This window comes from Variovorax sp. RCC_210 (assembly GCF_041355175.1).
In the GTDB taxonomy this organism is placed as follows: Bacteria; Pseudomonadota; Gammaproteobacteria; order Burkholderiales; family Burkholderiaceae_C; genus Variovorax.
Window position 1 is genome coordinate 112076 of record NZ_JBFUPJ010000002.1, and the last position, 110319, is coordinate 222394.

Consider the following 110319-nt stretch of genomic DNA (forward strand, 5'->3'; position numbering starts at 1 on the left):
GCAGGCATTCGGCCAGCGCCGCGCTCTCGCCGGCTTCGGCCGCCTGCACGGCCATGCGCGTGATGGCGGGGCCGGCCGCCATCGCCTCGACGCAGCCGAGGTTGCCGCAGTGGCAGCGCGGGCCTTCCTGGTCCACGCAGATGTGGCCCACGTCGCCGGCCGAGCCGGCCGCACCGCGGTACACCTCGCCGTGGCACACGATGCCGCAGCCGATGCCGGTGCCGATCTTGATGACCAGGAAGTTGTTCAGCGAACGCTTCAGCCGCCACAGCTCGCCGAGCGCCATGAGGTTGACGTCGTTGTCGACGAACACCGGCGCGGCGTAGTCCTCGCGCAGGTAGTCGCGGATCGAGAAACTGTCCCAGGCCGGCATCAGCGGCGGGTTCACCAGCTGGCCGATCTCGAAGTTCACCGGGCCGGGCACGCCGATGCCGATGCCCAGCACGTCCTTGGCGCTGGCGCCGCAGCGCGCGAGCAGTTCGCGCATGAGGGTGCGCACGCGCGCCAGCAGCACGGCCGGGCCGTCGCGCACGTCGGCGGGTTCGTCGTGCTGGGCGAGCACGCCCAGGTCGGGGCTGAGCACGGCCACGTCGAGGCTGGTGGCGCCGATGTCGATGCCCACGAGCACGCCGAGGGCGGCATTCAGCTGGAGGTTTTCGGCGCGGCGACCGCCCGAGGAACGTTGCAGGCCGGCTTCGGCCAGCAGGCCCTGGTCGACCAGGCCGGCGATGAGGCCGTTGGCCTTGCTCTTGGAAAAGCCGAGCTGTTCGGCCATGGCATGGCGCGAGCCGCCGGCCGACCAGAAGGTCGTTTCCAGCAGGCGCATTTCATCGGCGGTGATGCCACTCCAACGTGCCACGCGTCATGTCTCCGTGTTCTTTTGCTGTCTTCGCCGCGAATACTAGGGGCAGGGCTTCAGCCAGACAAGGCTGAACTTCGACCATATTCAGACCGAAGACGGTTTTGATTTCCCTGACAAAGGCCCAGACGCAAAAAAGCCGCCCGAAGGCGGCTTTTTTATAAAAGCAGAACGTGTGCCGCTCTTACTTCTTCTGGCGGTACTTGCGCAACGCGGCAATCTGCGCGGCCATCACGGCCAGTTCCGACTGCGCCATCGCGATGTCGATGTCGCTCTTCGCGTTCTTCAGCGCTTCTTCGGCAGCCGCCTTGGCCTGGTTGGCCTTTTCGTCGTCGAGGTCCTTGCCGCGGATCGCGGTGTCGGACAGCACGGTGACGGCGTTCGGCTGCACTTCGAGAATGCCGCCGGCCACGAAGACGAACTCTTCCTTGCCGTCGGCCGTCTCGATGCGCACGGCGCCGGGGCGGATGCGCGTGATCAGCGGCGTGTGACGCGGATAGATGCCGAGCTCACCGGCTTCACCGGGCAGCGCGACGAACTTGGCTTCGCCCGAGAAGATCGACTCTTCCGCGCTGACCACGTCGACGTGAATGGTGTTTGCCATCTGAGTTCCTATGTCGCCTTAGGCGATTTTCTTGGCTTTTTCGAACGCTTCGTCGATGCCGCCGACCATGTAGAACGCTTGTTCCGGCAGGTGGTCGGCTTCGCCGTTCACGATCATCTTGAAACCACGGATGGTTTCGGCCAGCGGCACGTACTTGCCGGGCGAGCCCGTGAACACTTCAGCCACGTGGAACGGCTGCGACAGGAAACGCTGAATCTTGCGAGCGCGGGCCACGGCCAGCTTGTCGTCCGGAGCCAGTTCGTCCATGCCCAGAATGGCGATGATGTCGCGCAGTTCCTTGTAGCGCTGCAGCGTGCCTTGCACGGCGCGGGCGACGTTGTAGTGCTCTTCGCCGACCACGTTCGGGTCGAGCTGGCGCGACGTCGAGTCCAGCGGGTCCACGGCGGGGTAGATACCGAGCGAAGCGATGTCACGCGACAGCACCACGGTCGAGTCCAAGTGGGCGAAGGTGGTGGCGGGCGACGGGTCGGTCAAGTCGTCGGCAGGGACGTACACGGCCTGGATCGAGGTGATCGAGCCGACCTTGGTCGACGTGATGCGCTCTTGCAGGCGGCCCATTTCCTCGGCCAGCGTCGGCTGGTAGCCCACGGCGGAAGGCATGCGGCCCAGCAGTGCCGACACTTCGGTACCGGCCAGCGTGTAGCGGTAGATGTTGTCCACGAAGAACAGAACGTCACGGCCTTCGTCGCGGAACGACTCGGCGATGGTCAGGCCGGTCAGCGCCACGCGCAGACGGTTGCCCGGGGGTTCGTTCATCTGGCCGTAGACCATGGCCACCTTCGAGTCTTCGAGCTTCTCGAGGTTCACCACGCCGGAGTCGGCCATCTCGTGGTAGAAGTCGTTGCCTTCGCGGGTACGTTCACCCACACCGGCGAACACCGACAGACCCGAGTGAGCCTTGGCGATGTTGTTGATGAGTTCCATCATGTTCACGGTCTTGCCCACGCCGGCGCCGCCGAACAGGCCCACCTTGCCGCCCTTGGCGAACGGGCACACCAGGTCGATCACCTTGATGCCGGTTTCCAGCAGGTCTTGCGAAGGCGACAGTTCGTCGTACGCGGGGGCCTTGCGGTGGATGGAAGCGGTGAGGTCCTGGCTGACCGGGCCGCGTTCGTCGATGGGCGAACCCAGCACGTCCATGATCCGGCCGAGCGTGGCCTTGCCGACGGGCACCGTGATGGGCGCGCCGGTGTTGGTCACGATCAGACCGCGGCGCAGGCCGTCGGACGAGCCCAGCGCAATGGTACGCACCACGCCGTCGCCGAGCTGTTGCTGGACTTCGAGAGTCAGCGCGCTGCCTTCGAATTTCAAGGCGTCGTACACCTTGGGCATCTGGTCACGCGGGAACTCCACGTCGACCACGGCGCCGATACATTGGACAATTTTTCCTTCAGCCATGGCGTTTCCTTCTGGATGGATCTCAATAAATTTGCGACAGGTTCTTGCAGAAGCGTCCTGGTGCCAAAACGGGCCGCTTTTGCAAGAATGCCGGACGGGCCGGCACCCTTGAATGGTTCAGATCAGCACTTCATGGCCGTGGCTTGCGCCGCGAAGGCGTCCGAGGCAGCCTTGCAGGCCTGGCCCAGCGCAGCCTTGTCGGCACCCATCGAAGCCCAGGTGGCCTTCGTCTGATCGAGACTCGACTTCATTGCATCGGCGGCAGCACCGCTTTGCGAAGAAACGCATGCCTGCACCTTGGCCAGGTAGTCGTTGCACTCTTGCGGCAGGTCGGCGGCGGAGGCCGTCGGGGCCGTTGCAGAAGCAGCGGGAGCCGCCGGCGCTGCCGCGGGTTCCGGTGCCGCGGGAGCAGGCGCTGGCGCAGCGGCGGGAGCCGGTGCGGGCGCGGGAGCGTCTTCCTTCTTCGAGCACGCGGTCAACGCGGCGGCAATGGCCACCAGAGCAAGAATCTTCTTCATTTTTTTCGAGTCCCCTAAAAGTAGGCCTTGGATTACCGGGCGCGCAGAGCGCACCCGGCGGGCAATGCGGCCTGTTGCATCGCCTTGATCACACGCCTGCAGCAGCGGCCGCGCCGGACACGATTTCGGAGAGTTCCTTCGTGATGCCGGCCTGACGGGTCTTGTTGTAGACCAGCTTCAATTCGCTGATCACGTTGCCCGCGTTGTCGGTCGCCGCCTTCATGGCCACCATGCGCGCCGAATGCTCGGACGCCATGTTCTCGGCCACGGCCTGGTACACCAGCGATTCCACGTAGCGCACCAACAGCTCGTCGATCACGCTTTGCGCGTCGGGTTCGTAGATGTAGTCCCACGAATGATGTCCCGACTCGGTTTGCAGCGTCTCGGCCTTCAGCGGCAGCAGTTGCTCCACCATCGGCTCTTGCTTGATGGTGTTGATGAACTTCGTGTAGCACAGGTACACCGCCGACAGCTTGCCTTCGGCATAGGCGTCCAGCAGCGTCTTGACAGGCCCGATGAGCTTGTCGAGATGCGGCGTGTCGCCCAGCTGCGTCACATGGGCCACCACGCGGGCGCCGATGCGATTCAGGAAGCCCAGGCCCTTGCTGCCGATGGCCACCGACTCGACCACGTTGCCGGCAGACTGCGCTTCGCGCAGCTTGATCGTGACGGCACGCAGCAGGTTGGTGTTCAAGCCGCCGCACAGGCCCTTGTCGCTGGTCACGATGATGAAACCGACGCCCTTGGCCTCGGTCGTCTTCATGAACGCGTGGGTGTACTCCGGGTTCGCCTTGCCAAGGTTGGCCGCGATGTTGCGGATCTTTTCGCTGTAGGGGCGAGCGGCGCGCATGCGTTCCTGCGCCTTGCGCATCTTGGAAACCGAGACCATTTCCATGGCCTTGGTGATCTTCTTGGTGTTTTCCACCGATTTGATCTTGCCGCGGATTTCCTTACCAGCTGCCATGAGAGCTCCTTCTTGCGTCGATCAAGGCGTCGATCAGGCGAACGACTTCTTGAACGCGGTGACGGCGGCCGTCAGTTCGGCTTCCGCTTCCTTGTCGAGCGCCTTGGACTTCTCGATCTTCTCGAGCAGCGGGGCGTAGCTGGACTTCAGGAATTGATGCAGGCCATGTTCGAACGGCAGCACCTTCTTGATGTCGAGGTCGTCCATGAAACCCTTGTTCACGGCGAACAGCGTCGCGCCCATCAGCGAGATCGGGAGCGGGCTGTATTGCGACTGCTTCAGCAGTTCGGTCACGCGGGCACCGCGGTCGAGCTGCTTGCGGGTGGCTTCGTCCAGGTCGGAAGCGAACTGCGCGAACGCAGCCAGTTCACGGTACTGCGCCAGGTCGGTACGGATACCGCCGGACAGGCCCTTGATGATCTTCGTCTGGGCCGACGAACCCACGCGCGACACCGAGATACCGGCGTTGATGGCGGGGCGGATGCCCGCGTTGAACAGGTTGGTTTCCAGGAAGATCTGGCCGTCGGTGATCGAGATCACGTTCGTCGGAACGAAGGCGGACACGTCGCCGGCTTGCGTTTCGATGATGGGCAGTGCGGTCAGCGAACCGGTCTTGCCCTTGACTTCACCCTTGGTGAAGGCTTCGACGTAGTCGGCGTTCACGCGGGCTGCGCGTTCGAGCAGGCGGCTGTGGAGATAGAACACGTCGCCGGGGTACGCTTCGCGGCCTGGCGGGCGACGCAGCAGCAGCGAGACCTGGCGGTAGGCCACGGCTTGCTTGGACAGGTCGTCATAGACGATCAGTGCGTCTTCGCCGCGGTCGCGGAAGTACTCGCCCATCGTGCAGCCCGAGTAGGCCGACACGTATTGCATGGCGGCCGATTCCGAAGCGGAAGCTGCCACCACGATCGTGTAGTCCATGGCACCGGCTTGTTCCAGCGCGCGCACCACGTTCTTGATCGACGAAGCCTTCTGGCCGATGGCGACGTAGATGCAGGTCACGCCCTGGCCCTTCTGGGCAATGATCGCGTCGATGGCCACGGCGGTCTTGCCGGTCTGGCGGTCGCCGATGATCAGTTCGCGCTGGCCGCGGCCGATCGGCACCATCGAGTCGATGGACTTCAGGCCGGTCTGCAGGGGCTGGTCGACGGACTTCCGTGCGATCACGCCCGGAGCGACCTTTTCGATCACGTCGGTGAGCTTGGCGTTGACCGGACCCTTGCCGTCGATCGGCTGGCCCAGTGCGTTCACCACGCGGCCGATGAGCTCGGGGCCCACGGGCACTTCCAGAATGCGGCCCGTGCACTTCACGGTGTCGCCTTCGGAGATGTGTTCGTATTCACCCAGAATCACGGCGCCGACGGAGTCGCGCTCGAGGTTCAGGGCCAGGCCGAACGACGGCGTGCCGTCAGCGCTCGGCGGGAACTCGAGCATTTCGCCCTGCATGGCATCCGACAGGCCGTGCACGCGCACGATGCCGTCAGTCACCGACACCACGGTGCCTTCGTTGCGGATGTTGGCGCTGACCCCGAGGCCCTCGATGCGGCTCTTGATCAGTTCGGAAATTTCTGCGGGATTGAGTTGCATGACTCTTTCCTTCTTTCTTTGTAAGGCGATGGAGACCGTCAGGCCGCCAGCGCAACTTTCATTTGTTCAAGGCGCGCTTTGACGGAGGTGTCGAGCACCTCGTCGCCGACCACCACACGAATGCCACCGATCAGTTCCGGCTCTTGCTGGACCGTGACCTGGAGCTTGCGGCCGAAGCGCTTTTCGAGCGCGGCCGACACGGTGGCCAGGGCCGCCGCGTCGATCGGGAAGGCGCTGTAGACCACGGCGTCGGACGAACCGCTCTTCGCGTTGGCCAGTGCCCGGAACTGCTTCGCAATTTCCGGCAGCACCGAAAAACGCCCGTTCTCGAGCAGCGCGGCCAGGAAGTTCTGGGCAGGAGCGGCCAGCGGTGCACCGAATGCACCGACGACCACGCCGATCACCTGTTCGGCCGTGGCCTTGGGGTTGTCGGCGAACTGCTGGAGCTCCGGATTGGCCGCGATGGCGGCAACCTTTTCGAGCCAGGCGCTGGTTCCGGCGACGTCGGACGACGACGCCTTGAAGAGCGCCTCGGCGTAGGGGCGTGCAATGGTGGCGAGTTCTGCCATGGCTTCTATCAGAGTTCGGTCTGCAGACGGGCGAGCAAATCGGCGTGGACGCCTGCATTCACTTCCTTGCGCAGAATCTGCTCTGCGCCCTTGACGGCCAGTGCGGCAACCTGCTCGCGCAGTGCTTCACGGGCCTTCAGTGCCTGCTGGTCGGCTTCTACGCGTGCGGCTGCAACGATCTTGTTGCCTTCCTCGGTCGCGCGGGCCTTGGCCTCTTCAACGATGGCCTGGGCGCGACGTTCGGCGTCGGCAAGACGCTGTGCGGACTCGTTGCGTGCCTGGCCCAGTTCGGCTTCCACGCGCTTGTTGGCGGCGGTCAGCTCGGACTTGGCCTTGTCGGCGGCAGCGAGGCCTTCGGCGATCTTCGCAGCGCGGTCGTCCAGCGCTTTCGCGATCGGCGGCCACACGTACTTCATCGTGAACCCGACCAAGATCAGGAAGACGATCATCTGAACGATCAGGGTACCGGTAATGCTCACTTTTCACCCTCTCTATGGGATTGAATCGAAGCCATTCGCTAGAGGCTCTAGGGAACGACGACGCAGGTCCGACGAGAAAGACTTACTTCGGCAGGTTGGCGATCTGAGCCAGGAACGGGTTGGCCGTTGCGAACCACAGAGCGATACCGGTGCCGATAATGAAAGCGGCGTCGATCAGACCAGCCAGCAGGAACATCTTGGTTTGAAGTTCGCCCATGAGTTCAGGCTGACGTGCGGCCGACTCGAGGTACTTGCTGCCCATGATGCCGATGCCGATACATGCGCCCACAGCGCCCAGACCGATGATCAGGCCGGCGGCCAGTGCAACAAAGCTAATAACTTCCATGATGACTCCTAGAGGACTTTGGTTGAAGAGAAAACAAAAAACAGAAACGAAAACTGATGATCAGTGGTGATCGTGGGCCTGGCCGATGTAGACCAGCGTCAGCATCATGAACACGAAGGCTTGCAACGTGATGATCAGGATGTGGAAGATGGCCCAGGCCGTGCCCGCGATGATGTGGCCGATGGCCAGGCCGATGCCGGTGGCCGACATGGACCAGGCACCGCCCATCAAGGCGATCAGCAGGAAGATCAGTTCACCGGCGTACATGTTGCCGAACAACCGCATGCCGTGCGAGACCGTCTTGGCGACGAACTCGATCATCTGCATGGCGAAGTTGAAGGGGTACAGCGCCCAGTGGTTGCCGAAGGGTGCGGTGAACAGCTCGTGGATCCAGCCGCCAGCGCCCTTGATCTTGATGTTGTAGTAGATGCAGATCAGCAGCACGGCCACCGACATGCCCATGGTCACCGAGAGGTCGGCGGTGGGCACGACGCGCAGGTAGGCGTGGTGCGGGTCTTCGCCGGCGATGCCGAAGATCTTGGCCCAGATCGCCGGGAACAAATCCACCGGGAACAAGTCCATTGCATTGAGCAGGAAGATCCACACGAAGATCGTCAGCGCCAGCGGGGCGACGAACTTGCGGCTCGTGGCGTTGTGGACGATGCCCTTGGCCTGCTGGTCGACCATTTCGACGAGCAGTTCGACAGCCGCTTGAAAACGGCCGGGAACACCCGAAGTAGCCTTGCGGGCAGCCAGCCAGAGCAGCCAGCAACCCAGGATGCCGAGCATGATCGAGAAGAACAGCGAATCGAAATTGAAAACAGTCAGGTCCGCAACACCTCCAGGCTTGGAGCTTTGCAGGTGCGTCAAGTGGTGAACGATGTATTCACCCGCGGTCTGACCATGTTCCGCAGCGTTTTCAGCAGCCATTCCGTTACTCGTCTCTCTGTTTCCGGCGCCGGGGCGAGAACATCACCGCCAACCAGGCCGCCTTCATTGTCACCACCAGGCCGACCAGCATTGCTGGCCAGCTCAGCGCCGTAATCAGCCTTGGCGCAGCGATCAGCATCGCCACCGACAAGGCCATCTTGACCATTTCCCACAGGAAGAATCCGAACACCGCAGTGCCCGGATTCAAGGAAGAAAACCGGCCGGTCAGCCCGCGTGCAAAGACCGCCGATGGAACAACCACCGCGATCGCACCGTAAGCGGCGGACCAACCCAGATTTTGCCTCCCCGTCAGTCCCCAGATGGCCAAAGCCACCACCAGACCGACAACCAACTGACCCGCGACCACCCGCCAGGGGGAGATCGAAGGGTTCTTTGCTCGCAGTTCACGCGCCTGCTCGGCGGTCAACGGCTTGAATTCTGCGTCGAGGTCTTCAGCGACCTCCGTGTCTTGTCGGGCGATTGTTTTCATTTCGAATGAAGCCCGGATGACGACCCAGAATCTACAAAGCCATTGATTATAAGTAAAAACCCAAGCGCTCCCGCCATCCGACGTGTCGCGCATGCAAATCGGCACCCGATTCCCTGACGCGAACCCGACGATGCACTGCCAACCATAATTCCGGCATGCACCCTATCACCGACGCCCTGCCCGCCACGCTTTGTTACCTCGACGGCGAATACACCGCCCTGCGCGACGCCAAGATCAGCGTGCTCGACCGCGGCTTCATCTTCGGCGACGGCATCTACGAATACGTGCCCGTCTACTTCGGCCAGCCCTTCTGCTTCGAGGAGCACATGGCGCGCCTGGCCCGCTCGCTTGCCGAGCTGCAGATCGACAACCCCCACACGCTCGACGAGTGGCGCGACATTGTCACGCACCTGGTCGCGCCCGGCGGCGATGCGCCGCAGTCCGTGTACTTTCAGGTGACACGCGGCGTGGCCCCGCGCGACCATGCGATGGTGCGCGGCCTGCGGCCCACGGTGTTCGTCATGGTGAACCCGCTGCCGCCCATTGCAGACGCCGTGCGCGCCAAGGGCGTGGCCTGCGTGACCGCGGCGGACTTCCGCTGGCAGAAGGCCCACATCAAGAGCACCAGCCTGCTGGGTGCCGTGCTCGCGCGGCAGATCAGCGTGGAGGCCGGCGCCACCGAGACCATCATGTTCCGCGACGAATGGCTCAGCGAAGCCTCGTCGAGCAACGTGTGGATCGTGCAGAACGGCAGGCTGATCGGCCCGCCCAAGAACAACCTCGTGCTCACCGGCATCCGCTACGGCCTGTTCGAGCGGCTGTGCGAAGAGCGCGGCATTCCCTTCGAGCTGCGCCGCATCTCGCGCGACGAGGTGTTCGCCGCCGACGAGCTGCTGATCTCCTCGGCCAGCAAGGAACTGCTGCCGGTGGTAACGCTCGACGGCAAGGCCATTGCCAACGGCCGTCCCGGCCCCATCTACCAAAGCTTGTACGAGGCCTACCAGGAGGCCAAGGTACGCAACGCAGAGAACGCGAAAAACGCCACGCACGCACAGAAGCAAGGAGCCCCGGCATGACCGACACCACCACCCCCGGCACGACCCCTGTCGCTACCGAAACCATCGCCGTCCCCGATCCGCGCAAGGAATCGCTGATCGAGTACCCCTCGCAGTTCCCCATCAAGGTGATGGGCGCGAAGGTCGACGGCTTCGTGCATGCCATCACGCAGATCGCCGAGAAGTTCGACCCGGCCTTCGACGCCACCACTGTCGAGTTGCGCGACAGCAAGGCCGGCAACTACCTGGGCGTGACCATCACGGTGACGGCCACCAGCCGCGAGCAGCTCGACGACCTGTACCGCGCGCTGTCCGCGCACCCGATGGTCAAGGTCGTGCTTTGAACCTGCGCTGGCGGTCCGCCGCGGCGGCACTGTGCGCAAGCGGCCTGCTGGCCGCCTGCACGACAGCGCCCAACCCGTACTACGACGCCAGCCGCAAGCACCACCGGCCCGAGGGCTTCCAGGACAACTACGTCGAGTTCAAGCCGAAGAATTTCTTCACCGACGTGCTGCTCGGCTGGCAGCTGCCTTCATGGTTCAAGGGCCTGCCACCCGCGCCCGAGGCACCGCCGCCGGTGGTCGCGCCCGACCTCGCATTCATCCGGGCGAACACGGGCGAGTCCGCGCAGCCCGCGGCCACCTTCATCGGCCATGCCACGGTGCTCTTGCAGGTGCCCGTCGCCCACGGCGGCCTCAACGTGCTGACCGACCCGGTCTTCGGCGAACGCGCCTCGCCCTTCTCGTTCGCCGGCCCCAAGCGCTTCCAGCCGCCCGGCGTCGCGCTGAAGGACCTGCCGCACATCGACCTGGTGCTCATCAGCCACAACCACTACGACCACCTCGACGAAGGCAGCGTGAAGGCGCTGAACGCGCAGGCCGGCGGGCCGCCGCTGTTCGTGGTGCCGCTGGGCATCGCGCCGTGGCTCGCGGAGCGCGGCATCGCCAACGCGGTGGAGCTCGACTGGTGGGACAGCGTGACGCTGCCAGCGACCACGGCCGGGCCGCTCCAGGCGTCGCAGGTTCGCATCGAGCGCAACGGCGCGGGCATTGCCACCGGTGCGTCCAACACGTCCGGCACACCCAGCACGGCCAGCACGCCTGAAGCGGTTCAGGTGTTCCTCACACCCGCGCAGCACTGGAGCGCACGCGGCCTCGGCGACAGGATGCAGACGCTGTGGGGCGGCTTCGCGCTGCTCTCGCCCCGCATGCACGTCTTCTACTCGGGCGACACCGGCTACTCGAAGGACTTCGCCGACATCCAGGCCCGCCTCGCGCCGCGCCAGGGCAATGCGCAGGGCGGCGGCTTCGACCTGGCGCTGTTGCCGGTCGGCGCCTACGAGCCGCGCTGGTTCATGAAGGACCAGCACGTGAACCCCGACGAGAGCGTGCGCGTCCACCGCGACCTGCACGCCAAGCGCAGCCTCGGCGTGCACTGGGCCACCTTCTCGCTGACCGACGAGGCGCTCGACCAGCCGCCCAGGGACCTGGCCGCGGCCCGCAAGGCCCAGGGCCTGGCCGACGACGCCTTCTTCACGCTCGCCATCGGCGAGACCCGCAAGCTGCCCGCGCGGCAGGCCACGCCATGACAGACACCACCGAAGACGCCACCGCGCAGGCCCCCACCGTCGCCATCGAACGGCACCTGCTGGGCCGCGTCGACTACGCCACCACCTTCGCCGCCATGCAGCAGTTCACCCGCGAGCGCACGCCGGACACGCCCGACGCGCTGTGGGTCTGCGAGCACGCACCGGTCTTCACGCAGGGCATCGCGGGCCGGCAGGACCACATCCTGAACCCCGGCGACATCCCCATCGTGCAGACCGACCGCGGCGGCCAGGTCACCTTCCACGGCCCCGGGCAGGTGGTGGTCTACCCGCTGATCGACCTGCGCCGCGCGGGCTATTTCGTCAAGGAATACGTCTACCGCATCGAGGAATCGGTGCTGCGCACGCTGGCCCATTTCGGCGTGACCGGCCACCGCGTGGCCAGCGCGCCGGGCATCTACGTGCGGCTGGACGACCCGTTCTCCCATGCCGCGCTGACCGGCCCGCTGCCCGCCGGCGACCCGTTTCGCGGGCTGGGCAAGATCGCCGCGCTGGGCATCAAGGTGAGCCGCCACGCCACCTACCACGGCGTGGCGCTGAACGTCGGCATGGACCTCGAACCCTTCTCGCGCATCAACCCTTGCGGCTACGCGGGGCTGCAAACGGTCGACCTTTCTACAATCGGCATCCAAACCACATGGGAAGAAGCCGCCACGGTGCTGAGCCAGAAGCTCACCACCTTCCTGGCGCCTTGAACTACCAATGAGCACCACAGAAGTCGTCCGCGACGCCCAGAGCGCCGAAACCTACAACCCCCTGGCCAAGCAGAAAGCGGCGGCCAAGCTCTCGCGCATCCCCGTCAAGGTGGTGCAGACCGGCGAAGTGCTCAAGAAGCCCGACTGGATCCGCGTGAAGGCCGGCAGCCCGACCACGCGCTTCTACGAGATCAAGCAGATCCTGCGCGAAAGCAACCTGCACACCGTGTGCGAGGAAGCCTCGTGCCCGAACATCGGCGAATGCTTCGGCAACGGCACGGCCACCTTCATGATCATGGGCGACAAGTGCACGCGCCGCTGCCCGTTCTGCGACGTGGGCCACGGCCGCCCCGACCCGCTGGACAAGGACGAGCCCCTGAACCTCGCCAAGACCATCGCCAAGCTGCGCCTGAAGTACGTGGTGATCACCAGCGTCGACCGCGACGACCTGCGCGACGGCGGCAGCCAGCATTTCGTGGACTGCATCAAGAACATCCGCGAGCTCTCGCCGATGACGCAGATCGAGATCCTGGTGCCCGACTTCCGCGGCCGCGACGACCGCGCCCTCGAGATCCTGAAGGCCGCGCCGCCCGACGTGATGAACCACAACCTGGAAACCGCGCCGCGCCTCTACAAGGAAGCGCGCCCCGGCAGCGACTACCAGTTCAGCCTGAACCTGCTGAAGAAGTTCAAGGCCCTGCACCCGAACGTGCCCACCAAGAGCGGCATCATGGTCGGCCTCGGCGAGACCGACGAAGAGATCCTGCAGGTGATGCGCGACATGCGCGCCCACGACATCGACATGCTCACCATCGGCCAGTACCTGTCGCCGTCGGGCTCGCACCTGCCGGTGCGCCGCTACGTGCACCCCGACACCTTCAAGATGTTCGAGGAAGAGGCCTACAAGATGGGCTTCAGCCATGCGGCCGTCGGCGCGATGGTGCGCTCCAGCTACCACGCCGACCAGCAGGCCCATTCGGCTCAAGCGGCCCAAACGGCACAGACGGCCCAGCAGGCGCACGCCGCCGGCGCCTGAGCGCTCCCAAGCGCACCCAGAAAAAAGGCCCGTCGAGGGCCTTTTTCAATGGCGCCGCGCGGCCCCTACATCACGTCCAGCCGGTAGCCCACCCCGTAGATCGAGCGGATCAGCTCCTGCCCGCCGCTGGCCGCGTCCAGCTTGCGCCGCAGGTTCTTCACATGGCTGTCGACCGCGCGATCGGTCACCGCGCGCTGGTCGGCGTGCACGTGGTCGAGCAGCCTGTCGCGCGACAGCACGCGCCCGCGCGCATCGGCCAGCGCCTTCAGCAGGCGGAACTCGATGGGCGTGAGGTCCAGCGGCACGCCCTGCCACGAGGCCTTGTAGCCCTGCGCGTCGATCTGCAGCGGCGACACCGCGCGCGCCGACTGCCCACCGAGGCCGCTGCGCCGCAACAGCGCCTTCACCCGCGCCACCACCTCGCGCGGGCTGAAGGGGGTCTTGCAGATGTAGTCGTCCGCGCCGATCTCCAGCCCCATCAGCCGGTCGGCCTCTTCCACGCGCGCGGTCAGCATGATGACCGGCACGTCGCTGAACTGGCGCAGCTCGCGGCACACGCTCATGCCGTCCTGCCCGGGCAGCATCAGGTCGAGCAGCACCACGTCGGGCCGGCGCGCCTTCACGCTGGGCACCACCTCCAGCCCGTTGGCCAGCCATGCCGACGTGTAGCCCGAGGCCTGCAGGTAGTCGGCCAGCAGCGCGGCCATGCGCGGCTCGTCCTCGACGATCAGTACATGCGCGGTCGCGGGGGTAGAAAGTGGCTTGTCGCTCATCGTGGTGTGCCCTGTTGCCTGGCGTGTTTCAGGCGCGGGGCAAGCGAATCGCCACCCACACGCCGCCCAGCGGCGAGGCCTTGGCCTCGATGGTGCCGCCATGCGCCTCCACGATGCTGCGGCAGATCGACAGGCCCAGCCCCGCGCCGCCGCTTGCGCGGTTGCGCGAGCCCTCGCCGCGAAAGAAGCGCTCGAACAGCTGCGGCAACTGCGCCGCGTCCACGCCCGGTGCCGAGTCCATCAGGTCGATGGCCAGCAGCGCACCTTCTTCGCGCGCCTCGACGCGCAGCACGCCGCCCGCGTCGGTGTAGCGGCAGCTGTTGAGCACCAGGTTGCTGAACAGCTGCTGCATGCGCCGCTCGTCGGCGAACGCCACCAGCGGCTGCGCGGGCAGCACCAGCTCGAGCCGCAGGCCCGCCGACGCCAGCCGCTCGCGGAAGGCGTCGACGCTCAGTTCGACCAGCTCGCGCAGGTCCACGTCGGCCTTGCGGTACGCGAGCGCCCCCACGTCGGCCAGCGACAGGTCGTACAGGTCGGTCACCAGCTTGTTGAGCATGCCCACCTCGTGCTGCAGCGAGCGCACCGCCTGCGCGTCGAGCCGGCGCACGCCGTCTTCCATCGCTTCCAGCTCGCCGTGCAGCACGCCCAGCGGCGTGCGCAGCTCGTGCGACACGTCGGCCATGAACTCGCGGCGCATGCGCTCGTTGCGCTGCAGCGTGTTCGCCAGCGAATTGAAGTCGCGCGCCAGCTGCCCCACCTCGTCGTGCGAGGCCACGGCCACGCGGCTTTCGTAGTCGCCCGCCGCCAGCCGGTGGGTGGCCGCGGCCACGCGCTTCACGGGCCCCAGCAGCACCCGCGCGATCCACCACGCGATGCCCGCGGCCAGCAGCACGCACAGGCTGCCGATGACCCAGCTCGCGCGCGCCTGGTTCTGCTGGAAGCGCTGGTCGCCGGCCTCGCTCACGCTCTGGAACGGCGTCATCACCACCCAGCCCACGGTCTTGCCGTCGACCACCACGGCGCGCTCGGTGGCGTTGTCGCTCACCTGCCTGAAGCCGGCGATCACGTGGCGGTCGGCATCGCGCAGCGCGATGCGCAGCACCGCCCCCGTGAGATCGGACACCGGCGAAGGCGAACGCCCCGGCTCGAAGCGCTCGCCGTTCGCCGACGGGCCGGGCCGCATGATCTCGAACCAGGGCCTGGGGTCGTCGCGCAGAAAGTCCCAGTTGCCGTGCTGCCGGTAGGCCGCCACCGCGTTGGGCAGCACCGCGTCCATGCGCTCCACGCCCTGCTCGTTGAGGTAGCCGACAAAGCCGCGCTCGAAGTTCCAGCGCGAGGCCGCACCCATGGCGACCACGGCCAGCACGGCGGTGGCCAGCACGGCGAGAAAGAGCTTGGTGGTGATGCTGATCTTCATGAAGGCCCACAAGATAAGCCAGAAGACACCCGCGCGGTGCACCGCGCGCGCCATGGCCGCGCGTGCCGGCGGACCTTCACATTGGCTCCACATTCGCTGAAGACCATGGATTCCAACCTGATTGGAACCCGCACATGCGAAACCCGCACACGTCTTCTCGCCTCACCCGCACCGGCCTCGCGTGCGCCCTGGCCCTCGGGCTGCTGGGCGGCATCGCGGGGTGTTCCGGCGCTTCGTCCGCGCCGCCGCAAGCCCCTTCCGATTCCGCTGTCGCGCAAGTCGGCGTGGTCACGCTGCATGCGGAGAACCAGCCCATCACCACCGAGCTGTCGGGCCGCACGCGGGCCCGGCTGAGCGCCGAGATACGCCCGCAGGTCGGCGGCATCGTGCAGCAGCGCCTCTTCGAGGAGGGCGCGCTGGTTAAGGCCGGGCAGGTGCTCTACCAGCTGGACCCGGCCAGCTACAAGGCCGCCTACGCCAGCGCGCAGGCCAGCGTCGCCAAGGCCGAGGCCACGCTCAACGCCGCGAAGACCGCCGCGCGCCGCAACGCCGAGCTCGCGAAGATCGACGCGGTGAGCCAGCAGGCCAACGACGACAGCCAGGCCACGCTGCAGCAGGCCCAGGCCGACCTCGGCGTGGCGCGCGCCGCGCTGGACACGGCGCGCATCAACCTCGGCTTCACGCGCATCACCGCGCCCATCGCGGGGCGCATCGAGGCGTCCAGCGTCACGCCGGGCGCGCTGGTCACGGCCAGCCAGACCACGGCGCTCACCACCGTGCAGCAGCTCGACCCGATCCACGTCGACGTGACGCAGTCGACCACCGAGCTGCTGCGGCTGCGGCGCGAACTCGCCAGCGGCGCGCTCAAGAGCGCAGACAGCGGCAATGGGAAGGACAACGGCACTGGCAACGGCAACGAAGCCACCGTGCAGCTGATGCTCGAAGACGGCACCGCCTACGCGCACCCCGGGCGCCTGCAGTTCTCCAGCGTCACCGTCAACGAGGGCACCGGCGCGGTCACGCTGCGCATCCTGGTGCCCAACCCCGAGCGCACGCTGCTGCCCGGCATGTACGTGCGCGCCGTGCTCGAGGAAGGCGTGGCCGAGCAGGCCCTGCTGGTGCCGCAGCAGGGCGTGAGCCGCACCGCGAGCGGCGACGCCTCGGCGCTGGTGGTCACGGCCGACGACAAGGTCGAGAAGCGCGCGCTGAAGGTGTCGCGCGCGGTGGGCAACCGCTGGCAGGTGACCGAGGGGCTGAAGGCCGGCGAGCGCGTGATCGTCGAGGGCTCGCTGAAGGTGAAGGCGGGCGACACGGTCAAGCCGGTGGCCGCCGCCGACACCGCGGTCGCCACTGCTGCCACGAGCACGACCACGACGGCCACCGTCGCCACCACCCGCTGAGGCCCCACGCACATGGCACGCTTCTTCATCGACCGGCCCATCTTCGCGTGGGTCATCGCCATCGTCATCATGCTGGCGGGGGCGCTGTCCATCGGCACGCTGCCGCTGGAGCAATACCCCGACATCGCCCCCACCAAGGTCTCCATCAACGCCACCTACCCGGGCGCGTCGGCCAAGACCATCGAAGACTCGGTCACCCAGGTCATCGAGCAGAAGATGAAAGGGCTCGACCGGCTGACCTCGATGTCCTCAAGCAGCACCTCCTCGGGCACCGCGCGCATCGAGCTCACCTTCGAGGCCGGCACCAACGCCGACGTGGCGCAGATGCAGGTGCAGAACAAGCTGCAGCAGGCCATGTCGCAGCTGCCGCAGTCGGTGCAGAGCCAGGGCGTGACGGTCACCAAGTCGGGCACCGACTTCCTGATGATCGTCTCGCTCACCTCGCGGGACGGCAGCGCCTCGGCCACCGACATCGGCGACTACATCTCCAGCAGCCTGCTCGACGTGGTGAGCCGCATCGACGGCGTGGGCGACGTGCAGGCGCTGGGCTCGGGCTATGCCATGCGCATCTGGCTCGACCCGTCGAAGCTGCAGAAGTACGCGCTGATGCCGTCGGACGTGACCAGCGCGCTCACCAGCCAGAACACCGAGGTGTCGGCCGGCCAGCTCGGCGCGCTGCCCGCCACCGTGGGCCAGCGGCTCACGGCCACCATCACCGCGCGCAGCAAGCTGCGCACGGCCGACCAGTTCCGCGAGGTGATCGTCAAGTCGGACAGCGCGGGCTCGGTGGTGCGCCTGGGCGACGTGGCGCGCATCGAGCTGGGCAGCGAGAGCTACACCATCAACACCCGCTTCGACGGCAAGGCCTCCGCCGGCATGGGCGTGAAGCTGGCCACCGGCGCCAACGCGCTCACGGTGTCCAACGCGGTGAAGGCCAAGCTCGCCGAGCTGGAGCCCTTCTTTCCGAACCGGATGACGGCCGTGGTCGGCTACGACACCACGCCCTTCGTGCGAATTTCCATCGAAGAGGTGGCCAAGACGCTGGTCGAGGCGATGGTGCTGGTGGTACTCATCATGTATCTCTTCCTGCAGAACCTGCGCGCCACGCTGGTGCCCGCCATCGCGGTGCCGGTGGTGCTGCTGGGCACCTTCGGCGTGCTGGCGCTGCTGGGCTACTCGATCAACACGCTCACCATGTTCGGCATGGTGCTGGCCATCGGCCTGCTGGTGGACGACGCCATCGTGGTGGTGGAGAACGTGGAGCGGCTCATGGCCGAGGAAGGGCTCTCGCCCAAGGAGGCCACGCGCAAGTCGATGCGCGAGATCACCGGCGCGCTGGTGGGCATTGCGCTGGTGCTGTCGGCGGTGTTCGTTCCCATGGCCTTCTTCGGTGGTTCCACGGGCGTGATCTACCGGCAGTTCTCGGTGACCATCGTGGCGGCGATGCTGCTGTCGGTGGTGGTGGCGCTCACGCTGTCGCCGGCGCTGTGCGCCACCTTGCTGAAGCCGCCCACCGAGGGTGGACATTCACCGCGCTCGGGCCTGTCGGGACGCTTCTTCGGCTGGTTCAACCGCAGCTTCGAGCGCAACGCCGAGCGCTACCGCTCGGGCGTGGGCGGCCTGCTGCGCCGCGGCAAGCGCAGCCTGCTGGTGTACGCGCTGCTGGCGGGCGTGATGGCGCTGACTTTCATGCGCCTGCCCACTTCCTTCCTGCCCGACGAAGACCAGGGCACGCTCATGACGCAGGTGAAGCTGCCCGCCAGCGCCACCGACGAGCAGCTGCAGCAGACCATGAAAAGCTTCGAGGCCTACCTGGCCGCGCAGAAGGAGGTCAGCCACTTCATCACCCTCAGCGGGCTGAGCGGCGACCAGGCCACGGGCAACGCCTTCATCACGCTGAAAGACTGGAGCAAGCGGGGCGGCAAGGGGCAGGACGCCGCCTCGCTGGCGCGCCGCTTCACGCAGGAGATGTCGGCGCGCGCGGGCAACGCCAGCGTGTTCGTCATGCTGCCGCCGGCGGTGCGCGGCCTGGGCTCCAACGCTGGCTTCGACGTGCAGCTGCAAGACCTGGGCGGCATCGGCCACGACGCGCTGGTGAAGGCGCGCGAGCAGTTCCTGGCGCTGGCGCGCAAGGACCCGGCGCTCAGCCAGGTACGCAGCAACAACCTGGACGACACGCCGCAGTTCGCCATCGACATCGACGACCGCAAGGCCGCCGCGCTGAGCCTTTCCACCGCCGACATCAACGACACGCTCTCCAGCGCCATGGGCGGCAGCTACGTGAACGACTTCGTGAACAACGGCCGCGTGAAGAAGGTCTACGTGCAGGCCGACGCGCCCTTTCGCATGCAGCCCGACAGCGTGGACAGCTGGTACGTGCGCAACGCCAGCAGCGAGATGGTGCCGTTCTCGGCCTTCGCGAGCAGCCGCTGGACCTATGGTTCGCCGCAGCTGTCGCGCTACAACGGCATGTCGTCGTTCGAGCTCATCGGCGACCCGGCCGCGGGCTTGAGCTCGGGCGCGGCCATGGCGGCGGTGGAACGCATCATGAAGCAGCTGCCGCAGGGCATCGGCTACGAATGGGCGGGCAGCTCCTACCAGGAGCGGCTGTCGGGCTCGCAGGCGCCGCTGCTTTACGCGGTGTCGATCCTGTTCGTGTTCCTGTGCCTGGCCGCGCTGTACGAGAGCTGGTCGGTGCCGTTCTCGGTGATCTTGGTGGTGCCGCTGGGCGTGCTGGGCGCGGTGCTGGCCACGAAGTTCGCGGGGCTGTCGAACGACGTGTACTTCCAGGTGGGGCTGCTGGCCACGGTGGGGCTGTCGGCGAAGAACGCCATCCTGATCGTGGAGTTCGCCAAGCAGCTGCAGGACGAGGGCATGGCCCTGGTCGACGCCACGCTGCAGGCCGTGCGCCTGCGGCTGCGGCCCATCCTCATGACCTCGCTGGCCTTCATGTTCGGCGTGCTGCCGCTGGCGTTGAGCACCGGCGCGGGCTCGGGCAGCCGACGCGCCATCGGCGTGGGCGTGCTGGGCGGCGTGGCGAGCGCCACGGCGCTGGGCATCTTCTTCGTGCCGATGTTCTTCGTCGTCATCCGGCGCTTCTTCGCGCCGAAGGGCCCGCTCCCGTTCCAACCCCAACCCGGCTCCACTGCGGCGCAGATGCCGCCCTCGCTCCCCGAAGCGGGAACACCATGACCCTTGTGCACCTTCGACTCTGTGCGCCGGCTGCCGCCGCGCTCGCGCTGCTGGCCGGCTGCGTCAACCTCGCGCCCGTCTACTCGCGGCCGGACGCGCCGGTCGCCTCTGCCTGGCCCACTCCGACGGCCACCAAGGCCGATGCGCCCACGCCCCTCGCCGGCCTCACCGGCTGGCAAGACTTCATCACCGACGCGCGGCTGCGCCGCACTGTCGCGCTGGCGCTGGCCAACAACCGCGACCTGCGCGTGGCGGTGCAGAACATCGAGAAGGCGCGCGCGCAGTACGGCGTGCAGCGCGCCGAGCTGTTCCCCAGCGTCGCGGCCACGGCCGGTGCCACGCGCCAGCGCACCGCGGCCGCCGCGAGCAGCAGCGGCACCTCGGCCATCGGCACGCAGTACAGCGCGGCGCTGGGCTTCAGCAGCTACGAGCTCGACCTGTTCGGGCGCGTGCGCAACCTGAACGAGGCGGCGCTGCAGAGCTATCTGTCGACCGAGGCCACGCGCCGCGGCACGCAGATCAGCCTGGTGGCGGAGGTGGCCTCGGCCTGGCTCACGCTGGCGGCCGACCACGCGCGGCTGCAGCTCGCGCAGGACACGCTGGCCAGCCAGCAGCGCTCCTACGCGCTCACCGGGCGCATGCACGCGCTGGGCGCCAGCTCGGCGCTGACGCTCGCGCAGGCGCAGACCACCGTGGACTCGGCGCGCGTGGACGTGGCCAGCTACACCGCGCAGGTGGCGCTGGACCGCAACGCGCTCGACCTGCTGGCCGGCGCCACGGTGCCCGACGACATGCTGCCTACCCTCGGCACCCCCGGCACCCCGGACACGCCAGCCGCCACGCCGGCCAGCGCCCTGGTGGACGTGCCCGCCGGCCTGCCCTCTGCGCTGCTGCAGCAGCGGCCCGACGTGCTGGCCGCCGAGCACACGCTGCAGGGCGCCAATGCCGACATCGGCGCCGCGCGCGCGGCTTTCTTTCCGAGCATTTCGCTGACGGCGAGCGCGGGCGCGTCGAGCACGGCGCTGTCGGGCCTGTTCAAGGGCGGCAGCGGCGCGTGGAGCTTCGCGCCCTCGCTCAGCCTGCCGATCTTCAACGCGGGCAGCAACCGCGCCAGCCTGGACGCGGCCAAGGCGCAGCGCGAGATCGAGCTCGCCACCTACGAGAAGACCGTGCAGACCGCGTTCCGCGAAGTGGCCGACGCGCTGGCCACGCGCGCCTCGCTGGGCGAGCAGCTGGCGGCGCAGCAGTCGCTGGTGGACGCCACGCAGAAGAGCTACACGCTGTCGAACGCGCTGTACCGCAACGGCAGCTACAGCTACCTGGAGGTGCTGGACGCGCAGCGCTCGCTGTACACGGCGCAGCAGACGCTGATCGGCCTGCGCCTGTCGGAGCAGAGCAACCGCATCACGCTCTACAAGGTGATGGGCGGCGGCGGCAACACCGCGAACGAGCAGACGCAGACGCAGACGCAGACCCAGGCCGAGACCACGGCCTCGGCCCGCTGAACCGGACGCCGGGTGCCCGCAACGTCAGCTTCGCGTCGCGTTCTCTTTCATCTTGGCCAGCGCGATGGCGATGGCCGCGCCCCCCAGCGTCTTGATCAGGCCCGAGTGCTGCGCATAGAACTGGCTCACCTGGTCGATCACGCCGGCATGCTGCTGCTCGGCGTGCGCGGCAATCTCGGTGACCTGCGCGGGCGAGAGCTGCGAGGCCTGGTCGGGCGTGACCTGCGTCTGCCCCGGCTGCAGCAGGCGCCCGAGCACGCCACCGGCCAGCGCCGAGGCGGCCGCCGGGCCGAGCGTGGCCAGGATCTGGTTGAGCACGCCGGCCTGCTGCGTCGGCGTCGACTGGCCGAACAGCTTGCCCACGGTGTCGCCGAAAGGCGGCGTCTGGTCGGAGCGCATGGCCGCGGCGAGCCCCGCGCCGAGCTCGTCGGTGGAGGCGTGCTGCGCGACCTGGTCGATGTGGGCGTCGGCGTCGTGGTTGCCGATGGCCTGCTGGAGGATGTCGAGTAGCCCCATGGGAAAGCTCCTGGTTGGAATCGAGGTGCCGCGGGTGCACGTTGGCCTGCGGCGCGTGCGTTGCCCGTGTGTTGCCCGTGTGTTAGCCGTCGTCGCAGCAAAAAGCGGCCACGATGCAAGCGGCTGCGCGCGGCCATGGTGGCGCCGCCTGGCTGAGCGGCAACTGACGCGTCGCCAAGGCGCTGGCCGAAAAAGATGGCTCCGCTATCCTGCCGGCTGGCCAAGATGGAAGGACCGACTCTCTCATGCACCCCGTTTTTCAAGCCGCGATGGAACGCGAATTCGGCGCCATTGCCGACCTGGTTCGCCTCCACGCCCAACACACGCCCGACCGCCCCGCCCTGGCCGACGCGCAGCACACGCTGGACTACCGCGCGCTCGACGCGCTGATGGACCGCATCGCCGCCAGCCTGCAGCGCGACGGCCTGCAACCCGGCGACGCCATTGCCGTGTGCGCGGCCTCGTCGGTGAACTACGCGGCCGTGTTCCTGGGCGCGCTGCGCGCGGGCGTGGCCGTGGCACCGCTGGCGCCCGGCTCCACGCCCGCCAGCCTGGCGCGCATGATGTCCGACGCCGACGCGCGCCTCCTGTTCAGCGACGCCTCGGCCGCCGAGGTCATCGGCCCCGCGGTGCCGGGCGGCATCGGCCGCATCGCGCTCGACGGCTCGCAGGTCGGCGCCGCGTTCGAGGCGTGGCTGGCACCGGCCGGCGCCCGGCCGGCACCAGTGGAGGCGCAGCCCGCGTGGCCCTTCAACATCATCTATTCGTCGGGCACCACCGGCGAGCCCAAGGGCATCGTGCAGGGCCACGGCATGCGCTGGGCCCATGTGCAGCGCGGCGCCAAGTACGAGTACGACAGCAGCACCGTCACGCTGCTGTCGACGCCGCTCTACTCCAACACCACGCTGGTGGTGTTCTTCCCGACCATCGCCTTCGGCGGCTGCGTGGTGCTGATGCCCAAGTTCGACGCGCTGGGCTACCTGCAGCTGGCGGTGAAGCACGGCGTGACGCACACCATGCTCGTGCCGGTGCAGTACCAGCGGCTGATGGCCCACCCGCGCTTCGGCGAACACGACCTGTCGAGCTACAGGTTCAAGTTCAGCACCAGCGCGCCCTTCAACGCGGCGCTGAAGGCAGACGTGCTCAGGCGCTGGCCGGGCGGGCTCATCGAGTTCTACGGCATGACCGAGGGCGGCGGCACCTGCATCCTGGAGGCGCACCTGCACCCGACCAAGCTGCACACCGTGGGCCAGGCCGCGCCGGGCAGCGACATCCGCCTGATCGACGAGGCGGGCAACGAGCTGCCGCGCGACCAGCTCGACGCCAACGGAGAGGTGGCGGGACATCCCGCCGGTGAGGTGGTGGGCCACTCCGCCGGCATGATGACCGGCTACCACCGCCAGCCCGAGAAGACGCGCGAGGCCGAGTGGTTCGACGCCACGGGCAAGCGCTTCATCCGCACGGGCGACGTGGGCCGCTTCGACGCCGACGGCTTCCTCACGCTGTTCGACCGCAAGAAGGACATGATCATCAGCGGCGGCTTCAACATCTACCCGAGCGACCTCGAGGCCGTGCTGCGCGGCCATGCCGCGGTGGCCGACGTGGCGGTGGTCGGCGTGCCTTCCGAGCAATGGGGCGAGACGCCGGTGGCCTTCGTGGTGCGCAAGGACGGCGACGCCACCACCGAGCAGGCGCTGCTGCAGTGGACCAACGACCAGCTCGGCAAGACCCAGCGCCTGGCGCGGCTGCGCTTCATCGACGAGCTGCCGCGCAGCGCCATCGGCAAGGTGCTCAAGCGCGAGCTGCGCGAACTGCGCGAACGCGACCCCGGCTGACGCGCCGCGGCCCGAACACCGGGCACGATCGCGGCAGATGAAATCCCTGCGCGGTCAGTTGCTGTTCTTCTGGGTGCTGCTGTTCGGCATGTGCGCCGCGCTGGCGGTGGTGATGCTCACGCTGTACCGCAGCAGCGCCGGCGCGCAGGTGGCCGCCGGGCGCGGCGCCACCGAGCAGTCGTGCCGGGCCATCGCGGCGCGCTATGCCAAGTCGGCCGGCCCGCCCGCCCCCGCGAAGCCGCAGGTCGACCTGCTGCAGGTGCTGCTGCAGCTGGTGCTGATCGAGACGCCGCACGTGGAAGGCGGCGTGTGGCAGGCCGCCGGCGGGCAGCTGGCCTACGCCTACCCCACCTACGAAGGCAGCGGCGTGAAGCGCGACGTGCCCGCGGCCGAGCAGCCGCTGATCGTGGAAATGGCGCAGCTCGCCGCGCGCACGCAGCAGCCGCAGACCGACGTGGTGCGCGGCAGCCGCGAGGCGCTCATCGTCTCGGCCTGCCCGCTGGCCGCCCCGGGCAACGACCTGGCCGCCTGGACCATGACCCGCACCAACGGCGGCGCGCTGGCCGCGCAGGACAGCCTGCGCACCGGCCTGGGCGTGCTGCTGCTGCTGGTGCTGGCCTCGGGCCTGTGGCTGGGCTTCATCCTGCTGCGCGGGCTGCGCCATGTGCAGCGGCTGGAAAACCGGCTGGTCCGCGCCGAGGCCGAGGCCGCCGCCGACGGCGGCGCCATGCCCGAGCTGCCGCGCACCGGCGTGCGCGAGCTGGACCGCATCGTCGACGGCTTCAACCGCTACCGGCTGCGCTTCGAAGAGGCGCGCGCCCACCTGCGCGCGGCCGCCCAGCAGCGCAGCCGCGACCAGCGCCTGGCCGCGCTGGGCCGCATGACGGGCGGCATCGCGCATGAAATTCGCAACCCCATCGCCACCATGCGGCTGAAGGCCGAGAACGCGCTGGCCGCCACGCCCGAGCGGCAGGGCGCGGCGCTGCAGGCCATCGTCGGGCAGATCGACCGGCTCGACGGCCTGGTGCAGAGCCTGCTGGCGCTGGTGCAGCCGGTGACGCTGGCGCCGGTGGAGGTGGTGCTGCACCGCTGGCTCGACGAGCGCGTGGCCGCCGTGGCGCCCAAGGCCGACGCCGCCGGCGTGCAGGTCACGCTGCGCCACGACGCGCCCGCCAGCGCCGTGTTCGACCCGGTGCACCTGGCGCGCGCGGTCGACAACCTGCTGGACAACGCGGTGCGCCACGCGCCGCGCGGCGGCCACGTGGTGCTGGCGGCCTTGCTTGCGCAGCCGAACCTGCTGGCGATTCGGGTGGACGACGACGGCGCCGGCGTGCCCGCGTCGCTGCAGGCCAGCCTGTTCGAGCCCTTCGCCACGGGCCGCGCCGACGGCACCGGGCTGGGCCTGGCGCTGGCGCGCGAGGTGGCGCTGGCGCACAGCGGCGAGCTGCGCCACGTGCCGCTGGAGGCGGGCACCCGCTTCGAACTGGAGCTGCCATGGCACATCTGCTGATCGTCGACGACGACGACGCGTTTCGCGACACCCTGGCAGAGACGCTGCAGGGCCTGGGCCACGACACGGTGGCCGTCGCCAGCGGCGCCGAGGCCCTGAAGGCCGTGGAAGCAGTGGGAATGGCCACACGCGGGCGCTTCGACGCGGTGTTCCTCGACCACCGCATGCCCGGCATGGACGGGCTGCAGACGCTGGCGGCGCTGCAGGCGCGCGTGGTGCGGCTGCCGCCAGTGATCGTGCTCACCGCGTTCTCCAGCGCGGGCAACACCATCGAGGCGATGCGCCTGGGCGCCTTCGACCACCTGGCCAAGCCGATCAGCCGCGAGGCGGTGCGCGAGGTGCTGGAACGCGCGCTGCAGCAACGCACGGCGCACGGGCCGTCGGCAGCCTCGGCCGATGCCGCTGAAGAAGACGGCGGCGAGCTGATCGGCCCCAGCCATGCGATGCGCGAGGTGCACAAGCGCATCGGCCTGGCCGCGGCCAACGCGATGCCGGTGCTGGTGCTGGGCGAAACGGGCACCGGCAAGGAAATGGTGGCGCGCGCCCTGCACCGGCATTCGGCGCGCGCCGAGCGCCCTTTCGTGGCCGTCAACTGCTCGGCCATTCCGAAGGAGCTGCTCGAAAGCGAGCTCTTCGGCCATGTGCGCGGCGCCTTCACCGGCGCCACCGGCGAACGGCCCGGGTGCTTTCGCGCGGCCGACGGCGGCGTGCTGCTGCTCGACGAGATCGGCGACATGGCGCTGGACGTGCAGGCCAAGATACTGCGCGCCCTGCAGGAAGGCGAAGTCACGCCGCTGGGCAGCCACCGCACGGTGAAGGTCGACGTGCGCGTGGTCGCGGCCACGCACCGCGACCTGGCCGCCGCCGTGCGCGAGGGGCGTTTTCGCGAAGACCTGCTGTACCGGCTGGACGTGCTGTCGATCCGGCTGCCGCCGCTGCGCGAGCGGCTGGCCGACATCATTCCGCTGGCGGAGCACTTCCTGCGGCGCGCGGCCGGGGCCGATGCTGCCGTGCCACCGAAGGCGCTGTCGGCCGAGGCGGCGCAGGGCCTGCTGAGCCATGCCTGGCCGGGCAACGTGCGCGAGCTGCGCAACGTGATGGAACGCTGCCAGGCGCTGGTGCGGCACCGGGTGATCGGCGGGGCGGACCTGGCCACGGCCCTTGGAACGACGCTGCGGGCGGAGTCCCGTGTGGACACGGGCGGTGCGGACGAAAGGCTGCCCGCCGCATGGCTCGACGGCGAACTGCCCGCCGCGGTCGAAAAGCTGGAGCGCCTGCTGATCGCCCACGCGCTTGCGCAAACCCAAGGCAACCGCGCCGAGACGGCGCGCCGCCTGGGCATTCACCGCCAGCTGCTGTACCGCAAGCTGGCGCAGTACGGGCTCGACTGAGCCGCGGGGCGTCTGGCCGGCGCGGGTGTCCGCAAACCGGACACCCGGTGTACGGAAATCATCCGTAGCCTGCGGGCCAATCGCGCGCAAGTCGTTGATTTCAAAGGATTCAGGGGCTGGCACGTTGTGTGAGTTGTCTTTGGGCATCCACCCTTCAAGGAGCCGCCCATGACACCCCGCATCACCTTCATTGCCGCCGCCTGCCTGCTGGCCGGCAGCGCCGCCTTCGCCCAGATGCCGCCGCCGCCCGCCGGCGGGCCCGTGCCACCGGCGCCGCTCGGTGCCACACCGCCCGTGCCTCCCATGCAGTCCGTCCCTCCCATGGCTCCTGCCGCCGCGCCCGACGCCGGCACGGTCGCGACCGGCCGCGTGCAGCAATGGCTCATCAACCCCAACGGCGACGCGGACGGGCTGTTGCTGGCCGACGGCACGCAGGTCGCGTTTCCGCCGCACCTGTCGGCGGCGGTGATGCAGGCGCTGAAGCCCGGCGACACCGTTCAGGTGAGCGGCTGGCGCGCACCCGGCGTGCCGGTGGTGCGCATGCAGTCGCTCAGCGCCAACGGGCGCAGCGTGGCCGACCAGCCGCCCGCCCCCGGCATGGCCCCTCCCACCCCACCCACCCCTTCCACCCCGCCCACTGCTCCCACCTCGCGGGCCCTGCGCGAGCCCGGCGCACTGAGCGCCATGTCGGCAAGCGGGCGCATCGAGCGGCTGCTGTACACCGACCGCGGCGACGTGCGCGGCGTGCTGCTGGCGGACAAGACCATCGTGCGGTTCCCGCCGCACATCGGCGCCGCGTACGGCGCGCAGCTGCAACCCGGCGCACAGCTCCATGCGCGCGGCTGGGGCACGCGCGGCGCGCAGGGCACGGCGCTGGAAGCCACCAGCCTGGGCCCAACCGCGGACACGGTGCGCGAGCTGTTCAGCGGGCCGGGGCTGGTGCCTGGGGCCCGGGGGCCAGCAGGCCGAGGCGCAGGCGGCCCGGGCGTTGCCCGTGATGCAGCTGGCCCGGGCGTTGCCCGTGATGCAGCCGGCCCGGGCGTTGCCCGGGGTGCAGGTCCGCGTTCCGCCCGGGATGCAGGCGGCCCCGGCGCCCAGCCGCCCGCCCCGCTGATGGCGCCGCCGGCCCCGGTGCCGGCGTCCTGAGCATCCCGAGCGTCCAGCCCGAGCACCCCACGCCATGACCACCGCATTCGCCCCCTTGCCGTCGGCGCCGGAGCCGTCGTCGCCCTCTCCGTCGCGCCGCAGCCTGCGCGCGCTGGACGCCCTGGCCTTCTTCGCGCCCGACATCCAGGGCGGCGTCGGCCCGTTCCTGATCGTGTTCATGGCCGGCACGCTGGCCTGGGACCCGCAGCGCATCGGCACCGTGATGTTCGTCTCGGCGCTGGTGGGGTTGGTGGTGCAGGCGCCGGCCGGCGCGCTGATCGACAGCGTGCCCAACAAGCCGCGCTGGATCGCGGGGGCCATCGCGCTCATCGCGGTGTGCCTGGTGGTCATGGCGAACTGGCCGGGCTACGGCGTGATCCTGGCCGGCCAGTCGCTCGTGGGCGCGGCGGGCACGCTGGTGGCGCCCGCCATCGCGGCCACCAGCCTCGGCATGGTCGGGCGCGCCGGGCTGGACGCGCGCGTCGGCCGCAACGCGGCCATCACCGCAGCGGGCACGGTGCTGTGGGCGCTGGGCACCGGCTGGGTGGGCCAGGCCTTCGGGCCGCACGCGATGTTCTTCTACGCGGTGGCGATGGCGCTGCCGACCGTGGTCGCGGCCATGCTGATCCGCCAGCGCGACGTCGACCCGAAGCTGGCGCGCGGCGCGGACCACGAGGCCGACGATCAAGCCGACACGCCTGCATCCGAAACGCACACCACGCGCACCCCGCAGACTTCCGCGCGCTGGTACGACCACCGCCTGGTCGTGCTGCTGGTCTGCGCCTTCCTGTTCCACCTGGCCAACGCCGCCATGCTCACGCTGGTGGCGCAGAAGGTGGGCACGCGCGCCGGCACCTCGGCCACGCTGTGGCTGTCGGGCGGCGTGATCGTCACGCAGCTGGTGACCATTCCCATCGCGCTGGCGGTCGGGCGCTGGGCGCCGCGGCTGCCGCGCAAGCCGATCTTCCTGGCCGGCTTCGCGGTGCTGCCGCTGCGCGGCCTGCTGTACCTGCTGGCCGACAGCCCGGCGGCGCTGCTGTCGCTGCAGGTGCTCGACGGCATCGGCGCGGGCATCTTCGGCGTGATGCTGACGCTGATGATCGGCGACCTCACGCGCGGCAGCGGGCACTTCAACTTCGCGCTGGGCATCGGCGCGGCCTGCGTGGGGCTGGGCGCGGCGCTCAGCAACCTGGTGGCGGGCACGGTGGCGCACCTGGCCGGCTACGGCACGGCCTTCGTGCTGCTCGCGGGCATCGCGGCTTGTGCGCTGACGCTGTTCGCGCTGGCCATGCCGGAAACTCGCGGCCGGCGCGCGCCGATGGCGAATGCGCCGGCCGACCCCGCACTGAACCCCGCCGCTCCATGAACAAAGACACCGCCTCCAGCGCCTCTGCCGCCCTGGCCTCCTCGACATCCGCAGCCTCCACGGCGCCGGGCCACGACGCCCCCGCCCCGCACGAAGGCGGCGGCAACGGCCTGCTGTGGGTGCTGGTGGCGGTGGCGGTGCTGTTCGCCTTCCTGCGCCCGCGCGCGCCGATGGACTGGCTGAAGCTGGTCGACTGGCAGACGGTAGGCGCGCTGGCCGGGCTGCTGGCCATCACGCAGGGCGTGGAGAAGAGCGGCATGCTGCAGTCGGCCGCGCAGCGCCTGCTGGCGCGCACCACCGACCTGCGCCAGCTGGCGCTGCTGCTCACCGCCGCCGCCGCCGTGCTGTCGGCGCTGGTGACCAACGACGTGAGCCTCTTCTTGCTGGTGCCGCTCACGCGCGTGCTGGCCACGCAGGCGCACCTGCCGCTGGCGCGGCTGGTGGTGTTGCAGGCGCTGGCGGTGAACGCGGGCTCGGCGCTCACGCCCATCGGCAACCCGCAGAACCTGTACCTGTGGCACCGCACCGGCGAGAGCTTCGGCGGCTTCATGTGGATGATGGCGCCCACGGTGCTGGTCATGCTGTTCTGGCTGTTCGTGGCCGTGTGGCTGCTGGTGCCGCGCACCGCCATCGCGCTGAAGCCCGCGGCCGAGGCGGCGCCGGTGCAGCCGCGGCTGCTGGCGCTGTCGGGCGTGCTGTTCGTGGGCTTCGTGGTCGCGCTCGACCGGCACTGGCTGCTGGCCGGCCTGGCGGTGGTGTTCGTGGCCTACCTGCTGTTCCAGCGCCGGGTGCTGCTGGGCGTCGACTGGGCGCTGCTGGCGATCATCGCGCTGATGTTCGTCGACCTGCGCCAGCTGGCCGAGCTGCCCGCCGTGGCCTCGCTGGTGGGCCAGTGGCCCATTGCGGAAGGCTGGCGTGCGTACCTGGCGGCCATCGTCACCTCGCAGTTCATCAGCAACGTGCCGGCCACCATCCTGCTGGACCGCTACGTGCACGACCTGCCCGCGCTGGCGGCGGGCGTGAGCGTGGGCGGCTTCGGCTGCGTGCTGGGCTCGCTGGCCAACCTCATCGCGCTGCGGCTGGCCAAGGTGCCGCACGGGCTGCGCGAGTTCCACCGCATCGGCATTCCCTTCCTGGTCGTGTGCGCGGCCTCGGCGGCGCTGCTGCGGCTGGGTTGACGCGCGCTTTTCGGCTTCGCAGACCACTTCCTCACTCCCCTCACTCTTCACTCTCACAAAGGACACGCCATGCCCCAACACCACGCACCCCACGAAACCCACGCGAAGCACGACACCCAGGACGTCTGGTCGGTCGAAGGCCGCTTCCAGCACCTGGTCTACAGCCCCAAGGGCGGCATCGAGGGCGTGCTGATCGACACCGACGGCGTGGCCACGCAGTTCGTGTTCGAGCGCCACGACGAAGGCGCCGCCACCGCCTTCGAGGGCCTGCAGGTCGGCCAGGCGCTGGTGATCGAGGGCACCGAGGAAGGGCCGTCGCCCAAGGGCGAGGCGGGCCACACGGTGTACCGCTTCGAGCGGCTCGCATCCATCGACGGCGAGGCGCCCCGGCACGCGCACCCCGACGAGCGCATCGAAGGCACCGTGGTGCGCCTGAACTACGCCCGCCACGGCGAGGCCAACGGCGTGGTGCTGGACACGGGCGACTTCGTCCACACCAAGCCCGACGGCTTCGCGCACCTGGGCCTGAAGGTGGGCGACAAGGTGCGCGCCGAAGGACGCGCGCAGCCGCTGGCCACGGGCGAAGGGCGCGTGGTGGAGGCCGTGCGGGTCAATGGGCGGGCGGTGCGGGACGAGGGCTGAGGCCGGCCGCCTCAAGCCGGTTGGCGCGGTTTGCACGGTTGGCACCGAGGGCGGGCGCGCGGACAATCCGCGCCAGCCCATGACCCGCCGTGACTTGCCACTGCCGCTGACCTTGCCCCTGCCAGAGCGGCACGACCTCGTGCTGCGCGACTACAGCGCCTCGCACGGCAGCCACGCGCACGACCACTTCCAGGTGCTGATCGGGCTGGAAGGCGTGCTCGAGATCGAGGTGGAAGGCCGGGGCGCGGGCATCGGTGCCGGCGAGGCGCAAGTGGTCTCGCCCGGCGACCGGCACGACTTCCGGGCCCGCGACCGGCACAGCCGCTGCCTGGTGCTGGACACCTCGCACGCCGGCTGGGCCCGCTGCGCCGAGCGCGCGCCGGTCGACGCGCCGCAGCTGCACACGCTGGCGCGCTACCTGGCGCAATGCATGGCGCGGCCGCAGGCGTCGGCGCTGGCGCTGCTGCACGGGCCGGCGCTGCTGCTGGAGGCCTGGCGGCCGCAAGTGCCCGCTGCGTCAGACTCGCGCCGCCGGCGCATCGACTGGACCCTGCTCGCCGACTGGGCGCGGGCGCGGTGGCACGAGCCCTTGAGCGTTGCCGACCTCGCCGAGGTCGCCTGCCTGAGCCCCAGCCAGTTCGCGCAGCGTTGCCGCGATGAGCAGGGGATGGGCGCGATGCAATGGCTGCGCGCGATGCGGCTGGCGCATGCGCGCGAGCTGCGACTGGGTGGGACGAGCGTGGCGGAGACGGCGCGGCGCACGGGGTACAGGTCGCCTTCGGCGTTGACTGCGGCGTTGCGGCGCTGATTGGGGGGTGTTGCTCCCTCCCCTTCCGGGGGAGCGTTGGGGTTGGGGCACGACGGCTTTCGAAACAATGCGGCGCCTGCTCGACGGGCTGCCCCCATCCCAGCCTTCCCCCAGAGGGGGAAGGAGCAAAAACCCGAACCTCGCACCGCTGGCTTTCGCTTTGCTCCCTCCCCCTCTGGGGGAGGGTCGGGGTGGGGGCACGACGGCGTGCGAAACAACGCAGCGCTTAATCGAAGTCCTGCCCCCATCCCAGCCCTCCCCCGGCAGGGGAAGGAGCAAAACCAACTCATGCGCCATCCCGACCCCCGTCTTGCTCCCTCCCCAAACCGTCGTTTCCCGACGACGCACCGTCATTTCCCGACGAGCGCATCGCGTAGCCTCCTTGCATGTCATCGACCGCCTACGCCCTGCTCGCCATCGCGCTCTGGACCACCCTCGCCTCGCTGGGCACCGCCCTGTCGCACCTGCCGCCCTTCCTGCTCACCGGCCTGGCGCTGATCATCGGCAGCGTGCCGAGCTGGCCGCTGGTGCTGCGCGACCGGCGCGCCTGGAAGGTGCCGGCGCGCACGCTGGCGCTCGGCGTCTACGGCCTGTTCGGCTACCACTTCCTGCTGTTCATCGCGCTGCGCTACGCGCCGCCGGTGGAGGCGAACCTGGTCAACTACCTGTGGCCGCTGCTCATGGTGGTGCTGGCGCCGGTGCTGCTGCCGGGCGTCACGCTGCGCCCGCTGCACCTGGTGGCGGGGCTGCTGGGGTTCGCGGGCGCGGCGGCGGCCATCCTCGGCGCGGGCGGCGGTGGTGGTGGCGACAGTGCCGGTGGAAGCTCGACCTTCACCATGTACTGGGGCTTCCTGCCCGCGCTGGCCTCGGCCTTCGTCTGGGCCAGCTACTCGCTGGGAACGAAGCGCGTCGCGGCCTTTCCGACCTCGGCCATCGGGCTGTTCGGCCTGGTCTCGGGCGTGCTGTCGCTCGCCTGCCACGCGCTGCTCGAACCCTCGGTGGCGCTGTCGGGGCGCGACTGGCTGCTGCTGGTGCTGTGCGGCCTGGGCCCGCTGGGCGCCGCCTTCTTCGTGTGGGACATGGCGCTCAAGCGCGGCGACGCGCGCCAGATCGGCATCCTGAGCTACATCACGCCGCTGGGCTCGACCGCGCTGCTGCTGCTGGTCACCGGCCGGCCGCTGACATGGACCATCGTGCTGGCGGCCTGGCTCATCATCTCGGCGGCGGTGATGGGCACCCGCGCGCGGCGCGACTGAATCGATCGGGCCGATCGGGCCGATAGCGCCGACAGGGCCGACTGAATCAGGCTGTGTCCGACGGGTTACCCACCCGTTTTCTGGCTAGAGTGGAGGTTCAGGAAAAAAGGAGCCACCCCTATGGACAACAAGAACAAGAACGAGGATTTCGAAATCACCCCCAAGCTGGTGTTCGACCTGAACCTGGCGCTGTACCTCGACCTGGTGGCCGCGCTGGAAAGCGCGGGCGCCGTCACCTACCGCCAGATGGCGGCCCGGGTGCTGAACGTGAGCATGGACGCCCGCGCCGACGGCGAGGTCGGCCTGTCCACCGTGCTCGAAGGCGTCGCCAAGGGCTTTGCCGGCCAGAGCGACGGCATGTCCATCGAACTGCTGAAGGCCGCGCACGGCCTGCGTGACGACGAGGCCCTGGGCGACGTGCCCATGCGCCCCGCCATCGACTGACCCTCCCCCAGGGGTCCGCTCTCGCGCCTGCAGCGGCCTTCCAGCCTTCCGGGGGCCGCGCCCCCTGGCACCGAAATCGCTTGGGCCTTGGGCACAACAGCTCCAAGGTGACAACATGGCGAAGATCCCTCCCGGTGTCGGTCCGCGTTTTCCGCAGGTGGTGGTGCTGGTGGGCGCCACCGGCGACCTGGCCCGGCGCAAGCTGCTGCCGGGGCTGTTCCACCTGTGCAGCGCCGGCTTCATTCCGGGCTGCCGGATCATCGGCGTGTCGCTCGACGAACTCGACGTCGACGGCTTTCGCGCCGCGGCCCGCTCGGCCCTCGACGAGTTCGGCAGCCGCAAGACCACCTCCGCCGACTGGGACACCTTCGCGGCCAACCTCGACTACGTGCCGCTGTCGGCCGGCGCCGCCGCCCTGCGCGCCGCGGTCGACCGCGCCGAGGCCTCGCTGGGCACCGAGTGCCGGCGCCTGCACTACCTGAGCGTGCCGCCCAGCGCGGCGCTCACCGTGGTGCGCACGCTGGGCGAGGCCGGGCTGGTGGAGCGCTCGCGCATCGTGATGGAAAAGCCCTTCGGCACCGACCTGGCGAGCGCCGTCAAGCTCAACGGCAAGCTGCACGAGGTGTTCCAGGAAGAGCAGATCTTTCGCATCGACCACTTCCTGGGCAAGGAGCCGGCGCAGAACATCCTGGCGTTCCGTTTCGCGAACGGGCTCTTCGAGCCCATCTGGAACCGCAACTTCATCGACCACGTGCAGATCGACGTGCCCGAAACGCTGGGCCTGGGCAAGCGCGCCGGCTTCTACGAGCAGACCGGCGCCTACCGCGACATGGTGGTCACGCACCTGTTCCAGATCCTGGCGTTCATGGCCATGGAGCCGCCCACCGCGCTGGAGCCCGCGCCCATCAGCGAAGAGAAGAACAAGGTGTTCCGCAGCATGGAGCCCATTCGCCCCGCCGACGTGGTGCGCGGCCAGTACAGCGGCTACCGCGCCGAGGAAGGCGTGGACCCCGACTCCGACACCGAGACCTTCATTGCGCTGAAGTGCCACATCGACAACTGGCGCTGGGCCGGCGTGCCCTTCTACCTGCGCACCGGCAAGCGCATGGCCGAGGGCCAGCGCATCATTTCCATCGCGTTCCGCGAGCCGCCCAAGAGCATGTTCCCGCCCGGCTCGGGCGTGGGTGCGCAGGGGCCGGACCACCTCACCTTCGACCTGGCGGACGCCTCGAAGATGTCGCTGTCGTTCTATGGAAAGCGCCCCGGCCCCGGCATGCGGCTGGACAAGCTGAGCCTGCAGTTCGCCATGCGCGACACCGGCATGGCGGGCGAGGTGCTGGAGGCCTACGAGCGGCTGATCCTCGACGCGATGCGCGGGGACCGCACGCTGTTCACCACGGCCGAGGGCATCGAAAGGCTGTGGGAGGTGTCGACCGCGCTGCTCGAATCGCCGCCGCCGGTGCGGCTGTACGAGCAGGGGTCGTGGGGGCCGAAGCCGGTGCACCAGCTGATTGCGCCGCACGCGTGGCGGCTGCCCTTCGAGCGGGCCTGGCGCGACCCGAACAAGTCCGGGAACTGAAGCGCGACGGCCCCGGCGTCGTGCTCAGGCCTCGGCCACCTGCAGCACCAGCTTGCCGAAGTTCTCCCCCGCGAACAGCTTGTTGAGCGACTCGGGGAAGGTGTCGAGCCCCTTCACCACGTCTTCCTTGCTCTTCATGCGGCCGTCCTTCAGGTAGCCGGCCATCTCGGCGATGGCGATGGGGTAGCGGTCGGCGTAGTCGAACACCACGATGCCCTCCATGCGCGCGCGGTTCACCAGCAGGCTCAGGTAGTTGCGCGGGCCGGCCGCGGGCATGCTGTTGGCGTTGTTGTACTGGCTGATGGCGCCGCAGATGATGATGCGGGCCTTGCGCGCCAGCTTGGCCAGCACGTGGTCGAGGATCTCGCCGCCGACGTTGTCGAAGTACACGTCCACGCCCTTGGGGCAATGCTCCTTCAGGCCCGCGCGCACCGCGCCCTCGCCGGCCTTGTAGTCGATGCAGGCGTCGAAGCCCAGCTCCTTCACCACCCATTCGCACTTGGCGGCGCCGCCGGCAATGCCGACCACGCGGCAGCCCTTGAGCTTGGCCAGCTGGCCCACGGTCTGCCCCACGGCGCCGGCCGCGCCCGAGACCACCACGGTTTCGCCGGGCTGGGGCTGGCCGACGTCCATCAGGCCGAAGTAGCCGGTCATGCCGGGCATGCCCAGCACGTTGAGCCACTGGCCGATGGTGCCGACGTTCAGGTCGATCTTCACCAGGCCGTTGCGCTTCAGGTCTTCCTGCGCGACGAGCATGTATTCCTGCACGCCCAGCGTACCGTACACGGTGTCGCCCACCGCGAACCTGGGGTTCTTGGAGGCGACCACGCGGCCCACGCCGCCGGCGCGCATCACCTCGTCGATGGCCACGGGCGGGATGTAGCTCTTGGCGTCGTTGAGCCAGCCGCGCATGGCCGGGTCCAGCGAGAGCGACAGCGTCTTCACCAGCACGCCACCTTCGGCCGGCTCGCCGACGGGCTCGGTGGTGAACTTCCAGTTCTCGCGGGTGGCGGTGCCTTCGGGGCGCTTGGCGAGGCGGACCTGGTGGTTGGTGAGGGTGCTGCTGTTCATGGTGTCTCCTTCTGGGGGCCGAGGTAAGCCGATGTAAGCCGTGATGGTCAGACGTGGGCCGCTGCGGCCCCGGGAGGCGCATCGTAGCCGCGGGCCCCGGGCCGGCTGGTAGCGCAGGCGACAGCCCCGTGCCAGGCTCCCGCAGCCGGCCGCTCAGGTCAGCCGGACGATGATCTGCAGGCCCGGCCCGCCGTTGCGCACCGTGAGCTCGCCGCCGTGCGCCTCGGCGATCAGCCGGCACAGGTACATGCCCAGGCCCACGCCGCCGGTGGTACGCGCCCGCGCGCCGTCGGTGCGGTAGAAGGGCTCGGTGAGCCGCTCCAGCTGTTCCTCGTCCACGCCGGGGCCGTGGTCGCGCACTTCTATTTCCACGCCCTGCCTGCTGCCGTCGAGCACCGCGCGCAGCGACACGCAGGGCGGGCGCGGCGCGTCGGCGCTGTAGCGCAGCGCGTTGTCCAGCAGGTTGCGCACCAGCAGGCGGATGCGCATGCGGTCGACGGCATGCGGCGGCAGCCCGTCGGCCAGGTCAAGGTGCACATGCTGCGCGCCGGACATCTCGGCCACGGTCTCGCGGATGAGCACGGCCAGGTCGACCGGCTCGCGCAGCAGCGCCACGTGCGGGCTCGCCAGGCGCTCGCTTTCGAGCAGGTCGCTGATGAGGTCGCGCATCTCGTTGAGGTCGCGCAGCAGCGCGTCGCGCTCGGCCTGGCCTTCGGGCGTGGCCGGCAGCAGCTCGGCGTTGAGGCGGGCGCGCGTGAGCGGCGAGCGCAGCTCGTGGCTCAGCGCCAGCAGCAGCCCGCGCTTGGCGTCGAGCATGGCCTGGATGTCGTCGGCCATGGTGTTGATGCGTTGCGCGAGGTCGCCCAGGTCGTCGTTGCGGCGCACGGGAATGGGCTGCGTGAACTCGCCGCGGCCGAAGCGCTGCGCGCCTTCGCGAATGTCGATCAGCGGGCGCAGCAGCCGGCTCACGTAGGCGTAGCCCAGCAGCACGCACGACAGCAGCAGCCCGAGCGTGGCCCAGCCGATGGCGCGCGGCGCCAGCTGCCAGAGCTTGGGCGCCCAGCCGAAGATCACGCGGTGGCCGTCGGCCGTGGGGCGTATGAACCACTTGTCGCCACCGAAGATGTCGTCGCGGTCGTGCATCCAGCCGCCGGGGCTGCTCGCGCCGCCGGGGTTGGAGTCCCAGTTGACGGTGGGCCCGACGATGCGGATGGTGATGGGCAGCCGGGCCACCAGCGCCTGCGCGCGCGTCACGTCGGGCGGCGTGCCTATTTCGGCGACCAGGCGGTCGGTGTAGTCGGTCAGCATGGGCTTGGCGGCCTCGGCCCAGCCGGTGGAGAACGACTTCTTCATGCCGCCCATGAACACGCCCGCCATCACCAGCGCGAGCAACACGAACATCAGCACCAGCCGCACGCGCAGCGAGCGGCGCCAGCGGCGCTTGCCCTGCACCTTCTCGTTCCAGCGCGCGTGCCACTGCTTGCGCCACTCCTCGCGCGTCATGACCTCGCCGGGCATGTCCTCGCGGCACGCCATGCGCCGCCGCATTTCGCGCATGGCGGCGCGGTGGTCCCTGCGGGCAGTGCTCATCGGCGTGCCTTCTCGCTTCGCACCGCGGCGCCAGCTTCAGCCTGCTGGAGGCGGCCAGGCGCTGCGCTCATGCCGGCTCGCTGCGCGCCACGGCCAGCGCATAGCCGGCGTTGCGCAGCGTCTTGATGCAGTCCAGCGGCTCCAGCTTCTTGCGCAGGCGGCTCACCACGATGTCGACCGCGCGCGTGTACAGCTCGGCCTCGTGTCCGCGCAGGCGGTTGAGGATGTCGTCGCGGCTGAACACCTTGCCGGGTTCGGCGGCCAGCAGCGCCAGCAGCTCGAACTCGGTGCCGGTGAGCTCCACGCGCTCGCCGTGGCGCAGCACCTGGCGCCGGTCGAGGTCGATCGACAGGCCGTCGAACACGCGCTGCTGCGTGCTGCTCGATGCGGGCGGCGCGCTGCGCTGGCGGCGCAGGATGGTCTGCACGCGCGCCACCAGTTCGCGCGGCTCGAAGGGCTTGGGCACGTAGTCGTCGGCACCCAGCTCGAGGCCGACCACGCGGTCCATCACCTCGCCGCGGGCGGTGAGCATCACGATGGGAATGTCGCTTTCCTTGCGGATCTCGCGGCACAGCGCAAAGCCGTCCATCTCGGGCAGCATCACGTCGAGGATGGCCGCGTCGTAGGTGAAGGCCCGCAGCTTGGCGAGGCCTTCGCTCGGGCGCACGGCGCTGTCGAGCGTGCAGCCGAAGCGTGCGAAGTAGGTGGTCAGCGGCGCGGCGAGGTGTTCGTCGTCGTCGATCAACAGGATGCGCGGCATGGCGGGATTGTGCCTCCTGGCAAGGAAATGGCGGATGACTTCGCTGACCATCAAACCTGCCGGCATCGCACCGCCCAGGTCAGGCCCATCACCAGAAGTGAGAGCAACAGCGCATGAAAGACCACGTCGGGCACGGTGTGCGGACCGATGCCCGCGACGATGGTGCCCAGCCCGACCAGCGTGCCCAGCAGCGCAAAGCCCTGCCCGAAGAGGGCGGCGCGGCGCGCGTCGTGGGGCCGCAGCCAGGTCTCGACGGCGGCGAGCACGAGCACGGTGGCGATCACCGCCTCGGCCGTGCGGGCCGCGGCGTGCGCGTAGCCCGGCACGAGGAAGCCGGCGTGCACCATCGACGCCGTGCCCAGCACGAGCGCCTCGGTCAGCAGCCAGGCGCGCGCGGCGCCCGGGCGCATCACCGGGGCGGGTGCGGAGGTGGGGGTGGGGGCGGAACGGCTCACCATGGATCGGCCCGGCCGATGCGGCCGAGGTGCGTGAAGGCGAAGCCCGCGGCGTACTTCAGGCCGTAGCCGAGCGCGCGGTCCAGCCCGATGTGGGTCAGCCAGATGAGGCCGCCGGCCACCGCCCACGGCGTGGCCGCCAGCACGCCGAACGCCAGCAGCAGCACCGGCCCCGCGTACGAATGCGCGGCGTTGTACAGCGCCGCGCCCACGCGCGCGCCGGCAACGTAGCCCAGCAGCGAGAGGTCGGGCGCCAGCAGCCAGAGCGCGAACACGCCCCAGCCCGCGCCGAACTGGGCGTATGCGGCAAGCGCCACGCCGAGCACCACCGCGCCTTCGAGCCGCAGCAGCGCGCGCACGCCACCCGCTGCCGCGGCCTGTTCGGCGGCCCGTTCCAGGGACACCGTGGAACCGGCTTCGCCGGTCCACAGGTGTCGCCCCCTCGCAGGGGGTTGGCGCAGCGACACGAAGTGCGCGAAGCCCGGGGGGGAGTCAAGCTCAGCCACGATGGCTCCAGCGGCGGCCGCCGCGGTCCATGAAGTCGCGCACCTTCTGCTGCTGGGCGGCGTTCAGGTTGTCGTAGAAGTCGGCGGCGGCCGCGATGATCTCGGGGCTGCCGTTGCGCACGGCCGTGGTCTTCTCGTCGACCAGGCGCGTGGCGCCGGCCTGGTCGAGCTTGTTGCCCGCGAACAGCGCCTTGAACTGCGAGCGCGGGTCGCCCGAGCCGCCGGCACCGCGCATGGCTTCGCGCTGCGCCTGCAGCTTCTCGGCCAGCACGGTGAGCTTCTGCTTCTGGTTGGCGTCGAGCTCGAGCTTGCTGCCCACGCGCTCGACCATCCTGGCGCGGAACTCGGCGCTGTCGCCGCCGCCCCAGCCGTGGCGTTGGCCGGCACAGCCGGCAATGCTTCCGGCCACCATGGCGGCGCCTGCGAAACCGAAGAGAGTGCGTTTGATCCAGTGCTTCATATCAAGTCCTTGGTGTTGTCTTGTGAGGAGGAAGCTCGATGGTGCGATGGGCACCGGGCCAAGTCCTCTCGCCGCGGTATCGGCGTGTTTCGCTTTATTGCGACGGGCGTGGCAACAAGCGCGGGGCTGCTTACAGCCGGCTGCTCTTGGCGTTGGCGGCAGCGGCGCGGGCGTCGACGGGGTTCTGCAGGGTCGAGATGACCTTGCTGTTCACGCGCGAGCCGGACGACACGTTCTGGTCGGGCGCGGCGGCGGCGCGAACCGCTTCGGCGACCACGCGCTCGCGCTCCATCGACACGGCCATGGTCTCGGCGCCGCGCGATCCGCGCACCACGTTCTGGTTGGGTGCCGAGGCGGTGCGCAGGGCTTCGGCGTTCACGTCGGCGCGGCTCTTGGCCGACACGGCGGGTTGCACGCCTTCGTAGCTTTCAGCCTTCGCGCCCGCGGCGGCGAGCATGGCGAAGGAGCTGATGGCGATGATCTGGGAGAAGGAGACGGAGGTGGAGACGAACTTCATGATGCAGGCCTTTCTTTCAGGGGTTGAAGGAGAAGGCCTGATCGTGCTTGCGGGCGCTGCGCAAGTCCTTTCGCCGCGGTTGCGGCATGTATCGTTTCTTTTCACCCGCCCGCAGGGCGGGTGAAAAGAACGAAGAGCGCTAACCCGCCATGGTGGCGGCGGGGTCGTCCGACTCGAGCACGGCCTTGGCCCAGGCCTCGAGCTTGCCGGTGTCGGCGCGCAGCACTTCCTGCTTGACCGCGAGGATGCGCGAGGGGTGCATCGAGAAGCTGCGCAGCCCCAGGCCCAGCAGCAGGCGCGTGAAGGCCACGTCGCCGGCCATTTCGCCGCATACCGACACGCCCTTGCCCTGGCGCCGGCACTCGGCGATGGTGTCAGCCACCAGGCGCAGCACGGCGGGGTGCGCCGGGTCGTACAGGTGCGCCACCGACTCGTCGGCACGGTCGATGGCCAGCGTGTACTGGATCAGGTCGTTGGTGCCGATCGACAGGAAGTCGAAGTGCTTCAGGAAGATGCGCAGCGTGAGCGCGGCCGCCGGAATCTCGATCATGGCGCCGAGCTTCACCGGGCCGTGCACCACGCCGCGGTTGTCGAGCTCGGTGCGCGCGAAGTCGATGAGCGACAGCGTCTGGCGGATCTCGCTCGCGTGCGCGAGCATCGGAATGAGCAGGTGGATTTCGCCGTGCGCCGCCGCACGAAGAATGGCGCGCAGCTGCGTGAGGAACATGGCCGGGTCGGCCAGGCTCCAGCGAATGGCGCGCAGGCCGAGCGCGGGGTTCAGGTGCTCCTGCTTGTTGGCCGACTTGCTGTCCAGCGGCTTGTCGGCGCCCACGTCGATGGTGCGGATGGTCACGGGCATGCCTTGCATGCCCTCCACAGCGCGCTTGTAGGCCTGGTACTGCTCTTCTTCGTCGGGCAGGCGCGTCTGGCGCGTGGACGACTCACGGCCCATGAACAGGAATTCGCTGCGGAACAGGCCCACGCCCACTGCGCCGGCCTTGACCGCGCCCAGGGTGTCTTCGGGCATCTCGATGTTGGCCAGCAGCTCGACGCGCTGGCCGTCGAGCGTGACGGCCGGCTTGTGGCGCAGCCGCGCGAGCCGCCCGCGCTCCAGGTCGCCCTGGCGCTGCTTGAAGCCGTACTCGGCCAGGATGATCGGCGAGGGGTCGACGATGACCACGCCGGCGTCGCCGTCGATGATGACCCAGTCGTCTTGGCGCACCAGCTGGCTCGCGGTGCGCGCGCCGACCACGGCCGGAATGTCCATGCTGCGCGCGACGATGGCGGTGTGCGAGGTGCGCCCGCCCACGTCGGTGACGAAGCCGGCGAACACGCTCTTCTTGAACTGCAGCATGTCGGCCGGCGACAGGTCGTGCGCGATGAGCACCAGCGGCACGTCGATGCCGTCACCCGCGGTGGGGTCGTCGTGGTCGTCGTTGTCGTCCAGCGGCGCGGCGGCGCGCTTGCGGCGCGGCGGGCTCGGCGCCAGCACGGCGGCGGTGCCCTTCATGCGGTGCAGCAGGCGCTCGACCACCTGTTCGAGGTCGGCCTTGCGCTCGCGCAGGTAGGCGTCTTCCATCTCGTCGAACTGGCGCGCGATGATTTCCAGCTGCGTGGTCAGCGCCCATTCGGCGTTGTAGAGCCGCTCGCTGATCCAGTGCTTCACGCCGGTGCTCAGGGCCTCGTCCTGCAACAGCATCTGGTGCACCTCGAGCAACGCCGAGAGCTCGTGCGGCGCGTCGTTCGGGCCCATGAGCGCCACGTTGGCCTGCAGCTTGATGAGCTCGTCGGCCACCGCGTTGCGCGCGGTGCGCACGCGGTCGATCTCGGTCTCGATCTCTTCGGGCTTGATGAAGTAGTGGGCCACGTCGATGCGGCTGGACACCACCAGCACCGCGCGCCCGATGGCAATGCCACGGGCAACGGGAAGGCCGTGGACTGCGAAAGTCATCGGAGCGTCCTTATTCGCCTTCGCCGAACTTGTCGTCCATCAAGTGGACGATGGCGTTCATCGCTTCTTCTTCCTGCGGGCCGTTGGTCTCGAGCTCGACGGTGGAGCCCAGCCCGGCGGCCAGCATCATCACGCCCATGATGCTCTTGGCGTTGATGCGGCGGTCACCGCGCGACAGCCACACCTCGCAGGGAAAGCTGCCTGCGAGCTTGGTCAGCTTGGCCGACGCGCGTGCGTGCAGGCCCAGCTTATTGCTGATGGTCACGGATTTCTTGATCACTGTGCTTTCTCTTCGCCTGGTTCTGGGGAGCCGCCACCGCCACCTGCATGACGCCGGCGGTGCCGCCCGCGAGGGCGCGCTGCACCAGCGTCTCGAGCGGCTCGTGCCGGTAGGTGACCGCGCGCAGCAGCATCGGGAGGTTCGCCCCCGCCACCAGCCGCGAACGGACGCCGTCCACGAGTTTCTGCGCCACGTTGCAGGGCGTGGCGCCGAACACATCGGCCAGCACCAGCACCTGCGAGCGCGGAGCGCGCAACTGCTGCTCCAGCGTGATGCGCGCGGCGGCCAGCGTTTCTTCGGGCGACACGTTGGGCAGCACGTCGAGCGCGACGATGGCCTGCTCGCAGTCAGGGAACACATGCAGCGCGCACTGCCGCAGCGCATGTGCGAACGGTGAGTGGGCGATGATGAGGATGCTGTTCATGCGGGACGGGGGACGACGCGCCGATTATGCGGGGCGGCCCACGGGAAGTAGATATGTGACACAACGCGGCAGCCCCGAAAAACGGACAGTGCGGCGCGAAACAGACCGGCCACGCGCCGTCGTCATGGCAGGCGCAGGCCCTCGAAGAAGGTCTTCGACGCCTCGGCCGAAGCGGGCGTGCCCAGCACGGTGGCCTGGTAGAGCGCCACGGTGCCGTCTTTTTGCGACTGGGCGAACCACAGGATCTGCACGGTGGGCGCGCCCTGCTTTCGCGCTTCGAGCCGCAGCGGCGCGGGCGTGGCGGTCGCGCGCTGCAGCGTTTCGGGGGTTTCCGCCAGCTGCATGTCGCTCGATTCGCCCGGTTTGACCAGCTGGGCGCGCGTGGCGGTGCGCCAGGCGGCGAGCCACGCCTCGGCCTGCGCGGGTCCGTTCGCGTAGGCATGTGCGATGGCGAAGGTGGCGCCGCCCGCGTCGCAGCCCGCCATGTCGACCTTGACCGATTCCGCGCCCAGCGGCACGGCGCGGTCCGCGCGATCGGCCTTGCAGGGCAGCAGCGCGGTCAGGCCCGCGTCGGCAATCGGCACCTCGCGCCAGTTGAAGGTCGGGCTGCACGCGGCGAGCAGCGCCGCGGCGGCCAGCACGCGCCAGGCGCAAGCGGCAAGGGAGGCGGAAGAGGTGGGAGAGCTGGACCAGGACGGCATGGGGGAGCGATTATCGGCCGGGCCGTACCGCGCAGGGGCGCTCCGGGGGTGGGCCAGGGACGGTGCGGTCGCGGCCAGCACGATCGGGCAGGCGGAACTAAACTAGCGCCGCTCCTGTCTGCTCCCTTTCCCCTCCCCTGTGATGCCATGAAGAAATACATCGCCGCTGCCTCCGTCGTCATCGCGCTGGCTGCCGGCGTGGGCGTGTACTTCGGCTCCGGTGCCACCGCCGCGCCGGCCTCGACCTTCGTGCTGCTCGACGGCTCGCAAAAGAGCACCGCCGACCTGAAGGGCAAGGTCACCCTGGTCAACTTCTGGGCCACGAGCTGCGTGACCTGCGTGGGCGAGATGCCCAAGGTGATCGCCACCTACGACAAGTACAAGGCGCAGGGCTACGACACCCTCGCCGTGGCCATGAGCTACGACCCGCCGAGCTACGTGGTCAACTTCGCCGAAACGCGCAAGCTGCCCTTCAAGGTCGCGATCGACAACACCGGCAGCGTGGCGCAGGCCTGGGGCGACGTGAAGCTCACGCCCACGACCTACCTGGTCAACAAGCGCGGCGAGATCGTGAAGCGCTACGTGGGCGAGCCCGATTTCGCCGAGCTGCACAAGCTGATCGAGAAGCTGCTGGCCGAGGCCTGATCGCTCGCCCTTTCCCTTCTCGTTTCCCTGCCCGAAGGCGCTCTTGAAGGAGCGCCTTTTGCTTTTTGGGGCTACGGGGCCTTGGTGGGAGAAAGATGCCGTCGATCGCGGCGCAGGCATTTCCTCGCCGGCCCATAGCAACAACCCGAAGCAGCCTGGTGCCCGGACTTTGCTAAATTGCGCCTTCCGCAGCATCGCGCGCTCCGCGCCTTTCTCGATGACCGATTTCCCAGTGGCCGCCTTCCCGGCGGCTTCCGGTGCCAGAGCTCTCGCACCGTTCGTCACTGGCCGCGACGATGCGGCGCCCCTTTCGGCGGCGCTGCCGCTGTTCGCGCCCTGCGCGGGGTCGGCCCGTCGGGTTTCCTCCTTGCGCCTATGAGCTTTTCCGTCTCCCGCCCCCTGCCGCTGTCGGCCATGCCGGCCGTCGTGCTGATCGTGCCCGAGGAGCCGCACGAGATCGACGCCACGCGCGCGATCTTCCGCGACTACGCGGGCTCGCTGGGCATCGACCTCGATTTCCAGGATTTCGACGGTGAACTGGCCGGTCTGCCCGGCGACTACGCCGAGCCGCGCGGCACCTTGCTGCTGGCGCTGGTCGACGCGGCGAATGTGAAGGAAGACGCCGGCCGCCAGGCGCCGACGTTGAAGCGTGCCGACGGCACGCTGGCGCACGTGGCGGGCTGCTGCGCATTGCGCCCGCTGGACAACGTGGACCACGTCAACGCCGCGGAAATGAAGCGCCTGTACGTGCGCCCGGGTTTTCGCGGACTGGGCCTCGGCCGGCAGCTGGCCGAGGCGATCCTGGATGCCGCACGCGGCGCCGGCTACGGCTGCGTGCTGCTCGACACCCTCGACGACATGGAGTCCGCCCGCGCCCTCTACGAGGACCTGGGCTTCGCCGAGGTGCCGCCCTACTATCACAACCCCGTTGCCGGGGCGCATTACCTGAAGGCGGAGCTCTAGAGCTCTAGTTGGCTGGCCGCCTGCAGGCTCAGCCGCGGGCTTGTGCCAGCAGCGTGTCGGCGTCGCTGACTTCGAACTTGCCCGGGCCTTCGACGTTGAGCGTCGCGACCTTGCCGTCCTTCACGAGCATCGAATAGCGGTTGCTGCGCACGCCCATGCCGCGGCCGGTCAGGTCGAGCGTCAGGCCGGTAGCCTTGGCGAAATCGGCGCTGCCGTCGGCCAGCATGCGCACCTTGGCGCCGGTCTTCTGGTCGCGCGCCCAGGCGCCCATCACGAAGGCGTCGTTCACGCTCACGCACCAGATCTCGTCCACGCCGGCGGCCTTGAAGTCGTCGAAGTGCTGCACATAACCCGGCACGTGCTTGGCCGAGCAGGTGGGCGTGAAGGCGCCGGGCAGCGCGAACAGCGCAATGGTCTTGCCCGCCGATGCCTTGGTCACGTCGACCGCGTTCGGGCCGATGCTGCAGCCTTCGCCCTCGACTTCGGAATATTCCTGCAGGGTGGCCGAGGGAAGGGTGTCGCCGACTTTGATCATGTAAGTGCTCCGGAAAAAGAAAAACGGCCCACATTGTGGGCCGTTTTCAGGTGGGCTGTCTCGAGCCGGGTATCCGGTCTGCTTAGACCAGGACAGCCTTCTCGACCAAGCGGGTCACAACCCAGTTCTTGGTCTTCGAGATCGGACGGCTTTCCGTGATCTCGATGGTGTCGCCCAGCTTGTACTCGCCCTTTTCGTCATGGGCGTGGTACTTGCTCGTCTTGGCCACGATCTTGCCGTAGAGCTCGTGCTTCACACGGCGCTCGACCAGCACGGTCACGGTCTTGGCACGCTTGTCGCTGACCACCTTGCCGATCAAGGTGCGCTTGAGGGATTTTTTAGGTTCCGTCATGTTCACTCCTTACTTGGCGGCGGGGGTTTCTTGCTGCTTCTGAGCAAGAATGGTCTTGGCGCGAGCGATGTCGCGGCGCGTCACGCGCAGCGTCGAGGTGTTCGACAGCTGTTGCGTGGCCTTCTGCATGCGCAGGCCGAAATGGGCCTTCTGCAGTTCCTTGACTTCGGTCTTCAGCTCTGCGACGTCCTTCGTGCGCAGGGTTGCAGCCTTGGTCACCTTGGCCGGAGCCGCGGTTTCTTTTTTCTTACGGGTTGCCATCAGTGTTCTCCTCTCAGGCGCCGAGCTGGCGAGCGACGAACGTCGTGCGCAGCGGAAGCTTGGCGGCGGCCAGGCGGAACGCTTCGCGGGCGAGTTCTTCGGGCACGCCGACGATCTCGAACACGATCTTGCCGGGCTGGATTTCGGCGACGTAGTACTCGGGGTTGCCCTTACCGTTACCCATCCGCACTTCAGCGGGCTTGGTAGAGATGGGCTTGTCCGGGAACACGCGGATCCAGATACGGCCACCGCGCTTCACGTGACGCGAAATCGCGCGACGAGCGGCTTCGATCTGGCGTGCCGTGAGGCGGCCGCGATCGGTGCATTTGAGACCGAAGTCACCGAACGCAACCGAGTTACCCGTGGTTGCGACGCCGGTGTTGCGGCCCTTTTGTTCCTTGCGGAACTTTCTGCGTGCAGGTTGCAGCATGTTTTATTACTCCGTGAGAGCCCCAGGCGCTTTCGCGCCCGGGAGCGACCGATTACTCGGTCTTGGCACCGTCCGCTGCTGCAGCGGGCGCGGCTTTGCGGACGCGCTTAACGGCGGGTTTCGAGTCTGCACCGGCACCGCCGGTTGCTTCTGCGGGCTTGTCGCTGCCATCGGCGGGAGCGGTGTTGCCACCGATCGGGCCACGGCCGCCGGCACGGGGGCCGGGACCACGACGGTCGCCACCCGGACGGTCGCCAGGGCGACCATCACGGCGGGGACCACGCGGACGACGTTCTTCTTCAGGACGCGGCGTTTCGACGGCCGGCAGGTCGTTACGACCCAGCGTGTCGCCCTTGTAGACCCAGACCTTGACGCCGATGACGCCGTACGTGGTCTTGGCTTCCGAGGTGCCGTAATCGATGTCGGCGCGCAGCGTGTGAAGCGGCACGCGGCCTTCGCGGTACCACTCGGTACGTGCGATCTCGATGCCGTTCAGGCGGCCAGCCGACATGATCTTGATGCCCAGGGCACCCAGACGCATGGCGTTTTGCATGGCGCGCTTCATGGCGCGGCGGAACATGATCCGCTTTTCGAGCTGCTGCGTGATGCTGTCGGCGATCAGTTGCGCATCGATTTCGGGCTTGCGCACTTCTTCGATGTTGACTGCAACCGGCACGCCGAGCTGCTTGCCCAGTTCGCGCTTGAGGTTCTCGATGTCTTCGCCCTTCTTGCCGATCACGACGCCCGGACGTGCCGAGTAGATCGTGATGCGTGCGTTCTTGGCGGGACGCTCGATCATGACGCGCGACACCGAAGCGTTCTTCAGCTTCTTCTTCAGGTATTCGCGAACCTTGATGTCTTCGGCCAGCATGCCCGCGAAATCGCGGTCGCTTGCGTACCAACGGCTGGACCAGTTACGGGTAACCGCAAGGCGGAACCCGGTTGGGTGGATTTTCTGTCCCATATTTCTTCCAGGCCTTCTTAGTTGCCAACCGTCACGTACACATGGCACGTGGGCTTGCTGATGCGATTGCCGCGACCCTTGGCCCGCGCGGTGAAGCGCTTGAGCGTTGCACCTTGCTCGACGTAGATGGTCTTGACCTTCAGCTCGTCGATGTCGGCACCGTCGTTGTGCTCGGCGTTGGCGATAGCCGACTCCAGCACCTTCTTGATGATCACAGCGGCCTTTTTCTGCGTGAACTGCAGAACGTTGAGCGCTTGATCGACCTTCTTGCCGCGGATCAGGTCCGCGACCAGACGGCCCTTGTCGACCGACAGGCGGACACCGCGGAGGACTGCACGTGTTTCAGACATGGTCGTTCCTTACTTCTTCTGGACTTTTTTGTCCGCGGGGTGCCCCTTGAACGTGCGCGTGAGCGCAAATTCACCGAGCTTGTGGCCGACCATCTGGTCGGTGATGTACACGGGCACGTGTTGCTTGCCGTTGTGCACAGCGATGGTCAGACCGATGAATTCGGGCAGGACCATCGAGCGGCGCGACCAGGTCTTGATCGGCTTCTTGTCCTTGGTCGTCACGGCCTTGTCGGCCTTGGCCACCAGGTGGTGGTCGACGAAAGGACCCTTTTTGAGAGAGCGAGTCATTGGCTATCCCTTACTTCTTGCGACGCGACACGATGAAGACCTGCGTGCGCTTGTTGTTACGGGTGCGATAGCCCTTGGTCAGATTGCCCCATGGGTCGACAGGATGGCGGCCTTCGCCAGTCTTGCCTTCGCCGCCACCGTGCGGGTGGTCGACCGGGTTCATCACGACGCCGCGAACGGTCGGGCGAATGCCCTTCCAGCGCTTGGCGCCTGCCTTGCCGAGTTGGCGCAGGCTGTGCTCTTCGTTGGCCACTTCGCCGATGGTTGCGCGGCATTCGATGTGGATGCGACGCACCTCACCCGAACGCATGCGGACCTGGGCGTAGACGCCTTCGCGAGCCAGCAGCGTGGCCGACGTGCCGGCCGAACGCGCGATCTGCGCGCCCTTGCCGGGTTGCAGTTCGATGCAGTGGATCGTCGAGCCGACCGGGATGTTGCGGATCGGCAGGGTGTTGCCGGCGCGGATCGGGGCTTCGGCGCCCGACAGCAGCGTTGCACCAGCTTCCAGACCGCGCGGGGCGATGATGTAGCGGCGCTCGCCGTCGGCGTAGCAGACCAGAGCGATGTGGGCGGTGCGGTTCGGGTCGTACTCGATGCGTTCAACCTTGGCCGGGATGCCGTCCTTGTTGCGCACGAAGTCGACAACGCGATAGTGGTGCTTGGAACCACCGCCACGGTGACGGATCGTGATGTGACCGTTGTTGTTACGGCCGGCCTTCTGGAACTGGGGTTCCAGCAGGGCTGCGTGAGGAGCACCCTTGAACAGGTGATCACGCGAAATCTTCACCGCGCCGCGTTGGCCCGGCGAAGTGGGTTTCATCTTGATGACGGCCATGATTAAGCGCCTTCCCCGACGAGGTTGAGCTCTTGACCCGGCTTCAGGGTCACATAGGCCTTGCGAACGTTGTCGCGGCGGCCGATGGACTTGCCAAAGCGCTTGGTCTTGCCCTTGGTGTTGAGCACCGACACGCCCTGGACTTCGACCTTGAACATCAGTTCGACAGCGGCCTTGATCTCGGGCTTGGTGGCGTCTTGCAGCACCTTGAAAGTGACAGCGTTCGACTTTTCGCCGACCATCGTGGCCTTTTCGGACACGATCGGGGCGACCAGCACCGCCATCAGGCGGCCTTCTTCGAACGTACGTTCAGCGGCGGTAGGGTTCACGCGGCTCATGCGAACATCTCCTTGAGCTTGTCGACGGCACCCTTGGTGACCAGCACCTTCTTGTAGTGAACCAGCGACACCGGATCGGCGTAACGGGGTTCGACCACGAGGATGTTGACCAGGTTGCGCGAGGCAAGGTACAGGTTTTCGTCGACTTCTTCGGCGATCACGAGCACGGACTCGAGATTCATCGCCTTGAAACGGGCTGCCAGCGGCTTCGTCTTGGGCGAATCCACGGTCAGCGAATCCACCACGGCCAGACGGCCTTCGCGAGCGAGCTGCGAGAAGATGGCGGCCATGCCGGCGCGGTACATCTTCTTGTTGATCTTCTGCGAGAAGTTTTCGTCAGGCATGTTCGGGAAGATGCGACCACCCCCGCGCCACAGCGGCGAGGACGTCATACCGGCACGGGCGCGGCCCGTTCCCTTTTGCTTGAAAGGCTTCTTGGTCGAGTGCTTGACCTGCTCGCGGTCCTTCTGGGCGCGCGTGCCTTGGCGGGCATTGGCCTGGAATGCAACGACGATCTGGTGGACTAGGTCTTCGTTGTAGTCACGGCCGAACACGGTTTCAGGGGCGTCGTACTTCGACGCGGCCTGGCCTTGTTCGTTCAGGAGTTCGAGTTCCATTACTTCGCTCCTTCAGCCGCTTGCGGCTTGGCCTTGATGGCGGGACGCACGGTGACGAAGCCACCCTTCGAACCCGGAATCGCGCCCTTGATGAGCAGCAGTTGACGTGCTTCGTCGATGCGGAACACGTCGAGGTTTTGCGTCGTGCGCGTGACGTCGCCGAGGTGGCCCGTCATGCGCTTGCCGGGGAACACGCGACCGGGGTCTTGTGCCATGCCGATCGAGCCGGGAACGTTGTGCGAACGGCTGTTACCGTGCGACGCGCGTTGCGAGCTCATGTTGTGACGCTTGATCGTGCCTGCGAAGCCCTTGCCGATGGAGGTGCCTTGCACGTCCACCTTCTGACCCACGGAAAACACGCTGCTCGCCGCGATCACGCCACCAGCCTTGTGCTGACCTGCGGTATCTGCGGTAACGCGGAATTCCTGGATGATTTCGCCTGCTTCGACACCCGCCTTGGCGAGGTGGCCGGCTTGGGGCTTGGTCACGCGCGATGCTTTGCGCGAACCGAACGTCACCTGCAGGGCGACGTAGCCATCGGTCTCTTGGGACTTGATCTGGGTCACACGGTTGTTGGACACATCCACCACCGTGACAGGAACTGCGTCCCCGTCATCGGTGAAGAGACGCATCATCCCCACCTTGCGGCCCAGCAACCCGAGGGAGTTGCTCAGACTCATATGTTTTCTCCAAAAATGGAAATCCTCTTCCGCCACTGCCACTTCAATTGGCAACAGCGTTTGCCAGATTTCTCCGGCTACGGAAGAAGGTTGATAAATCTCTGCCCAAACAACAGCCTTGCGGACGCAACAAGGGCAGAGCCAGCGATTATAGCCCGCGGTGCGGGCATGGCGCAAGTGCCACTGTTCAGCCTGTGCAGCAGGCCTCGAAGACCCTGTTTCAGGGCTTTTTGGCGGGCGCCTTTGGCTCCTGGGCGGGCATCGAAATGACCTTTTCACCGTCCGGCGACGGCTTCATCTCGCCCGCTGGCTTGGTGGCCGGCGCGCCCGAACCCGTCTGGATGGGGATGGCCACGATGCTCATGGCACCGTTCTGCGTCGCGAAGACATTCAGATAGGCCAGGCCGTCGCTGCTGCTCGTCACCGTGGCGGTGGCGGTCGTGCGCTGGCCGGCGGGCAACGCGAAGCTGCTCTTCGTGGCCAGCGTCAGGCCCGCGTCGGTCGTCAGGCGCACCGTGGCGCCAGCCGGGTCGGTCACGCCGTCGAACTGCAAGAAAACCGAGACCTGACGACCGGACTGCGCCGCTGCTTCGACCCGGTACTGGATTGCAACGCCCGAATCATTGGGCTTGCGCGCCGCGACCGTCAGAGAGGCATGGCGGTCGCCGCGTGCTGCCGGCACGCCGTCTGCACAGGCAGAGCCGGCAATACCGACGAACGCCAGCCACGCCATGGCGGCGAACGTGGAGCGGGAATGAAGTTTCATGGCGGTCTTCCCCACGGCTATTGGATGGTCACGCCGAAGCAGGTGTTCGCGGCGGAGTTGTTGAGGTCGTTGATCACCAGCACATAAGGGCCGGGCGACAGCCTGAGCGACCCCGAATTCCGGCCGACCACGCCGCCCTGGTAGACCGCGAAATTGGGATTCGCCCCTGCCGGCGCGCTAACGCCGAACTGGTAAGCGCGATTGGCCGGTGCCGTGAAGCTCACATAGGCATAGCTTCCGAGCTTGTTCCCCGTGCGCGGGGCCGGGTCCGCCGCGTTCGTCACGCACGCCTGGATGGCGCCGCCGCCGACCGTGGCCGGTTTGTACATCGGCAACGCGGCCGGCACGCCGCCGTCGTTGCTCTCCGCGCCGCCGTAGGCGTCGTTGGCGGCGCTGATGTTCTGGCCCGTCAGCAATGCGTTCAGCGCGGACACGCTGCCAGGTGCGGCACTATTGAATGCCGCGGCGAACGGATGGATCGAGGTCACCGGCGCGCCGCCCTTGAACAGTGCATTCGTCATCGTGTCGTGGATCGGCTTGAAACCCACCTGCTGATTCAGGTTCCAGAAAATCGACTGGATCGAGGTTTCCCGGAACCACCCAGGATTCGAAGTGGGCCCCTTCGACAGGTCGAGGTTGCTGCCCTGGGCTTGGCCCGGACCACCCGAATCGACATAGTTCCGCCGCCCGAGCGCAATGCCCGACCAGCCATTGCCCCACCCCTCGGAGAACGCGAGCCGGCGGTCGATAAGGTCCGCCGTCGAATGCTCGCCGCCGGGCGAATCGTCGCGGCTGAAGGCCGACTGGTAGTAGTGGCCCCACTCGTGCGCGATCACGGGCGCATCGAATTCGTCGGTGTCCACGTCTTCCTTGCCGAGCACGTAGATTTCGGCGCCCGAACTCTGGGCGATGAAGAAGGTGGTGCCGATCTGCCCCAGCGCGACGCTGCCGCCGGCGTTCGTGTTGCTGACGCTCCAGAACACCTTCAGCGACGGAAACGCCGTCGCCGGCGTCACCGACAACACCTTCTGCATCGCGGTGTAGACCGTGTCCATCACGGCGAACGGTGCCGACACGCGCTGGCCGGTGTAGCTGGAGCCGCCCCAACCGCTGGGCGCGTGCAGGTCGCGGGTCAGCGCCGCGGCGCCCGTGGAGAACGCCGACGACTGCATGGAATAGATGGCGCTCGACTGCGTGTTGTCCCGCACGGTGACGTCCCAGGTCGCGCCCGGCCCGGGGCGCGTCAGCTGCGTGCGCACGCGTACGGTGACGGTCGTGTTCCCCGGCACGCTCACGGCATAGGCGCCGCTGTCGTCGGTCGAAGTGACCACCAGTTGGTTGCCGCTGGTGTCGAGCACCTCGACGTAAGCGCCGCGCACCGGCTTGGACGTGGTGTCGGCGTACACGAGGGCGCCGTTGACGTTGGGCACCGACTCGTAGGTGGCGGTGCCGCTCAAGGTGACGGGGTTCGTCGTGGGAACGGGCAGGGGCAGCAAGGGCACGCCGCCACCGCCGCCTCCCCCACCACCGCCGCAGGCGACCAGCAATGCCGCGGTCGCGATGGAAGCGACCAGGCCCGACGCAAAGGAGAACTTCTGTCTCATATCTTTTGCTGCCCTCATTTCAGCCCCGGCCAATGCGCTGAGAAATACCGGTGCGGGAGGATGCCACAGAAGGCGAGCAACTGTTAAGAACAGAAAAGCCCGCATGCATTTCTGCAGGCGGGCTTTGTCAGGAGACGACGCGGGGTCGAATTACTGCAGCTTGATCTCGACGTCGACGCCAGCCGGCAGGTCGAGCTTCATCAGCGCGTCCACGGTCTTGTCGGTCGGGTCGACGATGTCCATCAGGCGCTGGTGGGTGCGGATTTCCAACTGGTCGCGCGACGTCTTGTTGACGTGCGGCGAACGCAGGATGTCGAAGCGCTTCATGCGGGTCGGCAGGGGCACGGGGCCCTTGACGATCGCGCCGGTGCGCTTGGCGGTGTCCACGATTTCAGCGGCCGATTGGTCGATCAGCTTGTAGTCGAATGCCTTCAGGCGGATGCGGATTTTTTGCTTGGTAGCCATGGTGATTCCTTTGCGTGCCGCTTAGATGTCGAGGATCTTGGCGACGACGCCCGAACCCACGGTACGGCCGCCTTCGCGGATGGCGAAGCGCAGGCCTTCTTCCATCGCGATCGGGTTGATCAGCTTCACGGTGATGCTGACGTTGTCGCCAGGCATGACCATTTCCTTGTCCTTGGGCAACTCGATCGCGCCGGTCACGTCCGTCGTGCGGAAGTAGAACTGCGGACGGTAGTTGTTGAAGAACGGCGTGTGACGGCCGCCTTCGTCCTTCGACAGGACATACACCTCGGCGGTGAAGTGCACGTGCGGCTTGATCGAGCCGGGCTTGCACAGCACTTGGCCGCGTTCGACTTCTTCGCGCTTCGTGCCGCGCAGCAACACGCCCACGTTGTCGCCAGCTTGACCCTGGTCCAGCAGCTTGCGGAACATTTCCACGCCGGTGCAGGTGGTCTTGACCGTCGGGCGGATGCCCACGATTTCGATTTCTTCACCGACCTTGATCACGCCGCGCTCGACAGCGCCGGTCACCACGGTGCCGCGACCCGAGATCGAGAACACGTCTTCCACGGGCATCAGGAACGTGCCGTCCACGGCGCGCTCGGGCGTCGGGATGTACGTGTCCAGGGCTTCTGCCAGCTTCATGATGGCGCCTTCACCCAGTTCGCCCTTGTCGCCTTCGAGGGCGAGCTTGGCCGAGCCGTGGATGATGGGGGTGTCGTCGCCGGGGAACTCGTACTTGTCGAGGAGTTCGCGAACTTCCATTTCGACCAGCTCGAGCAGCTCCTTGTCGTCGACCATGTCGCACTTGTTCAGGAACACGATGATGTAGCCCACGCCCACCTGGCGAGCCAGCAGGATGTGTTCACGGGTCTGGGGCATCGGGCCGTCGGCGGCCGAGCACACTAGGATGGCGCCGTCCATTTGAGCGGCGCCCGTGATCATGTTCTTCACATAGTCGGCGTGACCGGGGCAGTCGACGTGTGCGTAGTGGCGGTTGGCCGTTTCGTACTCGACGTGTGCGGTGTTGATCGTGATGCCGCGGGCCTTTTCTTCAGGCGCAGCGTCGATCTGGTCGTAGGCCTTGGCTTCGCCGCCGAACTTGGCCGACAGCACCGTGGCGATCGCAGCCGTCAGCGTGGTCTTGCCGTGGTCGACGTGACCGATCGTGCCCACGTTCACGTGCGGCTTGGTGCGGGTGAATTTACCTTTTGCCATTTTTCAATCCTTGAAAGAGCATGTCCCGTGTATTGGTTTTATGTCTGCACCCGATTGCTGGTTCGCCTCGCACGGGAACAAGGCGGCACCGGATCGCAGACAAGAAGGGCCGCGCACTGCACGGCCCCGCATTCTTCAAAAACTTACTTGGCGCGTGCAGCGACGATGGCTTCGGCAACGTTACGGGGAGCTTCGGCGTAGTGCTTGAACTCCATCGTGTACGTGGCGCGGCCTTGCGACATCGAACGCAGCGTGGTCGAGTAGCCGAACATTTCCGACAGCGGCACTTCTGCCTTGATGGACTTGCCGCCACCGATCATGTCGTCCATGCCCTGCACCATACCGCGACGCGAGGACAGGTCGCCCATCACGTTGCCGGCGTAGTCTTCGGGCGTCTCGACTTCCACGGCCATCATCGGCTCGAGGATGACCGGGCTGGCCTTGCGTGCGCCTTCCTTGAAACCGAAGATCGCGGCCATCTTGAACGCCATTTCGTTCGAGTCCACGTCGTGGTACGAACCGAAGTGCAGCGTGACCTTGACGTCCACGACGGGGTAGCCCGCCAGCACGCCTTGCGTCAGCGCTTCCACGACGCCCTTTTCCACCGCGGGGATGTATTCGCGAGGAACCACACCGCCCTTGATGGCGTCGACGAACTCGAAGCCCTTGCCCGCTTCCTGCGGCTCGAGCTTCAGGATCACGTGGCCGTACTGGCCCTTGCCGCCCGACTGGCGAACGAACTTGCCTTCGGCGTCTTCGACGGTCTTGCGGATCGTTTCGCGGTAGGCCACTTGCGGCTTGCCCACGTTGGCTTCCACGCCGAATTCGCGCTTCATGCGGTCCACGATGATTTCAAGGTGGAGCTCGCCCATGCCGGCGATGATGGTCTGGCCCGATTCTTCGTCGGTCTTCACGCGGAACGAAGGATCTTCCTGAGCCAGGCGTTGCAGGGCGATGCCCATCTTTTCCTGGTCGGCCTTGGTCTTCGGCTCGACGGCCTGCGAGATCACCGATTCCGGGAACACCATGCGCTCGAGCGTCACGATGGCCGACGGATCGCACAGGGTTTCGCCCGTGGTCACTTCCTTCAGGCCCACGCAGGCAGCGATGTCGCCGGCGCGGATTTCGTTGACTTCTTCGCGGTTGTTCGCGTGCATCTGCACGATACGGCCGATACGTTCCTTCTTGCCGCGCACCGGGTTGTAGACGCTGTCGCCCTTGGTCAGCACGCCCGAATAGACGCGCACGAAGGTCAACTGGCCCACGAACGGGTCGGTCATCAGCTTGAATGCCAGTGCCGAGAACTTTTCCGAGTCGTCAGCCTTGCGGATGACCGGTGCTTCGTCTTCGTCCAGGCCGTTGACCGGGGGAATGTCGGTCGGCGCGGGCATGTATTCGATGACGGCGTCGAGCATGGCCTGCACGCCCTTATTCTTGAAGGCCGAGCCGCACAGCATCGGCTGGATTTCGCCGGCGATGGTGCGCTGGCGAATGGCCTTCTTGATTTCTTCCTCGGTCAGCTCGTTGCCTTCGAGGTACTTGTTCATCAGCTCTTCGCTGGCTTCGGCAGCCGCTTCGACGAGCTTTTCACGGTATTCGTTACAGACGTCGGTCAGGTTGGCGGGGATCTCGCCGTACTGGAAGGTCACGCCCTTGTCTTCGTCCCAGATGATCGCCTTCATCTTCACGAGGTCGACGATGCCCTGGAAGTGCTCTTCGGCACCGATCGGGATCTGGATCACGACGGGGTTGGCCTTCAGGCGGTCCACCATCATCTGGCGCACGCGCAGGAAGTCGGCGCCGGTGCGGTCCATCTTGTTGACGAACGCGAGACGGGGCACCTTGTACTTGTTGGCCTGGCGCCAGACGGTTTCCGACTGGGGCTGCACGCCGCCGACGGCGTCGTACACCATCACGGCGCCGTCCAGCACGCGCATCGAGCGCTCGACTTCAATGGTGAAGTCCACGTGGCCGGGGGTGTCGATGATGTTGATGCGGTGTTCTTCGAACTTGCCAGCCATGCCCTTCCAGAAGCAGGTGGTGGCGGCCGACGTGATCGTGATACCGCGCTCTTGCTCTTGCTCCATCCAGTCCATCGTGGCGGCACCGTCGTGCACTTCACCGATCTTGTGGTTCACACCGGTGTAGAACAGGATACGTTCGGTCGTCGTGGTCTTGCCGGCGTCGATGTGCGCGGAGATGCCGATGTTGCGGTAGCGCTCGATGGGGGTCTTGCGGGACATGATTTACTTTCGGGTTAAATGCGTTGAGCGCTGGGCCCCGAGCACGGGCACAACGCCCGACACTCGACACCCAACGCCCAAGCGAAGTTTGATTTTTAGAAGCGGAAGTGGCTGAACGCCCGGTTGGCTTCTGCCATGCGGTGCACTTCGTCGCGCTTCTTCATGGCACCGCCGCGGCCTTCCGTGGCTTCCATCAGTTCGTTGGCCAGACGCAGGGCCATCGACTTCTCGCCGCGCTTGCGGGCGGCTTCCTTGATCCAGCGCATCGACAGCGCCAGGCGGCGCACGGGGCGCACTTCGACCGGCACTTGATAGTTCGCACCGCCCACGCGGCGCGACTTCACTTCGACCATCGGCTTCACGTTGTTGATGGCAACGGTGAACGCTTCGAGGGGGTCCTTGTCCGGGTTCTTCTTTTCGATGAAGTCGAGCGCGCCATAAATGATGCGCTCGGCGATCGCCTTCTTGCCGCCTTCCATGATCACGTTCATGAACTTCGACAGCTCGACATTGCCGTACTTGGGATCCGGCAGGATTTCACGTTTGGGGACTTCGCGACGACGTGGCATTTTTTTAACCTCTTTGCTTCAGTTGGCATCGTTTCCGATACCGCGAGAGCCAGTTGGAGCTCTCACTTACTCGACCCGACATTGGGTCACTTCGTTCGATGTGCCCGCCAAGGCAACCGAACACCGCTTTGTTTTTTACGACAGGAAGGCTTAAGCCTTCTTGGGACGCTTCGCGCCGTACTTGGAACGCGACTGCTTGCGGTCTTTCACGCCTTGCAAGTCGAGCGAACCGCGCACGATGTGGTAACGCACACCGGGCAAGTCCTTGACACGACCGCCGCGAACCAGCACGACGCTGTGTTCCTGCAGGTTGTGGCCTTCGCCGCCGATGTAGGAGATGACTTCGAAGCCATTGGTCAGACGGACCTTGGCAACTTTACGAAGCGCCGAGTTGGGCTTCTTTGGCGTCGTGGTGTAGACGCGGGTGCAGACACCGCGACGTTGCGGCGAGTTCTGCATGGCAGGGCTCTTCGAATTGATCTTTTCGACCGTTCGACCCTGACGCACCAGTTGATTGATGGTTGGCATGAATGAATAAGTCCCAAAACAGCCCGGCTCTGGCTATTAACCGCTCCTGTCGTGACGCAGGAACAACCGGGAGATGACGAAAACGTGAAACCCTTCGGAAATTTCCGAAAAGCCCACGAGTATAGCAAACGAGCCTGAAACAGCAAGCACCGCGGCCCCGAACGGCCGCCGGCGGGCTTTTCAGCCGCCCGTTACTTGATCCAGAGACGCACGGCGTCCCAGGCACGGCCGAAGACACCGGCCTGCTCCACCCCCTCGAGGGCCACCAGCGGCACGTCGGCCACGGGCTGGTCGTCCAGCGTGACCTTGAGCGAGCCCACCGGCTGGTATTTGGTGAACGGCGCCACCAGCGGATCGGGGCGCGACACCTGCGTCTTGATCTTGCTGGCGGAGCCGGCCGGCACGGCGACTACGATGGCATCGGGGCGGCCCAGCTTAAGCTCGTTGGCCTTGCCCTTCCAGACCGCCGGGGTGGCGGCCGGCTGGCCGCCATCGAACAGGCGTACCGCGTCGTAGGCGGTGTAGCCCCAGTTCAGCAGCTTCTGCGACTCGTTGGCCCGCACGGTCTCGCCGGTGGTGCCCAGCACGACGGACAGCAGGCGCCGACCGCCGCTCAGGTTCGGAAAGTCGCGCTTGGCGGTGGCGACCATGCCGTAGCCGGCCGCTTCGGTATGGCCGGTCTTCAGGCCGTCGACGGTCGGGTCGCGAAACAGCAGCAGGTTGCGGTTGGTGTCGTTGGTCGACGGCGTGCCCGGGTAGCGGTACTTCTTGATGGCGTAGTACTTGGCCTCTTCCGGAAAGTCGCGCACCAGCCGGGTCGCCAGGATGCTCAGGTCGCGCGCCGTGGTCGTGTGGCCGGGCGCCGTCAGGCCTTCGGGGTTCTTGTAGGTGGTGCTTTTCATGCCCAGCGCCTTGGCCTGGGCGTTCATCATCTCGACGAAGTGCTCCACCGTGCCGCCCACGCCTTCGGCCAGCGCCACCGTGGCGTCGTTGCCCGACTGCACGATCAGCCCCTTGATCAGGTCTTCCACCGGCACCTGCATCTTGGGGTCGATGAACATGCGCGAGCCGGGCATCTTCCAGGCGCGCGGGCTGACCGGCAACGTCTGCGTGAGCGTGATCTTCCGGGCGCGCAGCGCGTCGAACACCACATAAGCCGACATCAGCTTGGTCAGCGAGGCCGGCTCGACCGGGCTGTCGATGTCTTTCTGCGCCAGGATCTGGTTCGCGGTCACGTCCATCAGCAGATAGCTGCGCGCGGCGATCTCGGGCGGCGCGGGCACCTGGGCTGCGGCAATCAGGCTGACGGAGGCAACGGCAATAGAAACCAGGGCGCGAAGTGCGCCGAGAAAACGGGTCATGGGGAGTTTGGAAAGAGACGGAGACAAGCCTGCGAGGCCGTCAGGCCGTGCCCGCGCGCAGATGGCGGACAACGAGACTTTTGAGCAGCGGCAATTGTCCGTGAAAGAAATGGCCGCCCCCCGGGACGACTGTGACAGGAAGTGACTGCGGCCGCGCCCAGTCCATCACCGCGGACAACGCGACCGTGTCGTCGGCTTCGCCGTGGACCACCAGCGTGCGCTCGTGCGCTTCGACGGGCAGCGTCGCCACCGTGTTGCGCGCCGCCGCGGTGCCGACCAGCACGACCTGCTGCAGCTCGCGCTCGCTCCAGAGCGTGTGCGCCGCGCCGCTCGCCACGAAGGCGCCGAAGGAAAACCCGGCGATCGCCAGCGGGCCGTCGGAGGCCAGCTGGCCGACGACATGCAGCATGTCTTCCAGCTCGCCGCGCCCTTCGTCGTGCACGCCTTCGCTGGCGCCCACGCCGCGGAAGTTGAAGCGCACCGTGGTCCAGCCGCAGGCCACGAAGGCGCGCGCCAGGGTCTGCACGACCTTGTTGTCCATGGTGCCGCCGAACAGCGGATGCGGATGGGCGATCACTGCGGTGCCGCGGGGCGTGTCCGCGGGCTGGTCACGCTGCACCTCGATGGCGCCGGCGGCGCCCTGGAGGCTGAGTTTTTCGGTTTGTGAATTCATGGGCACGGGGGACCAACGGTACGAGCGGGAGGGCGTCGGAAAAGTTCAGCGGCCGACATCGGCCGGCAGCACCAGGCGCTCGACGACCTTGCCGTGCTTCAGGTGCGACTCGACGATCTCGTCGATGTCATCGCCGTCCACGAAGGTGTACCAGACGGCCTCCGGGTACACCACCGCCACCGGCCCGCCGGCGCAGCGGTCGAGGCAGCCGGCCTTGTTGACGCGCACCTTGCCAGGGCCGGACAGGCCCTCGGCCTTGACCTTCGCCTTGCAGCGGTCGAAGCCTTCCTGCGCGTTGTGCATGGTGCACGAGTCCTCGCCGTTCTTGCGTTCGTTGAGGCAGAAGAAGATGTGGCGGCCGTAGTAGCCGGACGACGTGGCGGGTGTGGGGCTGGGCATCGGCCGATTTTAGTGACCGGGGCCCTTTCAGGGCTGTGACTCCGCTGTCATGCAGCCGTGTCCCCGTTCGGCCGCGCCCGGCGCGACAACGCCGCCACCACATAGGCCAGCACCGCGAAGGGCCACACCCATCCCAGCCACTGCGCCAGGCCATGGAAGCGAATGAAACGCCCCTGCTCCCAGGTGGCGAGGGTCTGGGCGAAGTAGGCGCTCTCGGGCGCCTGGTTCAGCAAGCTCAACTGCAGCACCAGCCCCACCAGCAGCAAGGCCGCGCAGAGGCGGCGTGGCGCGAACAGCAGCAGCACGCCCGCGAACAGCGCCGCCGCCAGGCCGACCTGCACCGGCAGGTCGAGCCACGCCCAGGCATGGTCGGGGCCGTAGCTCAGGGCCGCCGACAAGGCCGAGGCCGCCACGCCGCCCAGCAGGATCAGCGGCAGCAGCACGGCGCGCTGCACCGCAGATCGCGCCACCAGATAGCCCAGCAGGCAGGGCACCAGCGCCCCCAGCAGCACGCACAGCAGCTCGACCGCGGGCACCAGCGGCTCGAGCTCGAACTGGCGCACCGGCAGCCAGTCGATGAAAGGCGTGTCGAGCAGCCATTCGGAAATGGCCCCCTCGAGCCGCTCGAACACCTGCCCCAGCCCGAAGGTGACGGCCGCCGGAAACAGCAGCGCGAACGGCCAGAGCGCGAGCAGCACGAAGCCGCCGCGCGCCTCCTCGACGAACCACTGCGAGCGCGCCCGGCTCCAGTGCGCCACCGCGCCGATGCGCTCGAGCCCCGCGGCCAGCACCGCGCCCACGATGGCGCCCGCGGTGTTCAGCCCCAGGTCGACGTTGGAAGGAATGCGCGCCGGCAGGTAGCTTTGCAGCGTTTCCATCGCGAAGGCAATGGCGGCGCCCGCCGCGCTGGCGCGCAACACGGCGCGCCACACGCCGGCATCCGGACGCGTGCGCAGCACCACCAGCGCGCAGAGAAAACCGAAGGGCACGTAGCCGACCACGTTGATCGCGAAGTCGAAGCCCGTCCAGTACTTGGGCCAGGGCGCCGACAGGTAGGCCCAGGGCGCGATGCCCTGGTCGCGCCAGTCCGCGAACGGGTACAGGCTGGCATAGACGATCAGCGCCGCGTAGGCGAGCGCCAGGGGAAGTGCAGCGGACTTGTGCGGCTTCTCCACGGTAAGAACCGGACTCAGAACGGCTTCACCACCACCAGGATCACGATCAGCAGCAACAGCACCACCGGCAGTTCGTTGAACCAGCGGTACCAGCGGTCGCTGCGCCGGTTCTGCCCCGCCACGAAACGGCGCAGCAGCACGCCGCAGCCGTGGTGATAACCGATGGCCACCAGCACCAGCGCCAGCTTGGCGTGCATCCAGCCGTTGCCCGGCCCGCGGCCGATGCCGTAGCCCAGCCAGAGCCACAGGCCAAAGCCGATCGCCGGAACGGCCAGCATCGTGGTGAACCGCAGCAGCTTGCGCGCCATCAGCAGCAGCCGCTCGCGCTCTGCCACCGACTCGGGCGGCACCATGGCCAGGTTGACGAAGATCCGCGGCAGGTAGAAGAGCCCCGCGAACCAGCTGGCAATGAAGACGATGTGAAGAGATTTGACCCAGAGCATGCGGGGCAGTTTAGTGGCGCACCCTGCGGCTCGCCCCGCTTTGGCCCTGCCCCGCCAAGGCGGCGGGCAAAAAAAAGCCCGACGTCTGCACGTCGGGCTGGGAAGCCCTTTTGCTGTCACACATCAAGGCACCCGCTCAGGGAGGAAAAGCGGGGAGCGGCAAGCCGCCCGCTTCAGAATTTAACAAAGACGAAACAAGGTTTCAAGCGAATAGCCCACTTTCTTTAACATTTCAAGCAAAAAAATGAGAACCTTGGTTCTACGATTTGCCGTAGTTGTCAGACAACTGGCTGCATGGCAGCAAGTACCCCGAAATGTTGCTTCAGGCACAATTTTGGGCATATGACGTCATCCACCTCCCCCCTGGCCATGTTTCCCGCCGGGCGGCCGCGGCGCCTGCGCCGCGACACGTTCACCCGCAACCTGGTGCGAGAGCACGCGCTCACTGTCAACGACCTGATCTATCCGGTGTTCGTGCAGGAAGGCGAAAAGCGCCGCGATGCCGTCGCGTCGATGCCCGGTGTGGAACGCCTGAGCCTCGACCTGCTGCTGCCCGTGGCCGAGCAGTGCGTGCAGGCGGGCATTCCGGTGATGGCGCTGTTCCCAGTGATCGACGCCAGCCTGAAGACGCCCAACGGCGACGAGGCCTTCAACCCCGACGGGCTGATTCCCCGCGTGGTGGCCGCGCTGAAGGCGCGCTTCCCCGAACTGGGCGTGATGACCGACGTGGCGCTCGACCCCTACACCAGCCACGGCCAGGACGGCCTGCTCGACGACACCGGCTACATCCTGAACGAGCCCACGGTCGAGGTGCTGGTGAAGCAGGCGCTCACCCAGTCGCAGGCCGGCGTGGACATCGTGGCGCCCAGCGACATGATGGACGGGCGCATCGGCGCCATTCGCACGGCGCTGGAAGCCCGCGGCGACATCCACACGCGCATCATGGCCTACAGCGCCAAGTACGCGAGCGCCTTCTACGGCCCCTTTCGCGATGCCGTCGGCTCGTCCGCGACGCTCGGCAAGGCCAACAAGAAGGTCTACCAGATGGACCCGGGCAACAGCGACGAGGCCCTGCGCGAAGTGGCGATCGACATCGCCGAAGGCGCGGACATGGTCATGGTGAAGCCCGGCATGCCCTACCTGGACATCGTGCGGCGCGTGAAGGACGAGTTCCACGTGCCCACCTTCGCCTACCAGGTGAGCGGCGAGTACGCCATGCTGAAGGCCGCCGCGCAGAACGGCTGGCTCGACCACGACGCCGTGGTGCTCGAAAGCCTGCTGGCCTTCAAGCGCGCGGGCGCCGATGGCGTGCTGACGTATTTCGCGCTCGACGCCGCCCGGCTGCTGCAGAAGTAGCCGCGCAGGCACCGGGCATGCGCATCTTCGAAATCAAACGCACCGAGGTCAGCGAACACGCGGCATTGGCGCCGCTGAGCGTGCCGGGCGCGTGCGGCGCCGGGGGCTACCTCTGGATCTCGCTCACGCGCGAGGAATTCCGCAATGCGCTGCCCGAGGTACAGCAGATCCTGCAGACGCTGTGCCTCACGCAGCTGGTCGACCTGCACGTGGCCGACCTGCTGAACGACCAGCTGCCCTCGCACTACGACTACACCTCGCTGTACGACGTGCTGGTGTTCCGGCGCCTGGCGAACGGGCAAGGCGCCGGCGCGGCGCAGGGCCCGGTGCAGAGTCAACCTCAGGCGGCCCCGGCCAGCCCGCAGCGCCCGCCGCCGCGCAGCGGCCCGCCCGTGCTGCGCCGCGTCGACACCCGCCCGGTCGGCTTCGCCGTGTTCGACCGGGTGCTGCTGTCGGTGCACCCGGAAGACGGCGCGGTGCGCGACGGTTTCGCCGCCCGGCTGCTGGCCGCTGGCGCGAGCGACGGCCGCGGCGCGCCGGCGCTGGACGCGCGCGCCACCTCGGCGCGCCTGCCCACCAGCCCGTCGGACCTGATGCTGCGGGTGATCAACCAGATCGTCGACGGCTACCTCGACCTGCGCCGCGAGCTCACCAAGCAGCTCGACCACTGGCAGACCGAGCTCATCGACCCGCGCAGCCGCTTCACCAACTGGGGCGCGCTGATGGAGGCGCGCCAGTCGCTGCACCACCTGGACGAGATCTGCGAAGACCAGCGCGCCGCCATGCAGGACTGGATCGACTCGCTGGAGACGCTGCCCGCGCCCAAGGGCGACACGGAGCAGCGCGAGCGCGAGCTCATCCTGATTCGCAGCCGCGACGTGCTGGAGCACATCGAGCGCGTGGTGCACCACGTGCACCGGCTGGAGCAGAACGCAGAGACGGCCGTGCAGATGCATTTCAGCGTGCAGGGCCACCGGGCCAACGACATCATGCGGGTGCTGACGGTGCTCACCGCCGTGTTCCTGCCGCTGAACCTGATCGCGGGCATCTTCGGCATGAACTTCGAGTTCATTCCGCTGGTGCACAAGGCCGACGGCTTCTGGATCGCGATGACGTCGATGCTGGTCATCGCGGTGCTGCTGGTGCTGATTTTCTGGCGCAAGCGCTACCTGGCGCGCACGCGCTGACCGGGCCCGGGCCGGCCGCAGGCAAAGAAAAAGGGGCCACGCTTTCGCGTGGCCCCTTTTTGATTTCCACAGCCCCGAGGGGCCGCTTCAATTACTTGGCGACGGCGCCCGAACCTTGCTGGGCTTGAACGTTCACGTCCAGCGGGTGTTGCATGTTCGAGATCACCTTGCTGTTCACGCGCGAACCGGCGGTCACGTTCTGGTTCGGAGCGTAAGCGGTGCGAACGGCTTCGGCTTCGACGATCGAACGGTCCTTCGACACGGCGACCGTTTCCGGGCCGCGCGAACCGCGGGTCACGTTCTGGTTCGGAGCCGATGCGGTGCGCACGGCTTCGGCGTTCACTTCGTCGCGGCTCTTGGTCGAGACGGCGGTGTTCACGCCTTGGTACGTTTCAGCTTGGGCGCCGGTGGCGGCGAGCAGGGTCAGGGCGGCAGCGGCGATGATTTGCGAGGTCTTCATTGTTCAGTTCTCCTAGTGTGTTCGGATGGTTCGTCCACCAGGCTTGCTGGTTCGCTTGCCTGTGCAGCGAGTTTCCGGGCGAACAGGCCTGACAGAACACGCCGATCAGAGACACCGTGTTTCCTCTATTGAAACAATCGCGTCATGAAGGCATGCAAGTAATGAAAAAGCCGGGCCCGGTTCGCACCGGCCCGGCCTGCACACGAAGCGAATGACCAGCGGCTCAGCGCCCGGGCGTCTGGAACTGCGGCGGCACTTCGCTGTTGACGAAGGCACGCCGGTCCAGGTTCTGGTTCGGCGCATGGGCGGCGGCCACCGCTTCGGCGCGAATCGACGCCCGGTCGCGCGAACTCGGCTGCGACCTCAGCGGCGCGGCGACCACGTCGCCATACACATTCCCTCCCCGCGCCGCGGCGTCGGCGCCCGCGGCAACGTCGCTGCGGCTGGTTACCGCCGCCAGCGGCTGCACCGGCGCGAAGCCCTGCGCCTGCGCGCTGGAGGCGCCGGAAGCAGCGAGCAGCGACAGGACGAGAGCGGCAGTGAGGTTCGAGCGTGTCATTTCAGTTCCTTCCAACGACCCAGCCTGGCTGGCGACGTCGGCGTGTAACCGAAGTGTCGCCCGAACAGGTTAGGAAAAACCCGAGAGAATCGAACCATCGCGTTCCCAAAACGGAAACAATGGGCCCACATTCATGGACAGTCTCGATCTGATCAGAACCTTCCGGGAAGTTGCATCGCACGGCAGCTTTTCCCAGGCAGCCAAGAGGCTCGACATGTCGAAAGCCACGGTCAGCAAGTATGTGGCCGAGCTGGAAACCCGCTTCGGCGTGCGACTTCTCAACCGCTCCACCCGCTCCGTGAGCCTCACCGACGCCGGCCAGCTGCTGCTGGACCGCAGCACCCCCATGCTCGAGATGGTCGAGCTCACCCAGTCCGAGCTGCAGGACCGCGCCAGCCAGCCCAGCGGCCGGCTGCGCATCTCGGCCCCGCACGGCATGGGCAGCGGCGAGTTCCCGAACCTGCTGGCCGACTTCATGCGCTACTACCCCGACGTGACCATCAGCCTGCAGCTGACCAACCGCACCGTCGACCTGGCCGAGGAAGGCATCGACGTCGAGCTGCGCAGCGGCCCCGTCGAAGACGCCAACCTCATCGTGCGCAAGCTGCGGCTCATGAACATGGTGGTCTGCGCCTCGCCCGTCTACTGGAAAAAGCACGGCAAGCCCGAGCATCCGCGCGACCTCGCCGCCCACGAGGCGCTGACCTTCTCGCTGCTCGGCCAGCAGCCGGTCTGGCGCTTCGACGACAACGGCACGCCGCTCGACGTGTCCGTCAAGAGCCGCATGGACTGCACCGAAGGCGCACCGCTGATCCGCGTGGCCATGCACGGCTTCGGCGTGATCTACCTGCCGTCGATCCTGGTGCAGTCGCACATCGACCACGGCGAGCTGGTGCCCGTGCTGCAGGACTACGCGCGCAAGGACGTGTGGCTGTCGGCCGCCTACCTGCAGCGGCGCCACAACAGCGCCGCGCTGCGCGCCCTGCTCGACTTCCTGCAGACCCGCGTGGGCCCCGGCAGCACGCCGCGCAAAACCGGCCACGCATGAAAAAACCCGGCAGCGCCGGGTTTTTTCTTTTCAGGCCGGTCGCGCTCAGCCCACGTGCTTGGCGAAGAACGCCAGCGTGCGCTCGCGCGCCAGCTTGGCCGCGGTCGCGTCGTAGGAGCCGCGCTGGTCGCAGTTGAAGCCGTGGTTGGCGTTGTAGACATGCACCTCGACTTCGGGATGTGCCTTCTTGAAGGCTTCCACCGTTTCCAGCGGAATCCAGTGGTCCTGGTCGCCGAAGTGCGCGAGCACCGGCACCTTCGGCTGGCGCGCCGCTTCTTCCGGCGTGGTCATGCCACCGCCGTAGTAAGGCGCCGCCGCGGCCAGGCCCGGCAGCAGCGCGGCCGAGCGCCACACCAGCAGCCCGCCCCAGCAGTAGCCCACGATGCCGACCTTGCCGGCCTTCGATGCGTAGGCGATCGATGCCTCGATGTCCTGCAGCACGCCGGGCGCGGGCAGCGCCTCCACCGCCGTCTTCAGGCCGAAGCCGTTCTTCATGTCGTCGTCCGAATAGCCCAGCTCCACGCCGGGCTTGACGCGGTGAAAGGTGGCGGGCGCCACCGCCAGGTAGCCATCGGCCGCGTAGCCGTCGGCCACCGAGCGGATGTGCGAGTTCACGCCGAAGATTTCCTGCACCACGACCACCGCGCCGCGCGGCTTGCCCGCGGGCTCGGCCACGTACGCGGGAAAGGTGAAGCCGTCCTTGGCGGTGAGATCGATGAATTGGCCCATGTTGTCTTGCTCCTTGATGGCAATTGGATGAATGGATGCCGGGGTTCCGGCATCAGGGAATCAAGGGCGCAGCGCCCGCTCGACGAAGTCGAGCCGGTCCTGCCCCCAGAAGATCTCGCCGTCGATCACGTAGCTGGGCGCGCCGAACACCTGGATGTCGATGGCCTCCTGCGTGTTGGCCTCGTAGCGTTCCTGCACCGCCTGGCTTTGCGACTGCTCGCCGCGCTTGGCCGGCAGGCCGCACTCCGCGACCAGCGCTTCGAGCACGTTCGGGTCGCCAATGTTCCGCTCCTGCACCCACACCGCAGCGAACACCGCCGCGCACATGCGCATCGCGGCCTCGGTGCCGTCGTGCAGGTCGACCGCGATGATGACGCGCGCCGCGTCGTCGCCAGCCACCGGAAAGAACTTGGGTTTGGGGTTCAGCGGCAGGCTGAGGTGGCGCGAGCAGCGCGCCAGGTCGACCAGCCGGTAGGCCTGGCGCTGCGGCGCGCGCTTGCCCAGCGGCAGCCCGCCCGACACCGGGAACACGCTGCCCAGGTCGATGGGGCGCACGCGCACCGTGGCGCCGGTGGCCGCGGCAATCTCCGCGAAGCGGGAATGTCCCAGATAGGTCCATGGGCTCTGCGGGGCAAAGTAGTAGTCGACCGTCTTGGCTTGGGTGCTCATTCGATAACCTCCGTGTCGCTCGGTGTCGCTTGGTGTCGCTCGGTGCCGACAACCTCAGTGCTTCGCACTCCGGTGCGAGCTGGCCTGGGGCGGCCCGGCACGGCGCCGATACCGGCGTTCGTGCCCGCGCCCCCGGGTGATGTAATCCAAGCCGACGGTTTTAACTGACACGCAGTTTCTCTGCAGGAGGTAGGTTTTGGACCAAGTGCTCTTGATCACGGGCGGCGGGCGCGGCATTGGTGCCGCCACCGCCTTGCTCGCCGCGAAGCGCGGCTACGCGGTGGCCGTCAACTACGCCAGCAACTCGCTGGCCGCCGACGAGGTGGTGCGCACCATTCGCGCGGGCGGCGGCACGGCCATGGCGGTGCAGGCCGACGTGGGCGACGAGGCCCAGGTGAATGCCATGTTCGAGAAGGTCGACGCCAAGCTCGGCCGCCTCAGCGCGCTGGTCAACAACGCCGGCATCGTGGACGTCACGGCCCGCGTCGACGCCATGAGCGCGGCCCGGCTGGAGCGCATGTTCCGCATCAACGTGATCGGCAGCTTTCTCTGCGCGCGCGAGGCCGTGCGCCGCATGAGCACGAAGCACGGCGGCACGGGCGGCGCCATCGTCAACGTTTCCAGCGGCGCCTCGCGGCTGGGCTCGCCGGGCCAGTACGTCGACTACGCCGCCAGCAAGGGCGCCATCGACACCTTCACGCTCGGCCTGGCCAAGGAAGTGGCGGGCGAAGGCATTCGCGTGAACGCGGTGCGCCCCGGCGTGATCGACACCGACATCCACGCCTCCGGCGGCCTGCCCGACCGCGCCGCGGCGCTCGGGCCGCAGATTCCGATGCAGCGCGCCGGCACGGCGGAAGAAATCGCGGGCGCCATCCTGTGGCTGCTCTCGGCCGAGGCCAGCTACACCACCATGGCCCTGCTCGACGTCACCGGAGGCCGCTGAGCCATGAGCACCTCGATGGACCTCATCAAGCCGCTGGTCACGCTGGTGGCCATCGTCAACCCGCTGGCCATCGTGCCCTTCTTCATCCACTACACGCAGGGCTACAGCGACGCGCAGCGCCGCCACACGGTGCGCATGTCGGCGTTCAGCGCGTTCGTGGTCATCGCGGTGAGCGCGCTGCTCGGGCTGCAGCTGCTGTCGTTCTTCGGCATTTCCATCGCGAGCTTCCAGGTGGGCGGCGGCCTGCTGCTGCTCATGAGCTCGATGTCCATGCTGAACGCCAAGCCGGCCGAGAGCAAGACCAACGTCGAGGAGCTGCGCGCCACCGAGGTCAAGGCCTCGATGGGCGCCTCCATTGCCGTGGTGCCGCTCACGATCCCGCTGCTGACCGGGCCCGCGGCCATCTCGACCGTGGTGATCTACGCCGACAAGGCGCAGCACCTGTGGGAGCTGGCGGTGCTGGTCGGCTACGGCGTGGTGGTGGCGCTGGCGACCGCGCTGGCCTTCTCGCTCGCGCAACCCATCGCGCGGGTGCTGGGCAAGACGGGCATCAACATCATGACCCGGCTGATGGGCCTGATCCTGGCCGCGCTCGCGGTCGAGGTGATGGCGGACGGGCTGGGCAAGCTGTTTCCGGTGCTGTCGAAGATCGCGTGAACCGGCTCAGCGCGTGAACCGGATTGAACGGCTTCAGCCCAGCATCTTCTCGATGACCTTCCAGTGCGCCGGCTCCACCGGCGTGATCGACAGCCGGTTGCCCTTGCGCAGCACCACCAGCTCGGCCAGCTCGGGCTTCTCGCGCAGCTCGGGCAGCGCCAGCAGCCGCGTCTTGCGCAGCGCCTGCACGTCCACCAGCAGCCAGCGCGGATCGTCCGGCTTCGACTTGGCGTCGTAGTACGGCGACTTCGCGTCGAACTGCGTCGGGTCGGGCTTCACGCCCGAGGCCACGCGCGCGATGCCGGCGATGCCCGGCTCCGGGCAGCTCGAGTGATAGAACAGCACGCCGTCGCCGACCTTCATGCCGTCGCGCATGAAGTTGCGTGCCTGGTAGTTGCGCACGCCGGTCCACGCCACGGTGGCGCCGGGCGCGGCGAGCGCGTCGTCGATCGAGACCTCGTCGGGCTCGGACTTCATCAACCAATAGTTCGGGTGTTCGGTGGGCATGGTCCCGTCATGGTGTCACATAGTCGGACACCACCACCCACTTGCCGTCCTTGATCTGCGACAGCCGCGACTGGTCGTTGCCCAGGCGCTTGGTGGCCGTGTAGGTGCTCTTCGGGCTGCCGAACATGTCGGGCTCGAAGGTGATGCTGTCCATCGCCTTGATGAAGCTGTCGGTCGTGAGGTTGGGGCCGGCCTTGGTCGCCGCCTTGATGAACGAGTCGACGATCACGTAGCCGTACACCGAGAACACCGTCGGGTCTTCGTTGAACTTGGTCTTGTACTTGTTGGCCCAGAAGCGCAGCGGCTGCGACTGCTCGTCGGTGTAGGGGTTCTGCACGGTCATGGTGGCGTACACGCCGTCCATCGCCTTGCCGCCCAGCTTGTGGATCAGGTCGGTGTACGCCGCGCTGGAACCGATGAAGGTCGGGTTGAAGCCCGTCTTGCGCGCCTCGCCCACGGTGCCGATGGTCTCGCGAATGATGGTGCCCAGCACCACCAGGTCGCAGTTGGCGGCCTTCATCTTCGCGACCTGCGAGCTGAAGTCGGTGGCGCCGCGCTTGAACGAGGTCTTCTCGGCCAGCTCCATGCCCGCGGCCTTCAGCCCGGCCTCGGCGCCGCGCTGCACCTCCAGGCCGAACTCGTCGTCCTGGTAGATGGTGCAGACCTTCTTGGCGCCCTTGTCCTTGATCATCTTGGGCAGCGCCAGGCGGATCTGGTCGTAGTAGGTGGCCGCGAACGAGTACTTCAGCCGGTTCAGCGGCTCGTACATCTCGCGCGCCGCGGTGATGGGCATGTAGTTGATGATGTTCTTGTCGAACTGCACCGGCATCGCCGCCATGTTCTGCGCCGTGCCGATGTGGCCGGCCATGATGAAGATCTTTTCCTGGTTCACCAGCTTCTGCGCGGCCAGCACCGCCTTCTTCGGGTCGTAGCCCGAGTCCTCCACGAAGAGCTTGAGCTTGCGCCCGTTGACGTTGCCCTGCTCGTTGAGCTCGTCCACGCGCAGCTGCATGCCGTTGCGCGCCTGCTTGCCGAAGCCCGCGAGCGGGCCCGACAGGTCCTGGATGGTGCCGATGCGGATCTCGTCCTTGCTCACGCCCTGCTGCTGCGCGGACGCGTGCGCCGCGATCAGGCCCAGCACGGCCAAAGTCGTCAATGTCTTGAGCTTCATGCGGTTGTCTCCTCGGGTTGGCGAAAAAAACGGATCGGCAATATCAGCGGCGCTGCCTGTGCATGGCCTACCTGTCTACCTGTACATGGCCTCGATGCGCTCCGCGTACTTGGCCTGCACCAGCTTGCGCTTGAGCTTCATCGTGGGCGTGAGCTCTTCGTCCTCGGCGCTGAGCTGCGTCTCGAGCAGGAAGAACTTCTTGATCTGCTCCACGCGCGCGAACCGGGCGTTGACGCGGTCGATCTCGCCCTGGATCAGGTCCTGCACTTCCTGCGTGCGCGTCAGGCTCTCGTAGTTGCTGAACGGCACGTCGTTGTCCTGCGCGAATTTCTCGACGTTCTCCTGGTCGATCATGACGATCACCGTGAGGTACGGTTTCTTGTCGCCGATGACCACCGCATCGGTGATGTAGAGGCTGAACTTGAGCTCGTTCTCCAGCTCGCTGGGCGTCACGTTCTTCCCGCCCGCCGTGATGATGATGTCTTTCATGCGGTCGGTGATGCGGAAATACCCGTCCCCGTCCATCACGCCCACGTCGCCCGTGTGCAGCCAGCCGTCGGCGTCGATGGTCTCGGCCGTCTTCTCGGGCAGGTTGAGGTAGCCCATGAACACGTTGGGCCCGCGCACCAAGATTTCGCCCGAGGCGGCGTCGATGCGCACCTCGTTGTAGCCCGTGGCCGGACCGATGGAGCCGGGCTTGATGCGGGCCGCCGGCACCGCGGTCGAGGCGCCGCACGACTCGGTCATGCCCCACACCTCCAGCATGGGCACGCCCAGCGCCAGGTACCACTTCACCAGCTCGGGCGAAATGGGCGCCGCGCCCGTCACCAGGAAGCGCGCGCGGTGAATGCCGATGAGCTTGCGCGCGTTGTCCAGCGCCAGCACCCGCGCCAGCCTGAACTTGAGCTTCAGCGCCGCGCCCACCGGCCGGCCTTCGAGCACGCGCGCGGCAATGTCCTCGCCCACGCCGATGCTCCACTTGTAGGCCGCCTGCTGCAGCGGGCTGGCCTCCTTCAGCGCGATCATCACGCCCGAATAGAACTTCTCCCACACGCGCGGCACCGCGGTGAACACCGTCGGCGCAATCTCACGCACGTTCTCCGGCACCGTCTCGGGGTTCTCGACGAAGTTGAGGATCGAGCCCGTGTACATCGCGAAATACTCGCCGCCCATGCGCTCGGCGATGTGGCACAGCGGCAGGAAGCACATGCGCTCGTCGGTCTCGTCCTGCGCGATGAGCGTGTTGTAGCCGCGCGCGGTGTACACCAGCCCCGCGTGGCTGTGCATCGCGCCCTTGGGCTTGCCGGTGGTGCCCGAGGTGTAGACCAGGATGGCCAGGTCCTCGGGCCGGCACGCCGCCACCGTGCGCTCCACGCACTGCGGCTCGGCGGCCAGGCGCGCGCGGCCCAGCGCGCGCAGTGCCTCGATGCTCATCACGCCCGCGTCGTCCAGCTCGCGCAGGCCCTCCATGTCGAACACCACGATGCGGCGCAGGCCCGGCAGGCCGGCGCGCACCTCGAGCGCCTTGTCGAGCTGCTCGTCGTCTTCCACGAAGAGCACGGTGGTGCGCGAGTCTTCGCACAGGTAGTGCACCTGCGAGGCCGCGTCGGTCGGGTAGATGCCGTTGGACACCCCGCCGCAGCTGAGCACGCCCAGGTCGGCGAGCACCCATTCGATGACCGTGTTCGACAGGATCGACGCGCACTCGCCGGGCGCGAAGCCGGTGGCCTGCAGGCCGGCCGCAATCTCGCGCACCGCGTCGGCCGTCTGGTGCCAGCTCCAGGTGCGCCAGATGCCGAGTTCTTTCTGCCGCATCCAGGTGGTGTCGCCGCGTTGCTTCACCGCGTTCCAGAACATGGCGGGAATGGTCTCGCCCGGCACGACCACGTCGAGCCGCGGGGCGAAGGTGTTCAGGTCCCAGAGTCCTTGCATGGCGCCTACCTCCAGGTCTTCTTCTTTTTCCAGCGCCGCTCGCCGCGCACGCCGTCGTCTTTCACGCCCAGGTAGAACTCCTTGATGTCTTCCTTCTCCCGCAGGCGTTCGCAGGTGTCTTCCATCACGATGCGGCCGTTTTCCAGCACGTAGCCGTGGTCCGCGGCATTGAGCGCCATGTTGGCGTTCTGCTCCACCAGCAGGATGGTGGTGCCACGCTCGCGGTTGATGCGCACCACGATCTCGAAGATTTCCTTCGTCAGCTTCGGGCTCAGGCCCAGGCTGGGTTCGTCCAGAAGAATGAGGTGCGGCGCGGCCATGATCGCGCGCGAGATCGCCAGCATCTGCTGCTGCCCGCCCGACAGCAGCCCCGCGTCCTGCGTGGCGCGCTCGCGAAGAATGGGAAAGTAGCTGTAGACCGTTTCCATGTCGCGTGCCACGCCGTCGCGGTCCTTGCGGGTGTAGGCGCCCATCAGCAGGTTGTCCTTCACCGACAGCAGCGGAAACACCTCGCGGCCTTCGGGCACGTGGCTCAGGCCCTGCTGCACGATGTACGCCGGGTCCTTGGCGGTGATGTCCTTGCCCTGGAACTCGATGCTGCCCTTGCGCGGATCGATGATTCCCGAGATGGTCTTCAGGATGGTCGTCTTGCCCGCGCCGTTGGAGCCGAGCACGGTCGCGATCTCGCCATGCCGCACCTTCAGGCTCACGCCGCGGATCGCCTTGATGGGGCCGTAGGCGCTCTCCACGTTCAGGAGCTGGAGGACTGCGTCACTCATGTCGTGGCTCCTGCGGTCGGGGAGCGGCGTCGGGGCCCCTGGCTTCGGCGCCGTGGACACGCACAGGGCGAACACGCCACAGCCGAAGCCCGGTGTGCGGTACGGCGTGGGCGCCCCCTCTGTGCCGCTGAGGAGCGCAGCTTTCCGCGGACAAGGGCCCGCCCTTGTTTGAGCGCAGCGAGTTTGGGCGGGACCCCGCGGAAAGCGAGCACCGCAAGGGAGCCCGAAGGGCCGGCACAGTGGGGGCGACCGCGCCGTACCGTGCACCGGGCGCCTCCAAAAGGAAAACGAACGAAGAACTCATGCAGCCACCCTCCTCAAGCTGCTCACGTCGTCCACGGTCCCGAGGTAAGCCTCCACGACACGCGGATCGGCCTGCACCTCGCGCGGCGACCCGGTGGCCAGCACCTCGCCCATGTTCATGGCGAGCACGCGGTCGGACACCTTGGACACCAGCGACATGTCGTGCTCCACCATCAGCACCGACACGCCCAGCTCGTGCTGGATGTCCTGGATCCAGAACGCCATGTCCGCCGTTTCTTCCACATTGAGGCCCGAAGACGGCTCGTCGAGCAGCAGCAGCTTGGGCTCCGTGCACAGCGCACGCGCCAGCTCGACCACTTTGCGCACGCCATAGGGCAGCCCCGCCACCATCGAATCGCGATGGTGCTGCAGGTCGAGCAGCTCTATCACCTGCTCCGCCTTCTCGCGCGCCGCGATCTCCGCGCGCCGCGTGGCGGGCGTGAAGAACACCTCGCTCCAGAAGCCCGTGCGCCGGTGCGTGTGGCGCCCGATCAGCAGGTTGTGCAACACCGTCGCATGCTCGAACAGCTCGATGTTCTGGAAGGTGCGCGCAATGCCCAGCGCCGCGATGGCATGCGGCGCCTGCTGCGTCAACGCGATCGGTCCGCTGGCCTCGCCGTGCCACGTGATCTCGCCCGTGGTCGGCGTGTAGATGCGGCTGATCAGGTTGAACACCGTTGTCTTGCCCGCGCCGTTCGGGCCGATCAGCGTGAACACCTCGCCGCGCCGCACGTCGAAGCTCACCTTGTTCACCGCCAGCACGCCGCCGAAGCGCACGCTGAGCTCCTTCGCGGAAAGAAGAATGTCGTCGCTCATCTCAAACGGTCCGACTTGGTGAACGACTTCTGCCGCTTGAACAACCCCCTGCGGTAGAACGGAAAGAGCTGCAGCCAGGTGCGAATCTTCAGCCAGCGGCCATACAGCCCCAGCGGCTCGAACAGCACGAACGCGATCAGCACCAGCCCGTACACCAGCCCCTGCAACCCCGGCGCCTGGCCCACGACCGCCGGCAGCCAGTCCTTGCCCATCGAGATCAGCTGCGGCATCGCGATCAGGAAGATCGCGCCCAGGAACGCGCCGTGCACCGACCCCAGCCCGCCGATCACCACCATCAGCAGCAGGTCGATCGACTGCAGGATGCTGAACTGGTCCGGCGAAATGAAGCTCAGCTTGTGCGCGTACAGTGCCCCGCCCAGCCCCGCGAGAGCGGCCGAGATGGCGAACGACATCGTCTTGTAGCGCGCCAGGTGAATACCCATGCTCTGCGCCGAAATTTCCGAATCGCGAATCGCGACAAAGGCGCGCCCCGTGGGCGAGCGCAGCAGGTTCAGGATGCCCAGCGTGCTCAGCACCGCCACCACCAGGCACAGGAAGTAGAAGCCGTCGCCCGAGCCCAGCGACCAGCCGAAGAGCTGCGGCGACTTCACGTGCAGGCCCGCGTTGCCGCCCGTCACGCTCTCCCAGCGCGCGAACACCTCTTCGACGATGAAGCCGAAGGACAGCGTCGCGATGCCCAGGTAGATGCCCTTCACGCGCAGCGCCGGCAGCGCGACCACCACGCCCACGCCCGCCGACAGCGCCGCCGCGGCAACCAGCGCCAGCGGAAACGGCACGCCCAGGTTCGTCAGCACGCCTTGCGCATAGGCCCCCGTTCCCAGGAACGCCGCATGCCCGATGGAGAACTGCCCGGTGAAGCCGGCGAGCAGCATCAGCCCCAGGCCGACGATGCCGTAGATGAGCACGAAGGTGAGCTGCGCGAGCCAGTACTCCTCGATGATCCACGGCGCCGCCACGAGAAAGGCCACCAGCAGGCCGTACCAGAACACATGGCCGCCGTGCCGCGCGAGGCGGATGTCCTGGTCGTAGCTGGTCTTGAAGATGAAGCGCATATCAGGTCCGCGGCCGGGCCGGCTCGAGGCGGAGCTGCGCCCCCCCGGGGGGCAGCGAGTACACGAAGTGACGAGCGTGGAGGCGCATGTGTTCTAGACCTTCTTGCGCAGCTTTTCGCCGAACAGGCCGTTCGGCTTCACCATGAGCATCAGCAGCACCACGATGTACGGCGCCGTGTCCTTGAACCCGTCGGGCAGGTAGAAGCCCGCGAACGACTCGACGATGCCGATCACCAGCCCGCCCACGATGGCGCCCGGCAGGCTGCCGAAGCCGCCCACCACCGCCGCCGGAAACGCCTTCAGCCCGATGAAGCCCATGTTCGCGTGCACGAAGGTGATGGGCGCCAGCAGCATGCCCGCAATGGCAGCCACCGCGGCGGCCAGCCCCCACACCAGCCCGTTGAGCCGCTTCACCGGAATGCCCATGTAGTACGCGGCCAGCTGGTTCTGCGACGACGCCTGCATGGCGATGCCCAGCTTGCTGTAGCGGAACATCGCGAACAGCAGGCCGCACAGCACGGCGGTGGCCACGATGATGGCCAGCTGCTCCAGGTTGACCACCAGATCGCCCAGCTTCCAGATCTGGTCCTTGTAGGGCACGGCCAGCGTGTGCGTCTCGGTGCCGATGCCCGGCACCATGGTGATGAGCCCGCGCGCCACGTAGGCGATGCCGATGGTGAGCATGACGATGGAGAACTGCGGCTGGCCCAATATCGGGCGGATCACCACCAGCTCCAGCAGCACGCCGAAGGCCGCCATGGCCACGATGGCCAGCACGGCCGCGAGCCAGAACGGCAGGCCGAACAGCGACATGCCGGCGAACGCGCCGAAGGCGCCGAGCATCATCAGGTCGCCCTGCGCGAAGCTCACCGTTTCGGTGGCCTTGTAGATGAGCACGAAGCCCAGCGCGATGAGCCCGTAGATGCAACCTTGCGCAATGCCCGAGAGCAGGAGTTGAAGGATCTGCATGGGGTCCTTCGTGGCGCGCTCAGTGCCGCAAGCCGCCGGCCGCGTCGTGCAGCGCAAGGCGCCGCGAGCCGGCCAGGATGTCGCTGGGTTTCAGGCCGTACACCTGGCGAATCGAATGGCTGAAGTGCGTGGAGTCGGGGTAGCCGGTGTCCAGCGCGATGTCGGTCAGCGTGCTGTCCTGGCGCACGTAGCGCAGCAGGCTGCGCGCGCGCTTCCACGCGCGAAATGCCCTGAAGGCCATGCCCGTCTCCTGCTTGAACAGGTGCAGGAAGCGCGAGAACGACAGGTGCACCGAGGCCGCGCAGTCTTCGGCCGACATGGGCGCGGCCGGGTCGGCGTTGATGGCGTCGGCCACCTTGCGGATGCGCGCGTCGAGCGCGCGCGGCGCAAGCGACTCGCCGAAGAACAGGTGGTCGAAGTCGAAGCCCTCGAAGTCGGTGCCGCGGCCCGAGGCCGCCAGCAGGTGGGCATGGGCGTCGCGCACGCGCTGCACGAAGGCCGGCGCTTCCACCGGGCCGCAGTGCTGCAAGAAGGCCGGCATGCGCGCCGGGTCGACCGACTCCGACTCGATCAGCAGGCTGAAGATGAGCGGGTGCGCGCTCTCGACCTGGTGCGGCACGTGCGGCGGCACCACGATGAGCTCGCCCGTCTGCCAGGCGCCGCCGCCGATGCGGATGCGGTTGGGCGGCGCGCCGGCGGGCGACACGCACACGCCATGGCCGCCCATCGTGCGCTCGGCCGCCGCGCCGAGCAGGCCGGCATAGAACACGCGATGCGGCGTGAGCCACATCAGGCGTTCGCCCTGCCTTGCGGCGCCACGCTCGGGCGGCGTCGTCCTCGTTCGCTGCATGGTTTGTCTCCTGCAATCGATGGGTTGCCACTCTGCGGTGGCGTCTGGGTTGGCTGGATCGTAGCGGCGCGAACCGCTCGCGCGATGGCGATTTGCGCGGGGACTTTCCCTAGGCCTGCGCGAACGCGCGGCGCAGCTCCGACGCGCACAGCGCGACCGCGGTGTTGGCCTCGTCGAGCATCTTGCCCATGGTGATGAAGCCATGGATCTGTCGCTCGAAACACACGTACGCGGCGTGGTTGCCGGCGGCGGTGAGCGCCTGCGCATACGCGGCGCCCTCGTCGCGCAGCGGGTCGTAGCCGGCGGTAACGACCAGCGCCGGCGGCAGCGCCGACAGGTCGGTGTGCAGCAGCGGCGAGGCGCGCCAGTCGAGGTCGTGCGCGGGGTCGGTGATGTAGTGGTCGTGGAAGTACTTCATCGTGTCGCTGGTCAGCAGGTAGCCCTGCCCGTTGGCCTGGTGCGACGGATGGCCGCGGCGCATGTCGGTGGCCGGATAGATGAGCAGCTGGTACACGAGCGGCAGGTCGCCGGCATCGCGCGCGGCAATGGCCACCACGGCCGCGAGGTTGCCGCCCGCGCTGTCGCCGCCCACGGCCATGCGGCCCGCGTCGAGCCCGAGCGTGGCGGCTTCGCGGCGCACCCAGCGGGTGGCGGCGAGCACGTCGTCCACCGCGGCGGGAAAGCGGTGCTCCGGCCCCATGCGGTAGTCGACCGCCACCACGGCGCAGCCCGCGCCGTTGGCCAGCTCGCGGCACAGCACGTCGTGCGTGTCGAGGTCGCCGATGACCCAGCCGCCCCCGTGGTAATACACCAGCACCGGCAGCGGGCCGGCGCCCGAACCGAGCGGCCTGTAGAGCCGGACCGGAATGGGCCCGTGCGGACCGTCGGCCGCCAGGTCGCGCACCTCGGCCACTTCGGCGGGCAGCGGTTGCGTGGCGGTGCGGCGCTCGCGGTAGAAGGCGCGCGCGTCGGCGGGCGAGAGGGTGTGGGTCGGCGGAATGCCGCGCGCCTCGATGAAGTCGAGCAAGGCGCGCGCCTGGGGGTGCAGCATGGTGTCTCCGGGAGGGTCGAGAGTGGGTGTCCCTCGATCTTCCCGCACCATGCCCGCGTCGTGAAGGCGCGGCTTGCGGAAACTGGCTATGGCGCCTTCAGGGCGACTTCAAGACGCTTTCAGGGCGCGATCAGGGCGCAATCACGCAGATGCGGTCCGCGCCCCATACAGGTCAAGCCGTGCGAGGCTTCACGCGCGAGGCGGCTTCCTTGGCCAGCTTGCGCGCCGTGTCGGTATCGGCCGCGTGCACCAGCGCCACGCCCATGCGGCGCTTGACGAAGCTCTCGGGCTTGCCGAACAGGCGGATGTCGCTGCCCGGCACCTGCAGCGCCTCGGCCACGCCGTCGAACGCGATGCCGGTGGCGTCCACGCCGCCGTAGATCACCGCGCTGGCGCCCGGGCTCTTCAGCGAGGTGTCCACCGGCAGGCCGAGGATGGCGCGCGCATGCAGCTCGAACTCGTTCTGCCACTGCGTGGCCATGGTGACCATGCCGGTGTCGTGCGGGCGCGGGCTGACCTCGCTGAACCACACCTCGTCGCCCTTCACGAACAGCTCCACGCCGAACAGGCCCTGGCCGCCCAGGTCGGCCGTGACGGCCTGCGCGATCTGCTGCGCCTTCTGCAGCGCGGCGGGCGCCATGGGGTGCGGCTGCCAGCTTTCCACGTAATCGCCGCTCACCTGCACATGGCCGATGGGGTCGCAGAACTTCGTTTCCACCGCGCCGGCCGCGCCCTTGGCACGCACGGTCAGCAGCGTGATCTCGTAGTCGAAATCGATGAAGCCCTCGACGATCACGCGGCCGTGGCTCACGCGGCCGCCGGCCATGGCGTAGTCCCAGGCCTTCTGCACGTCGGCGGGGCCGTCGATCTTGCTCTGGCCCTTGCCGGAGCTGCTCATCACGGGCTTGACGATGCAGGGATAACCAATACCTTCGTCGATGGCCGCCTGCAGCTCGGCCAGCGAGTCGCAGAACTTGTACGGGCTGGTGGGCACGCCCAGCGTCTCGGCGGCCAGGCGGCGGATGCCTTCGCGGTCCATCGTGAGGCGGGCGGCGCGGGCAGTGGGAATCACGCGCACCACGCCGGCGTCTTCCAGCTGCTGCAGCATGGGCGTGGCGATGGCCTCGATCTCGGGCACCACCAGCGTGGGCTTCTCGGCCTCGATCAGCGCCTTGAGCTGCGCCGGGTCGCTCATGGTGATGGTGCGCGCGTGGTGGGCCACCTGCTGGCCGGGGGCGTTCTCGTAGCGGTCGACGGCGATGGTCTCGACGCCGAGGCGCTGCAGGGCGATCAGCACCTCCTTGCCGAGTTCACCGGAGCCGAGCAGCATCACGCGGGTGGCGGAGGGGGAAAGGGGGGTGCCGAGGGTGGTCATGGTCGAGAGTCGAAAAGAAAGACGGGAAAAACGCAACCGCAGGACTGTAAGCCACCCGCGCGCCGGGTGTGTCACACGCGGCAACGGCGCGGCCGTGGGGCTGATTCACAATCGACGGCCTGCCGCGGCACCGGCCGCGAGCGCTCCCCTTTTTTCCCTTTCTTTTGTTTTTCCAAGGAGTTTTCTCATGGCCATCCAGACTGTCGGCATCATCGGCGCCGGAACAATGGGCAACGGCATCGCGCAGGCCTGCGCGGTGGCCGGCGTGAAGGTGGTGATGGTCGACATCGCCCAGGCGGCGGTCGACAAGGGCCTGGCCACCGTGTCGGGCAGCCTCGACCGCCTGATCAAGAAAGAAAAGCTCACCGCCGAGCAGAAGACCGCCGCGCTGGCGCTCATCCAGGGCTCCACCAACTACGAAGACCTGAAGAGCGCGCAGCTGGTCATCGAGGCGGCCACCGAGAACCACGCGCTCAAGCTGAAGATCCTGAAGCAGGTCGACGACCTGCTGGCACCCGAGGTGATCATCGCGTCGAACACCTCGTCGATCTCCATCACGCAACTGGCCGCGGCCACCTCGCGCCCCGACCGCTTCATCGGCATGCACTTCTTCAACCCGGTGCCGATGATGGCGCTGGTGGAGCTGATTCGCGGCTACCTCACCAGCGACGCCACGCACGACGCGGTGAAGGAACTGGCCGAGCGCCTGGGCAAGTCGCCCATCACGGTGAAGAACGCGCCGGGCTTCGTGGTCAACCGCATCCTGGTGCCGATGATCAACGAGGCCTTCTTCGTGCTGTCCGAGGGCATCGCCACGGCGGAAGACATCGACGCGGGCATGAAGCTGGGCTGCAACCAGCCCATCGGCCCGCTGGCGCTGGCCGACATGATCGGCCTGGACGTGTGCCTGGCGGTGATGGAGGTGTACCTCGAGCAGTTCGGCGACTCCAAGTACCGCCCCTGCCCGCTGCTGAAGGAAATGGTCGCCGCCGGCCAGCTGGGCCGCAAGACCGGCCGCGGCGTGTACGCCTACTAAATACCGCGCTTCAACAAGAACAACCGGAGACAAACGCACATGACCGCCACCCCCACCTCGCCCCCCACCGAAGGCTGCATCGACACCCAGGTGCTCGACCACGTGCTGCTCATCGGCATCAACCGCCCGGCCAAGCGCAACGGCTGGACGCCGCCCATGTTCAAGCAGCTGGCCGAGGCCTACACCCGGCTGGACGACGACCCGAACCTGCGCGTGGGCGTGCTGCATGCCTTCGGCGACCACTTCACCGCCGGGCTCGACCTGCCGGCGGTGGCCGAGTACATGAAGCGCGGTGAAAAAGCCATTCCGCAAGGGCTGGTGGAGCCGCACGATTTCGGTCTGGAAGGCTACCGCCGCCGCACCAAGCCGATGGTGGCGGCGGTGAAGGGCATCTGCTTCACCGTGGGCATCGAGCTGATGCTGGGCGCCGACATCGTGGTGGCGGCCGACAACTGCCGCTTCTCGCAGATGGAAGTGCAGCGCGGCATCATGGCCACGGGCGGCGCCACGCTGCGCATGGCCGAGCGCGCCGGCCTGGGCAACGCGATGCTGCACCTGCTCACGGCCGACGAGTTCGACAGCGCCGAGGCCTACCGCCTGAACTTCGTGCAGAAGGTGGTGCCGGCCGGCCAGGAGCTGGACGCGGCGCTGGCCATTGCGCAGCGCATCGCGGCGCAGGCCCCGCTGGCGGTGGTGGCCACGCGGCTCAATGTGCTCAAGGCCATCGAGCACGGTCCGCTGGCGGCCGTGAGCGAATTCATCGAGACGCAGAAGCGCCTGTCGAACAGCGAAGACGCCGCCGAGGGCGTGCGCTCTTTCGTCGAACGCCGTCCCGCGCGCTTCAGCGGCCGTTGAACAGCCTTGCACCCACCACCATGGCATTTTTCATTCGCACGGCGCTCGCCGCCGCTTTCACCCTGCTCGCAGTGAACACCACTTCCGCCCAGACGCCCGCGCCCGCCGCGCTGCCCGACCCCGCGGCCACCTCGGTCGACGCGCTGGGCTGGATGAAGGGCTTTCCGCCCGCGCCCGACAAGCTCATCACCTTCGACAACCCGGCCGGCGGCGTGTTTCCGCGCACGCGCTGGAGCTTCTCGCACGTGCGCGAGACCGTGCCCACGGCCAACGTGTGGCGCGGCAGCGGCGCCGCGAGCCCGCTGCCCGCGGCCACGTCGCCGGTGCAGATCGAGGCCGTCACCTTCAAGCCGCTCGGCAGCACAGGCAACGAGCAGACACTGAACTTCGCCCAGATGATCTCGGGCACCTACACCGACGGCATCCTCGTGATGCACCGCGGCAAGGTGGTCTACGAGAAGTACTTCGGCGCGCTCACGCCCGAGCGCCCGCACATCGCGATGTCGGTCACCAAGTCCTTCGTGGGCACGCTGGCCGCCATCCTCGCGGACGAGGGCAAGCTCGACCCGGCTGCGCTGGTCACCCAATACATTCCCGAGCTGAAGGACACGGCGTACGGCGACGCCACCGTGCGCCAGGTGATGGACATGACCGTGGGCGTGCACTACTCCGAGAACTACGCCGACCCGAAGGCCGAGATCTGGGACTACGCGCGCGCCGGCGGCATGCTCACGCAGGGCCCGAACTACACCGGCCCGAAGTCGTTCTACGAGTTCCTCGTCACGCTGAAGAAGGAAGGCGAGCACGGCGATGCCTTCGCGTACAAGACCGTCAACGCCGAGGTGCTGGCCTGGGTGCTGCGCCGCGCCAGCAACCAGTCTCTGGCCGACCTGCTGAGCGAGAAGATCTGGCGGCGCATCGGCGCCGAGCAGGACGCCTACTTCATGGTCGACCGCATCGGCACCGAGTCGGGCGGCGGCGGCCTGAACACCGTGCTGCGCGACCTGGCGCGCTTCGGCGAAACCCTGCGCAACGGCGGTCGCGCCACCAACGGGCAGCAGGCCATTGCGAAGGCGGTGGTCGACGACATCCAGCGCGGCGGCGACCCGGCCAGGTTCGTGAAGGCCGGCTACCCGCTGCTGCAGGGCTGGAGCTACCGCGACATGTGGTGGGTGTCGCACAACCCGCACGGCGCGTACATGGCGCGCGGCATCCACGGCCAGAGCATCTACATCGACCCGAAGGCCGAGATGGTGATCGTTCGCTACGCGGCGCACCCGGTGGCGGCCAACGGCGCCAACGACCCGCTCACGCTGCCCGCGTTCCAGGCGCTGGGCGAAGCGCTGATGCGGTGAGCCCGAGAGGGCTGCTCAGGCAGCGGCCCGCTCGCGGGCGATGACCAGCAGCCCGTCCATGATCAGGCTCTCGACCAGCTCGAAGTGCCCGTTCATCACGGGCGCCATCTTCCAGCCCGCGCCACCGGTCATGTAGCAGGCCGGCTCGGCGCCGCAGTGCGATCGCACGTGCTGCACCATGCGCTCGACCGCGCCCGCGATGGCGTAGGTGCCGCCGCTGGTGAGCGCGTCGCTGGTGTTGGTCGGAAACTCGCGCACCTCGCCGGTGGGCACGTGCAGCCCGGCCGTGCCCGACTCCAGCGCGCGCAGCATGATGCCGTGGCCCGGCAGGATGAGCCCGCCCAGGAACTTGCCGCCGGCGTCGATGGCCTCGACGGTGACCGCCGTGCCAATCATCACCACCACCATCGGCAGCGCTTCGCGGCCCGCTTGCTCGGCCAGCATGCGATGCCGCGCGCCGATCATGGCCACGAAGCGGTCGGCGCCCAGGCGCGTGGGGTGGTCGTAGCCGTTGACGATGCCGGCCTCGCCCGCGCTCGGCATCACCCAGCGCGGGGTGCAGTCGAAGCGCTCGTTGATCTGTTCCTCGGCGCGCCGGCGCACCGCGTCGCCGGCCACCACGCAGCCGAGCATGGACGCGGGCGCGGGCAGGTCGGCCCATGGGCCGTCGGCCAGCCGCTCGATGTGGTCCAGGAATTCGGCCCCCTGCGCCTGCAGCGCGGCCCCCGGATGGGCCCCGTCGTAGAGCGCCCATTTGAGGCGGGTGTTGCCGATGTCGATCGCGAGGAAGGGGGATGCCATGCGCGGGATTATTGCGACATTGTGAAAACTTCTGCTGGCGGGGCGTCGCGCAGGCGGCACGGCCGCCGCACAGGTGGCACAGGTGGCACGGGCGCAATAGACGGCATATGCGGCATGGGCCTACGCCGGGGCGCCGCGTTCCGCCGCACCATGCCAGTCCTTGCCACTCAACCACCGCACGAAGGAGAGAACCATGGGATTGCTCAGTTTCATCAAGGAAGCCGGTGAAAAGCTGTTCGGCGGCTCGTCGGCCCACGCCGCCGCCGCCGATGCACCGGACGCCAACGCCGCCGCGGCAGCCGCCATCAAGACCTACATCGAGACGCAGAACCTCGGCCTCACCGGGCTGGTCGTGACCTACGCGGCGAGCAGCGGCGTGGTCACCCTCGCGGGCAACGCGCCTTCGCAGGAAGCCAGCGAAAAGGCATCGCTGGCCGCCGGCAACGTGGCCAACGTGACCAGCGTCGACAACAACCTCGTCGCCCCCGCGGCGCCGCCCGCGCAGTACCACGACGTGGTGAAGGGCGACACGCTGTCGGCCATTTCCAAAAAGTACTACGGCGACGCCAACAAATACAACGCGATCTTCGAGGCGAACAAGCCGATGCTGAGCAACCCGGACAAGATCTATCCGGGGCAGAAGCTGCGGATTCCGCCGCTCAAGTAACGGCTGCGACGCTGTTCATGCGAAGGCTCGCCGGGAGATCGGCGGGCCTTTTTGTTTTGTGCGCAAGAGAGCGGTTCCTGGGCGGGTGCACAGGCCGCCGGTGCACCTCGAAAAACTCAGTCCTAGTTCTAGTTCTGCTTCCAGGGCAACCCGCGCTTGCGCCACCCGCCGACTTGGTTCCGGTGCCCCTGCTCGTCCGGGTTCCCTTCGAAGCCTTCGAGGATGTTGTAGGCCTCGACACCCAGCTCGGTCGCGCGCTTGGCCGCAGCCACGGAACGCACGCCGCTGCGGCACAGCAGCACGACCTTCCTGCCACCGGCGGCAGCGGCGACCACGCCGTCGTCGAACGCGGGGTTCATCGCCATGCCCGGCCATTGCTTCCAGGCCAGGGGGACGGCGCCCGGCACGTAGCCGACCCACTCGCGCTCGGCGTCGGTGCGCACGTCGACCAGCACGGCCTCGCCGCTGGTCATCCACTGGGCGGCCTGCTCGGGCGTCACGTCGCCGGCGTAGTCCTTGTTTTCGGGTTCGGTCATCGGGGTTGATTCCTTGGGGTTCGGGTTTTCAATGAGCGGAATTTTTCACCGGTTCGTGAAAACCCTGTTTGTCGGCGTGTTCCCGCGCGCCAAAGATGGCGGCTTGGCCCGTCAAACCATAACTCCAAGACGGCGGCCTGGGTTTTCCCAGTCAGTCCCACTTGGAGAGAGACACATGACAGACAGCAAAATGCCCCGCCGCCGCGGGCTGCTCAAGGGCGCCGCGGTGGCCGCGGGCGCCATGTCCGTGCCGATGGTCAGCATGGCCCAGACCACCTCGCTGCGCTTCCAGAGCACCTGGCCCGCCAAGGACATCTTCCACGAGTACGCGCAGGACTACGCGAAGAAGGTGAACGACATGGCGGGCAACCGCCTGAAGATCGAGGTGCTGCCCGCCGGCTCGGTGGTGCCCGCCTTCCAGCTGCTCGACGCGGTGGCCAAGGGCACGCTCGACGGCGGCCACGGCGTGGTGGCGTACTGGTACGGCAAGAACTCCGCGCTCGCGCTGTGGGGGTCGGGCCCGGGCTACGGCATGGACGCCAACATGATCCTGGCCTGGCACGCCTACGGCGGCGGCAAGGCGCTGATGGACGAGATCTACAAGAGCCTCAACCTCGACGTCGCCTCCTACCTCTACGGGCCCATGCCCACGCAGCCGCTGGGCTGGTTCAAGAAGCCGGTGGCCAAGGCCGAGGACATGAAGGGCCTGAAGTTCCGCACCGTGGGCCTGGCGGTCGATGTGTTCACCGACATGGGCGCGGCGGTGAACCCGCTGCCCGGCGGCGAGATCGTGCCCGCGCTGGACCGCGGGCTCATCGACGCGGCCGAGTTCAACAACGCATCGAGCGACCGCGTGCTGGGCTTTCCCGACGTGGCCAAGAACTGCATGCTGCAGAGCTTTCACCAGTGCGGCGAACAGTTCGAGGTGCTGTTCAACGGCGGCAAGCTCAAGGCGCTGCCCGCCGAGCTGCGCTCCATCATCGAGTACGCCACGCAGGCCGCCAGCGCCGACATGAGCTGGAAGGCCATCGACCGCAACTCGAAGGACTACGAAGAGCTGAAGAAGAGCGGCATCAAGTTCTACAAGACACCCGACGCCGTGCTGCGCGCGCAGCTCGCCTCATGGGACAAGACCATCGCCAAGAAGTCGGCCGAGAACCCGATGTTCAAGAAGGTGCTCGACTCGCAGCGCACCTTCGCCGAGCGCGCCGGCCAGTGGCAGAACGACTACGAGGTCGATTTCAAGATGGCCTACAACCACTACTTCGGACGGCAGGCGAAGAAGACCTGAAGCGCGCCCAGCGACGCGGGGGGCACCGGGCGGTGCCCTTCTTTTTCATGTCCGTGCAATGCCTGCACGCAAGCCGCGACAGCCCCGCAAGGGCTCGCGGCGAGGAGTTCGTTCCGATGCAATCCTTTCTGCTCGCGGTCGACCGGTTTTCCACCTGGATCGGCAAGACCTTCGCCTGGTGCGTGCTGCTGCTCACGCTGCTGATCAGCTGGGAGGTTTTCTCGCGCTACGTGCTGAACAAGCCGCATGCCTGGGTGCTCGACGCGCAGATCATGCTGTACGGCGCCATGTTCATGACCGCCGGCGCGTACACGCTGTCCAAGAACGGCCACGTGCGCGGGGACGTGCTCTACGGCTTCTTCCGCCAGCGCACGCAGGCGCTGGTGGACCTGGTGCTGTACATCGTGTTCTTCCTGCCGGGCATCGTGGCGCTCACCTGGGCCGGCTGGGTGTACGCGGGCGAGTCGATGGCCATTCGCGAGCAGACCTTCTCGGCCGAGCCGCTGCCGCTGTACCCGTTCAAGTTCGTCATTCCGCTGGCGGGCTTCACGCTGCTGCTGCAGGGCATCGTGGAAATCGTGCGCTGCGTGCTGTGCATCCGCAGCGGCGCGTGGCCCTCGCGCGAGCAGGACGTGGAAGAGGTCGACGTCGAGAAGCTCAAGCAGATGGTGCACGTGAAGGACGCGGACATCGCCGCGCTCGACCGCGTGGTCGTGGCGCAGTCCGCAGCCCACGCGCCCTCCCCCGCGCTGAAAGGAGCCGCGCGATGATCCGCCGCGAACTCTGGTTCGGCCTGTCGTTCATGGCGCTGATCGTCGTCGGCGCGGGCTCGGTGCTGGCCAGCGCCGACACCATCACCAACGGCCACCTGGGCCTGTTGATGCTCTCGCTGGTGGTGGTGGCCATCATGCTGGGCTTTCCCACGGCGTTCACGCTGATGGGCATGGGCATGGTGTTCACCTTCCTGGCCTACGAGCGCGACTGGCACCGCACGCTCGACCTGATGGTGCAGTCGGCCTTCAAGACCATGGCCAACGACGTGCTCATCGCGGTGCCGCTGTTCGTGTTCATGGGCTACCTGGTGGAGCGCGCGAACCTGATCGAGTCGCTCTTCAAGAGCCTGCACCTGGCGCTGGCGCGGCTGCCCGGCGCGCTGGCGGTGGCCACGCTGGTGACCTGCACCATCTTCGCCACGGCCACCGGCATCGTGGGCGCGGTGGTCACGCTGATGGGCCTGCTGGCGCTGCCGGCCATGCTGCGCGGCGGCTACAGCGTGCCGCTGGCCGCGGGCGCCATCACCGCGGGCGGCTGCCTGGGCATCTTGCTGCCGCCGTCGGTGCTGCTCATCGTGTACGGCGCCACGGCGGGCGTGTCGGTGGTGCAGCTGTACGCGGGGGCCTTCTTTCCGGGGCTGATGCTGTCGTCGCTCTACGTGCTGTACGTGATCGTCGTCGCCTGGCTCAAGCCGCAATGGGCGCCGCCGCTGTCGCAGGCCGAGCGCGTGGTGCCGCTGCCGCCGCTGTCGCAGCGCCTGGCCGACAGCCCCGCGGCGCATGCGCTGGTGGGGCTGCTGAAGGGGCGGCGCAACGCGGGCGTGCCGATGTCGCACGTGCTCCGGCAGCTCGGCATCGTCGCGCTGCCAGGCGTGGTGTTCGTGCTGCTGGCGTGCTTCAGCTACAAGGCCGTGACCACGGTGGAGGCGCAGGCGCGCTACGACATCGAGGAGATCGGCGCCGTGCGCAGCGCGCCCACCGAGGGCGGCCTGCAGGAGCCACCGAGCGAAGGCGGGCTGCAAGAGCCGCCGCAGGAGGGCGGGCTGCAGGAGCCGCCCGTGGAAGGCGAGACGGCATCGCCGTCCGCAGCATCTCCGACATCTCCAACATCGCCTACGCCATTGGCCGAGCCACCCGGCGCGGCGCAAAGTACCGCCGCGGAATCGCCCACCGAAGCCGCAACGCAGCGCCCCGCCCCCACCTGGTGGTGGGTCGCCTTCGCGGTCTTCGGCGCGCTGGTCACGTTGTTCTACCTGTTCCTGAGCTTCGCGCGGCTGGAAATCTTCAAGCTGCTGCTCGCCTCGTTCTTTCCGCTGATGCTGCTGATCTTCGCGGTGCTGGGCTCCATCGTGCTGGGCCTGGCCACGCCGACCGAGGCGGCCGCCATGGGCGCGCTCGGCGGCATGCTGCTGGCGGCGGCCTACCGGCGGCTCAACCTCGCGGTGCTCAAGGAGTCGGTGTTCCTCACGGCCAAGACCTCGGCCATGGTGTGCTGGCTGTTCGTGGGCTCGGCCATCTTCTCGGCCGCGTTCGCGCTGCTGGGCGGGCAAGCGCTGGTGGAGGAGTGGGTGCTGGGCATGAACCTCACGAAGGTGGAGTTCCTGGTCCTGAGCCAGGTCATCATCTTTTTGCTGGGCTGGCCGCTGGAGTGGACCGAGATCATCGTGATCTTCATGCCCATCTTCATTCCGCTGCTCGACAACTTCGGCGTCGACCCGCTGTTCTTCGGCCTACTGGTGGCGCTGAACCTGCAGACGGCTTTCCTCTCGCCGCCGGTGGCCATGGCCGCGTTCTACCTGAAGGGGGTGAGCCCGCCGCACGTGACGCTGAACCAGATCTTCCTGGGCATGCTGCCGTTCATGGGCATCCAGGTGCTGGCGATCGTGCTGCTGTACATGTGGCCGCAGATCGGGCTGTGGCTGCCGCAGCTGCTCTACAAGTAGCAACAGCCGGGCGCAGGCAACACGCGGCGGGCGAGGAGACTTATTCGCCTTCGATTTTCGCCGCCTCCACCACCTTGCCCCAGCGCAGGTACTCGGCCTTGCTGTAGTCGGCCAGCTTCTGCGGGCTCATGTAGTCGGCGGTGGCGCCGAGCTCGGAGGCCTTCTGCTGGAAGGCCGGCGTCGCCACCACCTTGGCGATCTCGGCCGTGAGCTTGTCGATGACGGGCTGCGGCGTCTTCGCCGGCGCGAACACGGCGAACCACGAGGTCGCGTCCAGGTTGGGCAGACCGGCTTCCGCCGCCGTGGGCACGGTGGGCAGCGAAGCCACGCGCGTCTTGCCGGTGACGGCCACCGCGCGCAGCTTGCCCGACTGGATGAACGGCATGAAGGGCGGCGGCGTGCCGAAGGTCATGTCCACCTGCGCGCCCAGCAGGTCCTGCAGCGCCGGGCCGGTGCCCTTGTACGGAATGTGCGTGAGCTGGATGCCGGCCTGCTGCTCGAGCATGGCGCCCGTCACGTGCTGCAGCGAGCCGGGGCCCGACGACGCATAGGTCAGCTTGCCCGGGTGGGCCTTGGCGTAGGCGATGAGCTCGGCCATGTTCTTCACCGGCAGGCCCTCGCGCACCACCACCACCTGCGGCGCGCTCAGCACGTTGGCCACGGCGCGGAAGTCCTCGGGCACCCACTGCGCCTTCTGCCTGGTGACGTGGGGCGAGATGACGTGGTAGCCCGAGTACTGCATCAGCAGCGTGTGGCCGTCGGCCTCGGCGCGCTTCACCGCCACCGCGGCGATCACGCCGCTGGCGCCGCCGCGGTTGTCCACGATCACCGGCTGGCCCAGCGCCTTGCCCAGCGGGTCGGCCAGCATGCGACCGGCGATGTCGGTGGTGCCGCCGGCGGCGGTGGGCACCATCAGCGTGACGGGCTTCGACGGATAGGTCTGCGCGCCGGCGGTGCCGGTGCCGGCCAGCAGCGCGGCGGCGGCCAGTGCACCGAGCTGCCGGCGCGTGAGGAAGAAATGGTTCGAGGGGGTCATTGAAATGTCTCCGTTGGTTCTTGAAATCGAATCGCGAATGGGGGTGCGCAACCGTGGGCGCGGATCAGCCTGCGCGCGCCAGCGCGCGCTCGCGCGTGGCCGCGAAATCAGCCGGCGGCGCATGCAGGTCGAGCCGGCGGCCGGCCTTCACGATCTGGCTCGGAATGTCATGGCCGATGAGCGCCGGCAGCCGCCGCGCGGCGTCGATCACGCGGGCCAGGTCGACGCCGGTGTCGTAGCCCATGAGCTCGAGCGCGTGCACGATCTCCTCGCTGCACACATTGCCGGTGGCGCCCGGCGCGTAGGGGCAGCCGCCGATGCCGCCGATGGATGCGTCGAAGCGGCGCGCGCCGGCGTCGATGCCCGCCAGCACGTTCGCCAGCCCCATGCCGCGCGTGTTGTGAAAGTGCAGCGTGAGCCCGGTGCCGGGCCAGCGCTGCACGAAGGCGCGCACCAGCGCCTGCACCTGCCCCGGGTACGCCATGCCGGTGGTGTCGCACAGCGTGACGCCGCCCGCGCCCAGTTCGTCCACGAAGCGCGCGCACCAGCGGAGCACTTCGGCCTCGGGCACCTCGCCCTCGATGGGGCAGCCGAAGCTGCACGACAGCGACACGTTCACCGCCACGCCCGCCTGCCGCGCCAGCGCCGCCACCTCGGCCAGCGCGCGGAACGACTGCTCGCGCAGCATGCGCAGGTTGGCCAGGTTGTGGCTCTCGCTGGCCGACATGACCAGATTCATCTCGTCGGCGCGCGCGTCGATGGCGCGCTCCGCGCCGCGTACGTTGGGCACCAGCGCGGTGTAGGCCACGCCGGGCACGCGCTCGATCTCGCGCAGCACCACCTCGGCGTCGCGCAGCGCGGGAATCGCCTGCGGCGACACGAAGGCCGTGACCTCGATCTTCGCCATGCCCGCGCGCGACAGCGCGTTGCACAGCGCGATCTTCTCGGCGGTGGGCACGAAGGCGGCCTCCACCTGCAGGCCGTCGCGCAGGCCGACCTCGCACATCTGCACGCGCCGTGCGTTGCCGTTCCAGGCCGACTCGTCAGAGACCGGCTCGTTCAATACCGACTCGTTCAAACCCGTGCTGTTCATGCCACCACCTTCCTGCCGCGCAGCGCGGCGATGTCTTCCGATGTGAAACCGAGCCCGGCCAGCACCGCGTCGGTGTCGTCGCCGAGCCCCGGCGCCGAAGAGCGCACCGTGCCGGGCGTGCCCATGAGCTTGGGCACCACGCCGGGCACCTCGATGTCGTGGCCGTCGCGCGTGCGCTGGCGCAGCAGCATGTCGCGCGCGCGGTAGTGCGGGTCTTCGGCGATGTCCTTCGCGGTGTAGACCTTGCCCGCGGGCACGCGCGCCGCGCCCAGCACCTCGAGCACCCCGGCCACGGGGCGCGGCAGCGTCCAGGCCTCGATGGCCGCGTCGAGCTCGGCCACGCGCGCCACGCGGCCCGCGTTGTTCGCCAGCGCCGGGTCGGCGCCCAGGTCGTCGCGGCCGATGGTCTGCATCAGCCGGCGGAAGATGCTGTCGCCGTTGCCCGCCACCAGCACGTAGCCGTCGGCGCAGCGGTAGGCGTTCGACGGCGCGATGCCCGGCAGCGCGCTGCCCGCGGCCTCGCGCACCGCGCCGAACGCGCTGTACTCGGGCACCAGGCTTTCCATGACGTTGAACACCGCCTCGTTCAGCGCCACGTCGATCACCTGTCCCTTGCCGCCGTTGACCTTGCGGTGGTACAGCGCGGTGAGCACGCCGATGGTGCCGTGCAGCGCGGCCAGCGTGTCGCCGATCGAAATGCCGCAGCGCACCGGCACCCGGCCCGGCTCGCCGGTGAGGTGGCGCAGCCCGCCCATCGCCTCGCCGATGGCGCCGAAGCCCGGCAGGTCGCGGTACGGGCCGCTCTGGCCGTAGCCCGAGATGCGCAGCATCACCAGGCCGGGGTTCAGCTCGCTCAGCACCTCGTAGCCCATGCCCCAGCCTTCGAGCGTGCCGGGGCGGAAGTTCTCGATGAGCACGTCGGCCTCGGCAATGAGCCGGCGCGCGATGCCCTGGCCCTCGGCGCTGCGCAGGTCGAGCGCCAGCGAGCGCTTGTTGCGCGACTGCACCTGCCACCACACCGAGGTGCCGTCCTGCAGCAGGCGCCAGTTGCGCAGCGGGTCGCCGGCGCCGGGCGCCTCGATCTTGACGACGTCGGCGCCGAACTCGCCGAGCGTCTTGCCGGCGAAGGGGCCGGCGATGAGCTGGCCCATCTCGATGACGCGCAGGCCCTGCAGTGCGCCGGGGCTCAAGGAAAGGTCGGGAACATCGGGAACGCGGGGAAGATTCATGGGCCCGATTCTGGTCAGCGCCCCCCTCGAGCGGAACGACAAAGCCGCGCACCCAGCTTTCGCGGATCGCGAAAGCGCGCCAGGGTTAACCCGTGACGTTGGTGTCGTCCCTGGCGTCCGTAGGGTCCGTGCAGAGGTGGTCGATCAGCGTGCGCACGTGGCGCGGCACCGCGTTGGCGTCGCGCAGGCCGATCAGCAGGCGGCGTTCGGCCCAGGCGTCTTCCAGCGCGATCTCGCGCAGGTTCATCGAGCGCAGGTGCGGCTGGATCGCCTCGCGCGGCAGCACGGCCACGCCCATGCCCGCGGCCACCATCTGGCACATGGCGTCGAAGCTGCGCACCTGGATGCGCAGCCGCAGCCTTCGCCCCAGCGCCTCGGTGGCTGTCTGCAGGCGCTGCGCGAGCGAGGTGCCGGCCGCGAGGCTCACGAAGTCGAACTCGGTCGCCTCCTCGAAGCGCACGCTGCGCCGCCGCGCCAGCGCATGGCCGCGCGGCACCACCAGCGCCAGCTGGTCGGTGCGGTAGTTGACGAGGTGCAGGCCCAGCGAGGGCGTGCGGTCGGCGAAGATGCCCACGTCGGCCCGGCCGTCGAGCACGGCGAGCACGATCTCGCTGCTGTTCTGCTCCTCCAGCTCGATGCGGATGCCGGGGTTGGCGGCCACGAAGCTCGCGAGCTCGCGCGGCAGGAATTGCGTGACCGCCGAGGTGTTCACCCACAGCCGCACCACGCCCAGCACGCCCGAGGCGTAGTCGGACAGGTCCGCGGCAAGCTGGTCGACATCGTTCAGGATGCGCTGCGCATGGCGGTGCAGCGCATGGCCCGCCACGGTGAGCGTCACGCCGCGCGAATGGCGCTCGAACAGCTCGGTGCCCACCGCCGCCTCCAGGTCGGAAATGCGCTTGCTGGCCGCGCCCACCGCCAGGTGCGCGAGCTCCGCGCCCTTGCTGATGCTGCCGGTGCGCACCACGAGGTGGAAGAGCGACAGCGAGACGAGGTCGAGGCGGTGCAGGTTCATGGTCGGGCTCCGTGAAGGCATGCGGGCAAAGAAGTTTCAACGCCGCCGTTCAACGTACGGCCTTGCCTGCAACAGCACGATGCGCTCGCCCACCGTCGCCCACTCGATGTCCTGGTCCACCGCGTTGAAGGTGCGCTTCACCGCCGCGCCCACCGCGGCCAGGCGCACCACCAGCTCGTCGGTGAGCACCTTGCGCCCGGCCTCCACCGGCACCTCTTTCACGCCGCCGTCCTTGTCGAGCTGCAGCGCCGTGTCCTCGGCCGAGCGGCTGAGCACCTGCACGGCCTTCGACCAGCTCGAGTACATCACCTGCTCCGCCACGCGCTGGCCCTCGACCACGCGAATGCCGATGCCGCGCTTGGCCGAGATGTAGGTCACATGCGCGTGGCCCGCGTCGAAGGGGTCGCGCGTGATCATCACGCCGGCGTTGGTCGCGTCGATGGCGGTCTGCACGAACACGCCCATCAGCACCGACTCGGCCCCGAAGCCCGCGGCGCCGCGCGCCTCCCAGGCCTCGGGGTTGAACACCGAGGCCCACACCTTCTTCACCGCCGCCTCGAGCGCGTCGCCGGTCTTCACGTTGGGCACCGTGGTGTACAGGCCGGCGCCGCTGAAGCCGGGCAGGTCTTCGGAGTTGGACGAGCTGCGCACGAACACGCCGCCGCCGCCCAGCCGCGACTGCCACGCCGCGCGCCATGCGGCGGCGGTGGCGGGGTCGACGGGCCACTGCACGATCTCGTCGCGCAGCTGCGCCAGCGCCCTTTGCCGCGCCTTCGGGTCGCTGGCGAAACCGGGTTGCTGCTGCATGCGCGCGATGCGCGCGGCCAGGCCGTTGGCGCGCATGAAGCGGTCGTAGTGCGCGAACGGAATGCAGAAGCCGTCGGGCACCGACGTGCCCGGAATGCGCGCGGCCTGCATCGCGCCGAGGTTGGCGGCCTTCACGCCGCATTGCGCGCTGTTGCGCGCGCGCAGCGCGGCCAGCGGCAGCAGGCGCGCTTCGCGCAGGTCGGGCTGCAGGGCGCGCGCGCCGCCGGGCACCGCGCCGGTGGCCGCCACGCGCGCGGCGCGCGGCGGCAGGGCCGAAACCTCTTCGGGCGTGAGCCGGCGCACCTGGTAGCCCGAGGCCGCCACCTTCAGCGCCACCCACTGGCCGGCGTGTTCCTTCAGCACCGTGGCCGCGTCGCGCACGTAGGCGTTCGGAATGCCCCAGCCCTTGGCCAGCAGGTTGACATGCGACAGCGCGGTCGACGGCCGCTCGGTCAGCACGCCCGCCACCGGCGGCAGGCCGATGGGCACCTGGCGCAGCACGGCGATGTCGTCGGGCAGCAGCGCGTTGATGGCGCCCTCGTCCTCCACGATGCGCACCCGGCCGGTGGCGGTGCCCAGGTTCATGGGCAGGTAAGGCTGCTCGCGGATCAGCGCCTCCTGGCTCACGAAGTCGATGCCGGTCTCCTGCGCCACGCGCTCGTGCAGCGTGGAATTGGTCTTGAACTTCACCGGCGCGAAGAAGCTGGCCTTCACTTGCGCGTCGGCCTGGCGCAGCAGCGCGGGCGTGAGCCGGTCGCCCTCCCAGAACTCGTAGGTGAAGCTGCCGATGTTCTGCTGCCAGCTCAGCGTGCCGAACAGGAAGCGGCGCTCGGGCACCAGGTAGTTGCGGTCGATGTCGCGCTTGGCGGTGCTGGCCACCAGCCGCGTGTCGCGCAGGAAGCGCACGTGCAGCTGGTAGCGCGGCGTGTCGATGTAGTGCATGCGCGGCGGCTTCGCCTGGCGGTCGATGGCGAACAGCAGGTGCGCCAGCTGCATCGGCGTGCCGGCGTCGTACACGCGCGCGAGCTGGTCGAAGTCGCCCTGGCTGCGCAGCGCGGGCAGCGACGACGGCACCGAGGGGCGCGGCGCCAGCTGGGCGGCGGGGCTTTCGGGTGGCTGGTTCTGCTGCTGGTAATAAGAGGGCTTGCGCGCAAGCTGGGCGTCGGCGGGGTGCGCGGCGAGCAGTGCCACCGCCGCCATGCACGGCAGCCAGGCCAGCAACGGCGCGGCCATGGTCTTGCTCCGGGAGCGCTCGCGCCGCATCGGGCGTGTGCCTTGTTGGTTTTTCATTGGAGTCCCTCCTTACAGTCGGTTGCCGAATGCACGCGCGCTTCACCAATCCCTGGGCAGGCGCTGACAGCGGAAGCGGATTCTCGCGCGTTACAAATCAAGCCAACCCGACGCGTTCGCCCAGCGGATCAGAGAAACCACACCCATGAACCCGACCGACCTTTCCGTGCTTTCCACCCCCCGCCGATGGCTGATCGGCCTGGCGCTGCTGTGCGTGGGCCTGGCCGCCAGCGCCCAGCAAGACCCGCCGGGCCGCATCGCGCGCCTGAACCTGCAGCAGGGCACCGTGAGCTTCGCGCCGGCCGGCGACGACAGCTGGTACGACGCCCAGCCCAACCGCCCCATCACCACCGGCGACCGGCTCTGGACCGACCGCAACGCGCGCGCCGAGCTGTACATCGGCTCGGCCGCCCTGCGGCTGGACGGCCAGACGCACGTGGAGTTCACCGAGATCGACGACGACACCGCGCGCATCACCTCCAACCAGGGCAACCTGCAACTGCGCGTGCGCGACGACCTGGCCGGCCAGCGCGTGGAGGTCGACACCGGCAACCTCGCCGTGGTGATCGACGCGCCGGGCGAGTACCGCATCGCCTCCGACCCCGCCGCCGGCACCACCTGGGTGGCCGTGGCCTCGGGCCGCGTGACGCTGTACGGCGAGAACGGCGAGCAGCAGTCGCTGGGCGCGCGCCAGCAGCTCACGGTGTCGGGCCGCAACCTGGAAACGGTGGCCGGCGCGCCCTCGCGCAGCGGCGCCTTCGACAACTGGGTGGCCGAGCGCAACCGGCTGGAAGACCAGTCGGTGTCCGCGCGCTACGTGTCGCGCGAAGTGGTGGGCTACCAGCAGCTCGACGCCTACGGCGACTGGCAGAACGACGCCAGCTACGGCGACGTCTGGTTCCCGCGCAACGTCGATGCCGACTGGGCACCCTACCGCGACGGCCAGTGGGTGAACGTCGCGCCCTGGGGCCTGACCTGGGTAGACGCCGCGCCGTGGGGCTTCGCGCCCTCGCACTACGGCCGCTGGGCCCGCGTGGGTCCGCGCTGGGGCTGGGTGCCGGGGCGCACCAGCGAGCGGCCGGTGTATTCGCCGGCGCTGGTGGGCTTCGTAGGCGGTGGCGGCAACGGCAATGCGGGCGTGCAGATCGGCAACGGCCGCAACGGCGTCGGCTGGTTCCCGCTGGCCCCCGGCGAGCAGTGGCGCCCCGGCTACCGCGCGAGCGAGCGCTACGTGGCGCAGGTGAACCGCGCCGCGCTGCAAGGCCGCCAGGGCGTGCAGCGCAACGACTTCTATGCCAACCAGCAGCTGCCCGGCGCCATGAGCGTGCTGCCCGCCGAGCGCTTCGGCCGCGGCGCCTTCGGCCGGCGCGACCTGGTGCGGCTGCGCGACGACCGCTTCGCGCGCGGACCGGTGGTGGCCGTGCCCGGCGTCTCGACCAACGGCTTCGGCGGCGGCTTCGGCCGGCCCGCCGCGGTGGTGCCGCCCGCGGCGCTGATCGCGCGGCAGCAGCAGATCCAGTTCCAGCATGCACAGCAGGCGCAGCAAGCGCAACAGGCCCAGCAATTCCAGCAGGGCCAACAGCAGCAGTGGGCGCAGCAGCAGCGCGCCGCGCAAGCCGCCCAGGCGGCCCAGCAACAGCAGCAGCAACAGATGGAATGGCAACGCCAGCAGGGCTGGCGCCAGCAGCAGGACGCGCGCCAACAGCAAGACTGGCAGCAACAACAGCAGCGCCAGGACTGGCGCCAGCGCGGCGAGCCGGACCGCTGGCAACAGCAACAGCAGCAACAACAGCAGCTGCAGCTCCAGCAGCAACAGGCCCAGCGCCAACAGCAGCAAATGCAGCACGAGATGCAACAGCGCGCCGCGCAGGCGCAAGCCCAGCAGCAGCAACAACTGCTCCAGCAACAGCAGATGCAACAGATGCAGCTGCAGCAGCAACGCGCGGTCCAGCAGCAGGCGCTCGCGCAACAGCAGCAGCAGGCGCTGGCGCAGCAACAGCAGTTGCGCGCCGCGCAGATGCAGCAGCAGGTGCAACAACAGGTGCAGGCGCAGCAGCAGGCCCAGCAGAACGCGATGCGCCAGGCGCAAGAGGCCCAGCTGCGCGCGCTCCAGCAGCAGCGCGGCATCCAGCCGCAGCCGCCGGGACCCCAGCCGCAGGGCCAAAGCGCCGCCGACGAACGGCGCCGGCTGCTGACCTCGCCCGATTCGCGCTGAACGCGCGCCGGCGGCAAGCCCCGACTGAAGCGCTGCCTTCGGCCCGCCGCTACAGTCGGCGGCCAAGGAGCCTTTCATGCGCACATTCGACTTCGATCTCTTCGTCATCGGCGGCGGCAGCGGGGGCGTTCGCGCCGCGCGCATGGCGGCGCAAACCGGCGCGCGCGTCGGCCTGGCCGAGGCCGCCGACCTGGGCGGCACCTGTGTCAACGTGGGCTGCATCCCGAAGAAGCTCTACAGCTACGCGGCCGGCTACGCCGAATCGTTCGAGGAGGCCGCGGGCTTCGGCTGGAAGCTGCACAAGGAACCGCACTTCGACTGGGCCCACCTCAAGTCGCAGCGCGCCAGGGAGATCACGCGGCTCAACGGCATCTACGCCTCGCTGCTGAAGAACTCGGGTGTCGTGCTGGGCACGGGCTGGGCGCAACTGGTCGACGCCCACACGGTGGAAGTCGACGGCAAGCGCCACACCGCCGAGCACCTGCTGGTGGCCACCGGCGGCACGCCCTACGTGCCCGACATTCCGGGGCGCGAGCACATCGTGACCTCGGACGCCATGTTCGACCTCGACCCCTTCCCCCGGCGCCTGCTGGTGGTGGGCGGCGGCTACATCGCCTGCGAGTTCGCATCGATCTTCAACGGCCTGGGCTCGCAGGTGACGCAGCTGCACCGCCGCGCGCACCTGCTTACGGGCTTCGACGACGACGTGCGGCAGTTCGTCGCGGGCGAGATGGGCAAGGCCGGTGTCGACATCCGGCTCAACAGCGAGGCCGCGTCGGTCGCGCGCAACCCGCACGGCAAGCACGCGCTCACCGTCACGCTGGCGCGCGGCCAGCAGGTGGAGGCCGACACGGTGCTCTTCGCCACCGGCCGCGTGCCCAACACGCAGGGCCTGGGCCTGGAGGCCGCGGGCGTGAAGCTGGACGACAAGGGCGCCATCGCGGTCGATGCGCACTACCGCACCTCGGTGCCGTCGATCTACGCGGTGGGCGACGTGTCCACGCGCGTGCAGCTCACGCCGGTGGCGCTGGCCGAGGCGATGGTGGTGGTCGACGCGCTGTTCGGCAAGGGCAAGCGCCGCATGGACTACGAGTTCATTCCCACCGCCGTGTTCACGCACCCGAACATCGGCACCTGTGGCTACAGCGAGATCGACGCGCGCGCGCAGTTCGGCGAGATCACCGTGTTCTCCAGCGAGTTCAAGTCGCTGCGCCACACGCTCTCGGGCAGCACCGAGCGCACCTTCATGAAGCTGGTGGTGGACAAGAAGAGCGACCGCGTGGTCGGCCTGCACATGGTGGGCGCGGACGCGGGCGAGGTGGTGCAGGGCTTTGCGGTGGCGATGCGCGCGGGCGCGACCAAGGCGCTGTTCGACAGCACCATCGGCATCCACCCGACCGCCGCCGAAGAGTTCGTGACGATGCGCGAACCGATGCCGGGCTAGGCCTTCGCTACCTTCGCTACTTCTCGACCTTCGTTGCCTGCTGCTTGTTCTCGAGCAGCTTCACCAGCACCAACAGCACGCGGTTCGCGGGCGTGGGCACGCCCAGCGCCTCGCCGCGCCGCACGACCAGCCCGTTGAGGTGGTCGATTTCGCTGAGCTTGCCGCGCGCCAGGTCTTGCGCGGTCGACGAGTACTGCGTGGGCATGGTCTGCGCGATGCCGCGCACGGCGGCTTCGGTGTCGCCGGCCACATCGACGCTTTCGGCCTTGGCCACGGCCAGGCATTCGGCCACCACGTCGCGCAGCACATCCGTCACGCCCGCGCCCTGCACCAGCACGCCGTAGGGCAGTTGCGTGATGGCCGAGAGCGCGTTGTACGCGCAGTTGAGGATCAGCTTGGCCCACAGCGCGCCGCGCACGTTGGCGGAAATGTGCGTGGGCACGCCCGCGGCTTCCAAATGGCGCGCCATCTCTTCGCTGCGGCGCGAGGGCGCGATCACCAATTCGCCGCGCCCGTGGTGCTTCACGTGGCCGGGCCCGGCCATCTCGGTCGCCACGTAGACGACCGCGGCGGCCACGTCGTTCGACGCGAGCACGGAGCGCACGCGCGCGTCGTTGTCCACCCCGTTCTGCAGCGTGAGCACCAGCGCATCGGGCGCCAGGTGCGGCGCGATCTGCGCGGCGGCGGCCTCGGTGTCGGTCGACTTCACGCAGAACAGCACCAGGTCGGCGCCCTGCACCGCGCTCGCCTCGGTGCTGGCGGCCAGCGGCACGTGCGCGTCGAAGGCGCTGGTTTGCAGCCGCAGGCCGTGCGCCTCCACGGCGGCCACGTGCGAAGGCCGTCCGACCAGCACCACCTCGTGGCCCGCGCGCGCCAGCATGGCGCCGTAGTAGCAGCCGACCGCGCCGGCGCCCATCACTGCAACTTTCATCGCTTCGATCCCTGGTTGTTCGACTGTGGAAATCATGCCTCGGTCTCCGCGCCAGCCCCCGCCTCCGCGCCGCGCGAGGCCACGCCTTCGTCCAGCAGCCATTCGCGAAACGCCGCGAAGGCCGGCAGGTCGAGGCGGTCGGGCCGATAGCACAGGTAGTGGCCCTGGTTGACGCTCACCGGCGTGCCGCAGGGGCTCAGGAGCGAGCCCTCGGCCATTTCTTCCTGCACCAGCAGCCGGGGCACCAGGCCGATGCCCAGCCCGTTGAGCGCGGCCTGGATCAGCGCCGAGTACTGCGCGAAGCGCGGGCCGGCCACGGTCTGCACCTCGGGCACGCCGTGCTGCGCGGCCCACTGGCGCCAGGCGGTGGGCGCGCCCTCGTGGTGCAGCAGCGTGTGGCCCAGGATGTCGGCGGGCTGCGCGATGCGGTGGCGCCCCTCGACCAGCGAGCGCGCCACGATCAGCACGAACTCGCGCCCCGCGATGTACTCCGACACCACGCCCGGCCAGCCGTCGGGCCCGTAGCGGATGGCCGCGTCCACGCCCGCGGGAATGCCGTCGCTGGGCTCCAGGTGGCGGCTGAAGCTCAGCATCACGTGGCGGCTCTTCTGGCTGAAGGCGGGCAGCCGCGGAATGAGCCATTTGGTGAGAAAGGTGGGCACGCTCGCCAGCGTGAGCAGGCCGGCGCCGGCATCGCCCGAGCGGGCCTCGAAGGTCGCGGTCTCGATGGCGCGCAGGCCGCCCGAAATCTTCTGCCAGTACACGCGCCCCTGCGGCGTGAGCTGCACGCCGCGGCCGTTCTTCTGCAGCAGCTCGCGGCCCAGGAAGGCCTCGAGCCCGGCGATCTGCTTGCTGACCGCGCTCACCGTGATGCACAGCGCGCCGGCCGCCAGCGTGATGCTCTGGTGCCGCGCCACGGCGTCGAAGGCCAGCAGCTCCTGGATGGTGGGGCAGTCGCGCTTCATGGCGCCGCCCCGCGCTCGCCCAAGCCTGGGCTGCGGCCTGGGCCCTGGCCCGCATATGTGAAAGCTGCGTGAAAAACGCTTTCCAACTGCTCAAGTGTCGTCATCCAACTTTCACCCATGAGTGCGCATGCGCTTCCTAGAATTCGGGGCATCGCTGCGGCACGACCTGCGCAGACAGTAGCGCATCCGGAAAGTATGCCGGGCGCCGATGACACTGGAGACAACCTTGGTTCGCGGCATCTCGCTCATCTACGGCCTGTACCTGCTGCTGCCCATCGTGCTGCTGATGATCGGCAGCCTGGGCGGCAACTGGACCAACACGCTGCTGCCCACGGGCGTCACGGGGCAGTGGTACGTCGACCTGTGGCTCGACACTTCGTTTCGCAAGGCCTTCGTCAACAGCCTGGTGGTGGCGCTGGCGGCCTGCGCCATCAACACGGTGCTGGCGCTGCCGCTGGCCTATGCGCTGTACCACGGGGCGCGCCGCGGCGGCAGCCTGGCGGCGCGCATCGTGAGCGCCACGCCGGTGGCGGTGCCTCCCATCACCATGGCCTTCGGCTACATGATCGTCTTCAACACCGACCTGGCGCCCTGGCTGGGCTCGATGCCGCTGCTGATCGCCGCGCACGCCATCCTCACGCTGCCCTACCTCACCAACACGCTGCTGACCGACCTGCGCCACCTCGACCTGGGCCGGCTCGAGCAGGCGGCCGCCACGCTGGGCGCCTCGGGCTGGCAGCAGTTCAGCGGCATCGTGCTGCCCAGCCTGCGCCAGAGCCTGGTGAGCGGGCTGGTGATGGTGGCGGCCATTTCGGTGGGGGAGTTCGGCGTGTCGAACCTGCTCACGAGCTTCCAGAACCGCACCTACCCGGTGGTGCTGCTGCAGGCCTTCTACGGCGCGACGGGCTTCGCCTGCGCGGCCACGGTCATCCTCCTGGTGCTGGCGAGCGCGTCGGCGCTTCTTTCTTCCTCCCTGGTGAAGCAACGCGCGTAACCTGCCATGAGCCTTCTTCTCGACAACGTCAGCTACAACTACCCCGGCAGCACGCACGGCCTGCACGACGTGTCGCTCGACGTGCGCACGGGTGAGCTGGTCGCGGTGATCGGGCCCAGCGGCTCGGGCAAGTCGACGCTGCTGAAGCTGGTGGCCGGCCTGGAAACGGGCCATGCCGGGCGCATTGCGCTCGGCGGCGACGACATGTCGCGCACGCCGGTGCACCAGCGCCACATCGGCATGGTGTTCCAGAGCTACGCGCTCTTTCCGCACCTGAGCGTGCTCGACAACGTGGCCTACGGGCTCAAGCTGCGCAAGGTGGGCACGGCCGAGCGGCGCCAGCGCGCGCAGGAGCTGCTCGACATCGTGGGCCTGGGCGACTTCGCGCAGCGCGCCGTCGCGCAGCTCTCGGGCGGGCAGCAGCAGCGCGTGGCGCTGGCGCGCGCCCTGGCCATCGACCCGCGCGCGCTGCTGCTCGACGAGCCGCTTTCCGCCCTCGACGCCAGCGTGCGCGGCCACCTGCGCGACCAGATCCGCGCCATCCAGCAGCGCTTCAACGCCACCACGCTGCTGGTCACGCACGACCAGGAAGAAGCGCTGGTCATGGCCGACCGCGTGGCCATGCTGAAGGACGGCCGGCTGCTGCAGATCGCAACGCCGCGCGACATCTACGAACACCCCGCGAGCCGCGCGGTGGCGGAGTTCGTCGGGCTCTCGACCATCCTGGGCGCGAAGGTGAGCGGCGCCGACCGCATCGACCTGGGCTTTGCCGAGCTGGCCGCGCCCACGGGCGCGCGTGCCTTCGGCGCGGCGGTGCACGTGCTGGTGCGCCCCGAACACATACAGCCCGACCCGGCGCCCGGCAGCGTGAACCTGCTGGCGGGGCGCACCGGCGCGCAGCGCTACCTGGGCGCGCTCACGCGCTACGACTTCGAGGTGCCCGGCGCCGCCAGGCCCTTTCTCGCCGAGTCGGCACGGCCGGCCGCGCAGGCCATCGCGATCGCGCCCGAACACCTCCGGCTGCTCGACAACTGATCTCTCGCTCTCTTTCGACTCCCTTCCGACTCTCTCTCGACCCTTTTCGACTCTCTTCCTCCAAGGAGCCACCATGCAACGCAGACATCTGATCCAGGCCGCCGGCGCACTGTCGCTGGCCGCCATCTCGGCCCGCACCGCCTTCGCCTTCGACGGCCCCGAGCTCTACGCGGGCGAGAAGGCGCTGTATGCAGAAGCGCAGAAGGAAGGCCTGTGCGTCTCCTTCGACACCGGCCCCGAATGGGCCAACTGGAAGTCGCTGTTCGCCGCCTTCAAGAAGCGCTACCCCGAGATCGAGCTGACCTACAACGACATCGGCTCCGCCGCCACCGTGGTCGCGCTCGAGAAGACCAAACGCCGCCCGCAGGCCGACACCGCCTACTACTTCGCGGCCTCGGGTGTCGATGCCGCGAAGAAGGACGTGGTCGCGCCCTTCCAGCCCACCAACTTCGACAAGCTGCCGGCGGTGTTCCGCGAGGCCGAGGGCCGCTGGTTCACCATCCACACGCTGAACATCGCCTTCCTGGTGAATAAGAAGCTGGTGAAGAACGTGCCCACCGGCTGGGCCGACCTGCTCAAGCCCGAGTTCAAGAGCACGGTGGTGTACCTCGACCCGCGCTCCACCGGCATCGGCCAGGTGCTGACCTTCGCCGCGGCCTACGCCAACGGCGGCAGCGTGGACAACGTGCAGCCCGGCACCGACTACCTGGGCAAGCTGCACTCGGCCGGCAACGTGCTGCGCGTGGAGGGCACCACGCCCTACGCCAAGTTCCTGAAGGGCGAGATCCCGGTGTGGATCAGCTACGAGAACGACGGCCTCAAGGCCAAGCACGTCGACGGCATGGGCGACGCGGTGGAGGTGGTAATTCCCAAAGAAGCCAGCGTGGCCGCGCCCTACGCCATCAGCCTGGTGAAGAACGGCCCGAACCCCAACGCCGGCAAGCTGTGGCTGAACTTCGTGATGAGCGAGGCCGGCCAGGCGCTGTTCGCGCAGGGCTTCGTGCGGCCGGCCGTGCCGGGCACGCCGCTGAGCGCCGACATCGCGGCCAAGATGCCGGCCGCGCCGCAGATTCGCCCGCTCGACGTGGTGAAGGCGTCGCAGCGCAAGGCCGAGGTCGACAAGCTCTGGGCGCAGGCCGCCCTGGGCAAGTAGGAAAGAAGAATCCGCCGTGATGCGACGCTTTGGCGCCTGGCCCGCATGGGCCTTCATGGCGCTGTTCTTCGCGGTGCCGCTCGCGGCGCTGCTGCCCGAGGCCTTCGGCGAGGGCGGCAGCGCCTTCGTGCGGCTGTTCGGCAACCCGCTGTTCTTCGGCGCGCTGCGCAACACGCTGGGCCTGGGCCTGGCGGCGGGCGCGATATCGGCGCTGGTGGGCACCTGCATCGCCTTCGAGCTGGCGCGCCAGCCCGAAGGCCGGCGCCAATGGATGATGACCTTGCTGGGCCTGCCGCTGGCCTTCTCGGGGCTGGTGATTGCCTACGGCTTCATCCTGGCCTTCGGCCGCGCGGGCTTCGTGACGCAGCTGCTCGCGGGGCTGGGGGCCGACCCGGCGGTGATCGGCAGCTGGATCTACAGCGTATCGGGCCTGGGCTTCGCCTATGCCTACTACCTGATTCCGCGCGTGGCGCTGTCGCTGTACCCGGTGTTCGCCAACCTCGACCTGCGCCCGGCGCAGGCGGCGCGCACGCTGGGTGCGTCGAAAGCGCGCGCGTTCTGGGACACGGTGGTGCCCGAGGTGATGCCCTCGGTGCTGTCGAACGCCTGCATGGTGGCCGCGATTGCGATGGGCACCTACGGCACGGCGCTGGCGCTGGTGGGCACGCAGCTGAACATCCTGCCGCTGATGCTGCTGGCGCAGGTGGGCGACGGGGGATCGGACTTCGCGGTGGCGGCGGCCTTGTCGCTGGTGCTGATGGTGGTGTGTGTGATCGTGATGGGAGTGGGCGATGTCTTTACCAGAAGGCGCGAGCGCGGTGCTGTCGGCGCCGGTCACTGAGGCGCTGACGCGCCTGGCGCGCAGGCAGTGGGGCCCCACGCGCCACCGGCAACCGGTGGCCATGCTGGGCCCGGGCGACGGCGGGCCGGCCGAGTGCGAGGCCGCGTACGCGGTGGCGCATGCCCTGGCCGGCGCGGGCATGGCGGTGGTGTGCGGCGGGCGCGGCGGCGTGATGGCCGCGGCCTCGCGCGGCGCGGTGGAAGCCGGCGGCATCGCCGTGGGCATCCTGCCCGAGGACGACGACCGCAACGCCAACGAATGGCTCAGCGTGGCCATCCCCACGGGCATGGGCGAGATGCGCAACGGCATCATCGCGCGCAGCGGCGTGTGCCTGATCGCCATCGGCGGCAACATGGGCACGCTGTCTGAAATGGCGATGGGGTTGAAGTGGGGCAAGCCGGTGTTCGTGATGCATGGCGACGTGGCGCTGCCCGGCGCCGTGCAGGCCGCCGACGTGAACGACATGCTGGCGAAGGTGCTGGGCTGCCTGCTGGTCTGAGTTGCTGCCTGTTCCGCGTGTTGTCCGGGGCGGGTGAACAAGGCGACCGGCGACAAGGCAAACCACGCGGCAGCCATTGCACAATGCCGCCATGCCCTACATGCCCACCTTCGTTGCTCCCGCCCGCTTCACCGACGCAGCCGCCGCGCTGGACCAGGTCAAGGCCATCTACCAGGGCGGCATCGCCCACCTGCGCGAGTCGATGCTGCGCTTCGTCGCCGGCGAGGCACTGCCCGGCCGGGTGCGGGCCTGCTACCCGTTCGTGCGGGTGCACACGCACACCGTGTCGCGCCACACGCCGCCGGCCAACGCGGGCCTGAGCTACGGCTTCGTGGCCGGCCCGGGCCGCTACGAGACCACGCTGACGCGGCCCGACCTGTTCTCGCGCTACTACCTCGACCAGTTTCGCCTGCTGCTTGAAAACCACCAGGTCGAGATCGAGGTGGGCACCAGCACGCAGCCCATTCCCATCCACTTCTCGTTCGCCGAGAACGACCACATCGAAGGCACGATGAGCAACGAGCGCCGCGCGCTCATGCGCGACGTGTTCGACCTGCCCGACCTGGGCGTGATGGACGACGGCATCGCCAACGGCACCTACGAGGCGCGCGACGGCGAGGCGCAGCCGCTGTCGCTGTTCACGGCCGCGCGCGTGGACTATTCGCTGCACCGCCTGCGCCACTACACGGGCACGGCGCCCGAGTGGTTCCAGAACTTCGTGCTGTTCACCAACTACCAGTTCTACATCGACGAGTTCGTGCGCCTGGGCCACGAGGCCATGGCCGACGAAAACAGCGAGTACGTGGCCTTCATCGAGCCGGGCAACGTCATCACGCGCCGGCGCGGGCTGGCGGCGGGGCAGAGCGACACCTTCGGCCACCTGCTCGACGGCAGCCAGGGCACGGCGCCGCCGCGGCTGCCGCAGATGCCGGCGTACCACCTGGTGCGCGAGGACTACAGCGGCATCACCATGACCAACATCGGCGTGGGCCCGGCCAATGCCAAGACCATCACCGACCACATCGCCGTGCTGCGCCCGCACGCGTGGATGATGCTGGGCCACTGCGCCGGCCTGCGCAACACGCAGCAGCTGGGCGACTACGTGCTGGCCCACGCCTACGTGCGCGAGGACCATGTGCTGGACGAAGAGCTGCCGCTGTGGGTGCCCATTCCGGCGCTGTCGGAAATTCAGCTGGCGCTGGAGCAGGCGGTGGCCGACGTCACGCGCTACGAGGGGCCCGACCTGAAGAAGATCATGCGCACCGGCACCGTAGCCAGCACCGACAACCGCAACTGGGAACTGCTGCCGGGCAACCAGCCGCAGCGCCGCTTCAGCCAGAGCCGCGCGGTGGCGCTCGACATGGAAAGCGCGACCATCGCGGCCAACGGCTTTCGCTTTCGCGTGCCCTACGGCACTCTGCTGTGCGTGAGCGACAAGCCGCTGCACGGCGAGATCAAGCTGCCCGGCATGGCCAACCACTTCTACCGCGAGCGCGTGGAGCAGCACCTGCGCATCGGCATGCGGGCCATCGAGATCTTGCGCGAAGAGGGCTCCACCCGCTTGCACAGCCGCAAGTTGCGCAGTTTTGCCGAGGTGGCGTTCCAGTAAGCGGCAGCGGCGCGGCGCCTTTTGCAGAGGCGGGCCGCGCCGCAAAACCCCCGCGTCCATCAGGGTTTGTCCCTGCCCGCGGGCGTGCATGAATGCACCGTTTCGCGGACATCATCCGGTTTCCCCACAGAAAACCGGAAACAAGATGCCCCAGTCGCCTTCCGCTCCTCTCTCGCGCCGCAGCTTCTCGGCATGGATCGCGGCTTCTGCCGCAGCAGCAGGCGCAGGGCAAGCCGCGTTGTGGCCCGGGGCGGCGCGCGCGGCGGATGCGCCGCAGAGCAGCAGGCTGCGCATCGTGATTCCCGCCAACGAAGGCGGCGGCTGGGACCAGACCGGCCGCGCGCTCGGCGCCGCGCTGGTGGCCTCGGGCGCCGTGGGCGGCGTGGTGTACGAGAACATCGGCGGCAAGGGCGGCACCATCGGCCTGGCCAAGTACGCGGAAAAATACGACGCCGACCCCGAGACCCTGCTCATCAGCGGCATGGTCATGGTGGGCGCGGTGGCGCTGCAGAAGCCCGCGGTGACCATGGCGAGCGTGTCGCCGATCGCGCGGCTCACCAGCGACTACGAGGTGGTGGCGGTGAAGGCCGATTCCCCCATCAAGACACCCAAGGACCTGATCGCGCAGCTGCGCGCCGATGCCGCCAACACCGTCATCGCGGGCGGCTCGGCCGGTGGCGTGGACCACATGTACGCCGGCATGCTGGCGCGCGTGGCGGGCGCGTCGTCCACCCTGTCCTACCTGCCGCACCCGGGCGGCGCGGAGGTGGTGGCGGCGCTGGACTCGGGCAAGGCGGTGGCCGGCATCTCGGGCTACAGCGAATTCAGCGAGAGCCTGGCCAGCGGCAAGCTGCGTGCCATCGGCGTGTCGTCGAAGCATCCGTTCCAGGGCATCACCTCGGTGCGCGAACAGGGCGTGGACGCCGACCTGGCCAACTGGCGCGGCGTGATGACCGGCAAGAAGGTGCCGCCGTACCGCAAGGCCGTGCTGCTCGACGCGGTGCGCAAGGCCACCACCCACGAGCTGTGGGCCAAGACCATCAAGCGCAACAACTGGGACCCGTACTGGATGGCGGGCAAGGACTTCGAGAGCTTCCTCGAACTCGACACGGCCATGGCCGGCCCGCTGATCTACCTGCTCAAGCTGAAGGCCTGAGTTCTCCTGCGGCGCTCCTGCTGCACCCCGCGTTTTTTCTGCTTCAGGCGAACAGCTCGGGCATTTCGCGCTGCGCCTTCGGCGTGAGCACCAGCGCCCGCCCGTCGAGCTCCTGGCGCACCCAGCCGCGGCGCAGCGACAGCTGCAGCCACGCCGCCCCCAGCGCGCCGCCCAGGTGCGGGCGCCGCTCGCTCCAGTCGAGGCAGGCGCAGGCGAAGCGGCGGCGTGACCGGCGCACCGCATCGACCTCGACACCCAGGCTTTCCAGCGCGATGGCGCCGTCGGGCGTGAGCTCGTACGAGCCGCTGTGCAGGCCACTGAGCCAGCCCTGCGCGTGCAGCCGGTCGTGCAGCGCCACGCCGGCGGTGCCCGCCATGTGGTCGTAGCAGGTGCGCGCGCTGCGCAGGCGGCTGGGCGTGCTGGGCACGAAGCTGGCCGTGGAAGGTGCACTCTGCCCGCTCGGTACTCGTGGCGCGCCGGCCAGCACCATCAGGCTTTCGAGCGCGGCCGCCACCTCGTCGCTGGCGAGGCGAAAGTAGCGGTGCTTGCCCTGCACGAGCAGCTCGACCAGCCGCTCGTCCTTCAGCCGCGCCAGGTGCGCGCTCGCGGTGGACGCGGCCACCTCGGCCACGGTGGCGAGCTCGGTGGCCGTGCGTGCGTGGCCGTCCATCAGGCAGCCCAGCATGCGGGCGCGCGCCGGCTCGGCGATGGCGCCGGCCAGGCGGGCGAGCTGGAAATCGGCGGAGGAATCGGGTGACGTGGAGGTGTCCATGCGCGCATCGTAAAA

The 110319-nt window shown here is 68.3% G+C and carries 114 protein-coding genes (1 of these 114 running past the window's edge); 42 read left to right on the top strand and 72 right to left on the bottom strand.

Features of this window, described 5'->3' with window-relative positions:
* The 11 genes from AB6807_RS08455 to AB6807_RS08505 all read right to left on the bottom strand — a co-directional run.
* A protein-coding gene (locus AB6807_RS08455) for an ROK family protein (RefSeq protein ID WP_371084712.1) crosses the window boundary here: on the bottom strand, positions 1 to 826 show its 5' portion. Its footprint begins 344 nt before the window's first position; only the first 826 of its 1170 coding nucleotides appear in the window; its start codon is at positions 824 to 826; the stop codon falls past the left edge of the window.
* Positions 827 to 1043: 217 nt separating this feature from the next.
* On the bottom strand, positions 1044 to 1463 hold the full coding sequence (locus AB6807_RS08460) for a F0F1 ATP synthase subunit epsilon (protein ID WP_116913528.1): 420 nt from the start codon (positions 1461 to 1463) through the stop codon (positions 1044 to 1046).
* 18 nt (positions 1464 to 1481) lie between these two features.
* The gene (atpD, locus tag AB6807_RS08465) at positions 1482 to 2882 is read right to left on the bottom strand and encodes a F0F1 ATP synthase subunit beta (protein WP_116913529.1); all 1401 of its coding nucleotides are present in this window, start codon (positions 2880 to 2882) and stop codon (positions 1482 to 1484) included.
* 122 nt (positions 2883 to 3004) lie between these two features.
* Positions 3005 to 3400, bottom strand: coding sequence for a hypothetical protein (locus tag AB6807_RS08470; RefSeq protein WP_371084237.1), 396 nt, complete (start codon positions 3398 to 3400; stop codon positions 3005 to 3007).
* Between the two features lie 88 nt (positions 3401 to 3488).
* Positions 3489 to 4364, bottom strand: coding sequence for a F0F1 ATP synthase subunit gamma (gene atpG, locus AB6807_RS08475; protein ID WP_116913531.1), 876 nt, complete (start codon positions 4362 to 4364; stop codon positions 3489 to 3491).
* Positions 4365 to 4397: 33 nt separating this feature from the next.
* Positions 4398 to 5951 carry a F0F1 ATP synthase subunit alpha gene (gene atpA, locus AB6807_RS08480; RefSeq protein ID WP_116913532.1) on the bottom strand — a complete coding sequence of 518 codons (1554 nt, stop codon included), beginning with the start codon at positions 5949 to 5951 and terminating at the stop codon, positions 4398 to 4400.
* A 38-nt stretch (positions 5952 to 5989) separates the two neighbouring features.
* Positions 5990 to 6520, bottom strand: coding sequence for a F0F1 ATP synthase subunit delta (locus AB6807_RS08485; protein WP_116913533.1), 531 nt, complete (start codon positions 6518 to 6520; stop codon positions 5990 to 5992).
* A gap of 8 nt (positions 6521 to 6528) precedes the next feature.
* Positions 6529 to 6999, bottom strand: coding sequence for a F0F1 ATP synthase subunit B (locus tag AB6807_RS08490; protein WP_081266099.1), 471 nt, complete (start codon positions 6997 to 6999; stop codon positions 6529 to 6531).
* Between the two features lie 82 nt (positions 7000 to 7081).
* The gene (gene atpE, locus AB6807_RS08495) at positions 7082 to 7345 is read right to left on the bottom strand and encodes a F0F1 ATP synthase subunit C (RefSeq protein ID WP_007830191.1); all 264 of its coding nucleotides are present in this window, start codon (positions 7343 to 7345) and stop codon (positions 7082 to 7084) included.
* Positions 7346 to 7405: 60 nt separating this feature from the next.
* Positions 7406 to 8275, bottom strand: coding sequence for a F0F1 ATP synthase subunit A (gene atpB / locus AB6807_RS08500; RefSeq protein ID WP_371084238.1), 870 nt, complete (start codon positions 8273 to 8275; stop codon positions 7406 to 7408).
* A 4-nt stretch (positions 8276 to 8279) separates the two neighbouring features.
* Positions 8280 to 8765: an ATP synthase subunit I gene (locus AB6807_RS08505; RefSeq protein ID WP_371084239.1), complete on the bottom strand. Its 486-nt coding sequence runs from the start codon at positions 8763 to 8765 to the stop codon at positions 8280 to 8282.
* Between the two features lie 155 nt (positions 8766 to 8920).
* On the opposite strand from AB6807_RS08505, the gene AB6807_RS08510 reads away from it, so the two are divergent.
* The 5 genes from AB6807_RS08510 to lipA all read left to right on the top strand — a co-directional run bounded on the left by AB6807_RS08510 (position 8921) and on the right by lipA (position 13157).
* On the top strand, positions 8921 to 9841 hold the full coding sequence (locus AB6807_RS08510) for a D-amino acid aminotransferase (protein WP_371084240.1): 921 nt from the start codon (positions 8921 to 8923) through the stop codon (positions 9839 to 9841).
* On the top strand, positions 9838 to 10164 hold the full coding sequence (locus AB6807_RS08515) for a YbeD family protein (RefSeq protein WP_116913537.1): 327 nt from the start codon (positions 9838 to 9840) through the stop codon (positions 10162 to 10164). Before AB6807_RS08510 ends, AB6807_RS08515 begins: the two co-directional genes overlap by 4 nt.
* Positions 10161 to 11408 carry an MBL fold metallo-hydrolase gene (locus AB6807_RS08520; protein ID WP_371084241.1) on the top strand — a complete coding sequence of 416 codons (1248 nt, stop codon included), beginning with the start codon at positions 10161 to 10163 and terminating at the stop codon, positions 11406 to 11408. The genes AB6807_RS08515 and AB6807_RS08520 overlap by 4 nt, the downstream gene beginning before the upstream one ends.
* Before the next feature lie 95 nt (positions 11409 to 11503).
* The gene (gene lipB, locus AB6807_RS08525; RefSeq protein WP_371084713.1) at positions 11504 to 12121 is read left to right on the top strand and encodes a lipoyl(octanoyl) transferase LipB; all 618 of its coding nucleotides are present in this window, start codon (positions 11504 to 11506) and stop codon (positions 12119 to 12121) included.
* A 7-nt stretch (positions 12122 to 12128) separates the two neighbouring features.
* Positions 12129 to 13157, top strand: a complete 1029-nt coding sequence (gene lipA, locus AB6807_RS08530; RefSeq protein WP_371084242.1) for a lipoyl synthase — start codon at positions 12129 to 12131, stop codon at positions 13155 to 13157.
* Between the two features lie 65 nt (positions 13158 to 13222).
* On the opposite strand, the gene AB6807_RS08535 is transcribed toward lipA, so the two are convergent.
* Both AB6807_RS08535 and baeS read right to left on the bottom strand, forming a co-directional pair.
* Positions 13223 to 13930: a response regulator gene (locus AB6807_RS08535; protein WP_371084243.1), complete on the bottom strand. Its 708-nt coding sequence runs from the start codon at positions 13928 to 13930 to the stop codon at positions 13223 to 13225.
* A 28-nt stretch (positions 13931 to 13958) separates the two neighbouring features.
* Positions 13959 to 15347 (bottom strand): sensor histidine kinase efflux regulator BaeS, encoded by a 1389-nt coding sequence (gene baeS / locus AB6807_RS08540; RefSeq protein WP_371084244.1) that lies wholly within the window; start codon positions 15345 to 15347, stop codon positions 13959 to 13961.
* 134 nt (positions 15348 to 15481) lie between these two features.
* On the opposite strand from baeS, the gene AB6807_RS08545 reads away from it, so the two are divergent.
* From AB6807_RS08545 to AB6807_RS08555, 3 genes are read left to right on the top strand one after another with little or no spacing between them, the layout of a single operon-like run.
* A complete protein-coding gene (locus tag AB6807_RS08545) occupies positions 15482 to 16747 on the top strand; it encodes an efflux RND transporter periplasmic adaptor subunit (protein WP_371084245.1) in 1266 nt (421 codons plus the stop codon).
* A gap of 12 nt (positions 16748 to 16759) precedes the next feature.
* Positions 16760 to 19939 (top strand): efflux RND transporter permease subunit, encoded by a 3180-nt coding sequence (locus AB6807_RS08550; RefSeq protein ID WP_371084246.1) that lies wholly within the window; start codon positions 16760 to 16762, stop codon positions 19937 to 19939.
* Positions 19936 to 21444 carry an efflux transporter outer membrane subunit gene (locus tag AB6807_RS08555; protein WP_371084247.1) on the top strand — a complete coding sequence of 503 codons (1509 nt, stop codon included), beginning with the start codon at positions 19936 to 19938 and terminating at the stop codon, positions 21442 to 21444. The genes AB6807_RS08550 and AB6807_RS08555 overlap by 4 nt, the downstream gene beginning before the upstream one ends.
* Before the next feature lie 24 nt (positions 21445 to 21468).
* Here AB6807_RS08555 and AB6807_RS08560 read toward each other — a convergent pair whose 3' ends face one another.
* Complete coding sequence (locus tag AB6807_RS08560) at positions 21469 to 21960, bottom strand: hypothetical protein (RefSeq protein WP_371084248.1); 492 nt, start codon at positions 21958 to 21960, stop codon at positions 21469 to 21471.
* A 269-nt stretch (positions 21961 to 22229) separates the two neighbouring features.
* Between AB6807_RS08560 and AB6807_RS08565 the strand changes: the two genes are divergently transcribed.
* The 11 genes from AB6807_RS08565 (at position 22230) to zwf (ending at position 35115) form a co-directional block, all read left to right on the top strand.
* Positions 22230 to 23795 (top strand): class I adenylate-forming enzyme family protein, encoded by a 1566-nt coding sequence (locus AB6807_RS08565; protein WP_371084714.1) that lies wholly within the window; start codon positions 22230 to 22232, stop codon positions 23793 to 23795.
* 37 nt (positions 23796 to 23832) lie between these two features.
* Complete coding sequence (locus AB6807_RS08570) at positions 23833 to 25305, top strand: sensor histidine kinase (protein ID WP_371084249.1); 1473 nt, start codon at positions 23833 to 23835, stop codon at positions 25303 to 25305.
* Complete coding sequence (locus tag AB6807_RS08575; RefSeq protein ID WP_371084250.1) at positions 25290 to 26696, top strand: sigma-54-dependent transcriptional regulator; 1407 nt, start codon at positions 25290 to 25292, stop codon at positions 26694 to 26696. Before AB6807_RS08570 ends, AB6807_RS08575 begins: the two co-directional genes overlap by 16 nt.
* Positions 26697 to 26864: 168 nt before the next feature.
* A complete protein-coding gene (locus AB6807_RS08580) occupies positions 26865 to 27842 on the top strand; it encodes a hypothetical protein (protein WP_371084251.1) in 978 nt (325 codons plus the stop codon).
* Positions 27843 to 27876: 34 nt separating this feature from the next.
* Positions 27877 to 29208, top strand: coding sequence for an MFS transporter (locus tag AB6807_RS08585; protein WP_371084252.1), 1332 nt, complete (start codon positions 27877 to 27879; stop codon positions 29206 to 29208).
* On the top strand, positions 29205 to 30386 hold the full coding sequence (locus AB6807_RS08590) for an SLC13 family permease (protein ID WP_371084253.1): 1182 nt from the start codon (positions 29205 to 29207) through the stop codon (positions 30384 to 30386). Before AB6807_RS08585 ends, AB6807_RS08590 begins: the two co-directional genes overlap by 4 nt.
* Before the next feature lie 69 nt (positions 30387 to 30455).
* Entirely contained in the window at positions 30456 to 31028 is a 573-nt protein-coding gene (locus AB6807_RS08595) for a hypothetical protein (RefSeq protein WP_371084254.1), read from the top strand.
* Between the two features lie 79 nt (positions 31029 to 31107).
* A complete protein-coding gene (locus tag AB6807_RS08600; protein WP_371084255.1) occupies positions 31108 to 31836 on the top strand; it encodes an AraC family transcriptional regulator in 729 nt (242 codons plus the stop codon).
* Positions 31837 to 32222: 386 nt separating this feature from the next.
* Complete coding sequence (locus AB6807_RS08605; RefSeq protein ID WP_116913552.1) at positions 32223 to 33092, top strand: DMT family transporter; 870 nt, start codon at positions 32223 to 32225, stop codon at positions 33090 to 33092.
* 120 nt (positions 33093 to 33212) lie between these two features.
* Positions 33213 to 33536 (top strand): hypothetical protein, encoded by a 324-nt coding sequence (locus tag AB6807_RS08610; RefSeq protein ID WP_371084256.1) that lies wholly within the window; start codon positions 33213 to 33215, stop codon positions 33534 to 33536.
* 115 nt (positions 33537 to 33651) lie between these two features.
* Positions 33652 to 35115 (top strand): glucose-6-phosphate dehydrogenase, encoded by a 1464-nt coding sequence (gene zwf / locus AB6807_RS08615; RefSeq protein WP_371084257.1) that lies wholly within the window; start codon positions 33652 to 33654, stop codon positions 35113 to 35115.
* A gap of 24 nt (positions 35116 to 35139) precedes the next feature.
* Here the strand turns inward: zwf and AB6807_RS08620 are convergent, their stop codons facing one another.
* From AB6807_RS08620 to AB6807_RS08670, 11 genes are all read right to left on the bottom strand, one after another.
* The gene (locus AB6807_RS08620; protein ID WP_371084258.1) at positions 35140 to 36186 is read right to left on the bottom strand and encodes an NADP-dependent oxidoreductase; all 1047 of its coding nucleotides are present in this window, start codon (positions 36184 to 36186) and stop codon (positions 35140 to 35142) included.
* A 153-nt stretch (positions 36187 to 36339) separates the two neighbouring features.
* Positions 36340 to 37704: an ATP-binding protein gene (locus AB6807_RS08625; RefSeq protein WP_371084715.1), complete on the bottom strand. Its 1365-nt coding sequence runs from the start codon at positions 37702 to 37704 to the stop codon at positions 36340 to 36342.
* A 139-nt stretch (positions 37705 to 37843) separates the two neighbouring features.
* Positions 37844 to 38536, bottom strand: coding sequence for a response regulator transcription factor (locus AB6807_RS08630; protein WP_165840518.1), 693 nt, complete (start codon positions 38534 to 38536; stop codon positions 37844 to 37846).
* A gap of 50 nt (positions 38537 to 38586) precedes the next feature.
* Positions 38587 to 38994, bottom strand: coding sequence for a hypothetical protein (locus AB6807_RS08635; protein ID WP_116913558.1), 408 nt, complete (start codon positions 38992 to 38994; stop codon positions 38587 to 38589).
* On the bottom strand, positions 38988 to 39497 hold the full coding sequence (locus AB6807_RS08640; RefSeq protein ID WP_116913559.1) for a DUF4260 domain-containing protein: 510 nt from the start codon (positions 39495 to 39497) through the stop codon (positions 38988 to 38990). The genes AB6807_RS08635 and AB6807_RS08640 overlap by 7 nt, the downstream gene beginning before the upstream one ends.
* On the bottom strand, positions 39490 to 39957 hold the full coding sequence (locus AB6807_RS08645; RefSeq protein ID WP_116913560.1) for a Spy/CpxP family protein refolding chaperone: 468 nt from the start codon (positions 39955 to 39957) through the stop codon (positions 39490 to 39492). The genes AB6807_RS08640 and AB6807_RS08645 overlap by 8 nt, the downstream gene beginning before the upstream one ends.
* Positions 39958 to 40087: 130 nt before the next feature.
* The gene (locus AB6807_RS08650; RefSeq protein WP_116913561.1) at positions 40088 to 40474 is read right to left on the bottom strand and encodes a DUF4148 domain-containing protein; all 387 of its coding nucleotides are present in this window, start codon (positions 40472 to 40474) and stop codon (positions 40088 to 40090) included.
* 139 nt (positions 40475 to 40613) lie between these two features.
* Positions 40614 to 42425 carry a phosphoenolpyruvate--protein phosphotransferase gene (ptsP, locus tag AB6807_RS08655; protein ID WP_116913562.1) on the bottom strand — a complete coding sequence of 604 codons (1812 nt, stop codon included), beginning with the start codon at positions 42423 to 42425 and terminating at the stop codon, positions 40614 to 40616.
* A gap of 10 nt (positions 42426 to 42435) precedes the next feature.
* A complete protein-coding gene (locus tag AB6807_RS08660) occupies positions 42436 to 42705 on the bottom strand; it encodes an HPr family phosphocarrier protein (protein WP_081266134.1) in 270 nt (89 codons plus the stop codon).
* The gene (locus tag AB6807_RS08665; RefSeq protein ID WP_116913563.1) at positions 42674 to 43129 is read right to left on the bottom strand and encodes a PTS sugar transporter subunit IIA; all 456 of its coding nucleotides are present in this window, start codon (positions 43127 to 43129) and stop codon (positions 42674 to 42676) included. Before AB6807_RS08665 ends, AB6807_RS08660 begins: the two co-directional genes overlap by 32 nt.
* Positions 43130 to 43251: 122 nt before the next feature.
* Positions 43252 to 43830 carry a hypothetical protein gene (locus AB6807_RS08670; RefSeq protein ID WP_371084259.1) on the bottom strand — a complete coding sequence of 193 codons (579 nt, stop codon included), beginning with the start codon at positions 43828 to 43830 and terminating at the stop codon, positions 43252 to 43254.
* A 147-nt stretch (positions 43831 to 43977) separates the two neighbouring features.
* Between AB6807_RS08670 and AB6807_RS08675 the strand changes: the two genes are divergently transcribed.
* Both AB6807_RS08675 and AB6807_RS08680 read left to right on the top strand, forming a co-directional pair.
* Positions 43978 to 44475 carry a TlpA disulfide reductase family protein gene (locus AB6807_RS08675; protein WP_371084260.1) on the top strand — a complete coding sequence of 166 codons (498 nt, stop codon included), beginning with the start codon at positions 43978 to 43980 and terminating at the stop codon, positions 44473 to 44475.
* Between the two features lie 375 nt (positions 44476 to 44850).
* Positions 44851 to 45438 carry a GNAT family N-acetyltransferase gene (locus tag AB6807_RS08680; RefSeq protein WP_371084261.1) on the top strand — a complete coding sequence of 196 codons (588 nt, stop codon included), beginning with the start codon at positions 44851 to 44853 and terminating at the stop codon, positions 45436 to 45438.
* Positions 45439 to 45466: 28 nt separating this feature from the next.
* On the opposite strand, the gene AB6807_RS08685 is transcribed toward AB6807_RS08680, so the two are convergent.
* From AB6807_RS08685 to AB6807_RS08795, 23 genes are all read right to left on the bottom strand, one after another.
* Positions 45467 to 45973 (bottom strand): peroxiredoxin, encoded by a 507-nt coding sequence (locus AB6807_RS08685; RefSeq protein WP_116913567.1) that lies wholly within the window; start codon positions 45971 to 45973, stop codon positions 45467 to 45469.
* Positions 45974 to 46055: 82 nt separating this feature from the next.
* The gene (gene rpsQ / locus AB6807_RS08690; protein ID WP_007838145.1) at positions 46056 to 46325 is read right to left on the bottom strand and encodes a 30S ribosomal protein S17; all 270 of its coding nucleotides are present in this window, start codon (positions 46323 to 46325) and stop codon (positions 46056 to 46058) included.
* A gap of 9 nt (positions 46326 to 46334) precedes the next feature.
* Positions 46335 to 46544, bottom strand: a complete 210-nt coding sequence (gene rpmC, locus AB6807_RS08695; RefSeq protein WP_116913581.1) for a 50S ribosomal protein L29 — start codon at positions 46542 to 46544, stop codon at positions 46335 to 46337.
* Positions 46545 to 46599: 55 nt separating this feature from the next.
* Complete coding sequence (gene rplP / locus AB6807_RS08700; RefSeq protein WP_093136308.1) at positions 46600 to 47016, bottom strand: 50S ribosomal protein L16; 417 nt, start codon at positions 47014 to 47016, stop codon at positions 46600 to 46602.
* A gap of 52 nt (positions 47017 to 47068) precedes the next feature.
* On the bottom strand, positions 47069 to 47980 hold the full coding sequence (rpsC, locus tag AB6807_RS08705; protein WP_081266126.1) for a 30S ribosomal protein S3: 912 nt from the start codon (positions 47978 to 47980) through the stop codon (positions 47069 to 47071).
* A 17-nt stretch (positions 47981 to 47997) separates the two neighbouring features.
* On the bottom strand, positions 47998 to 48330 hold the full coding sequence (rplV, locus tag AB6807_RS08710) for a 50S ribosomal protein L22 (protein ID WP_007838134.1): 333 nt from the start codon (positions 48328 to 48330) through the stop codon (positions 47998 to 48000).
* Between the two features lie 9 nt (positions 48331 to 48339).
* On the bottom strand, positions 48340 to 48618 hold the full coding sequence (gene rpsS, locus AB6807_RS08715) for a 30S ribosomal protein S19 (protein WP_007838132.1): 279 nt from the start codon (positions 48616 to 48618) through the stop codon (positions 48340 to 48342).
* A gap of 10 nt (positions 48619 to 48628) precedes the next feature.
* Positions 48629 to 49453: a 50S ribosomal protein L2 gene (gene rplB / locus AB6807_RS08720; RefSeq protein ID WP_093057772.1), complete on the bottom strand. Its 825-nt coding sequence runs from the start codon at positions 49451 to 49453 to the stop codon at positions 48629 to 48631.
* Between the two features lie 2 nt (positions 49454 to 49455).
* On the bottom strand, positions 49456 to 49791 hold the full coding sequence (gene rplW / locus AB6807_RS08725) for a 50S ribosomal protein L23 (RefSeq protein ID WP_007838129.1): 336 nt from the start codon (positions 49789 to 49791) through the stop codon (positions 49456 to 49458).
* Positions 49788 to 50408: a 50S ribosomal protein L4 gene (gene rplD / locus AB6807_RS08730; protein ID WP_093218836.1), complete on the bottom strand. Its 621-nt coding sequence runs from the start codon at positions 50406 to 50408 to the stop codon at positions 49788 to 49790. Before rplD ends, rplW begins: the two co-directional genes overlap by 4 nt.
* Positions 50408 to 51088 carry a 50S ribosomal protein L3 gene (gene rplC / locus AB6807_RS08735; protein ID WP_116913568.1) on the bottom strand — a complete coding sequence of 227 codons (681 nt, stop codon included), beginning with the start codon at positions 51086 to 51088 and terminating at the stop codon, positions 50408 to 50410. The genes rplD and rplC overlap by 1 nt, the downstream gene beginning before the upstream one ends.
* Positions 51089 to 51308: 220 nt before the next feature.
* Positions 51309 to 51854: a hypothetical protein gene (locus tag AB6807_RS08740; RefSeq protein WP_371084262.1), complete on the bottom strand. Its 546-nt coding sequence runs from the start codon at positions 51852 to 51854 to the stop codon at positions 51309 to 51311.
* 17 nt (positions 51855 to 51871) lie between these two features.
* Positions 51872 to 53458, bottom strand: a complete 1587-nt coding sequence (locus AB6807_RS08745; RefSeq protein WP_371084263.1) for a carboxypeptidase-like regulatory domain-containing protein — start codon at positions 53456 to 53458, stop codon at positions 51872 to 51874.
* Positions 53459 to 53608: 150 nt separating this feature from the next.
* Positions 53609 to 53923 (bottom strand): 30S ribosomal protein S10, encoded by a 315-nt coding sequence (gene rpsJ / locus AB6807_RS08750; RefSeq protein ID WP_007838118.1) that lies wholly within the window; start codon positions 53921 to 53923, stop codon positions 53609 to 53611.
* 21 nt (positions 53924 to 53944) lie between these two features.
* On the bottom strand, positions 53945 to 55138 hold the full coding sequence (tuf, locus tag AB6807_RS08755; protein WP_108143266.1) for an elongation factor Tu: 1194 nt from the start codon (positions 55136 to 55138) through the stop codon (positions 53945 to 53947).
* Between the two features lie 143 nt (positions 55139 to 55281).
* The gene (gene fusA / locus AB6807_RS08760; RefSeq protein WP_371084264.1) at positions 55282 to 57381 is read right to left on the bottom strand and encodes an elongation factor G; all 2100 of its coding nucleotides are present in this window, start codon (positions 57379 to 57381) and stop codon (positions 55282 to 55284) included.
* Between the two features lie 95 nt (positions 57382 to 57476).
* Entirely contained in the window at positions 57477 to 57950 is a 474-nt protein-coding gene (gene rpsG, locus AB6807_RS08765) for a 30S ribosomal protein S7 (protein ID WP_013543947.1), read from the bottom strand.
* 150 nt (positions 57951 to 58100) lie between these two features.
* Positions 58101 to 58478 carry a 30S ribosomal protein S12 gene (gene rpsL / locus AB6807_RS08770; protein ID WP_013543948.1) on the bottom strand — a complete coding sequence of 126 codons (378 nt, stop codon included), beginning with the start codon at positions 58476 to 58478 and terminating at the stop codon, positions 58101 to 58103.
* A 191-nt stretch (positions 58479 to 58669) separates the two neighbouring features.
* Positions 58670 to 59839 (bottom strand): D-alanyl-D-alanine carboxypeptidase family protein, encoded by a 1170-nt coding sequence (locus AB6807_RS08775; protein ID WP_371084265.1) that lies wholly within the window; start codon positions 59837 to 59839, stop codon positions 58670 to 58672.
* Positions 59840 to 59879: 40 nt separating this feature from the next.
* Positions 59880 to 60512, bottom strand: coding sequence for an alpha/beta hydrolase (locus tag AB6807_RS08780; RefSeq protein WP_371084266.1), 633 nt, complete (start codon positions 60510 to 60512; stop codon positions 59880 to 59882).
* A gap of 45 nt (positions 60513 to 60557) precedes the next feature.
* Positions 60558 to 60911 (bottom strand): ferredoxin, encoded by a 354-nt coding sequence (locus tag AB6807_RS08785; RefSeq protein ID WP_371084267.1) that lies wholly within the window; start codon positions 60909 to 60911, stop codon positions 60558 to 60560.
* Between the two features lie 47 nt (positions 60912 to 60958).
* The gene (locus AB6807_RS08790; RefSeq protein ID WP_371084268.1) at positions 60959 to 62086 is read right to left on the bottom strand and encodes a VanZ family protein; all 1128 of its coding nucleotides are present in this window, start codon (positions 62084 to 62086) and stop codon (positions 60959 to 60961) included.
* 14 nt (positions 62087 to 62100) lie between these two features.
* Positions 62101 to 62529 carry a CopD family protein gene (locus tag AB6807_RS08795; protein ID WP_116910141.1) on the bottom strand — a complete coding sequence of 143 codons (429 nt, stop codon included), beginning with the start codon at positions 62527 to 62529 and terminating at the stop codon, positions 62101 to 62103.
* A gap of 342 nt (positions 62530 to 62871) precedes the next feature.
* Between AB6807_RS08795 and hemB the strand changes: the two genes are divergently transcribed.
* Both hemB and AB6807_RS08805 read left to right on the top strand, forming a co-directional pair.
* A complete protein-coding gene (gene hemB / locus AB6807_RS08800) occupies positions 62872 to 63885 on the top strand; it encodes a porphobilinogen synthase (protein ID WP_371084269.1) in 1014 nt (337 codons plus the stop codon).
* A 17-nt stretch (positions 63886 to 63902) separates the two neighbouring features.
* The gene (locus AB6807_RS08805) at positions 63903 to 65072 is read left to right on the top strand and encodes a magnesium transporter CorA family protein (RefSeq protein ID WP_371084270.1); all 1170 of its coding nucleotides are present in this window, start codon (positions 63903 to 63905) and stop codon (positions 65070 to 65072) included.
* Between the two features lie 91 nt (positions 65073 to 65163).
* Here AB6807_RS08805 and AB6807_RS08810 read toward each other — a convergent pair whose 3' ends face one another.
* Both AB6807_RS08810 and AB6807_RS08815 read right to left on the bottom strand, forming a co-directional pair.
* The gene (locus AB6807_RS08810) at positions 65164 to 65532 is read right to left on the bottom strand and encodes a DUF4148 domain-containing protein (RefSeq protein WP_116910144.1); all 369 of its coding nucleotides are present in this window, start codon (positions 65530 to 65532) and stop codon (positions 65164 to 65166) included.
* 223 nt (positions 65533 to 65755) lie between these two features.
* Positions 65756 to 66091: an alpha/beta hydrolase gene (locus AB6807_RS08815; protein ID WP_116910145.1), complete on the bottom strand. Its 336-nt coding sequence runs from the start codon at positions 66089 to 66091 to the stop codon at positions 65756 to 65758.
* A 133-nt stretch (positions 66092 to 66224) separates the two neighbouring features.
* Between AB6807_RS08815 and AB6807_RS08820 the strand changes: the two genes are divergently transcribed.
* Positions 66225 to 67139, top strand: a complete 915-nt coding sequence (locus AB6807_RS08820; RefSeq protein ID WP_371084271.1) for a LysR family transcriptional regulator — start codon at positions 66225 to 66227, stop codon at positions 67137 to 67139.
* A gap of 45 nt (positions 67140 to 67184) precedes the next feature.
* Here the strand turns inward: AB6807_RS08820 and AB6807_RS08825 are convergent, their stop codons facing one another.
* Complete coding sequence (locus AB6807_RS08825) at positions 67185 to 67868, bottom strand: dienelactone hydrolase family protein (protein ID WP_116910147.1); 684 nt, start codon at positions 67866 to 67868, stop codon at positions 67185 to 67187.
* A 60-nt stretch (positions 67869 to 67928) separates the two neighbouring features.
* Positions 67929 to 68537: a 2-hydroxychromene-2-carboxylate isomerase gene (locus tag AB6807_RS08830; RefSeq protein ID WP_371084272.1), complete on the bottom strand. Its 609-nt coding sequence runs from the start codon at positions 68535 to 68537 to the stop codon at positions 67929 to 67931.
* 196 nt (positions 68538 to 68733) lie between these two features.
* On the opposite strand from AB6807_RS08830, the gene AB6807_RS08835 reads away from it, so the two are divergent.
* Entirely contained in the window at positions 68734 to 69480 is a 747-nt protein-coding gene (locus tag AB6807_RS08835) for an SDR family oxidoreductase (protein WP_371084273.1), read from the top strand.
* A gap of 3 nt (positions 69481 to 69483) precedes the next feature.
* A complete protein-coding gene (locus AB6807_RS08840; protein ID WP_116910150.1) occupies positions 69484 to 70137 on the top strand; it encodes a MarC family protein in 654 nt (217 codons plus the stop codon).
* Between the two features lie 33 nt (positions 70138 to 70170).
* Here the strand turns inward: AB6807_RS08840 and AB6807_RS08845 are convergent, their stop codons facing one another.
* The 10 genes from AB6807_RS08845 to purT all read right to left on the bottom strand — a co-directional run bounded on the left by AB6807_RS08845 (position 70171) and on the right by purT (position 80963).
* The gene (locus AB6807_RS08845; protein WP_371084274.1) at positions 70171 to 70644 is read right to left on the bottom strand and encodes an EVE domain-containing protein; all 474 of its coding nucleotides are present in this window, start codon (positions 70642 to 70644) and stop codon (positions 70171 to 70173) included.
* Positions 70645 to 70651: 7 nt separating this feature from the next.
* Positions 70652 to 71815: an ABC transporter substrate-binding protein gene (locus AB6807_RS08850; RefSeq protein WP_116910152.1), complete on the bottom strand. Its 1164-nt coding sequence runs from the start codon at positions 71813 to 71815 to the stop codon at positions 70652 to 70654.
* A 75-nt stretch (positions 71816 to 71890) separates the two neighbouring features.
* Positions 71891 to 73747 carry a long-chain fatty acid--CoA ligase gene (locus AB6807_RS08855; RefSeq protein WP_371084275.1) on the bottom strand — a complete coding sequence of 619 codons (1857 nt, stop codon included), beginning with the start codon at positions 73745 to 73747 and terminating at the stop codon, positions 71891 to 71893.
* Between the two features lie 5 nt (positions 73748 to 73752).
* Entirely contained in the window at positions 73753 to 74526 is a 774-nt protein-coding gene (locus AB6807_RS08860; protein WP_371084276.1) for an ABC transporter ATP-binding protein, read from the bottom strand.
* A 300-nt stretch (positions 74527 to 74826) separates the two neighbouring features.
* A complete protein-coding gene (locus tag AB6807_RS08865) occupies positions 74827 to 75645 on the bottom strand; it encodes an ABC transporter ATP-binding protein (protein ID WP_371084277.1) in 819 nt (272 codons plus the stop codon).
* Positions 75642 to 76718, bottom strand: coding sequence for a branched-chain amino acid ABC transporter permease (locus AB6807_RS08870; protein WP_116910156.1), 1077 nt, complete (start codon positions 76716 to 76718; stop codon positions 75642 to 75644). Before AB6807_RS08870 ends, AB6807_RS08865 begins: the two co-directional genes overlap by 4 nt.
* 93 nt (positions 76719 to 76811) lie before the next feature.
* Positions 76812 to 77687, bottom strand: a complete 876-nt coding sequence (locus AB6807_RS08875) for a branched-chain amino acid ABC transporter permease (protein WP_371084278.1) — start codon at positions 77685 to 77687, stop codon at positions 76812 to 76814.
* Between the two features lie 19 nt (positions 77688 to 77706).
* A complete protein-coding gene (locus AB6807_RS08880) occupies positions 77707 to 78537 on the bottom strand; it encodes a helix-turn-helix domain-containing protein (RefSeq protein WP_371084279.1) in 831 nt (276 codons plus the stop codon).
* A 109-nt stretch (positions 78538 to 78646) separates the two neighbouring features.
* A complete protein-coding gene (locus AB6807_RS08885) occupies positions 78647 to 79588 on the bottom strand; it encodes an alpha/beta hydrolase (RefSeq protein ID WP_371084280.1) in 942 nt (313 codons plus the stop codon).
* Between the two features lie 172 nt (positions 79589 to 79760).
* The gene (gene purT / locus AB6807_RS08890; RefSeq protein ID WP_371084281.1) at positions 79761 to 80963 is read right to left on the bottom strand and encodes a formate-dependent phosphoribosylglycinamide formyltransferase; all 1203 of its coding nucleotides are present in this window, start codon (positions 80961 to 80963) and stop codon (positions 79761 to 79763) included.
* A 187-nt stretch (positions 80964 to 81150) separates the two neighbouring features.
* Here purT and AB6807_RS08895 point away from each other — a divergent pair, with 187 nt between their 5' ends.
* The 3 genes from AB6807_RS08895 to AB6807_RS08905 are packed head-to-tail and all read left to right on the top strand — an operon-like array spanning position 81151 to position 84209.
* The gene (locus tag AB6807_RS08895; protein ID WP_371084282.1) at positions 81151 to 81999 is read left to right on the top strand and encodes a 3-hydroxybutyryl-CoA dehydrogenase; all 849 of its coding nucleotides are present in this window, start codon (positions 81151 to 81153) and stop codon (positions 81997 to 81999) included.
* Between the two features lie 39 nt (positions 82000 to 82038).
* The gene (locus AB6807_RS08900) at positions 82039 to 82854 is read left to right on the top strand and encodes a crotonase/enoyl-CoA hydratase family protein (protein ID WP_116910162.1); all 816 of its coding nucleotides are present in this window, start codon (positions 82039 to 82041) and stop codon (positions 82852 to 82854) included.
* A gap of 20 nt (positions 82855 to 82874) precedes the next feature.
* Positions 82875 to 84209 carry a serine hydrolase domain-containing protein gene (locus AB6807_RS08905; RefSeq protein WP_371084283.1) on the top strand — a complete coding sequence of 445 codons (1335 nt, stop codon included), beginning with the start codon at positions 82875 to 82877 and terminating at the stop codon, positions 84207 to 84209.
* Between the two features lie 15 nt (positions 84210 to 84224).
* Here AB6807_RS08905 and AB6807_RS08910 read toward each other — a convergent pair whose 3' ends face one another.
* Positions 84225 to 85010: a type III pantothenate kinase gene (locus AB6807_RS08910; protein WP_116910164.1), complete on the bottom strand. Its 786-nt coding sequence runs from the start codon at positions 85008 to 85010 to the stop codon at positions 84225 to 84227.
* 193 nt (positions 85011 to 85203) lie between these two features.
* On the opposite strand from AB6807_RS08910, the gene lysM reads away from it, so the two are divergent.
* The gene (lysM, locus tag AB6807_RS08915) at positions 85204 to 85677 is read left to right on the top strand and encodes a peptidoglycan-binding protein LysM (protein WP_371084284.1); all 474 of its coding nucleotides are present in this window, start codon (positions 85204 to 85206) and stop codon (positions 85675 to 85677) included.
* A gap of 128 nt (positions 85678 to 85805) precedes the next feature.
* Here the strand turns inward: lysM and AB6807_RS08920 are convergent, their stop codons facing one another.
* Complete coding sequence (locus AB6807_RS08920) at positions 85806 to 86213, bottom strand: rhodanese-like domain-containing protein (RefSeq protein WP_371084285.1); 408 nt, start codon at positions 86211 to 86213, stop codon at positions 85806 to 85808.
* Positions 86214 to 86388: 175 nt separating this feature from the next.
* On the opposite strand from AB6807_RS08920, the gene AB6807_RS08925 reads away from it, so the two are divergent.
* The 3 genes from AB6807_RS08925 to AB6807_RS08935 all read left to right on the top strand — a co-directional run bounded on the left by AB6807_RS08925 (position 86389) and on the right by AB6807_RS08935 (position 90220).
* The gene (locus AB6807_RS08925) at positions 86389 to 87504 is read left to right on the top strand and encodes a TRAP transporter substrate-binding protein (RefSeq protein WP_116910167.1); all 1116 of its coding nucleotides are present in this window, start codon (positions 86389 to 86391) and stop codon (positions 87502 to 87504) included.
* A 116-nt stretch (positions 87505 to 87620) separates the two neighbouring features.
* The gene (locus AB6807_RS08930; protein WP_371084286.1) at positions 87621 to 88274 is read left to right on the top strand and encodes a TRAP transporter small permease subunit; all 654 of its coding nucleotides are present in this window, start codon (positions 87621 to 87623) and stop codon (positions 88272 to 88274) included.
* Positions 88271 to 90220, top strand: coding sequence for a TRAP transporter large permease subunit (locus AB6807_RS08935; protein WP_371084287.1), 1950 nt, complete (start codon positions 88271 to 88273; stop codon positions 90218 to 90220). Before AB6807_RS08930 ends, AB6807_RS08935 begins: the two co-directional genes overlap by 4 nt.
* 40 nt (positions 90221 to 90260) lie before the next feature.
* Here the strand turns inward: AB6807_RS08935 and AB6807_RS08940 are convergent, their stop codons facing one another.
* The 5 genes from AB6807_RS08940 to AB6807_RS08960 all read right to left on the bottom strand — a co-directional run bounded on the left by AB6807_RS08940 (position 90261) and on the right by AB6807_RS08960 (position 96633).
* Entirely contained in the window at positions 90261 to 91256 is a 996-nt protein-coding gene (locus AB6807_RS08940; RefSeq protein WP_371084288.1) for a Bug family tripartite tricarboxylate transporter substrate binding protein, read from the bottom strand.
* A gap of 64 nt (positions 91257 to 91320) precedes the next feature.
* The gene (locus tag AB6807_RS08945) at positions 91321 to 92262 is read right to left on the bottom strand and encodes a hydroxymethylglutaryl-CoA lyase (protein WP_371084716.1); all 942 of its coding nucleotides are present in this window, start codon (positions 92260 to 92262) and stop codon (positions 91321 to 91323) included.
* Between the two features lie 83 nt (positions 92263 to 92345).
* Positions 92346 to 93578 carry a CaiB/BaiF CoA transferase family protein gene (locus AB6807_RS08950; protein ID WP_371084289.1) on the bottom strand — a complete coding sequence of 411 codons (1233 nt, stop codon included), beginning with the start codon at positions 93576 to 93578 and terminating at the stop codon, positions 92346 to 92348.
* An 85-nt stretch (positions 93579 to 93663) separates the two neighbouring features.
* Complete coding sequence (locus tag AB6807_RS08955) at positions 93664 to 94593, bottom strand: LysR substrate-binding domain-containing protein (protein WP_371084290.1); 930 nt, start codon at positions 94591 to 94593, stop codon at positions 93664 to 93666.
* A 36-nt stretch (positions 94594 to 94629) separates the two neighbouring features.
* Positions 94630 to 96633: a PEP/pyruvate-binding domain-containing protein gene (locus AB6807_RS08960; protein ID WP_371084717.1), complete on the bottom strand. Its 2004-nt coding sequence runs from the start codon at positions 96631 to 96633 to the stop codon at positions 94630 to 94632.
* A 202-nt stretch (positions 96634 to 96835) separates the two neighbouring features.
* Here AB6807_RS08960 and AB6807_RS08965 point away from each other — a divergent pair, with 202 nt between their 5' ends.
* Together AB6807_RS08965 and gorA are read left to right on the top strand one after the other, a co-directional pair.
* Positions 96836 to 98905, top strand: coding sequence for a DUF6600 domain-containing protein (locus AB6807_RS08965; protein WP_371084291.1), 2070 nt, complete (start codon positions 96836 to 96838; stop codon positions 98903 to 98905).
* A gap of 76 nt (positions 98906 to 98981) precedes the next feature.
* Positions 98982 to 100349, top strand: a complete 1368-nt coding sequence (gene gorA, locus AB6807_RS08970) for a glutathione-disulfide reductase (RefSeq protein ID WP_371084292.1) — start codon at positions 98982 to 98984, stop codon at positions 100347 to 100349.
* A 16-nt stretch (positions 100350 to 100365) separates the two neighbouring features.
* On the opposite strand, the gene AB6807_RS08975 is transcribed toward gorA, so the two are convergent.
* On the bottom strand, positions 100366 to 101280 hold the full coding sequence (locus tag AB6807_RS08975) for a ketopantoate reductase family protein (RefSeq protein ID WP_371084293.1): 915 nt from the start codon (positions 101278 to 101280) through the stop codon (positions 100366 to 100368).
* Positions 101281 to 101312: 32 nt separating this feature from the next.
* Positions 101313 to 102245: a LysR substrate-binding domain-containing protein gene (locus AB6807_RS08980; RefSeq protein WP_371084294.1), complete on the bottom strand. Its 933-nt coding sequence runs from the start codon at positions 102243 to 102245 to the stop codon at positions 101313 to 101315.
* A 208-nt stretch (positions 102246 to 102453) separates the two neighbouring features.
* Between AB6807_RS08980 and AB6807_RS08985 the strand changes: the two genes are divergently transcribed.
* The 7 genes from AB6807_RS08985 (at position 102454) to AB6807_RS09015 (ending at position 109532) form a co-directional block, all read left to right on the top strand.
* Positions 102454 to 103239 (top strand): ABC transporter permease, encoded by a 786-nt coding sequence (locus AB6807_RS08985; protein ID WP_116910178.1) that lies wholly within the window; start codon positions 102454 to 102456, stop codon positions 103237 to 103239.
* A gap of 6 nt (positions 103240 to 103245) precedes the next feature.
* A complete protein-coding gene (locus AB6807_RS08990; protein ID WP_371084295.1) occupies positions 103246 to 104274 on the top strand; it encodes an ABC transporter ATP-binding protein in 1029 nt (342 codons plus the stop codon).
* A 73-nt stretch (positions 104275 to 104347) separates the two neighbouring features.
* Positions 104348 to 105427 carry an extracellular solute-binding protein gene (locus AB6807_RS08995; RefSeq protein WP_371084296.1) on the top strand — a complete coding sequence of 360 codons (1080 nt, stop codon included), beginning with the start codon at positions 104348 to 104350 and terminating at the stop codon, positions 105425 to 105427.
* A gap of 19 nt (positions 105428 to 105446) precedes the next feature.
* Positions 105447 to 106268: an ABC transporter permease gene (locus AB6807_RS09000; protein WP_371084297.1), complete on the top strand. Its 822-nt coding sequence runs from the start codon at positions 105447 to 105449 to the stop codon at positions 106266 to 106268.
* The gene (locus AB6807_RS09005) at positions 106219 to 106767 is read left to right on the top strand and encodes a TIGR00725 family protein (RefSeq protein ID WP_371084298.1); all 549 of its coding nucleotides are present in this window, start codon (positions 106219 to 106221) and stop codon (positions 106765 to 106767) included. Before AB6807_RS09000 ends, AB6807_RS09005 begins: the two co-directional genes overlap by 50 nt.
* Before the next feature lie 91 nt (positions 106768 to 106858).
* Positions 106859 to 108376, top strand: coding sequence for an AMP nucleosidase (locus tag AB6807_RS09010; RefSeq protein ID WP_116910183.1), 1518 nt, complete (start codon positions 106859 to 106861; stop codon positions 108374 to 108376).
* Between the two features lie 145 nt (positions 108377 to 108521).
* Positions 108522 to 109532, top strand: a complete 1011-nt coding sequence (locus tag AB6807_RS09015; protein ID WP_371084299.1) for a Bug family tripartite tricarboxylate transporter substrate binding protein — start codon at positions 108522 to 108524, stop codon at positions 109530 to 109532.
* A gap of 43 nt (positions 109533 to 109575) precedes the next feature.
* Here the strand turns inward: AB6807_RS09015 and AB6807_RS09020 are convergent, their stop codons facing one another.
* The gene (locus AB6807_RS09020) at positions 109576 to 110304 is read right to left on the bottom strand and encodes an ArsR/SmtB family transcription factor (RefSeq protein WP_371084300.1); all 729 of its coding nucleotides are present in this window, start codon (positions 110302 to 110304) and stop codon (positions 109576 to 109578) included.
* Between the last annotated feature and the right edge of the window lie 15 nt (positions 110305 to 110319).

Bases quoted from the DNA above. Each gene is read 5' to 3' on its own strand.
- AB6807_RS08870 (WP_116910156.1), bottom strand. From the start codon at position 76,718: ATGCGCTTCATCTTCAAGACCAGCTACGACCAGGACATCCGCCTCGCG.
- rplB (WP_093057772.1), bottom strand. From the start codon at position 49,453: ATGGCCGTCATCAAGATGAAACCCACTTCGCCGGGCCAACGCGGCGCG.
- AB6807_RS09010 (WP_116910183.1), top strand. From the start codon at position 106,859: ATGCCCTACATGCCCACCTTCGTTGCTCCCGCCCGCTTCACCGACGCA.
- AB6807_RS08745 (WP_371084263.1), bottom strand. From the start codon at position 53,458: ATGAGACAGAAGTTCTCCTTTGCGTCGGGCCTGGTCGCTTCCATCGCG.
- AB6807_RS08675 (WP_371084260.1), top strand. From the start codon at position 43,978: ATGAAGAAATACATCGCCGCTGCCTCCGTCGTCATCGCGCTGGCTGCC.
- AB6807_RS08680 (WP_371084261.1), top strand. From the start codon at position 44,851: ATGAGCTTTTCCGTCTCCCGCCCCCTGCCGCTGTCGGCCATGCCGGCC.
- rplV (WP_007838134.1), bottom strand. From the start codon at position 48,330: ATGTCTGAAACACGTGCAGTCCTCCGCGGTGTCCGCCTGTCGGTCGAC.
- AB6807_RS08545 (WP_371084245.1), top strand. From the start codon at position 15,482: ATGCGAAACCCGCACACGTCTTCTCGCCTCACCCGCACCGGCCTCGCG.
- AB6807_RS08885 (WP_371084280.1), bottom strand. From the start codon at position 79,588: ATGCTGCACCCCCAGGCGCGCGCCTTGCTCGACTTCATCGAGGCGCGC.
- AB6807_RS08585 (WP_371084252.1), top strand. From the start codon at position 27,877: ATGACCACCGCATTCGCCCCCTTGCCGTCGGCGCCGGAGCCGTCGTCG.
- zwf (WP_371084257.1), top strand. From the start codon at position 33,652: ATGGCGAAGATCCCTCCCGGTGTCGGTCCGCGTTTTCCGCAGGTGGTG.
- AB6807_RS08645 (WP_116913560.1), bottom strand. From the start codon at position 39,957: ATGAAGCACTGGATCAAACGCACTCTCTTCGGTTTCGCAGGCGCCGCC.
- rpsS (WP_007838132.1), bottom strand. From the start codon at position 48,618: ATGACTCGCTCTCTCAAAAAGGGTCCTTTCGTCGACCACCACCTGGTG.
- rpsJ (WP_007838118.1), bottom strand. From the start codon at position 53,923: ATGGCTACCAAGCAAAAAATCCGCATCCGCCTGAAGGCATTCGACTAC.
- AB6807_RS08605 (WP_116913552.1), top strand. From the start codon at position 32,223: ATGTCATCGACCGCCTACGCCCTGCTCGCCATCGCGCTCTGGACCACC.
- AB6807_RS08990 (WP_371084295.1), top strand. From the start codon at position 103,246: ATGAGCCTTCTTCTCGACAACGTCAGCTACAACTACCCCGGCAGCACG.
- AB6807_RS08590 (WP_371084253.1), top strand. From the start codon at position 29,205: ATGAACAAAGACACCGCCTCCAGCGCCTCTGCCGCCCTGGCCTCCTCG.
- rplC (WP_116913568.1), bottom strand. From the start codon at position 51,088: ATGAGTCTGAGCAACTCCCTCGGGTTGCTGGGCCGCAAGGTGGGGATG.
- AB6807_RS08575 (WP_371084250.1), top strand. From the start codon at position 25,290: ATGGCACATCTGCTGATCGTCGACGACGACGACGCGTTTCGCGACACC.
- AB6807_RS08980 (WP_371084294.1), bottom strand. From the start codon at position 102,245: ATGAAGCGCGACTGCCCCACCATCCAGGAGCTGCTGGCCTTCGACGCC.
- AB6807_RS08625 (WP_371084715.1), bottom strand. From the start codon at position 37,704: ATGCCCGGCGAGGTCATGACGCGCGAGGAGTGGCGCAAGCAGTGGCAC.
- AB6807_RS08555 (WP_371084247.1), top strand. From the start codon at position 19,936: ATGACCCTTGTGCACCTTCGACTCTGTGCGCCGGCTGCCGCCGCGCTC.
- lipB (WP_371084713.1), top strand. From the start codon at position 11,504: ATGCAGCAGTTCACCCGCGAGCGCACGCCGGACACGCCCGACGCGCTG.
- AB6807_RS08740 (WP_371084262.1), bottom strand. From the start codon at position 51,854: ATGAAACTTCATTCCCGCTCCACGTTCGCCGCCATGGCGTGGCTGGCG.
- AB6807_RS08880 (WP_371084279.1), bottom strand. From the start codon at position 78,537: ATGCAGCGAACGAGGACGACGCCGCCCGAGCGTGGCGCCGCAAGGCAG.
- AB6807_RS08535 (WP_371084243.1), bottom strand. From the start codon at position 13,930: ATGAGCGACAAGCCACTTTCTACCCCCGCGACCGCGCATGTACTGATC.
- AB6807_RS08580 (WP_371084251.1), top strand. From the start codon at position 26,865: ATGACACCCCGCATCACCTTCATTGCCGCCGCCTGCCTGCTGGCCGGC.
- AB6807_RS08560 (WP_371084248.1), bottom strand. From the start codon at position 21,960: ATGGGGCTACTCGACATCCTCCAGCAGGCCATCGGCAACCACGACGCC.
- AB6807_RS08960 (WP_371084717.1), bottom strand. From the start codon at position 96,633: ATGGCCGCGCCGTTGCTGGCCTGGCTGCCGTGCATGGCGGCGGTGGCA.
- AB6807_RS09005 (WP_371084298.1), top strand. From the start codon at position 106,219: ATGTCTTTACCAGAAGGCGCGAGCGCGGTGCTGTCGGCGCCGGTCACT.
- AB6807_RS08820 (WP_371084271.1), top strand. From the start codon at position 66,225: ATGGACAGTCTCGATCTGATCAGAACCTTCCGGGAAGTTGCATCGCAC.
- AB6807_RS08550 (WP_371084246.1), top strand. From the start codon at position 16,760: ATGGCACGCTTCTTCATCGACCGGCCCATCTTCGCGTGGGTCATCGCC.
- tuf (WP_108143266.1), bottom strand. From the start codon at position 55,138: ATGGCAAAAGGTAAATTCACCCGCACCAAGCCGCACGTGAACGTGGGC.
- atpD (WP_116913529.1), bottom strand. From the start codon at position 2,882: ATGGCTGAAGGAAAAATTGTCCAATGTATCGGCGCCGTGGTCGACGTG.
- atpG (WP_116913531.1), bottom strand. From the start codon at position 4,364: ATGGCAGCTGGTAAGGAAATCCGCGGCAAGATCAAATCGGTGGAAAAC.
- baeS (WP_371084244.1), bottom strand. From the start codon at position 15,347: ATGAAGATCAGCATCACCACCAAGCTCTTTCTCGCCGTGCTGGCCACC.
- AB6807_RS09020 (WP_371084300.1), bottom strand. From the start codon at position 110,304: ATGGACACCTCCACGTCACCCGATTCCTCCGCCGATTTCCAGCTCGCC.
- AB6807_RS08775 (WP_371084265.1), bottom strand. From the start codon at position 59,839: ATGACCCGTTTTCTCGGCGCACTTCGCGCCCTGGTTTCTATTGCCGTT.
- AB6807_RS08935 (WP_371084287.1), top strand. From the start codon at position 88,271: ATGATCCGCCGCGAACTCTGGTTCGGCCTGTCGTTCATGGCGCTGATC.
- rpsL (WP_013543948.1), bottom strand. From the start codon at position 58,478: ATGCCAACCATCAATCAACTGGTGCGTCAGGGTCGAACGGTCGAAAAG.
- AB6807_RS08635 (WP_116913558.1), bottom strand. From the start codon at position 38,994: ATGGTGAGCCGTTCCGCCCCCACCCCCACCTCCGCACCCGCCCCGGTG.
- AB6807_RS08905 (WP_371084283.1), top strand. From the start codon at position 82,875: ATGGCATTTTTCATTCGCACGGCGCTCGCCGCCGCTTTCACCCTGCTC.
- ptsP (WP_116913562.1), bottom strand. From the start codon at position 42,425: ATGACTTTCGCAGTCCACGGCCTTCCCGTTGCCCGTGGCATTGCCATC.
- rplW (WP_007838129.1), bottom strand. From the start codon at position 49,791: ATGAGCCGCGTGAACCCTACCGCCGCTGAACGTACGTTCGAAGAAGGC.
- lysM (WP_371084284.1), top strand. From the start codon at position 85,204: ATGGGATTGCTCAGTTTCATCAAGGAAGCCGGTGAAAAGCTGTTCGGC.
- AB6807_RS08630 (WP_165840518.1), bottom strand. From the start codon at position 38,536: ATGCCGCGCATCCTGTTGATCGACGACGACGAACACCTCGCCGCGCCG.
- lipA (WP_371084242.1), top strand. From the start codon at position 12,129: ATGAGCACCACAGAAGTCGTCCGCGACGCCCAGAGCGCCGAAACCTAC.
- purT (WP_371084281.1), bottom strand. From the start codon at position 80,963: ATGACCACCCTCGGCACCCCCCTTTCCCCCTCCGCCACCCGCGTGATG.
- AB6807_RS08845 (WP_371084274.1), bottom strand. From the start codon at position 70,644: ATGCCCACCGAACACCCGAACTATTGGTTGATGAAGTCCGAGCCCGAC.
- AB6807_RS08950 (WP_371084289.1), bottom strand. From the start codon at position 93,578: ATGAATCTTCCCCGCGTTCCCGATGTTCCCGACCTTTCCTTGAGCCCC.
- atpE (WP_007830191.1), bottom strand. From the start codon at position 7,345: ATGGAAGTTATTAGCTTTGTTGCACTGGCCGCCGGCCTGATCATCGGT.
- AB6807_RS08815 (WP_116910145.1), bottom strand. From the start codon at position 66,091: ATGACACGCTCGAACCTCACTGCCGCTCTCGTCCTGTCGCTGCTCGCT.
- AB6807_RS08825 (WP_116910147.1), bottom strand. From the start codon at position 67,868: ATGGGCCAATTCATCGATCTCACCGCCAAGGACGGCTTCACCTTTCCC.
- AB6807_RS08670 (WP_371084259.1), bottom strand. From the start codon at position 43,830: ATGCCGTCCTGGTCCAGCTCTCCCACCTCTTCCGCCTCCCTTGCCGCT.
- AB6807_RS08995 (WP_371084296.1), top strand. From the start codon at position 104,348: ATGCAACGCAGACATCTGATCCAGGCCGCCGGCGCACTGTCGCTGGCC.
- AB6807_RS08620 (WP_371084258.1), bottom strand. From the start codon at position 36,186: ATGAACAGCAGCACCCTCACCAACCACCAGGTCCGCCTCGCCAAGCGC.
- AB6807_RS08875 (WP_371084278.1), bottom strand. From the start codon at position 77,687: ATGCAGATCCTTCAACTCCTGCTCTCGGGCATTGCGCAAGGTTGCATC.
- AB6807_RS08795 (WP_116910141.1), bottom strand. From the start codon at position 62,529: ATGCTCTGGGTCAAATCTCTTCACATCGTCTTCATTGCCAGCTGGTTC.
- AB6807_RS08925 (WP_116910167.1), top strand. From the start codon at position 86,389: ATGACAGACAGCAAAATGCCCCGCCGCCGCGGGCTGCTCAAGGGCGCC.
- AB6807_RS08840 (WP_116910150.1), top strand. From the start codon at position 69,484: ATGAGCACCTCGATGGACCTCATCAAGCCGCTGGTCACGCTGGTGGCC.
- AB6807_RS08485 (WP_116913533.1), bottom strand. From the start codon at position 6,520: ATGGCAGAACTCGCCACCATTGCACGCCCCTACGCCGAGGCGCTCTTC.
- AB6807_RS08665 (WP_116913563.1), bottom strand. From the start codon at position 43,129: ATGAACAGCATCCTCATCATCGCCCACTCACCGTTCGCACATGCGCTG.
- hemB (WP_371084269.1), top strand. From the start codon at position 62,872: ATGACGTCATCCACCTCCCCCCTGGCCATGTTTCCCGCCGGGCGGCCG.
- rplD (WP_093218836.1), bottom strand. From the start codon at position 50,408: ATGGAACTCGAACTCCTGAACGAACAAGGCCAGGCCGCGTCGAAGTAC.
- AB6807_RS09000 (WP_371084297.1), top strand. From the start codon at position 105,447: ATGCGACGCTTTGGCGCCTGGCCCGCATGGGCCTTCATGGCGCTGTTC.
- AB6807_RS08785 (WP_371084267.1), bottom strand. From the start codon at position 60,911: ATGCCCAGCCCCACACCCGCCACGTCGTCCGGCTACTACGGCCGCCAC.
- gorA (WP_371084292.1), top strand. From the start codon at position 98,982: ATGCGCACATTCGACTTCGATCTCTTCGTCATCGGCGGCGGCAGCGGG.
- AB6807_RS08985 (WP_116910178.1), top strand. From the start codon at position 102,454: ATGACACTGGAGACAACCTTGGTTCGCGGCATCTCGCTCATCTACGGC.
- AB6807_RS08945 (WP_371084716.1), bottom strand. From the start codon at position 92,262: ATGTGCGAGGTCGGCCTGCGCGACGGCCTGCAGGTGGAGGCCGCCTTC.
- AB6807_RS08565 (WP_371084714.1), top strand. From the start codon at position 22,230: ATGGAACGCGAATTCGGCGCCATTGCCGACCTGGTTCGCCTCCACGCC.
- AB6807_RS08780 (WP_371084266.1), bottom strand. From the start codon at position 60,512: ATGAATTCACAAACCGAAAAACTCAGCCTCCAGGGCGCCGCCGGCGCC.
- AB6807_RS08505 (WP_371084239.1), bottom strand. From the start codon at position 8,765: ATGAAAACAATCGCCCGACAAGACACGGAGGTCGCTGAAGACCTCGAC.
- AB6807_RS08830 (WP_371084272.1), bottom strand. From the start codon at position 68,537: ATGAGCACCCAAGCCAAGACGGTCGACTACTACTTTGCCCCGCAGAGC.
- rpsG (WP_013543947.1), bottom strand. From the start codon at position 57,950: ATGCCACGTCGTCGCGAAGTCCCCAAACGTGAAATCCTGCCGGATCCC.
- AB6807_RS08860 (WP_371084276.1), bottom strand. From the start codon at position 74,526: ATGAGTGACGCAGTCCTCCAGCTCCTGAACGTGGAGAGCGCCTACGGC.
- AB6807_RS08865 (WP_371084277.1), bottom strand. From the start codon at position 75,645: ATGAGCGACGACATTCTTCTTTCCGCGAAGGAGCTCAGCGTGCGCTTC.
- AB6807_RS08470 (WP_371084237.1), bottom strand. From the start codon at position 3,400: ATGAAGAAGATTCTTGCTCTGGTGGCCATTGCCGCCGCGTTGACCGCG.
- AB6807_RS08460 (WP_116913528.1), bottom strand. From the start codon at position 1,463: ATGGCAAACACCATTCACGTCGACGTGGTCAGCGCGGAAGAGTCGATC.
- AB6807_RS08810 (WP_116910144.1), bottom strand. From the start codon at position 65,532: ATGAAGACCTCGCAAATCATCGCCGCTGCCGCCCTGACCCTGCTCGCC.
- AB6807_RS08965 (WP_371084291.1), top strand. From the start codon at position 96,836: ATGAACCCGACCGACCTTTCCGTGCTTTCCACCCCCCGCCGATGGCTG.
- AB6807_RS09015 (WP_371084299.1), top strand. From the start codon at position 108,522: ATGCCCCAGTCGCCTTCCGCTCCTCTCTCGCGCCGCAGCTTCTCGGCA.
- AB6807_RS08510 (WP_371084240.1), top strand. From the start codon at position 8,921: ATGCACCCTATCACCGACGCCCTGCCCGCCACGCTTTGTTACCTCGAC.
- rpsC (WP_081266126.1), bottom strand. From the start codon at position 47,980: ATGGGACAGAAAATCCACCCAACCGGGTTCCGCCTTGCGGTTACCCGT.
- AB6807_RS08920 (WP_371084285.1), bottom strand. From the start codon at position 86,213: ATGACCGAACCCGAAAACAAGGACTACGCCGGCGACGTGACGCCCGAG.
- fusA (WP_371084264.1), bottom strand. From the start codon at position 57,381: ATGTCCCGCAAGACCCCCATCGAGCGCTACCGCAACATCGGCATCTCC.
- AB6807_RS08610 (WP_371084256.1), top strand. From the start codon at position 33,213: ATGGACAACAAGAACAAGAACGAGGATTTCGAAATCACCCCCAAGCTG.
- AB6807_RS08595 (WP_371084254.1), top strand. From the start codon at position 30,456: ATGCCCCAACACCACGCACCCCACGAAACCCACGCGAAGCACGACACC.
- rplP (WP_093136308.1), bottom strand. From the start codon at position 47,016: ATGCTGCAACCTGCACGCAGAAAGTTCCGCAAGGAACAAAAGGGCCGC.
- AB6807_RS08600 (WP_371084255.1), top strand. From the start codon at position 31,108: ATGACCCGCCGTGACTTGCCACTGCCGCTGACCTTGCCCCTGCCAGAG.
- AB6807_RS08855 (WP_371084275.1), bottom strand. From the start codon at position 73,747: ATGCAAGGACTCTGGGACCTGAACACCTTCGCCCCGCGGCTCGACGTG.
- AB6807_RS08895 (WP_371084282.1), top strand. From the start codon at position 81,151: ATGGCCATCCAGACTGTCGGCATCATCGGCGCCGGAACAATGGGCAAC.
- AB6807_RS08910 (WP_116910164.1), bottom strand. From the start codon at position 85,010: ATGGCATCCCCCTTCCTCGCGATCGACATCGGCAACACCCGCCTCAAA.
- AB6807_RS08685 (WP_116913567.1), bottom strand. From the start codon at position 45,973: ATGATCAAAGTCGGCGACACCCTTCCCTCGGCCACCCTGCAGGAATAT.
- AB6807_RS08650 (WP_116913561.1), bottom strand. From the start codon at position 40,474: ATGAAGTTCGTCTCCACCTCCGTCTCCTTCTCCCAGATCATCGCCATC.
- AB6807_RS08805 (WP_371084270.1), top strand. From the start codon at position 63,903: ATGCGCATCTTCGAAATCAAACGCACCGAGGTCAGCGAACACGCGGCA.
- AB6807_RS08515 (WP_116913537.1), top strand. From the start codon at position 9,838: ATGACCGACACCACCACCCCCGGCACGACCCCTGTCGCTACCGAAACC.
- atpA (WP_116913532.1), bottom strand. From the start codon at position 5,951: ATGCAACTCAATCCCGCAGAAATTTCCGAACTGATCAAGAGCCGCATC.
- atpB (WP_371084238.1), bottom strand. From the start codon at position 8,275: ATGGCTGCTGAAAACGCTGCGGAACATGGTCAGACCGCGGGTGAATAC.
- AB6807_RS08940 (WP_371084288.1), bottom strand. From the start codon at position 91,256: ATGACCCCCTCGAACCATTTCTTCCTCACGCGCCGGCAGCTCGGTGCA.
- AB6807_RS08975 (WP_371084293.1), bottom strand. From the start codon at position 101,280: ATGAAAGTTGCAGTGATGGGCGCCGGCGCGGTCGGCTGCTACTACGGC.
- AB6807_RS08900 (WP_116910162.1), top strand. From the start codon at position 82,039: ATGACCGCCACCCCCACCTCGCCCCCCACCGAAGGCTGCATCGACACC.
- AB6807_RS08850 (WP_116910152.1), bottom strand. From the start codon at position 71,815: ATGAAGCTCAAGACATTGACGACTTTGGCCGTGCTGGGCCTGATCGCG.
- rpsQ (WP_007838145.1), bottom strand. From the start codon at position 46,325: ATGACGGAACCTAAAAAATCCCTCAAGCGCACCTTGATCGGCAAGGTG.
- AB6807_RS08930 (WP_371084286.1), top strand. From the start codon at position 87,621: ATGCAATCCTTTCTGCTCGCGGTCGACCGGTTTTCCACCTGGATCGGC.
- AB6807_RS08570 (WP_371084249.1), top strand. From the start codon at position 23,833: ATGAAATCCCTGCGCGGTCAGTTGCTGTTCTTCTGGGTGCTGCTGTTC.
- AB6807_RS08955 (WP_371084290.1), bottom strand. From the start codon at position 94,593: ATGAACCTGCACCGCCTCGACCTCGTCTCGCTGTCGCTCTTCCACCTC.